107 protein-coding genes, 3 tRNA genes and 1 other RNA gene (2 of these 111 cut by a window edge) are annotated in these 113,609 nt (G+C 59.7%); 62 read left to right on the top strand and 49 right to left on the bottom strand.

Features of this window, described 5'->3' with window-relative positions:
* From osmW to clcB, 3 genes are all read left to right on the top strand, one after another.
* Window positions 1-448 carry the 3' portion of an osmoprotectant ABC transporter permease OsmW gene (osmW, locus tag ACSBQV_RS02915; RefSeq protein WP_015377782.1) on the top strand. 203 nt of this gene lie to the left of the window's left edge, so only the last 448 of its 651 coding nucleotides appear in the window; its start codon lies beyond the left edge, outside the window; the stop codon is at window positions 446-448.
* The gene (osmV, locus tag ACSBQV_RS02910; RefSeq protein ID WP_033642984.1) at window positions 445-1,584 is read left to right on the top strand and encodes an osmoprotectant ABC transporter ATP-binding protein OsmV; all 1,140 of its coding nucleotides are present in this window, start codon (window positions 445-447) and stop codon (window positions 1,582-1,584) included. Before osmW ends, osmV begins: the two co-directional genes overlap by 4 nt.
* Window positions 1,585-1,709: 125 nt before the next feature.
* Window positions 1,710-3,011: a voltage-gated ClC-type chloride channel ClcB gene (gene clcB / locus ACSBQV_RS02905; RefSeq protein WP_089191702.1), complete on the top strand. Its 1,302-nt coding sequence runs from the start codon at window positions 1,710-1,712 to the stop codon at window positions 3,009-3,011.
* On the opposite strand, the gene ACSBQV_RS02900 is transcribed toward clcB, so the two are convergent.
* Window positions 3,008-3,400 (bottom strand): helix-turn-helix domain-containing protein, encoded by a 393-nt coding sequence (locus tag ACSBQV_RS02900; RefSeq protein WP_099782925.1) that lies wholly within the window; start codon window positions 3,398-3,400, stop codon window positions 3,008-3,010. The two genes, clcB and ACSBQV_RS02900, sit on opposite strands and share 4 nt — an antisense overlap.
* Window positions 3,401-3,469: 69 nt before the next feature.
* On the opposite strand from ACSBQV_RS02900, the gene ACSBQV_RS02895 reads away from it, so the two are divergent.
* Window positions 3,470-3,964 (top strand): DUF2938 family protein, encoded by a 495-nt coding sequence (locus ACSBQV_RS02895; RefSeq protein WP_099782923.1) that lies wholly within the window; start codon window positions 3,470-3,472, stop codon window positions 3,962-3,964.
* 5 nt (window positions 3,965-3,969) lie between these two features.
* On the opposite strand, the gene bioD is transcribed toward ACSBQV_RS02895, so the two are convergent.
* The 3 genes from bioD to ACSBQV_RS02880 form a co-directional block, all read right to left on the bottom strand.
* Entirely contained in the window at window positions 3,970-4,635 is a 666-nt protein-coding gene (bioD, locus tag ACSBQV_RS02890) for a dethiobiotin synthase (RefSeq protein WP_033642979.1), read from the bottom strand.
* Between the two features lie 144 nt (window positions 4,636-4,779).
* Window positions 4,780-5,997 (bottom strand): sugar metabolism global transcriptional regulator Mlc, encoded by a 1,218-nt coding sequence (gene mlc, locus ACSBQV_RS02885; protein WP_033642978.1) that lies wholly within the window; start codon window positions 5,995-5,997, stop codon window positions 4,780-4,782.
* A 159-nt stretch (window positions 5,998-6,156) separates the two neighbouring features.
* On the bottom strand, window positions 6,157-7,047 hold the full coding sequence (locus ACSBQV_RS02880) for a LysR substrate-binding domain-containing protein (protein ID WP_099782921.1): 891 nt from the start codon (window positions 7,045-7,047) through the stop codon (window positions 6,157-6,159).
* Between the two features lie 147 nt (window positions 7,048-7,194).
* Between ACSBQV_RS02880 and ACSBQV_RS02875 the strand changes: the two genes are divergently transcribed.
* Window positions 7,195-8,463: an MFS transporter gene (locus ACSBQV_RS02875; RefSeq protein WP_169539675.1), complete on the top strand. Its 1,269-nt coding sequence runs from the start codon at window positions 7,195-7,197 to the stop codon at window positions 8,461-8,463.
* 50 nt (window positions 8,464-8,513) lie between these two features.
* Here ACSBQV_RS02875 and ACSBQV_RS02870 read toward each other — a convergent pair whose 3' ends face one another.
* Both ACSBQV_RS02870 and ACSBQV_RS02865 read right to left on the bottom strand, forming a co-directional pair.
* Entirely contained in the window at window positions 8,514-9,800 is a 1,287-nt protein-coding gene (locus tag ACSBQV_RS02870; protein ID WP_033642975.1) for a glycoside hydrolase family 10 protein, read from the bottom strand.
* A gap of 126 nt (window positions 9,801-9,926) precedes the next feature.
* On the bottom strand, window positions 9,927-11,723 hold the full coding sequence (locus ACSBQV_RS02865) for a glycoside hydrolase family 3 protein (RefSeq protein ID WP_099782919.1): 1,797 nt from the start codon (window positions 11,721-11,723) through the stop codon (window positions 9,927-9,929).
* A 366-nt stretch (window positions 11,724-12,089) separates the two neighbouring features.
* Here ACSBQV_RS02865 and tus point away from each other — a divergent pair, with 366 nt between their 5' ends.
* Window positions 12,090-13,028, top strand: a complete 939-nt coding sequence (gene tus, locus ACSBQV_RS02860; protein WP_099782917.1) for a DNA replication terminus site-binding protein — start codon at window positions 12,090-12,092, stop codon at window positions 13,026-13,028.
* On the opposite strand, the gene ACSBQV_RS02855 is transcribed toward tus, so the two are convergent.
* The 5 genes from ACSBQV_RS02855 to ACSBQV_RS02835 form a co-directional block, all read right to left on the bottom strand.
* The gene (locus tag ACSBQV_RS02855; RefSeq protein WP_028128189.1) at window positions 13,018-13,386 is read right to left on the bottom strand and encodes a VOC family protein; all 369 of its coding nucleotides are present in this window, start codon (window positions 13,384-13,386) and stop codon (window positions 13,018-13,020) included. The two genes, tus and ACSBQV_RS02855, sit on opposite strands and share 11 nt — an antisense overlap.
* A gap of 90 nt (window positions 13,387-13,476) precedes the next feature.
* A complete protein-coding gene (locus ACSBQV_RS02850) occupies window positions 13,477-14,166 on the bottom strand; it encodes a helix-turn-helix transcriptional regulator (RefSeq protein WP_033642971.1) in 690 nt (229 codons plus the stop codon).
* A 61-nt stretch (window positions 14,167-14,227) separates the two neighbouring features.
* The gene (fumC, locus tag ACSBQV_RS02845) at window positions 14,228-15,625 is read right to left on the bottom strand and encodes a class II fumarate hydratase (protein ID WP_089197008.1); all 1,398 of its coding nucleotides are present in this window, start codon (window positions 15,623-15,625) and stop codon (window positions 14,228-14,230) included.
* A gap of 229 nt (window positions 15,626-15,854) precedes the next feature.
* On the bottom strand, window positions 15,855-16,187 hold the full coding sequence (locus tag ACSBQV_RS02840; RefSeq protein WP_099782914.1) for a hypothetical protein: 333 nt from the start codon (window positions 16,185-16,187) through the stop codon (window positions 15,855-15,857).
* A gap of 33 nt (window positions 16,188-16,220) precedes the next feature.
* Window positions 16,221-16,487, bottom strand: a complete 267-nt coding sequence (locus ACSBQV_RS02835; protein WP_143557046.1) for a hypothetical protein — start codon at window positions 16,485-16,487, stop codon at window positions 16,221-16,223.
* Window positions 16,488-16,663: 176 nt separating this feature from the next.
* Between ACSBQV_RS02835 and manA the strand changes: the two genes are divergently transcribed.
* Window positions 16,664-17,842: a mannose-6-phosphate isomerase gene (gene manA, locus ACSBQV_RS02830; RefSeq protein WP_046898452.1), complete on the top strand. Its 1,179-nt coding sequence runs from the start codon at window positions 16,664-16,666 to the stop codon at window positions 17,840-17,842.
* A 140-nt stretch (window positions 17,843-17,982) separates the two neighbouring features.
* Window positions 17,983-19,515 carry a YdgA family protein gene (locus tag ACSBQV_RS02825; RefSeq protein WP_099782912.1) on the top strand — a complete coding sequence of 511 codons (1,533 nt, stop codon included), beginning with the start codon at window positions 17,983-17,985 and terminating at the stop codon, window positions 19,513-19,515.
* Between the two features lie 44 nt (window positions 19,516-19,559).
* On the opposite strand, the gene ACSBQV_RS02820 is transcribed toward ACSBQV_RS02825, so the two are convergent.
* Window positions 19,560-20,714, bottom strand: a complete 1,155-nt coding sequence (locus ACSBQV_RS02820; protein WP_099782910.1) for a serine hydrolase domain-containing protein — start codon at window positions 20,712-20,714, stop codon at window positions 19,560-19,562.
* Between the two features lie 103 nt (window positions 20,715-20,817).
* On the opposite strand from ACSBQV_RS02820, the gene ACSBQV_RS02815 reads away from it, so the two are divergent.
* Window positions 20,818-21,723 (top strand): LysR family transcriptional regulator, encoded by a 906-nt coding sequence (locus ACSBQV_RS02815; RefSeq protein ID WP_099782908.1) that lies wholly within the window; start codon window positions 20,818-20,820, stop codon window positions 21,721-21,723.
* Between the two features lie 29 nt (window positions 21,724-21,752).
* Here the strand turns inward: ACSBQV_RS02815 and blaSRT are convergent, their stop codons facing one another.
* A complete protein-coding gene (gene blaSRT, locus ACSBQV_RS02810; RefSeq protein ID WP_099782956.1) occupies window positions 21,753-22,889 on the bottom strand; it encodes an SRT/SST family class C beta-lactamase in 1,137 nt (378 codons plus the stop codon).
* Between the two features lie 206 nt (window positions 22,890-23,095).
* Between blaSRT and ACSBQV_RS02805 the strand changes: the two genes are divergently transcribed.
* A complete protein-coding gene (locus ACSBQV_RS02805) occupies window positions 23,096-23,977 on the top strand; it encodes a LysR family transcriptional regulator (protein ID WP_033650493.1) in 882 nt (293 codons plus the stop codon).
* Here the strand turns inward: ACSBQV_RS02805 and ACSBQV_RS02800 are convergent.
* A complete protein-coding gene (locus ACSBQV_RS02800; protein ID WP_033650494.1) occupies window positions 23,974-25,005 on the bottom strand; it encodes a Mal regulon transcriptional regulator MalI in 1,032 nt (343 codons plus the stop codon). The genes ACSBQV_RS02805 and ACSBQV_RS02800 overlap by 4 nt on opposite strands.
* Before the next feature lie 223 nt (window positions 25,006-25,228).
* On the opposite strand from ACSBQV_RS02800, the gene malX reads away from it, so the two are divergent.
* Both malX and ACSBQV_RS02790 read left to right on the top strand, forming a co-directional pair.
* Window positions 25,229-26,848, top strand: coding sequence for a maltose/glucose-specific PTS transporter subunit IIBC (gene malX, locus ACSBQV_RS02795; protein ID WP_099782906.1), 1,620 nt, complete (start codon window positions 25,229-25,231; stop codon window positions 26,846-26,848).
* Window positions 26,841-28,022, top strand: a complete 1,182-nt coding sequence (locus tag ACSBQV_RS02790; protein WP_099782904.1) for a MalY/PatB family protein — start codon at window positions 26,841-26,843, stop codon at window positions 28,020-28,022. The genes malX and ACSBQV_RS02790 overlap by 8 nt, the downstream gene beginning before the upstream one ends.
* A gap of 32 nt (window positions 28,023-28,054) precedes the next feature.
* On the opposite strand, the gene ACSBQV_RS02785 is transcribed toward ACSBQV_RS02790, so the two are convergent.
* Window positions 28,055-28,423, bottom strand: coding sequence for a hypothetical protein (locus tag ACSBQV_RS02785; protein WP_033640470.1), 369 nt, complete (start codon window positions 28,421-28,423; stop codon window positions 28,055-28,057).
* Window positions 28,420-29,016, bottom strand: coding sequence for an NUDIX domain-containing protein (locus ACSBQV_RS02780; RefSeq protein WP_033642958.1), 597 nt, complete (start codon window positions 29,014-29,016; stop codon window positions 28,420-28,422). Before ACSBQV_RS02780 ends, ACSBQV_RS02785 begins: the two co-directional genes overlap by 4 nt.
* 96 nt (window positions 29,017-29,112) lie before the next feature.
* On the opposite strand from ACSBQV_RS02780, the gene ACSBQV_RS02775 reads away from it, so the two are divergent.
* The 3 genes from ACSBQV_RS02775 to ACSBQV_RS02765 all read left to right on the top strand — a co-directional run bounded on the left by ACSBQV_RS02775 (window position 29,113) and on the right by ACSBQV_RS02765 (window position 31,666).
* Window positions 29,113-29,868, top strand: coding sequence for a DeoR/GlpR family DNA-binding transcription regulator (locus tag ACSBQV_RS02775; RefSeq protein WP_042784408.1), 756 nt, complete (start codon window positions 29,113-29,115; stop codon window positions 29,866-29,868).
* A 135-nt stretch (window positions 29,869-30,003) separates the two neighbouring features.
* Complete coding sequence (add, locus tag ACSBQV_RS02770; RefSeq protein WP_016927887.1) at window positions 30,004-31,002, top strand: adenosine deaminase; 999 nt, start codon at window positions 30,004-30,006, stop codon at window positions 31,000-31,002.
* Window positions 31,003-31,120: 118 nt separating this feature from the next.
* Complete coding sequence (locus ACSBQV_RS02765) at window positions 31,121-31,666, top strand: AAA family ATPase (RefSeq protein WP_099782902.1); 546 nt, start codon at window positions 31,121-31,123, stop codon at window positions 31,664-31,666.
* A gap of 11 nt (window positions 31,667-31,677) precedes the next feature.
* Here ACSBQV_RS02765 and ACSBQV_RS02760 read toward each other — a convergent pair whose 3' ends face one another.
* Together ACSBQV_RS02760 and ACSBQV_RS02755 are read right to left on the bottom strand one after the other, a co-directional pair.
* Window positions 31,678-32,682 (bottom strand): bile acid:sodium symporter family protein, encoded by a 1,005-nt coding sequence (locus tag ACSBQV_RS02760; RefSeq protein ID WP_033640474.1) that lies wholly within the window; start codon window positions 32,680-32,682, stop codon window positions 31,678-31,680.
* Between the two features lie 73 nt (window positions 32,683-32,755).
* Entirely contained in the window at window positions 32,756-33,796 is a 1,041-nt protein-coding gene (locus ACSBQV_RS02755; protein WP_033650498.1) for an oxidoreductase, read from the bottom strand.
* Between the two features lie 224 nt (window positions 33,797-34,020).
* Here ACSBQV_RS02755 and ACSBQV_RS02750 point away from each other — a divergent pair, with 224 nt between their 5' ends.
* From ACSBQV_RS02750 to rsxC, 4 genes are all read left to right on the top strand, one after another.
* Complete coding sequence (locus ACSBQV_RS02750) at window positions 34,021-34,461, top strand: DUF2569 domain-containing protein (protein WP_004938446.1); 441 nt, start codon at window positions 34,021-34,023, stop codon at window positions 34,459-34,461.
* A gap of 135 nt (window positions 34,462-34,596) precedes the next feature.
* Complete coding sequence (rsxA, locus tag ACSBQV_RS02745) at window positions 34,597-35,178, top strand: electron transport complex subunit RsxA (protein WP_004938443.1); 582 nt, start codon at window positions 34,597-34,599, stop codon at window positions 35,176-35,178.
* Window positions 35,178-35,750: an electron transport complex subunit RsxB gene (rsxB, locus tag ACSBQV_RS02740; protein WP_004938428.1), complete on the top strand. Its 573-nt coding sequence runs from the start codon at window positions 35,178-35,180 to the stop codon at window positions 35,748-35,750. Before rsxA ends, rsxB begins: the two co-directional genes overlap by 1 nt.
* Window positions 35,743-38,055: an electron transport complex subunit RsxC gene (gene rsxC / locus ACSBQV_RS02735; RefSeq protein ID WP_099789549.1), complete on the top strand. Its 2,313-nt coding sequence runs from the start codon at window positions 35,743-35,745 to the stop codon at window positions 38,053-38,055. Before rsxB ends, rsxC begins: the two co-directional genes overlap by 8 nt.
* Window positions 38,056-38,088: 33 nt before the next feature.
* Here the strand turns inward: rsxC and ACSBQV_RS02730 are convergent, their stop codons facing one another.
* Window positions 38,089-38,982, bottom strand: a complete 894-nt coding sequence (locus ACSBQV_RS02730; protein WP_033642950.1) for a helix-turn-helix domain-containing protein — start codon at window positions 38,980-38,982, stop codon at window positions 38,089-38,091.
* A 365-nt stretch (window positions 38,983-39,347) separates the two neighbouring features.
* Here ACSBQV_RS02730 and rsxD point away from each other — a divergent pair, with 365 nt between their 5' ends.
* From rsxD to dtpA, 5 genes are all read left to right on the top strand, one after another.
* Window positions 39,348-40,433 carry an electron transport complex subunit RsxD gene (gene rsxD / locus ACSBQV_RS02725; RefSeq protein ID WP_033652582.1) on the top strand — a complete coding sequence of 362 codons (1,086 nt, stop codon included), beginning with the start codon at window positions 39,348-39,350 and terminating at the stop codon, window positions 40,431-40,433.
* Between the two features lie 9 nt (window positions 40,434-40,442).
* Window positions 40,443-41,072: an electron transport complex subunit RsxG gene (gene rsxG / locus ACSBQV_RS02720; RefSeq protein ID WP_033652583.1), complete on the top strand. Its 630-nt coding sequence runs from the start codon at window positions 40,443-40,445 to the stop codon at window positions 41,070-41,072.
* The gene (locus tag ACSBQV_RS02715; protein WP_033642947.1) at window positions 41,069-41,767 is read left to right on the top strand and encodes an electron transport complex subunit E; all 699 of its coding nucleotides are present in this window, start codon (window positions 41,069-41,071) and stop codon (window positions 41,765-41,767) included. The genes rsxG and ACSBQV_RS02715 overlap by 4 nt, the downstream gene beginning before the upstream one ends.
* Entirely contained in the window at window positions 41,767-42,408 is a 642-nt protein-coding gene (gene nth / locus ACSBQV_RS02710; protein ID WP_019455952.1) for an endonuclease III, read from the top strand. Before ACSBQV_RS02715 ends, nth begins: the two co-directional genes overlap by 1 nt.
* Before the next feature lie 604 nt (window positions 42,409-43,012).
* Window positions 43,013-44,527 carry a dipeptide/tripeptide permease DtpA gene (gene dtpA / locus ACSBQV_RS02705; RefSeq protein ID WP_033642946.1) on the top strand — a complete coding sequence of 505 codons (1,515 nt, stop codon included), beginning with the start codon at window positions 43,013-43,015 and terminating at the stop codon, window positions 44,525-44,527.
* A gap of 75 nt (window positions 44,528-44,602) precedes the next feature.
* Here dtpA and ACSBQV_RS02700 read toward each other — a convergent pair whose 3' ends face one another.
* Window positions 44,603-46,696, bottom strand: a complete 2,094-nt coding sequence (locus ACSBQV_RS02700) for a prolyl oligopeptidase family serine peptidase (protein WP_099782898.1) — start codon at window positions 46,694-46,696, stop codon at window positions 44,603-44,605.
* Window positions 46,697-46,890: 194 nt separating this feature from the next.
* A complete protein-coding gene (locus ACSBQV_RS02695) occupies window positions 46,891-47,454 on the bottom strand; it encodes a helix-turn-helix domain-containing protein (RefSeq protein WP_099782896.1) in 564 nt (187 codons plus the stop codon).
* 115 nt (window positions 47,455-47,569) lie between these two features.
* Between ACSBQV_RS02695 and ACSBQV_RS02690 the strand changes: the two genes are divergently transcribed.
* Both ACSBQV_RS02690 and ACSBQV_RS02685 read left to right on the top strand, forming a co-directional pair.
* Window positions 47,570-48,757, top strand: coding sequence for a benzoate/H(+) symporter BenE family transporter (locus ACSBQV_RS02690; protein ID WP_099782894.1), 1,188 nt, complete (start codon window positions 47,570-47,572; stop codon window positions 48,755-48,757).
* 101 nt (window positions 48,758-48,858) lie between these two features.
* Window positions 48,859-49,362 carry a cupin domain-containing protein gene (locus ACSBQV_RS02685; RefSeq protein ID WP_099782892.1) on the top strand — a complete coding sequence of 168 codons (504 nt, stop codon included), beginning with the start codon at window positions 48,859-48,861 and terminating at the stop codon, window positions 49,360-49,362.
* Here the strand turns inward: ACSBQV_RS02685 and ACSBQV_RS02680 are convergent.
* The gene (locus ACSBQV_RS02680) at window positions 49,327-50,181 is read right to left on the bottom strand and encodes an aminoglycoside phosphotransferase family protein (protein WP_033642940.1); all 855 of its coding nucleotides are present in this window, start codon (window positions 50,179-50,181) and stop codon (window positions 49,327-49,329) included. The genes ACSBQV_RS02685 and ACSBQV_RS02680 overlap by 36 nt on opposite strands.
* A 181-nt stretch (window positions 50,182-50,362) precedes the next feature.
* Between ACSBQV_RS02680 and ACSBQV_RS02675 the strand changes: the two genes are divergently transcribed.
* The gene (locus tag ACSBQV_RS02675) at window positions 50,363-50,743 is read left to right on the top strand and encodes a RidA family protein (protein WP_099782954.1); all 381 of its coding nucleotides are present in this window, start codon (window positions 50,363-50,365) and stop codon (window positions 50,741-50,743) included.
* Window positions 50,744-51,455: 712 nt separating this feature from the next.
* On the opposite strand, the gene ACSBQV_RS02670 is transcribed toward ACSBQV_RS02675, so the two are convergent.
* A complete protein-coding gene (locus ACSBQV_RS02670) occupies window positions 51,456-51,836 on the bottom strand; it encodes a nuclear transport factor 2 family protein (protein WP_099782890.1) in 381 nt (126 codons plus the stop codon).
* 276 nt (window positions 51,837-52,112) lie between these two features.
* Between ACSBQV_RS02670 and ACSBQV_RS02665 the strand changes: the two genes are divergently transcribed.
* Complete coding sequence (locus tag ACSBQV_RS02665; protein ID WP_004938382.1) at window positions 52,113-52,382, top strand: hypothetical protein; 270 nt, start codon at window positions 52,113-52,115, stop codon at window positions 52,380-52,382.
* On the opposite strand, the gene ACSBQV_RS02660 is transcribed toward ACSBQV_RS02665, so the two are convergent.
* Window positions 52,379-52,771 (bottom strand): nuclear transport factor 2 family protein, encoded by a 393-nt coding sequence (locus ACSBQV_RS02660; protein ID WP_033642937.1) that lies wholly within the window; start codon window positions 52,769-52,771, stop codon window positions 52,379-52,381. The two genes, ACSBQV_RS02665 and ACSBQV_RS02660, sit on opposite strands and share 4 nt — an antisense overlap.
* Window positions 52,772-52,971: 200 nt before the next feature.
* On the opposite strand from ACSBQV_RS02660, the gene ACSBQV_RS02655 reads away from it, so the two are divergent.
* The 4 genes from ACSBQV_RS02655 to gstA all read left to right on the top strand — a co-directional run bounded on the left by ACSBQV_RS02655 (window position 52,972) and on the right by gstA (window position 55,969).
* A complete protein-coding gene (locus ACSBQV_RS02655) occupies window positions 52,972-53,667 on the top strand; it encodes an HD domain-containing protein (RefSeq protein ID WP_080301939.1) in 696 nt (231 codons plus the stop codon).
* A gap of 95 nt (window positions 53,668-53,762) precedes the next feature.
* Window positions 53,763-54,026 (top strand): DUF3811 domain-containing protein, encoded by a 264-nt coding sequence (locus ACSBQV_RS02650; RefSeq protein ID WP_033642935.1) that lies wholly within the window; start codon window positions 53,763-53,765, stop codon window positions 54,024-54,026.
* Window positions 54,027-54,386: 360 nt separating this feature from the next.
* Window positions 54,387-55,271 carry a 4-hydroxy-tetrahydrodipicolinate synthase gene (gene dapA / locus ACSBQV_RS02645; protein WP_042784387.1) on the top strand — a complete coding sequence of 295 codons (885 nt, stop codon included), beginning with the start codon at window positions 54,387-54,389 and terminating at the stop codon, window positions 55,269-55,271.
* Window positions 55,272-55,363: 92 nt separating this feature from the next.
* On the top strand, window positions 55,364-55,969 hold the full coding sequence (gene gstA / locus ACSBQV_RS02640) for a glutathione transferase GstA (RefSeq protein ID WP_099782888.1): 606 nt from the start codon (window positions 55,364-55,366) through the stop codon (window positions 55,967-55,969).
* Between the two features lie 39 nt (window positions 55,970-56,008).
* Here the strand turns inward: gstA and pdxY are convergent, their stop codons facing one another.
* The gene (gene pdxY, locus ACSBQV_RS02635) at window positions 56,009-56,869 is read right to left on the bottom strand and encodes a pyridoxal kinase PdxY (RefSeq protein ID WP_099782886.1); all 861 of its coding nucleotides are present in this window, start codon (window positions 56,867-56,869) and stop codon (window positions 56,009-56,011) included.
* Window positions 56,870-57,167: 298 nt separating this feature from the next.
* Here pdxY and ACSBQV_RS02630 point away from each other — a divergent pair, with 298 nt between their 5' ends.
* Window positions 57,168-60,290 (top strand): hypothetical protein, encoded by a 3,123-nt coding sequence (locus ACSBQV_RS02630; RefSeq protein ID WP_099782951.1) that lies wholly within the window; start codon window positions 57,168-57,170, stop codon window positions 60,288-60,290.
* Between the two features lie 148 nt (window positions 60,291-60,438).
* On the top strand, window positions 60,439-63,513 hold the full coding sequence (locus ACSBQV_RS02625; RefSeq protein ID WP_099782884.1) for a DUF4214 domain-containing protein: 3,075 nt from the start codon (window positions 60,439-60,441) through the stop codon (window positions 63,511-63,513).
* Window positions 63,514-63,586: 73 nt separating this feature from the next.
* Here ACSBQV_RS02625 and tyrS read toward each other — a convergent pair whose 3' ends face one another.
* The 4 genes from tyrS to anmK all read right to left on the bottom strand — a co-directional run bounded on the left by tyrS (window position 63,587) and on the right by anmK (window position 67,211).
* Window positions 63,587-64,861 carry a tyrosine--tRNA ligase gene (gene tyrS, locus ACSBQV_RS02620; RefSeq protein WP_099782883.1) on the bottom strand — a complete coding sequence of 425 codons (1,275 nt, stop codon included), beginning with the start codon at window positions 64,859-64,861 and terminating at the stop codon, window positions 63,587-63,589.
* 138 nt (window positions 64,862-64,999) lie between these two features.
* Window positions 65,000-65,653, bottom strand: coding sequence for a pyridoxamine 5'-phosphate oxidase (pdxH, locus tag ACSBQV_RS02615; protein WP_033642930.1), 654 nt, complete (start codon window positions 65,651-65,653; stop codon window positions 65,000-65,002).
* 88 nt (window positions 65,654-65,741) lie between these two features.
* On the bottom strand, window positions 65,742-66,044 hold the full coding sequence (locus tag ACSBQV_RS02610) for an MliC family protein (RefSeq protein ID WP_004931294.1): 303 nt from the start codon (window positions 66,042-66,044) through the stop codon (window positions 65,742-65,744).
* Window positions 66,045-66,089: 45 nt separating this feature from the next.
* Entirely contained in the window at window positions 66,090-67,211 is a 1,122-nt protein-coding gene (anmK, locus tag ACSBQV_RS02605; protein ID WP_033652593.1) for an anhydro-N-acetylmuramic acid kinase, read from the bottom strand.
* Between the two features lie 351 nt (window positions 67,212-67,562).
* Between anmK and ACSBQV_RS02600 the strand changes: the two genes are divergently transcribed.
* A complete protein-coding gene (locus ACSBQV_RS02600) occupies window positions 67,563-68,027 on the top strand; it encodes a glycine zipper 2TM domain-containing protein (RefSeq protein WP_025159710.1) in 465 nt (154 codons plus the stop codon).
* Window positions 68,028-68,120: 93 nt separating this feature from the next.
* Here ACSBQV_RS02600 and slyA read toward each other — a convergent pair whose 3' ends face one another.
* Window positions 68,121-68,552 carry a transcriptional regulator SlyA gene (gene slyA, locus ACSBQV_RS02595; RefSeq protein WP_004931301.1) on the bottom strand — a complete coding sequence of 144 codons (432 nt, stop codon included), beginning with the start codon at window positions 68,550-68,552 and terminating at the stop codon, window positions 68,121-68,123.
* A gap of 180 nt (window positions 68,553-68,732) precedes the next feature.
* Here slyA and ACSBQV_RS02590 point away from each other — a divergent pair, with 180 nt between their 5' ends.
* From ACSBQV_RS02590 to ACSBQV_RS02580, 3 genes are read left to right on the top strand one after another with little or no spacing between them, the layout of a single operon-like run.
* A complete protein-coding gene (locus ACSBQV_RS02590) occupies window positions 68,733-68,969 on the top strand; it encodes a DUF1656 domain-containing protein (protein ID WP_025159708.1) in 237 nt (78 codons plus the stop codon).
* Between the two features lie 3 nt (window positions 68,970-68,972).
* Entirely contained in the window at window positions 68,973-69,836 is an 864-nt protein-coding gene (locus ACSBQV_RS02585) for an efflux RND transporter periplasmic adaptor subunit (protein ID WP_099782881.1), read from the top strand.
* Between the two features lie 3 nt (window positions 69,837-69,839).
* Window positions 69,840-71,870 carry an FUSC family protein gene (locus ACSBQV_RS02580; protein ID WP_033642928.1) on the top strand — a complete coding sequence of 677 codons (2,031 nt, stop codon included), beginning with the start codon at window positions 69,840-69,842 and terminating at the stop codon, window positions 71,868-71,870.
* On the opposite strand, the gene sodC is transcribed toward ACSBQV_RS02580, so the two are convergent.
* Window positions 71,871-72,392 (bottom strand): superoxide dismutase family protein, encoded by a 522-nt coding sequence (gene sodC, locus ACSBQV_RS02575; protein ID WP_033642927.1) that lies wholly within the window; start codon window positions 72,390-72,392, stop codon window positions 71,871-71,873.
* 241 nt (window positions 72,393-72,633) lie between these two features.
* On the opposite strand from sodC, the gene ACSBQV_RS02570 reads away from it, so the two are divergent.
* Window positions 72,634-74,478: a polyurethane esterase gene (locus ACSBQV_RS02570; RefSeq protein ID WP_099782879.1), complete on the top strand. Its 1,845-nt coding sequence runs from the start codon at window positions 72,634-72,636 to the stop codon at window positions 74,476-74,478.
* Window positions 74,479-74,538: 60 nt separating this feature from the next.
* Here the strand turns inward: ACSBQV_RS02570 and ACSBQV_RS02565 are convergent, their stop codons facing one another.
* The 3 genes from ACSBQV_RS02565 to ACSBQV_RS02555 form a co-directional block, all read right to left on the bottom strand.
* Entirely contained in the window at window positions 74,539-75,435 is an 897-nt protein-coding gene (locus ACSBQV_RS02565) for an aldo/keto reductase (RefSeq protein ID WP_047575987.1), read from the bottom strand.
* A 100-nt stretch (window positions 75,436-75,535) separates the two neighbouring features.
* Window positions 75,536-75,775 carry a DUF1289 domain-containing protein gene (locus ACSBQV_RS02560; protein ID WP_019455980.1) on the bottom strand — a complete coding sequence of 80 codons (240 nt, stop codon included), beginning with the start codon at window positions 75,773-75,775 and terminating at the stop codon, window positions 75,536-75,538.
* A gap of 21 nt (window positions 75,776-75,796) precedes the next feature.
* Entirely contained in the window at window positions 75,797-76,726 is a 930-nt protein-coding gene (locus ACSBQV_RS02555; RefSeq protein WP_187174031.1) for a LysR substrate-binding domain-containing protein, read from the bottom strand.
* 138 nt (window positions 76,727-76,864) lie between these two features.
* Between ACSBQV_RS02555 and ACSBQV_RS02550 the strand changes: the two genes are divergently transcribed.
* The 6 genes from ACSBQV_RS02550 (at window position 76,865) to rnt (ending at window position 82,696) form a co-directional block, all read left to right on the top strand.
* The gene (locus ACSBQV_RS02550) at window positions 76,865-77,506 is read left to right on the top strand and encodes an NAD(P)-dependent oxidoreductase (RefSeq protein WP_099782877.1); all 642 of its coding nucleotides are present in this window, start codon (window positions 76,865-76,867) and stop codon (window positions 77,504-77,506) included.
* A 136-nt stretch (window positions 77,507-77,642) separates the two neighbouring features.
* Window positions 77,643-79,280 carry a phosphoethanolamine transferase EptA gene (gene eptA / locus ACSBQV_RS02545; protein WP_099782875.1) on the top strand — a complete coding sequence of 546 codons (1,638 nt, stop codon included), beginning with the start codon at window positions 77,643-77,645 and terminating at the stop codon, window positions 79,278-79,280.
* 102 nt (window positions 79,281-79,382) lie between these two features.
* Window positions 79,383-80,003, top strand: coding sequence for a TetR/AcrR family transcriptional regulator (locus ACSBQV_RS02540; RefSeq protein WP_033642921.1), 621 nt, complete (start codon window positions 79,383-79,385; stop codon window positions 80,001-80,003).
* Between the two features lie 87 nt (window positions 80,004-80,090).
* Window positions 80,091-81,194, top strand: a complete 1,104-nt coding sequence (locus ACSBQV_RS02535; RefSeq protein WP_099782873.1) for an alkene reductase — start codon at window positions 80,091-80,093, stop codon at window positions 81,192-81,194.
* A 333-nt stretch (window positions 81,195-81,527) separates the two neighbouring features.
* Window positions 81,528-81,935 carry a lactoylglutathione lyase gene (gene gloA / locus ACSBQV_RS02530; RefSeq protein WP_072627687.1) on the top strand — a complete coding sequence of 136 codons (408 nt, stop codon included), beginning with the start codon at window positions 81,528-81,530 and terminating at the stop codon, window positions 81,933-81,935.
* Between the two features lie 77 nt (window positions 81,936-82,012).
* Window positions 82,013-82,696, top strand: a complete 684-nt coding sequence (rnt, locus tag ACSBQV_RS02525; RefSeq protein ID WP_099782871.1) for a ribonuclease T — start codon at window positions 82,013-82,015, stop codon at window positions 82,694-82,696.
* Window positions 82,697-82,764: 68 nt separating this feature from the next.
* Here rnt and ACSBQV_RS02520 read toward each other — a convergent pair whose 3' ends face one another.
* On the bottom strand, window positions 82,765-83,112 hold the full coding sequence (locus ACSBQV_RS02520) for a Grx4 family monothiol glutaredoxin (RefSeq protein ID WP_004931329.1): 348 nt from the start codon (window positions 83,110-83,112) through the stop codon (window positions 82,765-82,767).
* A 416-nt stretch (window positions 83,113-83,528) separates the two neighbouring features.
* On the opposite strand from ACSBQV_RS02520, the gene ACSBQV_RS02515 reads away from it, so the two are divergent.
* Together ACSBQV_RS02515 and sodB are read left to right on the top strand one after the other, a co-directional pair.
* Window positions 83,529-84,347, top strand: a complete 819-nt coding sequence (locus ACSBQV_RS02515) for a C40 family peptidase (RefSeq protein WP_042784370.1) — start codon at window positions 83,529-83,531, stop codon at window positions 84,345-84,347.
* Between the two features lie 200 nt (window positions 84,348-84,547).
* On the top strand, window positions 84,548-85,126 hold the full coding sequence (sodB, locus tag ACSBQV_RS02510; RefSeq protein ID WP_004931333.1) for a superoxide dismutase [Fe]: 579 nt from the start codon (window positions 84,548-84,550) through the stop codon (window positions 85,124-85,126).
* A 64-nt stretch (window positions 85,127-85,190) separates the two neighbouring features.
* Here the strand turns inward: sodB and ACSBQV_RS02505 are convergent, their stop codons facing one another.
* Window positions 85,191-85,280, bottom strand: coding sequence for a YnhF family membrane protein (locus ACSBQV_RS02505; RefSeq protein WP_094143265.1), 90 nt, complete (start codon window positions 85,278-85,280; stop codon window positions 85,191-85,193).
* 322 nt (window positions 85,281-85,602) lie between these two features.
* On the opposite strand from ACSBQV_RS02505, the gene purR reads away from it, so the two are divergent.
* Window positions 85,603-86,628 (top strand): HTH-type transcriptional repressor PurR, encoded by a 1,026-nt coding sequence (gene purR, locus ACSBQV_RS02500; protein WP_004931336.1) that lies wholly within the window; start codon window positions 85,603-85,605, stop codon window positions 86,626-86,628.
* On the opposite strand, the gene punR is transcribed toward purR, so the two are convergent.
* Entirely contained in the window at window positions 86,616-87,572 is a 957-nt protein-coding gene (gene punR / locus ACSBQV_RS02495) for a DNA-binding transcriptional activator PunR (RefSeq protein ID WP_099782869.1), read from the bottom strand. The two genes, purR and punR, sit on opposite strands and share 13 nt — an antisense overlap.
* A 123-nt stretch (window positions 87,573-87,695) precedes the next feature.
* On the opposite strand from punR, the gene punC reads away from it, so the two are divergent.
* Entirely contained in the window at window positions 87,696-88,907 is a 1,212-nt protein-coding gene (punC, locus tag ACSBQV_RS02490; protein ID WP_099782867.1) for a purine nucleoside transporter PunC, read from the top strand.
* Between the two features lie 344 nt (window positions 88,908-89,251).
* On the top strand, window positions 89,252-90,403 hold the full coding sequence (cfa, locus tag ACSBQV_RS02485) for a cyclopropane fatty acyl phospholipid synthase (protein ID WP_033642914.1): 1,152 nt from the start codon (window positions 89,252-89,254) through the stop codon (window positions 90,401-90,403).
* A 72-nt stretch (window positions 90,404-90,475) separates the two neighbouring features.
* Here the strand turns inward: cfa and ACSBQV_RS02480 are convergent, their stop codons facing one another.
* Both ACSBQV_RS02480 and ACSBQV_RS02475 read right to left on the bottom strand, forming a co-directional pair.
* Complete coding sequence (locus ACSBQV_RS02480; RefSeq protein ID WP_033642913.1) at window positions 90,476-90,769, bottom strand: I78 family peptidase inhibitor; 294 nt, start codon at window positions 90,767-90,769, stop codon at window positions 90,476-90,478.
* A 54-nt stretch (window positions 90,770-90,823) separates the two neighbouring features.
* Window positions 90,824-91,474 carry a riboflavin synthase gene (locus ACSBQV_RS02475; protein WP_033642912.1) on the bottom strand — a complete coding sequence of 217 codons (651 nt, stop codon included), beginning with the start codon at window positions 91,472-91,474 and terminating at the stop codon, window positions 90,824-90,826.
* Between the two features lie 239 nt (window positions 91,475-91,713).
* Here ACSBQV_RS02475 and ACSBQV_RS02470 point away from each other — a divergent pair, with 239 nt between their 5' ends.
* The 7 genes from ACSBQV_RS02470 to ACSBQV_RS02440 all read left to right on the top strand — a co-directional run bounded on the left by ACSBQV_RS02470 (window position 91,714) and on the right by ACSBQV_RS02440 (window position 96,320).
* Window positions 91,714-93,090 (top strand): MATE family efflux transporter, encoded by a 1,377-nt coding sequence (locus ACSBQV_RS02470; RefSeq protein WP_033652604.1) that lies wholly within the window; start codon window positions 91,714-91,716, stop codon window positions 93,088-93,090.
* Between the two features lie 181 nt (window positions 93,091-93,271).
* A tRNA-Val gene (locus ACSBQV_RS02465) sits at window positions 93,272-93,348 on the top strand.
* 20 nt (window positions 93,349-93,368) lie between these two features.
* A tRNA-Val gene (locus tag ACSBQV_RS02460) sits at window positions 93,369-93,445 on the top strand.
* Between the two features lie 20 nt (window positions 93,446-93,465).
* A tRNA-Val gene (locus ACSBQV_RS02455) sits at window positions 93,466-93,542 on the top strand.
* 121 nt (window positions 93,543-93,663) lie between these two features.
* A complete protein-coding gene (locus tag ACSBQV_RS02450; protein ID WP_099782863.1) occupies window positions 93,664-93,969 on the top strand; it encodes a cupin in 306 nt (101 codons plus the stop codon).
* A 393-nt stretch (window positions 93,970-94,362) separates the two neighbouring features.
* Complete coding sequence (gene pykF, locus ACSBQV_RS02445) at window positions 94,363-95,775, top strand: pyruvate kinase PykF (protein ID WP_033642909.1); 1,413 nt, start codon at window positions 94,363-94,365, stop codon at window positions 95,773-95,775.
* Window positions 95,776-96,083: 308 nt separating this feature from the next.
* A complete protein-coding gene (locus ACSBQV_RS02440; protein WP_004931354.1) occupies window positions 96,084-96,320 on the top strand; it encodes a major outer membrane lipoprotein in 237 nt (78 codons plus the stop codon).
* Between the two features lie 140 nt (window positions 96,321-96,460).
* On the opposite strand, the gene ACSBQV_RS02435 is transcribed toward ACSBQV_RS02440, so the two are convergent.
* The 7 genes from ACSBQV_RS02435 to sufA all read right to left on the bottom strand — a co-directional run bounded on the left by ACSBQV_RS02435 (window position 96,461) and on the right by sufA (window position 103,381).
* Window positions 96,461-97,474 carry a L,D-transpeptidase family protein gene (locus ACSBQV_RS02435; RefSeq protein WP_033652724.1) on the bottom strand — a complete coding sequence of 338 codons (1,014 nt, stop codon included), beginning with the start codon at window positions 97,472-97,474 and terminating at the stop codon, window positions 96,461-96,463.
* 298 nt (window positions 97,475-97,772) lie between these two features.
* The gene (gene sufE, locus ACSBQV_RS02430) at window positions 97,773-98,189 is read right to left on the bottom strand and encodes a cysteine desulfuration protein SufE (protein WP_047026200.1); all 417 of its coding nucleotides are present in this window, start codon (window positions 98,187-98,189) and stop codon (window positions 97,773-97,775) included.
* 35 nt (window positions 98,190-98,224) lie between these two features.
* A complete protein-coding gene (gene sufS / locus ACSBQV_RS02425; protein WP_099782861.1) occupies window positions 98,225-99,451 on the bottom strand; it encodes a cysteine desulfurase SufS in 1,227 nt (408 codons plus the stop codon).
* The gene (sufD, locus tag ACSBQV_RS02420) at window positions 99,448-100,734 is read right to left on the bottom strand and encodes a Fe-S cluster assembly protein SufD (RefSeq protein WP_099782859.1); all 1,287 of its coding nucleotides are present in this window, start codon (window positions 100,732-100,734) and stop codon (window positions 99,448-99,450) included. The genes sufS and sufD overlap by 4 nt, the downstream gene beginning before the upstream one ends.
* A complete protein-coding gene (sufC, locus tag ACSBQV_RS02415; protein ID WP_016927936.1) occupies window positions 100,709-101,455 on the bottom strand; it encodes a Fe-S cluster assembly ATPase SufC in 747 nt (248 codons plus the stop codon). The genes sufD and sufC overlap by 26 nt, the downstream gene beginning before the upstream one ends.
* 43 nt (window positions 101,456-101,498) lie before the next feature.
* Window positions 101,499-102,995, bottom strand: coding sequence for a Fe-S cluster assembly protein SufB (gene sufB, locus ACSBQV_RS02410; RefSeq protein ID WP_004931367.1), 1,497 nt, complete (start codon window positions 102,993-102,995; stop codon window positions 101,499-101,501).
* A 14-nt stretch (window positions 102,996-103,009) separates the two neighbouring features.
* Entirely contained in the window at window positions 103,010-103,381 is a 372-nt protein-coding gene (sufA, locus tag ACSBQV_RS02405) for a Fe-S cluster assembly scaffold SufA (RefSeq protein WP_004931368.1), read from the bottom strand.
* Window positions 103,382-103,906: 525 nt separating this feature from the next.
* Between sufA and ACSBQV_RS02400 the strand changes: the two genes are divergently transcribed.
* Window positions 103,907-104,311 (top strand): hypothetical protein, encoded by a 405-nt coding sequence (locus ACSBQV_RS02400; RefSeq protein ID WP_004931369.1) that lies wholly within the window; start codon window positions 103,907-103,909, stop codon window positions 104,309-104,311.
* 45 nt (window positions 104,312-104,356) lie between these two features.
* Here ACSBQV_RS02400 and menI read toward each other — a convergent pair whose 3' ends face one another.
* A complete protein-coding gene (menI, locus tag ACSBQV_RS02395; RefSeq protein ID WP_016927938.1) occupies window positions 104,357-104,773 on the bottom strand; it encodes a 1,4-dihydroxy-2-naphthoyl-CoA hydrolase in 417 nt (138 codons plus the stop codon).
* Window positions 104,770-107,826: a D-2-hydroxyglutarate dehydrogenase YdiJ gene (gene ydiJ / locus ACSBQV_RS02390; RefSeq protein ID WP_099782857.1), complete on the bottom strand. Its 3,057-nt coding sequence runs from the start codon at window positions 107,824-107,826 to the stop codon at window positions 104,770-104,772. The genes menI and ydiJ overlap by 4 nt, the downstream gene beginning before the upstream one ends.
* Window positions 107,827-108,071: 245 nt before the next feature.
* On the opposite strand from ydiJ, the gene ydiK reads away from it, so the two are divergent.
* The gene (gene ydiK / locus ACSBQV_RS02385; RefSeq protein WP_042784360.1) at window positions 108,072-109,172 is read left to right on the top strand and encodes an AI-2E family transporter YdiK; all 1,101 of its coding nucleotides are present in this window, start codon (window positions 108,072-108,074) and stop codon (window positions 109,170-109,172) included.
* A 260-nt stretch (window positions 109,173-109,432) separates the two neighbouring features.
* An RNA gene (gene rprA / locus ACSBQV_RS02380) (antisense sRNA RprA) lies at window positions 109,433-109,542 on the top strand.
* A gap of 109 nt (window positions 109,543-109,651) precedes the next feature.
* Here rprA and ppsA read toward each other — a convergent pair.
* Entirely contained in the window at window positions 109,652-112,030 is a 2,379-nt protein-coding gene (gene ppsA / locus ACSBQV_RS02375) for a phosphoenolpyruvate synthase (protein WP_033642901.1), read from the bottom strand.
* 458 nt (window positions 112,031-112,488) lie between these two features.
* On the opposite strand from ppsA, the gene ppsR reads away from it, so the two are divergent.
* Together ppsR and ACSBQV_RS02365 are read left to right on the top strand one after the other, a co-directional pair.
* Entirely contained in the window at window positions 112,489-113,349 is an 861-nt protein-coding gene (gene ppsR, locus ACSBQV_RS02370) for a posphoenolpyruvate synthetase regulatory kinase/phosphorylase PpsR (protein WP_160880175.1), read from the top strand.
* Between the two features lie 196 nt (window positions 113,350-113,545).
* Window positions 113,546-113,609: the 5' portion of a 3-deoxy-7-phosphoheptulonate synthase gene (locus ACSBQV_RS02365; protein ID WP_033642899.1), read on the top strand. The gene runs 983 nt beyond the window's last position; 64 of the gene's 1,047 nt are visible here — the first part of the coding sequence; the start codon lies at window positions 113,546-113,548; its stop codon lies off the right edge, out of view.

Below are 113,609 nucleotides of genomic sequence, written 5' to 3'. Positions count from 1 at the left end.
GTTCGGGCTGATGATCCCGCTGTTTTCATTGATTGGCCACGGCATCGGCTACGTGCCGGCGATCACCGCGGTGTTCCTCTACTCTCTGCTGCCGATCGTGCGCAATACCCACACCGCGCTCGACAATCTGCCCGGCGGGCTGCGCGAAGCCGGCCGCGGCATCGGCATGACCTTCTGGCAACGGCTGCGCTGGGTGGAAATCCCGGTGGCGCTGCCGGTCATTTTCGGCGGCATCCGCACCGCCGTGGTGATGAATATCGGCGTGATGGCGATCGCCGCGGTGATCGGCGCCGGCGGCCTCGGCCTGCTGCTGCTCAACGGCATCAGCAGCAGTGACATTCGCCAGTTGATTACCGGCGCCGTGATGATCAGCCTGCTGGCGATCGTCCTCGATTGGTTATTGCACCGCTTGCAAATTGCGCTAACGCCCAAGGGGATCCGCTCATGATTAAATTGGAAAATCTGACCAAACAGTTCATGCAAAAGAACGGCACGCCGTTCAACGCCGTCGACAACATCAATCTGGACGTGCCGGAAGGCGAAATCTGCGTGCTACTCGGCCCTTCCGGCTGCGGCAAAACCACCACGCTGAAGATGATCAACCGCCTGATCGAACCCACCGGCGGCACCATTCTGATCAACGGCGAAGACACCAGCGCGCTGGATACCGTCAGCCTGCGCCGTAAAATCGGCTACGTCATCCAACAGATCGGTCTGTTCCCCAACATGACCATCGAGGAAAACATCACCGTGGTGCCGCGCATGCTGGGCTGGGACAAAAAACGCTGCCACGCCCGCGCCGAAGAGCTGATGAGCATGGTGGCGCTGGATCCCAAGCGCTTTTTGCACCGCTACCCGAAAGAGATGTCGGGCGGGCAGCAACAGCGCATCGGCGTGATCCGCGCGCTGGCGGCCGATCCGCCGGTGCTGCTGATGGATGAACCCTTCGGCGCGGTGGATCCGATCAACCGCGAAACCATCCAGAACGAGTTTCTCGACATGCAGCGCCAGCTGAAAAAGACCGTGATGCTGGTCAGCCACGACATCGACGAAGCGCTGAAGCTCGGCGATCGCATTGCGGTGTTCCGCCAGGGCAAAATCGTGCAGAACGCCAGCGCCGATGAGCTGCTGGCGCGGCCGGCGAACGAGTTCGTCGCCTCCTTTGTCGGCCAGGATCGCACGCTGAAGCGCCTGCTGCTGGTGCAGGCCGGTGACGTGGCAGGCCAACAAGAGACGGTGACGGTGCGCCGGGAAACGCCGCTGGTGGAGGCGTTCGGGCTGATGGACGATATCGACGCCCGTTCGGTTACGGTAGTGGACGCCGACGGCAAGCCGCTGGGCTACGTCAAACGCCGTGAGGCGCGCGGCGCGCCGGGGGTGTGCGCCGACAGCCTGCACCGTTTCCGCGTCACCGCCCGCGCGGAAGAGAACCTGCGCGTGGTGCTGTCGAAGCTGTACGAACACAACACTTCCTGGATGCCGATCGTCGATGAAGACGGACGCTACAGCGGCGAAATCTCGCAGGATTATATCGCCGACTACCTCAGTTCCGGCCGCACGCGCCGGGTGTTGACGCCGCAATAACCCACGCCGGGGCGCTCGCCGCCCCGCCCATGCCGCAGTTTGCTAAAGATTCACTGGTCATCGGCCGGAGCGCCAAGCACAATGCGCTGATGACCCTTTGATTTTTCTCACGACGCCGCCCACGCATGAAAAGATTGGTCCACCTGCACCACTATCGCGCCCTGCTGCGCAGCCTGCTTATCGCCGTGTTTATCGGCGTCGCCGCCGCCCTGGCGGTGTGGCTGTTTCACCGTTCGATGATTGGCCTCGAGTGGCTGCTGCTCGGCAATGCCGACGGCAGCCTGGTGGCCGCCGCCGCCGCGCTGCCCGGCTGGCGACGCGCGCTGACGCCCGCGCTGGGCGGTCTGGCGGCGGGCCTGCTGCTGTACATTCACCAGCGCTACCGCCACCAGCGCCCGGCGGCGCCCACCGACTATATGGAAGCGATTGAGACCGGCAACGGCAAGCTGGATACCGGCGCCAGCCTGGTGAAGTGTCTGGCGTCGCTGCTGGTGGTGTCGAGCGGCAGCGCCATCGGCCGCGAAGGCGCGATGATCCTGCTGGCGGCGCTGGTGGGATCGCTCTTCGCCCAGCGCTTTACGCACGAGAAAGAATGGAAACTGTGGGTGGCCTGCGCCGCCGCCGCCGGGATGGCCAGCGCCTACCATGCGCCGTTGGCGGGCAGCCTGTTTATCGCCGAGATCCTGTTCGGCACCCTGATGCTGGCCTCGCTCGGCCCGGTGGTGATCGCCGCAGTGAGCGCCCTGCTGATGACCAACCTGCTCAACGGCGGCCAGGCGCCGCTCTACCTGGTGACGCCGCTCGCCGCCCCCTTGCCGACGCAATACCTGCTGATGGCGCTGGTCGGTGTGGTGGCCGGCGCCGGCGGGCCGCTGTTTTTGTGGTTGATGACCGCCAGCGGCCGCGCCTTCCGATCGCTGCGCCTGAAGCCGCCGTTGCAGCTGGCGTTGGGCGGCCTGATCGTCGGGCTGCTTTCGCTGCTGTTTCCGCAGGTGTGGGGCAATGGCTACAGCGTGGTGCAGGCGCTGCTGATCGCGCCGCCGGGGGTGTTGCTGCTGGGCGCGATCCTGGTGTGTAAACTGTTGGCGATCCTCGCCAGCAGCGGCTCGGGCGCGCCCGGCGGGGTCTTCACCCCGACGCTGTTCGTCGGCGCCGCGCTCGGATCGATAATCGGTCAGCTGTTCGGCCTGTGGCCGGGCATGGATGCGGCGGTGCCGCTGCTGCTGGCGCTGACCGGCATGGCCACCCTGCTTGCCGCCACCACCCATGCGCCGATCATGGCGGCGCTGATGGTGTTTGAAATGACCGGCGAATACGCGCTGCTGCCCGGCATTCTGCTCGCCTGCGTGATCGCCACCACCGTATCGCGCGGCCTGCGGCCGATCTCGGTGTACCACACGGCGCCGCTGCCCAAACGCGAGGCTTAGAACTCACCCTGCAGCAATATTTTCCTGAACTGCGGGCACTGCAGGTGCTCGGGTTCAGGGCAATCGACCATGTGCCGCAGCCCGTCGCGCACCTGCATCAGGCGCTGGATATGGCGATCCAACTCATCCGCCCGCGCCGCCAGCAACACGCGATCGAGCGCGATTTTGCCCCGTTCGTCAAACAAGGCGCTCATCTCATCCAACGTAAAACCGGCCAGGCGCGCGAGGGCGATCAACCGCAGTTGATCGAGCACCCCGGCGGCGTATTGACGGCGCAAACCGTGGCGGCCTATCGACGCGATCAGCCCCTTTTTCTCGTAATGCCGCAGCGCAGAAGGCGCGACTCCGCTCAGGCGCGCCACCGCGCCGATATCCAGCTCTTTTGCCATTGACTTGAAGCCGACTTTAAGTTGCACACTGTGCGCACCTTATCACGTCACTGAGCCAGGGACACCCCTATGACCCCCGATTTGTTATTGCGCATTCTGTTAACCGGCGCCGGCGCCACCCTCTGCATGGATTTGTGGGCGTTGCTGCTGAAGCGGCGCTTCGGCATCCCTTCCCTCGATTACGCGCTGGTGGGCCGCTGGTTTCTCGGCATGTTCGACGGCCGCTGGTTTCACGCCACCATCGTCACGGCGCCGCCGCGCCAGGGGGAGAGAGCAATCGGTTGGATATTGCATTACGCCATCGGCTTGGCGTTCGCCTTTATCCCGCTCGGTTTGGCGGGCATCGAGTGGTATGCGGCGCCGGAACCGCGCATCGCGCTGTTGAGCGGCTGGCTGAGCCTGGCGGCGCCGTTTCTGGTGATGCAGCCCGCGCTGGGCTTTGGCGTGGCGGCGGCGAAAACCGCCAATCCGCGCAGAGCGCGGCTCCTCTGCCTGCTCACCCACACGGTGTATGGGCTGGGCCTGCTGATCGCCGCCCGGTTGTTGGCGACGTTCTGCGCCTGAATGGGCTACAGCAACGTGGAAATATCGAGGTAATGCGCCAGTTCGCGCTGCTCCGCGCGCGGCAGATACGGAATTTCACCCAGCAGCGGCGCGGAAATGCGCTGCTGCAGCGCCGTGATGGTTTCGGCATAGTGTGCCAACCCCGGATTGATGCGGTTGGCCACCCAGCCCAGCAGCGGCAGGCCGTCGTTGATGATCGACTGCGCGGTCAGCAGCGCGTGGCTGACGCAGCCCAGCTTGATGCCCACCACCAATACCACCGGCAGCTGCTCCTGCACCACCCATTCGGCGTACGGCCGCAGATCGTTCATCAGCACGCGCCAGCCGCCGCTGCCCTCCACCACCACCGTATCGGCTTTGGCGGACAGATCGCGCAGGCCGCTGCTCATCAGGCCGTAGTTGATGTCCTCGGTGGCATGCGCATGAAACACCTCATCCAGACAGGTGATGGGATTGATCTCCTCATAGCACAGCGGCAAGGTGGAAGATGCCTGCAACACCAAAGCGTCTTTATTGCGGATGCCCTCGCTGGTTTCCTGGCAGCGCGCGGCGATCGGCTTGTAGCCCGCGACCGAGCGGCCATCGGCGGCCAGCGCCTGCATCAACCCGCGGGAAACCACGGTTTTACCGACGTCGGTATCCGTGCCTGTCACAAATAAACGCTTCAACATGAATAAAATGCCCCAGAATGCCCCGTTAACAATGTATCGCCGCACCGGCGGCGAAGAAGTCTTGCGGAAAAATTCTAGGGGATGCCGCCACGTAGGGGCTTGAGGTAGCTCAATCTTTTGCAGGATTAATAAGAAGTTCTGATGTTAGCCTTGCAGCAGCTGCACCAGCAATGAACCATTGTACAGCGCCTCTTTCACCAGCGCCGCGCCGGGCATGGTGCCCTGATTGAAGAACTGCGTGGATTCAACCTTGACCTGCTCGCTGTAGGCCGGCAGCGCCTGCTGGCGAATGCAGGAGGCGATGGCCGGGTGCAGGATCTCCGCCGCGCGGTTGAGCGGCGAACCCACCAGGATCTTCTCCGGATTGAACAGGTTGACCATGATAGCCAGAATGCGCCCCACGCTGTGGCCAACGCCGAGGATGATGTCCCGCGCCAGTTGATCGCCCGCCAGCGCGGCGTCGCACAGCGATTCAACGGTCAGCGGCGCGCCGTGCAGGCTGGAACTCATCGAGCCGCTCAGCCGCTGCTGGGCGATCTCCAGCATGTTCTCGATGCTGGCCACGGTCTCGAGGCAGCCGTGGTTGCCGCAGTAGCAGCGTTTGCCGTAAGGATCGACCTGGGTGTGGCCGATCTCCACCACGCTGTGGCTGCCGGCATGCAGCACGTGGCCGCCGGTGATCACGCCGGCGCCGACGTTGTGGTCGATCACCACCTGAATCACGTTCTGGCTGCCGCGCGAAGCGCCGTACAACGCCTCGGCCATGGTCCAGGCGCTGATGTCGTGTTGCAAATAGACGGGCAGACCGGTCCGGGTTTCCAGCGCCGGGCCGAGCGGCATCTCCAGCACGTCGTAAAACGGCATGCGGTGCACCACGCCGGACTGCACGTCGATAATGCCCGGCAGCGTAATGGCGATCGCCGTCAACCGTTCCAGCTTGCTTTGGTGGCGAATAAAAAATTGATCGACTTCGGTCAGGATGCGTTTCAGCAGCGGTTCGGGATCTTCGGCCGCCAGCGGCAGCAGCTCTTCCACCACCAGTTTGCTGCTCAGATCGCGCAGCGCCAGCGTGATGCTGCCACGGCTGATGCGGGCGGACAGGTAGTGCCAGGCCTCGGTGTCCAGCACCAGCCCTACCGCCGGGCGGCCCCGGCTGCCAATTTCCTGGTACTCGGTTTCCTTGACCAGATGGGCTTCCAGCAGTTCGCGCACGATCTTGGTGATGCTGGCGGGCGCCAGCTGTGCGCGTTTTGACAGTTCGATGCGCGAAATCGGGCCCAGTTGATCGATTAGCCGATAAACCGCCCCCGCATTGGTCTGTTTGATTTGATCAATATGCCCAGGCTGCCCAACCGCAATCACAAACCGGCTCCTACTATTTTTCGCGCTTCTAAATAAAGACTAGGGGTTATGGTGGGGCTTTTGTCATACAGCGTCAACTATTTGATTCGTTATGTGATTTGCTGCACAAATTCCTCGCAATTTCAGCGCGAATTGATTTTTATTTGCCCAATCTCAACGTCATTTCAGCATCAACGCCATCAGCGCCTGCGCCGCGGCGGTCAGCGGCCGTCGGCGGTGATGCACCAGCCACACTTCGGTCGTGGCGTCCGGCTCCACCAGCGGCAAATAACGCACGCCGTCCACCCGCACCCGGGCGAAAGACGCCGGCAGAATCGAGACCCCCAATCCGGCAGAGACCAAACCGATGATGGTCATCGCTTCCCCCACTTCCTGAGTGATATACGGGGTAATGCCGGCCTTGCCGAGCAGCAGCAGAATTTCGTCATACAGCGCCGTGCCCACTTCGCGCGAGAAGAACACGAACGGCTCCTGCGCCAGGTGTTGAAAACGCAGCGCGCCGCCGGGCGTTTCCGCCAGCGGATGCCCCTCCGGCACCACCGCCACCAGCGGTTCGCGCAGCAGCAGCTGATAGTGCAGCGCTTCCGGCAGCCGCGTGTTGCGCATCACCCCCAGATCCAGCTCACCGTTCAGCAGCGGTTCGATCTGCTGTTTGGTGTTGATTTCGCGCATCTTGATGTGCACCTGCGGAGAATGCTGACGGAAAGCGCGCAGGCTGCGCGCCACCACGCCGATAAACGGTGCGGAAGAGGTAAAGCCGATGGTCATTTCCCCCAGTTCGCCGCGATCCAGGCGCGCCGCCTTTTCCGCCGCGCGGCCGACCTGATCGAGCACCTGATAGGCTTCTTTGAGGAACATCTCCCCGGCCTGCGTCAAGCTGACGTTGCGGTTGTTGCGCGCCAGCAGCCGCGCGCCAACCATGTCCTCCAGCGCCTGGATTTGCTGGCTGAGCGGCGGCTGGGAGATACGCAGCCGCTCCGCGGCGCGGCCAAAATGCAGCTCTTCCGCCACGGCGATAAAGTAACGCAGGTGTCTCAACTCGATATTCATATTTAAAAAGTCTTAATTGTAATTATTAATATATTAGACAAAAAAATCGCCGCTCCCTATCATTTTGTTATCTGCAAAGTGTCTGTTTATCTCCCCGAAGTTCGGTAAGGAAACGCTGTGACAACCCCTGTGCGTTCTGCGGCCGTGATGCCGTCGACGCTGGCCGCCAACGATGACGCGGCCGCTGCGCCAAAAGTAAAACGCTCCACCCTCAACAACAAACTCCCCTATATCGAACGCGGCACGCCGCAGTTTATGCGCGTAACGCTGGCGCTGTTTTCCGCCGGGCTGGCGACCTTCGCGTTGCTTTACTGCGTGCAGCCGATCCTGCCGGTGCTGTCGCAAGATTTCGGCGTCTCGCCGGCCGAAAGCAGCCTGTCGCTCTCGGTCTCTACCGGCCTGCTGGCGATTGGCCTGATGTTCACCGGGCCGCTGTCCGACGCCATCGGCCGCAAGTCGGTGATGGTGGTGGCGCTGTTGCTGGCGGCAGTCTGCACACTGATTTGCGCCTTTATGACCAGTTGGCACGGCATTTTGCTGATGCGCGCGCTGATTGGCCTGTCGCTGAGTGGCGTGGCGGCGGTCGGCATGACCTATCTCAGCGAAGAGATCCATCCCAGCTTCGTCGCCTTCTCGATGGGGTTGTATATCAGCGGCAATTCGATCGGCGGCATGAGCGGCCGCCTGGTGACCGGGGTGTTGACCGACTTCTTCTCCTGGCGCGTCTCGCTCGGGGTCATCGGTTTGTTCGCCCTCGCCGCCGCCTTCATGTTCTGGCGCATTCTGCCCGCTTCGCGGCATTTTCGCGCCAGCTCGCTGCGCCCCCGCACGCTGCTGATCAACTTCAAACTGCATTGGCACGATAAGGGGCTGCCGCTGCTGTTCGCGGAAGGCTTTCTGCTGATGGGCAGCTTCGTCACCCTGTTCAACTACATCGGTTATCGCCTGCTGGCGGATCCTTATCACCTGAGCCAGGCGATCGTCGGCCTGCTGTCGGTAGTCTACCTCACCGGCTCCTACAGCTCGCCCAAGGCCGGGGCGCTCACCTCGCGCTTCGGGCGCGGCCCGGTGCTGCTGGCGTCGATCGTGATTATGCTGATCGGGATTCTGATTACCGCATTGCCGCAGGTGCCGGCGATCTTTATCGGCATGATGCTGTTCACCGCCGGTTTCTTCGCCGCCCACTCGGTGGCCAGCAGCTGGATCGGCCGCCGTGCGCGCCGCGCCAAAGGCCAGGCGTCGTCGCTGTATCTGTTCTGTTATTACGTCGGCTCGAGCGTGGCCGGGACCCTCGGCGGCGTGTTCTGGCACAGTTTCGGCTGGAATGGCGTGGCGGCGTTCATCAGCCTGATGCTGTTGCTGGCGCTGCTGGTGGTGCATTACCTGAAGCGCCTGCCGGAAGCGGCGCGCCTGTGAATAAAAAAGCCGCGGTGGATTACCGCGGCTCGCTATGCCAATGCCGGTGATTATTGACCGGTTTTCCAGCGGGTGCGCAGGTACTCCACGGCCTTATCCGTTTGCGGCTCGGTCAGATAACGTTGCCGGAACAGGATGGTTCCCCCCATCCCCGGCAAGCTCTCGTTGAGATCCAACTGCCTTTTCAGCTCGGGAACGCCGCCGTCGACGGTCCATGCCGGTTCGCTCGCCGATGGCGTGCCCACTTTATACAACGCCACCCCGGCATAAAGTCGAACCGGCGTGTCTTTCACCACCTCGGCCCACCAGTTGGCCAGCACGTCGTAGCGAACTATTTCACGATCGAAAGGCCAGTACAGCTGCGGTGCGATGTAGTCGAGCAGCCCCAGTTTGACCCACTGGCGCGTATCGGCATAGGCCGCATCGTACGATGGCGCGCCGGCCTGAGTCGCCGAGCCGGCGGGATCGTCCGCTTTGTTTCGCCAGACGCCCGCCGGGCTGACGCCAAACGCGACAGCGGGCTTTAGCGCCCTGACGGTGGCTGAAACCTGTTTTATCAATTGCAGCGTGTTGTCTCTTCGCCAACTGGCCTTGTCTGCAAACCCTTTGCCGTATTCGCGATACGTCTTTTCATCATCCAGCGGCGATTGCGGCGTCTCATAATAGAAATAATCGTCAAATTGAATGCCGTCGACGTCATAGTTTTTGACGACTTCAGCCACCACGCCGGTGATCCAGTTGCGCACATCGGGTAAGCCAGGATCGAGCGCAAAGCGGTCGTTGGCCGTACGTATCCAGTCGGGATGCAGCGCATAGACGCTGGCCGGCGGAGACTGCAGCGTTTGATTAAGGGCATCAATCGTTTGCTGCCGGGTATTCATGGAAACCCGATAAGGATTCAGCCAGGCGTGCACTTTGATGCCGCGCCGGTGCGCCTCTTTCAGCATAAAGGCCAGCGGATCGTAACCCGGATCCTGGCCCACGGTGCCGGTTAATACCTCCGACCAGGGCAAGATGTCAGAACGCCACAGGGCCGTTCCGTCCGGTTTAACCTGAAAATACACCGTGTTAATCCCGGTTTTCACCATGTCGTCCAGTGCGTCCGTCAATGCCTGCTGCTGCAGGCGAATTCGCTCTGGCGCGGTTTCCGCTTTCAGGGAGGCCGCCGGCGGCCAGTCCAGCCCCATGACGGTGGCCAGCCAGATGCCCCGCATCGGTGTGACCGGCGGTGCAGGCTGCGGAGGCTTTTCCGGCTCAGGGGGTTTGGCGCATCCGCTCACGCCCAGCATGGCGGCCATCAATAGCCATCCGCCTAATTTTGTTGCGCCTGTCGGCATAAATGTTCTCCTTCCGTGAGTGACGGTTATCCCATGTCGTATCGTGCAGAGCAAGAAACCGCCCGCTTTATCAACGCTATCCCGCGACCGGCGTCGCCCTTTCTGACGACGCCGGTACTTGTCCCATTACCAGCTCAGCCCCGTCCCGCGAGGGAACGCCACCTTGCCCGTATTGGTTTCCTCATCGTAGTCATGCCAGGTGTTGACCGGCAGTTTTCCGTGCGGTGTGATTTTCCCCGTCAGCACCTGCGCCAAAGAGATCATCGAAGGGCCACGCCATACGCCGCTGTCATACCCGTAGTAAGAATAGGTGGCGACGGCTGCATCCACGTCTGCGGCATAGTTCACGATATCGTAAGGCGCGCGCAATGAGAGGTGAACGCGTTTTTTCCCCTGCTCGGCGGCGTATTTCAACCAGCCCGGATAAGGACTGGTATCATTAGCCGCCCCGGTTGCGGAGGTCACGACCCCATCCTGCTCGGCAGGCGTAAAGCGAGTCGAAAGCGTGCCGAGCAGGAACACGTCGCAATCGGCAATATGCGCCCTGATTTGGGCATCGCTCAGTTCCGTTTCCTTCGCGGCAACGACGTTCTGGTAGCCCTCCTGCGCCATCACGTTAGCGATGCCTTTGGCCTGCTCACCCCACGGGGTCAGGATAAAATAGCGCAGCGCCTTGTCTTTCAACGGCAGCAGGCTGTGGCGGTTAATGACCACGGTAATGGAGCGATCGGCGATGCGTTTTTCCAGCTTATGCGCTGAGGACGAAACGCTGCTGGAACAAGGGGCCTCGCGATGCCCCATCAGGTGATGGCGTAATTTGAGGCGCAAAATGCGCTCGACCGAAGCATCGATATCGGCCTCGCTGAGATGCCCTGTTTTCACCCGGTCCGCAAGGTAACGAATCAGGTCCGGCAGCAGGTTAGCCTGGGCCGGCGAAGCGATGCTGACAGGCATCAGGGCGATATCCACCCCGGCGGCAAAGACGTTTTCAGCCGCCCCTTGCTGGCTGAAATGCTCGGCAATCGCACCCATATCCAGCGCATCTGAAATCGTTACACCGGCATAACCCAGCTCATCGCGCAGGATGCGGGTCTGAATTTCATGCGACATGGTGGCCGGCACCGTGATTTTTTCGCCGCTGCGGGTGTCGATCTGGCGGTTATCCAGCGCGGGGTACTGAATATGCGCGGTCATGACCATGTCCGGCGCCGCACAGCGGTCAATGGCCTGTTTGTAAGGCGCGATATCGATGGCAAACGCCTCTTCCCGCGTACGATCGACGCGCGGCAAACCGGTATGCGAGTCGGTGGAGGTGCTGCCATGGCCAGGGAAGTGTTTGTAAGCGGTGATAAGCCCTTGCTGCTTCATCCCCGCCACCATTTTCTCGGCCAGGCGGGAAACGGTGTTCTTATCATCGCTGAAGGCGCGAACGTTAATCACCGGGTTGAACGGGTTAGTGTTGACGTCCACAACCGGTGCAAAGTTGGTATTGATATGCAACGCGCGCATATCCTGGGCCATCAGTTCGCCCTGTTCAACGGCGAGCTGTTTATCCGCGCCGCCCTCAATCGCCGCGGCGAGCGCCATATTGCCGGGGAATGAGGCATAGTCGCCGCGCGGCAGCCGGAAAACGTTACCGCCCTCGTTATCCGTGCCAATGAACAGGCGGATGCCAGCGTGGGTTTTCATCGCGGCATACCAGGCCGTTAACGTATTGATCTGCTGCTTATCTTTCAGATTATTGGCAAACAGGATCACCCCGCCCACATGGTTATCGGTGATCAACTTGCCAATGGCTTCATCGGGAACGGTCATATCCTGATTGCTGCTACCGTTCCGATCCCAGTAGCGAAAATCCAGCATGATTTTTTGCCCGATCTTCTCTTCCAGCGTCATGTTTTTGACTTTCTGTTTAATATCCACAGTAAACCTCCTGTTAAAGCACCCGTTAATGACAGAAGAAAAGATAACCCCAAGGGCTCATAGCGTCCTGCCATTCTGTTTGTTCCAGCGTTTGGACAACGGCAAACGGGAAATGGATTAAACAGAAGACAAACGAACAGGAAAAAATCCATCAATGAATCAAAACCATAAGAAAACCAGGTTTATTTTCGACAATCATACTTGCCCGCATGCGTAGCAGACGAGCGAGAGAATTCCCCCTGCTGCCCGCCCTATTTCCCCCTGGTAAGCCGGGCGGGCAGTTAAGCCGAGTATTGCCCCATTGCTGATGTTGCCCCCAGTCCGCTACTCTCCTATAGTATGTTGTAACTAAAATAGGGGCATATGATGAGCAGATACGATGTGATTGGCCGGATGAACGCCTGCTTTGCCGAACTGGAGCAAGCCCTCGGCGCATTGCAGCAGCAGATAACCCCGCTGCGGCTGCTGGCGGCGCGGGTGTTCAGCCTGCCGGAGGTAGAAAAAGGTCAGGAACATCAGGCCATTTCGCATATCGCGGTCGAGCAACATGTGGGGCAAGCGGCACGCGATCTGGCGCTGGAACACTATCAGCGGCTCTTCATCCACCATAACCGTGAGAATGTCAGCAGCAAGGCCGCCGTGCGCCTGCCCGGCGTCATCTGTCTGGCGGTGGAGCAACCGGAGTATCAGGCGCTGCAGGCGCAGCTGGCGCTGATCAACCGCCTGAAGGGCGAACTGGAGCAGATTATCACCGTCGATTCCGGCCTGGCGCCGGAGCAGCGTTTTGAATTCGTGCACACCCATCTACACGGGCTGATTACCCTCAGCGCCTACCGCACCCTCACCGCCCTGACCAATCCCGACTCGGTGCGCTTCGGCTGGGCCAACAAGCACATCATCAAAAACGTCAAACGGGACGACATCCTGGCGCAGCTGGAGAAAAGCCTGAAAGCCGGCCGCGCGGTGCCGCCGCACAGCCGTGAACAGTGGGCCGCCCTGGTCAGCCGCGAGATAGACGACGTCAGCCGCCTGCCGCAACATGCGACGTTGAAAATCAAGCGGCCGGTAAAAGTGCAGCCGATCGCCCGCGTGTGGTATCAGCAGCAGCAAAAACAGGTGCAACATCCCTGCCCGCTGCCGCTGATCGCCCTGTGTCAGGTTGAAAGCGGCGCTGCGGTGCCGAAGATCGGCGAACTGCTCAACTACGACGCCGACGCAGTAAAGCATCGCTACAAACCCGACGCCAGGCCGCTGCGGCTGCTGGTGCCGCGTCTGCATCTGTATACCGACGGCACTACTCGCTGAGGGCATATACCCGCAGGCGATGGCCGTCCGGATCCCGCGCCACAAAGGTGTAGCCGAATTCCATTTCGGTTGGCGTTTGCTCGATAGGCAGCCCGAGCTCGCGCCACTGGTTATAGCGCGCCTCCACTTCTTGCGGATCCTGGCATAAAAAGCCCAGTTCACCGCCGCCGCCGGTCAGCGTGGCGGCGGGTTTTACCCCCTGTTTGGCCCACATCCCGAGCTTGAAGCCGTTGTTGAGCACGAACAGGGCAAAGCCGGGAGAAAGCTCTACCGGCGCCTGCCCCAGCAGGCGTTGATAAAAGGCGGCGCTGTTGAGCGGGTTATCGACGTAAAGCAGGGTCATGCTGGGAAGGGTCATCGGTCTGTCCTCTGGGTGATGGGAACCGGTTGGTTCCCGATAGGCACAGACTAAAGGAGGCGACTGACAGTTTATGGCAGCAGCGTGTCGTTATTGTTCCGCAATGCCTTCGCTCAACCGCCACTCTTTCAACAGTCGCCGCCGGCCATGCGGATAACGCTGTTCAAGCGGCGTGGCGGCCTGAATGCGATCGAGGCGAAAATGACGAAAGGCCTGACGCAACTCACACCAGGCAACCAGCATCTGGAACTGGTCGAAAAAGCCCAGCGCAAAGGGCCACAGCAGGCGTTCGCTGCGCTGCCCCGCCAGATCGAGATAGTCGATATGCAGCTTGCGCTCGCGGCGGATGCTGTCACGGATTAACACCCGCATTTCATCCGCCACCGGCGGCGACTGAGCCGGTGCGATAAGCAGCGTGTTGGCCTCCAGCTCCTCCCGCAGCGCCGTCGGCAGCACCGCGGCGATCTTGGCGAGCGCCTGGCCCGCGGCGCTCGCCAACTGGCTGTCGCCGCGGCGGCTGACCCAGCGCATGCCCAGCACCAACGCTTCTATTTCCGCTTGCGAGAACATCAGCGGCGGCAGCATAAAACCGGGGCGCAGCACATAGCCGAGCCCCGCTTCGCCGACGATCTCCGCTCCCTGCTGCTGCAGCGTGGCGATATCGCGGTAAAGCGTGCGCATGCTGATGCCCAGCGTCTGCGCCAACGCATGGCCCGCCACCGGATAGCGGTGGCTGCGCAGCAGCTGCATCAGATCGAGTAAACGTTGTGCGCGCGACATCTTAATTTCTCCATAAAAAAGGGGCTTACCTCAGTAAGCCCCCGGTTGCCTCACAGATCAATTATTTCTGCATGCTGCCGACCATCGCCTCCGGGCGCACCCATTCATCGAACTGCGCTTCGGTCAGATAGCCGAGCTTCAGCGCCGCGGCTTTCAACGTCAGCCCTTCCTTGTGCGCTTTCTTGGCGATTTCCGCCGCTTTGTCATAACCGATATGGGTGTTGAGCGCCGTCACCAGCATCAGCGATTCATTCAGCAACTGGGTAATGCGATCGCGGTTCGGTTCGATGCCCACCGCGCAGTGCTCGTTGAAGCCCTGCATGCCGTCGGCCAGCAGGCGGATCGACTGCAGGTAGTTGTGGATCACCATCGGGCGGAACACATTCAGCTCGAAGTTACCGGAAGCCCCGCCGATGTTCACCGCCACGTCGTTGCCCAGCACCTGCGCGCACAGCATGGTCATTGCTTCGCACTGGGTCGGGTTGACCTTGCCCGGCATGATGGAGCTGCCCGGCTCGTTCTCCGGGATAGAAATCTCGCCGATGCCGCAGCGCGGGCCGGACGCCAGCCAGCGCACGTCGTTGGCGATCTTCATCAGCGAAGCCGCCAGCCCTTTGAGCGCGCCGTGCCCCTGCACCAGCGCATCGCAGGTCGCCAACGCTTCGAACTTGTTCGGCGCGGTGACGAACGGCTGATGGGTCAACTCCGCCAGCGCTTTAGCGACGCGTACGGCGTACTCCGGATGGGTGTTCAGGCCGGTGCCGACCGCCGTGCCACCCAGCGCCAGCTCGGCGATGTGCGGGATGCTGTCTTCGATGTGTTTCAGATTGTGCGCCAGCATCGCCGCCCAGCCGGAGATTTCCTGGCCCAGGGTCAGCGGCGTGGCGTCCTGCAGGTGGGTGCGGCCGATTTTGACGATGTCGCGGTAGGCTTCGGCCTTGTCGCTCAGCGTCTTGTGCAGCACTTTCAGCTCGGGGATCAGGTGCTCGCGCAGCGCAATCACCGCCGCCACGTGCATCGCGGTGGGAAACACGTCGTTGGAGCTCTGACTTTTATTGACGTCGTCGTTCGGATGCACCTTGCGCTCTTCACCGCGCACGCCGCCCAGCAGCTCGCTGGCTCGGTTGGCCAACACTTCGTTCATGTTCATGTTGGTCTGAGTGCCGGAGCCGGTTTGCCAGATGGACAGCGGGAACTGGTCGGCATGGCTGCCCGCCAGCACTTCGTCGGCAGCGTTGATGATGGCGGCGCCCCGCTCGGCCGGCAGCAGCCCCAGGTCCACGTTCACCTGCGCGGCGGCGCGCTTGGTCAACGCCAGCGCATGGATCAGCGCGGTCGGCATCTTTTCGGAGGAAATGCGGAAATGCGCCAATGAGCGCTGGGTCTGTGCGCCCCACAGCTTGTCGGCCGGTACTTCGATGGGGCCCATGGAGTCTTTTTCGATACGAACGCCTGCCATCATTGTCTCCTTAGCATAATTCCTAAAATTGTAGGGTTAGGCCGACGCGCTACCCCCCGTCGGCACGCATTCCCAGTATAGTGACATAATAACTATTCGCATTAAGAGAGTTATCTCACAGCACGATTCATCTCTTTTACCCATTCATGACGCGGTTATTTGCCGTCGGTTAACCCGCGCCGAAATAAAGGCGAAGAAAGAACCGGGATAATAAACGCGGAGATGAAAATTAACGCGCGTGACGCGAATTAAAATTATTGATGCGCTGCGTCTGTAAGTGATTGAGTTCATCGATCCGCTGCTGTTGCAAATGATTGATCTCATCGTAGGCATCCTGCCGTTCATTATGGCGATACGCCCCGGTCGCCACCGCGCCGGCGGTAAGCGCCAGCGGATGCGCCACGGGTGCAGTCACGGCGGGAAGCGCGACCGGTGCGGGCGCAACGACGATCGGCGCCGGCGTTATCACCACGGCGCGCGGGGCCGCGTAGGGATAGGTGACGATCACCGCCCCCTGAGCCGCCCCGGTGCAAAGCCCCAACAACAGCAACCATTTTTTCATGCAACAGACCTCTCATTTCGTTAAATCGACTCGTTAACGGCTACGGTAAAGCGGTCTGTCGTTCAGGTTTAAGCTCGGCGTGTGATCGCCCGACTTGGCGCAAAAATAATAATAAGGGAATGGCTCAGAAGGTAAAAAATAAATTCCGCCGACATACTTTGACATGCCGATAAATAAATAATGACGTAGAAAGCCTGCGCTGTCGGCAATAATTTCTTTCCCTCCCATCAACGATCGATTGACGGATTTGTCGGGCCCTCTTGAGGCCGGTGCGCCATTTGAGACGCCGATCGTTATCACGCTATACTCTGGCCGCGTGGCCGGACGCAACCTTATCCGGCGTTGTTTTGATCGCGCCCATGAGGGTTCCTGCCGACGCGGGCGTATGATGGTTGTCGGCACAGATGAAGCGAATCGTATAAAATCAGTAAGTTATTGCCATTAGTGCGGCAATGACGCAAAGGACGTTTATCGACATGCAAAAAATGACCAACGCGGTACAGAATTACGCCTGGGGCAGCCACGATGCGCTGACCCGTCTTTACGGCATCGCCAACCCGGATAATCAGCCGATGGCCGAACTGTGGATGGGCGCGCATCCCAAGAGCCCTTCCCGCGTGCCCGGCGCCGATGGCGCACTGCGTTCGCTGCGCTTTCTTATCGATGAAGACCAGCCAAAGCAGCTGGGCGCTGACGTCGCCAGCCGCTTTGGCGAGTTGCCGTTCCTGTTTAAAGTGCTCTGCGCCGATCAGCCGCTGTCGATCCAGGTCCACCCGAGCAAAGCGGCGGCCGAGATCGGCTTCGCGAAAGAGAACGCCGCCGGCATCCCGCTGAGCGCCGCCGAACGCAACTATAAAGATCCCAATCACAAGCCCGAGCTGGTCTTCGCCCTGACGCCGTTCCTGGCGATGAACGGCTTTCGCGAACTGGCCGATATCGTCTCCCTGCTGCAACCGATCGCCGGCGCGCACCACGATATCGCCACCTTCCTGCAGCAGCCGGACACCGCCCATCTGTCTACCCTGTTCGCCAGCCTGCTGACGATGAGCGGCGAGCAAAAGTCGCTGGCGCTCGGCGTGCTGAAAGCCGCGCTCAACAACCAGCAGGGTGAACCCTGGGATACCGTGCGCTTCATCGCCGGTTTCTATCCGGACGACAGCGGTCTGTTCTCACCGCTGCTGCTGAACGTGGTGCAGCTCGCGCCGGGCGAGGCGATGTTCCTGTATGCCGAAACGCCGCACGCCTATCTGAAAGGCGTGGCGCTGGAGGTGATGGCCAACTCGGACAACGTGCTGCGCGCCGGCCTGACGCCGAAATTTATCGACGTGCCCGAGCTGCTGGCCAACCTGCAGTTCCGCCCGCAGCCGGCGTCCGGCCTGCTGACCCAACCGGAGCGGCGCGGCAACGAACTGTTCTTCCCGATCCCGGTGGAAGATTTCGCCTTCTCGCTGCACGATTTGACCGCCGCGCCGCAGGCGCTCGCACAACGGAGCGCGGCTATCGTGTTCTGCGTCAGCGGCGAAGCGACGCTGGAAAAATCCGGGCAGCGCCTGACGCTCAAACCGGGTGAATCCTGCTTTATCGGCGCCTTCGAATCGCCGGTCAACGTCAGCGGCAGCGGCCGCATCGCCCGGGTTTATAACCAACTGGCCTAACCGTTGATAAATTTCAGCAAATTGCTTGCTGAAAGCGAGAGCTGCCCCCACAATTAAACGCCTGCGGGCGTTTTTGTCGGCCCACATTTGCCCCCTCCCTCGCAACGGAGGGTTATAAGAAAAAAGGATGAAACAGAGCTATGAAAAAATCGTTAGTCGCTGTCAGCGTCATTGTCGTTCTTGGCGCAGCATGGACCGGGGCATCCTGGTACACCGGGAAACAGATCGAGCAGCACATGGGCGAAGTCGTCGACAACGCCAACGGCCAACTGAAAGCCTACCTGCCGAAAGCCGGCGTCAAGCTGAGCTATGAAAATTACCAGCGCGGCGTGTTCAGCAGTAAAGTGCGTTATGTGCTGCGTTCCGATGGCACGGATACCAGCGAAAACGCGGCGCTGAAAGCCGGTGAAGAAGTGGCGTTCCTGGAAACCATCGATCACGGTCCGTTCCCGTTCGCGCAGCTGAAAAAATTCAACCTGCTGCCGAGCATGGCGTCGGTGCATACCGAGCTGGAAAACACCCCGGCGGTGAAAGGCCTGTTTGAAACCACCAAAGGCAAATCGCTGTTTACCGCCGATTCGCGCATCTCGTACAGCGGCGATACCGCGTCCACCATCGACTTTATCCCACTGGACTACCAGAAGGATAAATCTTCGTTGAAATTCAGCGGCGCCACCATTGACGCCGACGTGTCCCGCGATCTGAAAAAAATCGCGCTGGACGCCAATAGCGACACTATCGTGTTCGCCAGCCCGAACGAATTCGGCCAAAACGAGCAGATCACCTTCCAGGGCTTCAACCTGAAAGGCAACAGCAACGAAAGCAAGTTCGGCGTGAAGCTCGGCGATCAAACGATGACCCTGAAGCAGTTCAAACTGACGATCGACGGTAAAGACACCGTGGCGTTGGACGGTTTCAATCTGGTGAGCAAGTTCGGCGAGCAAGGCAGCAGCAATATCGGCGGCCAGATCGATTACACCATGGACGCGCTCAAGGTGCAGGGCAACGACTTCGGCGCCGGTAAACTGACGCTGAAAATCGACAACGTCGACGGCAAGGCGCTGAAAGACTTCTCCGACAGCTACAACCGCCAAACCATGGCGCTGCTGCAGCAGGGCGAGAACCTGGATCCGGACGTCTACGAACAGCAGACCTCCGAGATGCTGCAAAAGAACCTGCCGCTGCTGCTGAAAGGCAACCCAAGCCTCAGCATCGCCCCGCTGAGCTGGAAAAACAGCAAGGGTGAGAGCATCTTCACGCTGGATCTGGCGATGACCGATCCGAGCAAGGCCGCCTCCCCGGCACAGTCGCCGGATCAAGTGATCGCTCAGGCGGTTAAAAAGCTGGATCTCAGCCTGACCATTCCGGAAGCGATGGCCACCGAAGTGACCGCGAAGACCGCCCTGTTGCAGGGTTACAATGAGGAAGACGCGCAGAAACTGGCGCAGCAGCAAGTGCAGGGCCTGGCGGCCATGGGTCAGATGTTCAAGCTGACCACCCAGAAAGACGGCGTGATCGCGAGCAAGTTCCACTACGCTGACAATCAGGTTGACCTGAACGGCAACAAAATGTCGCTGCAGGAGTTCATCGGCCAGTTCGCCATGCTGGGCGCCCCGGCGGAAGACGCTGAACCGGCGCAGGAAGCGGAACCCGCTCCGGCACCGGCGCAGTAATCGCCTGAAAACCTAACAAGGGCCCCCTGCGGGGCCCTTTTTATTTACGCCGCATAAACCGCATCGCGGATCTGCTGCGGGTAGCGGCCACACATGCCCTCAAATGCGGTATTGGTCAAGACAACCACGCTCAGCTGCGCCTCTGGATCAAAGAACCAGCTGTGGCCGTAAACGCCGCCCCAGGTCAGGGTACCGGCATGCTGCGGCGTCTGCGCAGCGTCTGGATCCACCAGCAGCGCGCCGCCAAAGCCGAAGCCCCAGCCCGGCCCTTGCGTTTGCGCCTCGGCGCCGACGTGCGGGTGACGCAGCAACGCCACCGTATCCGGTTGCAAAATGCCCTGCCCGCCGCTGCGCAGCGCCTCCACCAGCCGCAGCACGTCGTCGGCATCACCGACCATGCCCGCGCCGCCGGAGGGATAGGCTCCGACGTTAAGCGCGCGCGCCGGCGAGAACGTCACTTCTCCCCCCGCCATACCTTCCGGCAAGGCGATCCGCACGCCTTCCGGCATGCGCCGCGGCCCCTGCGGCGTATTGTAATAAGGCGTCGCCAGGTTAGCGGCATGGGTCGCATGGAACGCGGTATTGCCGAGCCCCAGCGGCCGCGCCACCCATTCGACAAACAGCTGCGGCAGCGACATTCCCGTCACTCGCTCCAGCACCGCGCCGAGCACGTCGATCGCCAGCGAATAGTTGAAGCGCGCGCCCGGTTCCGATAGCAACGGCGCCTGCGCCAACAGCCGCAGGTTTTGCTCCAGCGTCAGCGTCGACAGCTCCACGCCGTCCTGGATCCCCAACTGATGGTAAACGCCTGCTGGCGGTTGGTTCAGCCGATAGTCGAGCCCGGCGGTATGACTCAGCAAATGACGAATCTTGATCGTCGGGCGGCGGCCGTCGGCCAGCGCCGGGGTAAACCACGGCAGCCAATCGCTGACCGCATCGTCGAGGCTCAGCTTGCCTCGTTCAATCAGGCGCAGCGCCGCCAGCGTGGTATAGGGTTTGGAAACCGACGACAGCCGAAACTGCGTTTCTCGCCGCATCGGTTGCCGCGCTTCGCGATCGGCATAACCGGCCGCACTGGCGTAGCAAATTTCACCCCGCCGCGCCACCAGCACCACGCTGCCCACGATGCGCCCTTCGGCCATCGCCTGTTGATCGATCGCCGCGATCCGTTCTGTTAACGCCCGTTGTTCTACCGACATGATTTTTATCTCGCTGAGGGAAAGTAAAAATCAGTCTAAAACGTTCGTCATAAATTAAAATAAGGCATAATTTAATGAATCATTAAGCACAGGTTATTGATAGATGAGTTCACTCCTGCAGCTGCTGCCCTATTTCGAAGCCGTCGCGCGGCTGGGCAACTTCACCCGCGCGGCCAACCAACTGGGCGTCACGCCGCCGGCGGTGTCGCAAAACATTCAGGCGCTGGAGAATCAGCTGGGGATGCGCTTATTCCACCGCACCAGCCGCTCGGTGCGCCTCAGCGACGAGGGCCGACTGTTTTACCAGAAGGTCTCGCCGGCGATGAACCAGATCGACGTGGCGGCGGACGACGTGCGCGCCCTGGGCGCGCAGCCGGCGGGCCTGCTGCGCATCACGTTGCCGCAGTTGGCCGCTTCGCTGCTGGTGATGCCGCACCTGGCGGAGTTTCAGCGGCGCTATCCCGAAGTGCAGCTGGAGCTGTTTACCGAAGACCGCTTTTCCGATCTGGTGCTGGGCAGTTTCGATGCCGGCATTCGCATGCACGCCATGCTGCAAAAGGACATGATCGCCGTGCCGATCGACAACGGCCAGCGCCGGGTGCTGGTCGCCTCACCCGATTATCTGACGCGTTGCGGCGCGCCGGCCACGCCGGACGATCTGCTCGCGCACCATTGCCTGCGCTACCGTTTTCCCGGCAGCGGCAAATTGGAGCCCTGGTATTTCAGTCGGCACGGCGATGAGCGGGCGCTGGACGTCAGCGGCAGTTTGATCTTTAACGAAGATCGGCTGATCAAGGATGCGGCGTTGGCGGGCCTGGGGATCGCGCAACGTTTTCAGGGCACGGTGGTGCAGGAACTGGCGCAGGGCGATCTGGTGGAAGTGCTGCCGGAGTATGCCAGCGAGGCATCGGGATTTTTCATCTACTTTCCCGCCGGCAGGCATCTGCCGCTCAAGCTGCGCGCCTTTATCGATTTCATGCGCGAGCGGCGAGAGCGACAGCACCGGTAACAGGGGCGCCCCGACGGCGCCCCCCACGATCAGCGCTTATCCAGCGCTTGCACGATGCGGTAAGCCGCCTCGACCCGATCGTCGTTCGGGAACCATTTGTTGGCCAGCATCACCACGGCGATATTTTTCGCCGGGATAAACACCGCGTAGGTGGAGAAACCGCCGGTCGAACCGGTTTTATTATACCAACCGGCGCGCAGCTCCGGCTGCGGCGGCGTGATGGCGGTGGCCGGCGTGCCGTTCATTATCATCCCGGCGTTGTTGCCCTCGATCAGCCGCGACAGTTTTACCGGGTACGGGTAGTTCTCCCACATCAGATCCTGCGTGAACACGCCCGCTTTGTAATAGCCGACGTGCGTGGCGGCCAGCGCCTCGCGCCACGGCTGCGCGACCTTCGCCTGCTGCAGGTTGGCGTCCAGGTAACGAATCAGATCGCGGGCGTTGGATTTGATGCCGTAAGATTCGGCGTCCAGCGGGCCGGGATTGACGCGCACCGGCTTATCGTCCTTGTTATAACCCTGGGCATAGTTGGCCATCTGCGCCGCCGGCACCTGAATGTAGGTGTGGCTCATGCCCAGCGCCGGCAGCATGCCCTGCTCCATGGCCTGGATAAACGGCCGATCGAGGCTCTTGGCGGCGATCATGCCCAGCATGCCGATGCCGAGGTTGGAATAGACGCGGTAGCTGCCCGCCGGGTGCTTCGGCTGCCAGGCCCGGTAGTAAGCCATCAGTTGGGCGTTGTCGGTCACGTCGTCCGGCACGAACAGCGGCAGGCCGGATGTGTGGGTCGCCAGATTCAGCAGGCTGACGCCGTCGAAGGCGCTGCCGCGCAGCTCAGGCAGATAATGGCTGGCCGGATCGCTGAACGACAGCTTGCCCTGCTGCTGCGCATAGACCGCCAGCGTCGCGGTGAAGGTTTTGCTCAGCGACCCCACTTCGAACAGCGTCTGCTCGGTGATCGGTTTGCCGGTCTGTTTCGAGGCGACGCCATACGGGTAAATCTGCTGTTTGCCATCGACCGATACGGCGATCGCCATGCCCGGCACGCCGTATTTTTTCATCAGCGGCTGAATAACGGCGTTGATATCCTGCTGCTGCGCGGCGTGCGCGGTCGGCAAGATCAGTGCGGCGATCATCGCGGCCGCCAGGCGGTTCATTTTCGTCATGATAGAGGCTCTTCGGTTGCAGGGCATCGGCCGCGGCCAAAAGTTTTTATTGGCGTTGCGCACGGCGCACTCCCTGATGGATGATGTCATTCCTTTACGGGCTCCGCCAATCTTGCGGCAGCCGCGCCAAATATCGGTTTTTGCCGCCGGGTTGACAAGCGATAATAATTTCAGCCAGCATAAAGAAAAACTTATGGCTATCAACAATGCGCAACCGACTTCCCCTCAACGCTCTGCGGGCGTTCGAATCCTCCGCCCGCCACCTGAACTTCACCCGCGCCGGTCTGGAGCTGCGCGTCACTCAGGCCGCCGTCAGCCAGCAGGTGCGCATGCTGGAAGAACAGCTGGGCATTCAGCTGTTCCGCCGCCTGCCGCGCGGGTTGGATCTGACCGAAGAGGGCCAGGCGCTGCTGCCGGTGTTGAGTGACGCTTTCGATCGCATCGAGGCGGTGTTGCAGCAGTTCGAAGGCGGGCATTTCCACGAAGTGCTGACGGTGGCGGTGGTCGGCACCTTCGCGGTCGGCTGGCTGATGCCGCGGCTGGCGGCGTTCCGCGCGGCGCATCCGTTCATCGATCTGCGGGTGCTGACCCACAACAACCTGGTCAATCTGTCGGCCGACGGCATGGATTTCGCCATCCGTTTCGGCGAAGGTTTATGGCCCGCCACCCGCAATATCAAGCTGTTCGACGCGCCGCTGACGGTGCTCTGCTCGCCGGCGGTCGCCGCGCGGCTGCATACGCCGCAGGATCTGCAGCACGAACTGCTGATGCGCACTTACCGCCAGGATGAATGGGAACGCTGGTTCACGGCTGCGCAGGTGACGCCGTGGCGAATCAACGGCCCGGTGTTCGACTCATCGAGGCTGATGGTGGAAGGCGCGCTCCAGTGCGACGGCGTGGCGCTGGCGCCGGTCAGCATGTTCCGCCGCGAACTGGCCGCCGGCGCGCTGCAGCGGCCGTTCGCCGCCGAGGCCGCGCTCGGCGCCTACTGGCTGACCCATTTGAAATCGCGGGATCTGACGCCGGCGATGAAGGCTTTTATCGGCTGGATTTGCCGCGAAGCGGAAGAGGAACAGCGGCGGGACTAAGCGGAGCCGCGCCGGATCAGCGTCGGCGGCAAAATGACGTTCTGCGCCGGCAGATCGGCGTCATTGATGCGCTGCAGCAGGCGCGCGGCGGCGCTGCGCCCCACTTCCCGCGCCGAGCTGGAGACAAAGGTCAGCGGCGGTTCGGTCAGCTCGGCCTCCGGCACGTCGCCGAAACCGATCAGCGCCACCTGCCGGCCGTAGTAGGCGTCGACCCCGTCCGAACCGATGCTGCGGCCGCTGCGCGTCAGGCCAAAATAGGCGCCAAGCGCCACCGAAGCCTTGTGGCAAACGACAGCGGTGATATTCGGATAGTGGCGCAGCAGCTGTTCCGCCGCTTCCGCCGCCTCACGCTGCCGGCAATCGCACTCGACGATCCATTCGCTGCGAAACGGCAGGCCGTACTGCAACAGCGTGGCGCAAAATCCGCCCAACCTTTCGGCGCGCGTCAACGAGTCGCTCTGGCCGCCGAGATAAGCAATCTGGCTGTGGCCGCGTTTGATCAAAAATTCGGTGGCCAGCTTGGCGGCCTGCATATTGTCCGGCCGCACCACGTCCACGCCCTCGAGACCGCTGGAGCGCGCCACGCACACCAGCGGCACGCCCTGCTCGGCCGCCTTTTCCTTCAGCCCGGCCGCCGCGCGGATGCCGCCCGCCAGCACGATGCCGTCGACGCCCTGCGCCAGCAGCGCGTCAAACGCCCGCTGCAGCCCCTGACCATCGCGCCCGCTCTGGGTTAAAAACAGCAGTTTGTCGTGCGCCTCCAGCGCTTCGCTCAGCCCGGCGGTCATTTCGGCATAGAAAGGTTCGCAAATGTCGCGCAGGATCAAGCCGATTACCCCGGATTCGCCGCCGCGCAGCGTCGCCGCCTGGCGATTGCGCACGTAGCCCAGCTGCTCTATCGCCTGATTGACCTTCTCGACGGTGGTCGGCGAAATCCGCCCCTTGCCGCTCAATACCAGAGAAACCGTGGTGACCGAAACGCCCGCCTGTTGCGCCACATCGGTAATGGTGATCTTTTTGATGCTCATAGTCTCTGCGAACCCGTTCCTGGGCAACCCGCGCCGTAGTGATCAAGGGTATACCGAATCCGTCAACGCAGTAAAACGTTTTACTGCCCGCCGCATTGTCGCCAAAAACCGCGCGACAGATTTGTGATTGGCGGCGCATTTTTGCTAGGTAAAACGTTTTATCTTCTTTTTACCTAATCAGAGGCCCCCTTTTTGCTCGTCTTTTCGCCAGGAGAAGTCGGTTATGTCAGCAGCCAACAAACCCAAAATCACCCTCTGGGAGTTCTTCCAGAGCCTGGGCAAAACCTTCATGTTGCCCGTCGCCTTGCTCTCTTTCTGCGGCATCATGCTGGGGATCGGCAGCTCGCTGAGCAGCCGCGATGTGATCACCCTGATGCCGTTTATCGGCCATCCGATCTTCCAGCTGATCTTCACCTGGATGAGCAAGATAGGCTCCTTCGCCTTCAGCTTCCTGCCGGTGATGTTCGCCATCGCCATTCCGCTGGGCATGGCGCGCGACAACAAGGGCGTCGCCGCCTTCTCCGGCTTCGTCGGCTTCGCCGTGCTGAATCTGGCCACCAACTTCTACCTGACCGCCGCCGGCGTGCTGCCCACCAGCGATCCGTTAGTGCTGAAGGCCAACAACATCCAAAACATTCTCGGCATTCAGTCGATCGACACCGGCATCCTCGGCGCAGTGATCGTCGGCATCATCGTGTATCTGCTGCATGAACGTTTCCATACCATCCGGCTGCCGGATGCGCTGGCCTTCTTCGGCGGCACCCGTTTCGTGCCGATAGTCACCACCGTGACGCTGGGCCTGTGCGGCCTGCTCATCCCCGTGATCTGGCCATGGTTCGCCGCCGGCATCAACGGCCTGGGGCGCATGATCAATGGCGCCGGCATTTTCGGGCCGATGATTTTCGGCACCGGCGAACGCCTGCTGTTGCCGTTCGGTCTGCATCACATACTGGTGGCGCTGATCCGCTTTACCGAGGCGGGCGGCACGATGGAGGTGTGCGGCCACAGCGTCAGCGGCGCCCTGACCATCTTCCAGGCGCAGCTCTCCTGCCCGACCACCACCGGTTTCGCCGAAAGCGCCACCCGCTTCCTGTCGCAGGGTAAAATGCCGGCGTTCCTCGGTGGCCTGCCGGGCGCGGCGCTGGCGATGTACCACTGCGCCAAACCGGAGAACCGCCATAAAATCAAGGGGCTGTTGATTTCCGGCGTGGTGGCCTGCGTCGTCGGCGGCACCACCGAGCCGATCGAGTTTCTGTTTCTGTTCGTCGCGCCGTTCCTTTATCTGATCCATGCGCTGCTCACCGGGTTGGGCTTTACCGTCATGGCGCTGCTGGGCGTGACCATCGGCAACACCGACGGCAATATTATCGACTTCGTGGTGTTCGGCATTCTGCACGGCACCGCCACCAAGTGGTATCTGGTGCCGGTGGTGGCCGCCGTCTGGTTCGTCGGCTATTACGCCATTTTCCGCTTCGCCATCCGGCGCTTTAACATCAAAACGCCGGGCCGTGAGAGCGACGGTGCGGTCACCCCAAACGCGCCGAGCGGCGCGGCGGGCAAATCCGGCTACAATGTGCCGGCGATTTTGGCGGCGCTCGGCGGCCCGGACAACATCATTACGCTGGACAACTGCATCACCCGCCTGCGCCTGTCGGTCAACGACATGAGCCAGGTGGACGACGCGGCGCTGAAGGCCAACCGCGCCATCGGCGTGGTGCATCTCAACGATCATAATCTGCAGGTAGTGATCGGCCCGCAGGTGCAATCGGTGAAGGATGAATTAGACTCACTGATAGCCACGGCGCGCCCTGCCGCGGCGCTGCAGGGAGCCACCCATGTTTGATTTCTCTACCCCGATCGACCGCCACGGCACCTGGTGCACCCAGTGGGATTACATCGCCGATCGCTTCGGCAGCGCCGACCTGCTGCCGTTCACCATCTCCGATATGGATTTCGCCACCGCGCCGTGCATTCTCGAGGCGCTGCAACAGCGCCTGCAGCACGGCGTGCTGGGCTACAGCCGTTGGCAGCATGAGGATTTTCTCGGCGCGCTGCGCCACTGGTATCAGCAACGTTTCAACACCGCTATCGACACAGCAACGGCGGTGTACGGCCCTTCCGTTATCTACATGGCGGCGCAGCTGATCCGCCAATGGTCCGTGCCGGGCGACTACGTGGTGACCCATACCCCGGCCTACGACGCCTTCTATAAGGTGATCCTCGCCAACCAGCGCCAGCTGCTGGCCTGCCCGCTGCACAAGGCCGCAGATGACTGGCGCTGCGACATGGCGCACCTCGAAGCGCTGCTGGCGCGGCCGCAGACCAAGATCCTGCTGCTGTGCAGCCCGCATAATCCCACCGGCAAAGTGTGGCGCCGCGAAGAGCTGCAGCAGATGGCCGAACTGTGCGAACGCCACGACGTGAGGGTGATCAGCGATGAAATCCACATGGACATGGTATGGGGCGAACACCGCCATACGCCCTGGAGCCAGGTGGCGACCGGCCCCTGGGCCTTACTGACCTCCGGCTCCAAGAGTTTTAACATTCCGGCGTTAACCGGCGCCTACGGCTTTATCAGCGACGACGCCAGCCGCGAAGCCTATTTCCAGCAGCTCAAAGCCCGCGATGGCCTCTCCTCGCCGGCGGTGCTGGCGGTGGCGGCGCACGTAGCCGCCTATCGGCGCGGTGAACCCTGGCTGGACGCCCTGCGCGACTATCTGCAGGATAACCTGACCTACGTCGCCGAACGGCTGGCGGAGGCGTTTCCCGCGCTGGGCTGGCGCCCGCCGCAAGCCACCTATCTGGCCTGGATCGATCTGCGGCCGCTGGCCGTGGACGATCGGGCGCTGCAGCAGGTGCTTATCGAGCGTGAAAAGGTGGCGATCATGCCGGGCTTTACCTACGGCGAAGAAGGCCGCGGGTTCCTGCGCCTCAACGTCGGCTGCCCGCGCAGCAAGCTGGAAGCCGGCATGGACAAGCTGATCGCCGGGTTGAAGTTTGTGCTGGACGAGAAATAACGCGAGGGGGCGAGCCTCTGCCCGCCCCTCGGTTACGCCTGAACAGACGGAATTTCCTCCAGATGACGATAGACCGTCAATCCCCATTCGTTAGCCAACCGCACGTCGTTATCGGCCCCCGCAGACGCCCCTTCGATGCGATACACCGCCTGACACTGCGCAATCAATCGGTGAGCCACCGGGTAAAGAAACGCCTCGCTGACCGCATCGCCAACCTGAGTGGAACCGGCCGCGGCCGCCAAAGGCAGCGCCAGCCATTCGCCGATCACCGGCACGTGCCCCCGCTGGTAAACCGCCAGCGCCGCCTGTTCGAGGCGCGCCAGATTGGCGGCGATACGCTGCGGATCGCCATCGGTGCCGCTGCGATAAGGGCCGGCGATCAAGATTTGTTGGGCTTTCATCGTTGTTCCTCCAACGTCCGATTTAATGCGACAAACTGCAGCAGCATGATGGTTTTGGCGTCAACGATCGTACCCTGACGAACCGCCTGCAGGGCCTGCGCCAGCGGCAGCTCGATCACCTCCAAATCTTCCCCCTCCGCCGCCAGCCCGCCGCCCTCGTTGAGGCGGTCGCCCGCCTGATATTCGCCGACGAAAAAGTGCAGCTTTTCGGTGACCGAGCCAGGGCTCATGTACGCCTCAAACACTTTCTCCACGTTCTGCACGAAATAGCCGGTTTCCTCTTCAACTTCGGCGCGGATGCGCGCCTCCGGCGACGCGTCGTCCAACAGCCCGGCGGCGGCCTCAATCAGCATGCCGTCATGACCGTTGACGAACACCGGAAAGCGGAACTGGCGCGTCAGGATCACCGTTTGCGCCTGCCGGTTGAACAGTAAAATGGTGGCGCCGTCGCCGCGATCGTAAGTCTCACGGCTCTGCCTTTGCCAGACGCCGTCGCGCCGCAGAAAATCAAAGGTGGTTTTTTTCAGCAGGTACCAGTCATCGGACAACACCCGGGTTTCGACAATACGAACCCTGTCTTTGGTGGCTATCATCGGTTTACTCCGCCAGAGGAAGGAAATTGATACTATCGTGCAATTTCGTGTATGATCAAGATATTTCGTGCATAGGAAATTTGAGAGGAAATGGCCATGTTGACCAGCCAACGCAAGAAGATCATTTTGGAAAAACTGGCCCAGGAGGGTCAGGTCTTGGCCAAACAGCTCAGCGAGATGTTCGGGCTGTCGGAAGATACGGTCCGGCGCGATCTGCGTGAACTGGACGCCGAGGGGTTGCTGCAACGGGTGCATGGCGGCGCCCTGCCGGTTTCTTCCGCCATCGCCAGCTTCGCCGAACGCAATCAGTTGGAATCCGGCGCCAAACGCGCGATCGCCAAAGCGGCGGCGGCGCTGATCGCCCCCGGCCAGGTGGTGATCATCGACGGCGGCACCACCTCCGCAGAGCTGGTCAGGCAACTGCCGGCCAACCTCAACGCCACCATCGTCACCCACAGCCCCAGCGTCGCCGTGGGCTTGGTCGATCACCCCACCGTCGAGGTGATCCTGATCGGCGGCCGACTGTATAAGCATTCGATCGTCAGCGTCGGTGCCGCCGCCGTAGAAGCGATGTCGCATATCCGCGCCGATATTTATTTCATGGGCGTGACCGGCGTGCACCCCACCGCAGGGCTGAGCACCGGCGATCTGGAAGAAGCCTACATCAAGCGCGCGCTGGCGGCCCGTGCGGCGGAAACCGTGGTGCTGGCTTCCGCCGCCAAGCTTAATGCCGCCTCGCAGTATGCGATCGGCGATATTACGCTGGCGCACACCATCATCGTTGAGCGGGCTACCGATGACGCGCTGATCGCGCCGTTGCAGCAGGCGGGGGTCAGCGTGTTGAAAGCCTGATTCACGACGATAATGCGATATATCGCGCATTATTTGTGACTCACATCACTTTTTTATGCAACGCAATGGCAAGTTTCATCCATTTGTTTTTATACTGTTCTGCACTTTACCTACGATAATTAGCGAGTGCCCAGCATGATCGATCCCCGCCTACCGCTTACCGACATTCACCGCCATCTCGACGGCAACATCCGCGCGCAGACCATTCTCGACCTCGGCCGCCAGTTCAATCTCGCCCTGCCGGCCAACGATTTGGAGAGCCTGCGCCCGCACGTGCAGATCACCCATGCCGAACCGGATCTGGTCAGCTTCCTGCAGAAACTGGACTGGGGCGTGGCGGTGCTGGGCGATCTGGACGCCTGCCGCCGGGTGGCATACGAAAACGTCGAGGACGCCGCCAACGCCGGCCTGCATTATGCCGAACTGCGTTTCTCCCCTTACTACATGGCGATGAAGCATCAACTGCCGGTCGCCGGCGTGGTGGAAGCGGTGATCGACGGGATCCGTTCGGGCTGCCGCGATCGTGACATCGACATTCGCCTGATCGGCATCATGAGCCGCACCTTCGGCGAGGCCGCCTGTCTGCAGGAACTGGAAGGATTGCTGGCGCACCGCGACGGCATTACCGCGCTGGATTTGGCGGGCGATGAGCTGGGCTTCCCCGGCAGCCTGTTCCTCAGCCACTTCAACCGCGCCCGCGACGCCGGCCTACGCATCACCGTGCACGCGGGCGAAGCCGCCGGCCCGGAAAGCATCTGGCAGGCGATCCGCGAGCTGGGCGCCGAACGTATCGGCCACGGGGTGAAAGCGGTCGAAGATCCGGCGCTGATGGACTTCCTGGCGGAACACGGCATCGGCATCGAATCCTGCCTGACCTCCAACATCCAGACCAGCACCGTGCCGTCTCTGGCGCAGCATCCGCTGGCCACCTTCCTGCGCCACGGCGTGCTGGCGTCGATCAACACCGACGATCCGGCGGTTCAGGGCATCGAGATCGAGCATGAATACCGCGTCGCCGCGCCGCAGGCCGGGCTGACGCCGGAAGAAATCCGCACCGCGCAGGAAAACGGCCTGAAGCTGGCTTTCCTCAGCGAGCAGGAAAAACAGGCGCTGCGCGCCAAAGTTCAGGGCTAAATCCCCCCCAGGCGCCAAACGGCGCCTTCTTCTCATCCCTCTCCCCGCCGTCTTCTTCCGACTGCTCGTCTTTATCGCTTTGTTACCCCATGACCCTGCTGCAAGAGAGGAATTTCGCATGTCTGACAAAACACGCCGCATCGTGCTGAGCGGCGGCCCCGGCTCGGGCAAAAGCACGCTCATCGACGTTCTTCATCGCCGCGGCTTTCCACACTCGCAGGAGGCCGGCCGGGCGATTATTCAGGATCAGGTGAGTATCGGCGGCCATGCGCTGCCGTGGGGCGATCGCCAGGCCTTCGCCGAGCGGATGCTCGATTGGGAACTGCGCTCATGGCGCGAAGCGACGGGCGCAACATGCTGGTTCTTCGATCGCGGGCTGCCGGATATCGCCGGGTATCTCACGCTGTGCGGACTGCCGATCCCCGCGCATTTGACGGCGGCGATCGGCGTCTTTCGCTATGCCGAAAGGGTGTTCATCGCCCCGCCGTGGCAAGCGATCTACGCGCAGGACAGCGAAAGAAAACAATCTTTCGCCGAAGCCGAGCTGACCTATCGGGCGATGGTGGCCGTCTATCGCCGCTATGGCTATCAGCTGCAAGAACTGCCGCGCGCCTCACCGGACGAGCGCGCCGACTTTCTGCTCGACGCGCTGGGCCGCCGTTAGCGGCCTGCGGCCTATTTGGCCGCCAGCGCCTCCGCCTCGGCCCGCTGTTTAGCGGTTTTACGCGCATAGCGCTGCGCCAGCACCGCGCACACCATCAGCTGAACCTGGTGGAAAATCATCAGCGGCAGCACCATGGCGCCCACCGCCGCGGCCGGGAACAGCACGTTGGCCATCGGGATGCCGTTCGCCAGGCTCTTTTTCGAACCGCAGAAGACGATGGTAATTTCATCGGCGGTGTTAAAGCCTAGCCAGCGCGCCGCGTAGGTGTTGATCACCAGCACCACCGTCAGCAGCACCAGCGACATCACCAGGATGGTCAGCAGCGACCAGCCGTCGATGCGATGCCAAATCCCTTCCACCACCGCCGCGCTGAACGCGGTATACACCACCAGCAGGATCGACGAACGGTCGGTCAGATTGATCAATTTGCGATGGCGATCGATCCACTTGCCGATCAATGGCCGCGCCAGGTGACCGATCACGAACGGCACCATCAATTGCAAAATGATTGAACCGATGGCGTGCAGCACGTCGGTATTACCGCCCTGAGTATGCATCAACGCCCCCACCAGCAGCGGCGACAGGAACACGCCGAGAATGCTCGACGCCGAGGCGCTGCAGATCGCCGCCGCCACGTTACCGCCCGCCGCCGACGTAAAGGCGATGGCCGACTGCACCGTGGCCGGTAGCGCGCACAGATAGAGGAAGCCGAGATAGACCGTCGGCGTCATGATGCCCGGCACCAACAGGTTCATCGCCAGCCCGAGCAGCGGGAACAGCGCAAAGGTGCTGAGGAACACCAGCAGATGCAGCTTCCAGTGACTCATGCCGGCGATGATCGCCTCGCGCGACAGCTTGGCGCCGTGCATAAAGAACAGCAGCGCGATGGCGGCGGTGGTCAGGTGTTCAAAGAAGGTTTTCCAGATGCCTTCGCAGGGGAACAGCGAGGCGACGATCACCACCAAAATCAGAACCAGCAAAAATTTATCAATGCGCAAACGCTGCAACCAGGACATGAAACGGATTTCCTTGCACGTAGAGTCGTAAAAAGGCCCGACGTTGCGCCGGGCCACAGAAAAGTGGGCGGGATCAGACCACCGGCAGCGCCTGCTGCAGCCGGGCCGATTCCAGCCCCAGTTCGATCAATGCCATCACCGCGATGGCGTCGGCGGCCGGCACCGGATTTTCGCCTATGCCGGCAATCGCGTCGCGCACCGCCGCGTAATAAGCCGGGTAGTTGCCGGGAATATTGAGCAGCGGCTGTTCCGCCAGCAGGTCGCCGCGTGACAGCGTCACCACACCCTCGCGCATGTCATAGCCCCAGTCGGCCTGCGGCAAGCGTTCGCCGGCCTTCAGCCGGTCTTCTTGCGGATCCAGGCCGTATTTGACATAGCTGCCGCGAGTGCCGTGCACCACATAGCGCGGGCTCTCCGCCGCCGCCAGCATGCTGGCGTGCAGCACCACACGGCGATCGCCATAGCTCAGCAGCGCGTGGAAATAGTCCACCGCCTGCGCCCCCGGCCGCAGCTCACCCAAATCGACAAACAGCCGCTCGGGTTTGCCGAAGAGTTGCAGCGCCTGATCGAGCAGATGCGGCCCCAAGTCGAACCAGATGCCGCTGCCGACGCCGCCCTGTTCGCGCCAGCGCTGACGCACCTGTGGCCGGTAACGATCAAAGTGCGACTCGAAGTACACCACCTCGCCCAGCGAACCGTCGTTCAGCAGCGCTTTGAGGGTCAGGAAATCGCTGTCCCAGCGACGGTTGTGGAACACCGACAACAGCAAACCGCTCTGCTGCGCCTGTTGCTGCAGCGCTTGAGCTTGTGACAATGTCACGGTAAACGGTTTGTCCACGACCACGTGCTTGCCGGCGGCCAGCGCCTGTTGCGCCAGCGGGAAATGGGTATCGTTGGGGGTAGGAATCACGATCAGATCGAGGGCCGGATCGGCGAACAGCGCCTGCGCATCGCCCACCACCGTCATCGACGGCCAGTCCGCGCGCACTTTGCCGGCATCGCTGCTGGAAACGGCGGCCAGCTCCAGCCCGGGCGTACCGGCGATCAGCGGCGCATGAAAGGTTTTGCCGGCGTAGCCGTAACCGACCAGCCCGACACGAATTTTCTCAGCCATGGGATTTCCTCTTGCAGGCTCACGACAGACCCTTTCGATTTGACACCATGCGGACGGCTGGAACAAGAAGTAAATGAGATGTTAATTCGAAGCGGGGTCGGAGTAGCCAAACGTGCGGCCCGGCCCCGCGACGCCGAGCTATCCGGTTGATAGGGATGACGAAGCCGGTATTACCCGCTAAGCTATGCCGCCTGTGATCCCCGATTCAATCAGGAAGCCGTTTTATGTCTCAAGCTGAATACTCTCGTATCGGCGGTTGGTTGCTGGCCCCGTTGGCCTATCTGATCGTCACCCTGCTCAGCGCCAGCCTGATGCTGCTCCTGTACGCCATGGCGATCTTCATGCCCGAGTCGCGCGACTATCTGTTGACCAACGCCCAGGCATTTACCCTGCAGTGGTACTTTTCGGTGCTGACCACGCTCTTGATGTGGGGCTTCACCCTGTGGCTGGTGTTTTTGTTTTGCCAGCGGTCGCAGCGCTTCCCCAAGCTGTTCTTGTTATGGCTGCTGATCACGGTGATCCTGGCGGTGAAAGCCTTCGCCTTCGCGCCGGTGCCGGATGAAGTGGCGGTGCGCAGCCTCGGCTGGCCGCTGCTGATGGCGGCGCTGCTGGTGCCTTACATCAAGCGTTCGCAGCGGGTCAAAGGGACCTTTACCGAACGTTAAAGGCGATTGCAGCACGTTTTATTGGGTGATTTGTGTAAATTTTCACCAAAAAAGGCAATACCCCTGCGATTCATATGTTGTCGTCCGGCCGCCGATTCCCGATAATAGGCGGCTTTTATTTTTTTAGGCATCGCAATGACCGAATACCTGCTCCTGTTTGTCGGCACCGTACTGGTGAACAACTTCGTTCTGGTGAAGTTTCTTGGCCTGTGCCCGTTCCTCGGCGTTTCCAAGAAGCTGGAAAGCGCCATCGGCATGGGAATGGCCACCACCTTCGTCATGACGCTGGCCTCCGTCAGCGCCTGGGTGATCAACACCTTTATTCTGGTTCCGCTGGACCTGGTGTACCTGCGCACGCTCTCCTTCATTTTGGTGATCGCCGTGGTGGTCCAGTTCACCGAGATGGTGGTGCGCAAGACCAGCCCGGCGCTCTACCGCCTGCTGGGCATCTTCCTGCCGCTGATCACCACCAACTGCGCGGTGCTGGGCGTGGCGTTGCTTAACGTCAACCTCGGCTATAACTTCCTGCAGTCCGCCGTTTACGGTTTCAGCGCCGCCGCCGGTTTCTCGCTGGTGATGGTGCTGTTCGCCGCCATTCGCGAACGTCTGGCGGTGGCCGACGTGCCGGCGCCGTTCCGCGGCTCCTCGATCGCACTGATCACCGCCGGGCTGATGTCGCTGGCCTTTATGGGCTTTACCGGGCTGGTGAAATTCTAATGACTGCGTTGTGGATAGCTATCGCGGCTTTGAGCGCGCTCGGGCTGCTGTTCGGACTGGTGCTGGGCTACGCCGCGCGCCGTTTTGAGGTGGAAGAGGATCCGGTCGCCGAGCAGGTCGACGCGATCTTGCCACAGAGCCAGTGCGGCCAGTGCGGCTACCCCGGCTGTCGCCCCTATGCCGAGGCGGTGGCCAACGGCGAGATGATCAATAAATGCGCGCCGGGCGGCGAACAGGTGATGCTGAAACTGGCGGAGCTGCTCAACGTGGAGCCGCAGCCGCTGGGCAGCGAAGCCGCCGCCGAGCCGGAGCGTAAAGTGGCCTATATCGACGAGGCCAACTGCATCGGCTGCACCAAGTGCATTCAGGCTTGCCCGGTTGACGCCATCGTCGGCGCCACCCGCGCGATGCATACCGTCATTACCGACCTCTGTACCGGCTGCGATCTGTGCGTCGCCCCTTGCCCTACCGACTGTATTGAAATGAGACCGGTCGCCACCACCACCGCCAACTGGAAGTGGGACATGAAGACGATCCCGGTGCAAGTGATCCACGTGGAGCAACATGCTTAATCTGTTCGCCGCCTTTAAAAAAGACCGGATCTGGGATTTCGACGGCGGGATCCATCCACCGGAAATGAAGACTCAGTCGAGCGGCGCGCCGCTGCGTGTCGCCCCTCTGCCCAAGACCTTTATCATTCCGCTGCAGCAGCATCTGGGGCCGGAAGGCGAACTGTGCATCAACGCCGGCGATCGGGTGTTGAAAGGCCAGCCGCTGACCGTCGGCCGCGGGCGCACCGTGCCGGTGCACGCCCCGACCTCGGGTACCGTTAGCGCCATCGCACCGCACATCACCGCTCACCCTTCCGGGCTGTCGGAGCTGTGCGTGATTATCGAGGCAGACGGCGAAGACCGCTGGTGCGAGCGCGAGCCGGTGGCGGATTACCGCCAATCGCCCGCCGCGGAGCTGATTCAACGTATTCATCAGGCCGGCATCGCCGGTCTGGGCGGCGCCGGTTTCCCGACCGCCAGTAAACTGCAAGGCGGCATGAGCGGCGTGGAAACGCTGATCCTAAACGCCGCCGAATGCGAGCCTTACATCACCGCCGACGATCGCCTGATGCAGGAACATGCCGATCAGATCGTTGAAGGCACGCAGATCCTGCAACACATTCTGCAGCCCAAGGTCACGCTGATCGGCATTGAAGACAACAAGCCGGAGGCGATCGCGGCGCTGAAACAGGCGTTGCGCCGCCAGTCCGGCATTGCCCTGCGCGTCGTCCCCACCAAATACCCGTCCGGCGGCGCCAAGCAGCTGACCAAGATTTTGACCGGCAAGGAAGTGCCGCACGGCAAGCACTCCTCCGCTATCGGCGTGCTGATGCAAAACGTCGGCACCGCCTTCGCCATCAAGCGGGCGATCGTCGACGGCGAACCGTTGATTGAGCGCGTGGTGACCCTGACCGGCGAGGCGGTCGAGCGCCCTGGCAACCTGTGGGCACGCATCGGCACGCCGGTGCAGCACCTGCTTGATTTCGTCGGTTTCCGTCCGCAGGCGCAGCAGATGGTGGTGATGGGCGGCCCGCTGATGGGCTTTACCCTGCCCGCGCTGAACGTGCCGATCGTCAAGATCAGCAACTGCATTCTGGCGCCGACGGTGGATGAAATGACGCCGCAGGAACCCGAGCAATCCTGCATCCGCTGCGGCCTGTGCGTGGACGCTTGCCCTGCCGGGCTGTTGCCGCAACAGCTGTACTGGTTCAGCCGCGGGCAGGAGCACGACAAGGCGCGCAACCACAACCTGTTCGATTGCATCGAATGCGGCGCCTGCGCGTTCGTCTGCCCCAGCAACATTCCGCTGGTGCAGTACTACCGGCAGGAAAAGGCCGAAATCAAGGCTATCGATTTGGAAGCGGCGCGCACCGCCGAGGCCAAGGCGCGTTACGAGGCCAAGCTGGCGCGTCTGGAGCGCGAGAAACTGGCGCGCGAAGAGCGGCACAAAAAGGCCGCCGTCAAACTGACCGACGACGATCAGGGGGCGGTACAGGCCGCACTGGCGCGCGTACGCAGCAAGAATGCCGAAGCGGCGGTTACGCCGGTCGACGGCCAGCAGCCGGACAACAGCGAGATGATCGCCGCCCGCGAAGCGCGTAAAGCGCAGGCGCGTGAACGGCGCGCCCAGTTGGCGGCCGAAGCGGAACAAGCCTCGCCGGCAACCTCAGGCGACGACGCGCGTAAGGCCGCCGTGGCCGCGGCGCTGGCCCGCGTGAAGGCGCGCAAAGAGGCACCGGCCGCAGACATCACCGCCCATGCCGCGACAGAGGACGATCCGCGTAAAGCGGCAGTCGCCGCCGCCCTGGCTCGCGTGAAGGCCAAGAAAACGGCGCAGCAGGCGGACGCTCCTGCCGAGACAGAACCGGCTCCGGCTGCCGCCGAAGAAGATCCGCGTAAAGCGGCAGTCGCCGCCGCCCTGGCTCGCGTGAAGGCCAAGAAAGCGGCGCAGCAGGCGGACGCTCCGGCCGAGACAGAACCGGCTCCGGCTACCGCCGAAGAAGATCCGCGTAAAGCGGCGGTCGCGGCGGCTATCGCCCGCGCCAAAGCCAAAAAAGCGGCGCAGCAGGCGGGCGCACCTGCCGAGACAGAACCGGCTCCAGCTTCCGCCGAAGAAGATCCGCGCAAGGCGGCGGTCGCGGCGGCTATCGCCCGCGCCAAAGCCAAGAAAGCGGCGCAGCAGGCGGACGCTCCTGCTGAGACAGCACCGGCTCCGGCTGCCGCCGAAGAAGATCCGCGCAAGGCGGCGGTCGCGGCGGCTATCGCCCGCGCCAAAGCCAAAAAAGCCGCCAGAGAATCGCTGGCGGCGGAAACGGAAGACAAATGATGACGGCGGCGCCTGGCCTACGCCGGGCGCCGTTTAATCGATAGAGATCAGATAGGTGTAGTCCACTTCAATCTGACGCAGTTTGGACTCCGGGTTCCACTCTTTGGTTTGAATGATCTCCATTTCCATACTGCCGCGCACCTTATCCTTCAGCCCCGGCATCACATGCGACACCAGATAACCGAAAAACTGCAGACACTCCTTCGCCGTGCCCTTATGGTTGATGGAGATAAACTCGCGGCTCGGCAGATGGATGGTGTCTATCTGATGATTGGAAAGAATGTCCTTTTTATGTTCAGGATCGACCGCCATCACCAGCGTGGACGACAGCTCGTCGCCTTCCCCGGCCTGCGGGCAATAAATGCTGTAAATTCGCCGGCAGTCGACGTGCAACCCCTTGAAGAAGTCATTGAAAATCTCGTCCTTCATCGCCATGCAGGACGCGTACTCCAGCTCTTGTTCGGAGGCGAAATCCAGCCGGCGCGAGAAGCCGACCAGCTGCATCTCGGGCAGCGTCAGCCGCTTCACTTCCGGATAATATCCCGCGCCGTAGCTGGCTTCGAAGTTAAAGCGCGGCATCAGGTTTTTCACGTCCCAGTGCTCCATTGAGCGGTAACGATTGGGCGTGGTGCCGAAGCGCTGCTTGAACATGCGAGTAAAGGTCTGCTGCGAGTCGAAGCCCAGCTCATCGGAGATGTCGATGATGGAGCGACGGGTGATGCGCAGCGCCACCGCGGCGCGCGTCAGGATGCGCGAACGGATATAGGTGGCGAGTTGAATGCCGGTAATACGCTTGAATTTACGCTGCAGATGCCACTTGGAATAGCCCGAAATACGCGCAACTTCATCCAGGTTTGGCCGTTTCTCCAGATGTATCTCCACCCACTCAATTAGCTCTTCAATAAAAAAAATGTCTTCATTTGTCATTATTATGGATTCACTGACTCAATAATGTTCGCGATAGTAACCTACACGTATTATGTGAAAGTTGTTATTTTGTGCGGAAATCTGGACAAAAATGATATTTCATTCATACGGTTACCCCATTTCTCAGGGGCGATGGCGGCACAAGTTCCACAGACAATTCCTCACGTTAGCCCATTTCCCGGCCAAAAAAAAATCAAATCGCGCCACGCCGATCTCAACGGGTGCGAAAAGCCGAATACCCCTATCATTAAGGCGTATTACCCTCGCATCGAATCAGGTAGAATGCTCGGCTATTATTTTTGCCGCGCCCGCAATTCGGCGCATCGAAACTGCCGCAGGCGCGGCGCAGAAGGTATCGTTACTCTATGAAGTTCAGGCCGGTATCACCCACAGCCGCCAAAGGCTTACACATCGCCAGCTCGCCGTTCACCCACAACCAGCAAAGCACCAGCCGCATTATGCTGTGGGTGATGTTGGCCTGCATTCCCGGCATCGCAGCACAGATTTGGTTCTTCGGTTATGGCGTGCTGATTCAGGTGGCGCTGGCGGCGATCGTCGCGCTGGCCGCAGAAGGCGCGATCCTCAGGCTGCGCAAGCTGCCGGTGCGCAGCCGGCTGGCGGACAACTCCGCCCTGCTGACCGCGCTGCTGCTCGGCATCAGCCTGCCGCCGCTGGCCCCGTGGTGGATGATCGTCATCGGCACCTTCTTCGCCATCGTCATCGCCAAACAGCTGTACGGCGGCCTTGGGCAGAACCCGTTCAATCCGGCGATGGTCGGTTACGTGGTGCTGCTGATCTCCTTCCCGGTGCAGATGACCAGCTGGTTGCCGCCGGATGAGCTGCGCGCCACCGCGCTGTCGTTCCACGACACGCTGCTGGCCATTTTCAGCGGCCATACCGCTCAGGGCGCGACGCTGCACGAATTGCAGATGGGCGTTGACGGCATCAGCCAGGCTACACCGCTCGACGGCTTCAAAACCGGTTTGCGCAGCGGCCACAGCGTTGAACAAGTGTTGCAGCAGCCGCTGTTCGGCGGCGCGCTGGCGGGCATCGGCTGGCAGTGGGTCAACCTCGGCTTTCTGGCCGGCGGCCTGTTTATGCTGGCGCGCCGCCTGATCCACTGGCAGATCCCCTTCAGCATGTTGGCCGCTATCGCCTTCTGCTCCGGTCTGGCCTGGTGGCTCGATCCGGCGCATCAGGCTTCGCCGCTGATCCACCTGTTCTCCGGCGCCAGCATGCTGGGCGCGTTCTTTATCGCCACCGACCCGGTCAGCGCCTCCACCACGCCGAAGGGCCGTTTAATCTACGGCGCGCTGATCGGCGTGCTGGTCTGGCTGATCCGCGTTTATGGCGGCTACCCTGACGGCGTGGCCTTTGCTGTGCTGCTCGCCAACATCACCGTCCCGTTAATCGACCACTACACGCAGCCGCGCGTGTACGGCCATCGCTAAGGAGCCGCCATGCTGAATTCCATGAGAAAGCACGGCACCACGCTGGCGGTGTTTGCGGCGGTCACCACCGGCCTCACCGCCGTGGTCTACGCCCTGACGAAAACCACCATCGCGCATCAGGCGGCGCTGCAGCAAAAAGCCCTGCTCGATCAGGTGGTGCCGCCGGAAAATTACGACAACGTCATGCAGAACGAATGCTTCCTGGTCAGCGATCCGGCGCTGGGCGACGGCGCGCCACACCGTTTATACCTGGCGCGCAAAAACGGGCAACCGACCGCCGCGGCGCTGGAAACCACCGCGCCGGACGGCTACTCCGGTGCCATCAAGCTGCTGGTCGGCGCCGATTTCAACGGCACGGTACTCGGCACCCGGGTGATTGAACACCATGAAACCCCGGGGCTGGGCGACAAGATCGAACTGCGCATTTCCGACTGGATTTCCTTCTTCAGCGGCAAGAAAATCGAAGGCCCGGACGACAAACGCTGGGCGGTGAAGAAAGATGGCGGCATGTTCGACCAATTCACCGGCGCCACCATCACCCCGCGTGCGGTGGTCAATGCGGTGCGCCGCACAGCGTTGTATATGGAAACGCTGCCGCCTAAACTTGAAAGCTTACCTGCGTGTGGAGCCAGCGAATGAGTGAAGCCAAAGAATTGATCGTCCAGGGGTTGTGGAAGAACAACTCCGCCCTGGTGCAGCTGCTGGGCATGTGCCCGCTGCTGGCGGTGACCTCCACCGTCACCAACGCGCTGGGCCTGGGGCTGGCCACCACGCTGGTGCTGACGCTCACCAACGCCTCCATCTCCGCGGTGCGCCGCTGGGTGCCAAGCGAAGTGCGTATTCCGATCTACGTCATGATCATCGCCGCGGTGGTGAGCATCGTGCAGATGCTGATCAACGCCTATGCCTTCGGTCTGTATCAGTCGCTCGGCATTTTTATTCCGTTGATCGTGACCAACTGCATCGTCGTGGGCCGCGCCGAAGCGGTGGCCGCCAAGAAACCGGTCGGCCTCTCGGCGCTGGACGGCATGGCCATCGGCCTCGGCGCCACTGGCGTCATGGTGACGCTGGGTTCAATGCGCGAGCTGCTGGGCAACGGCACGCTGTTCGACGGCGCCGATCAACTGCTGGGCGGCTGGGCCAAATCGCTGCGCATCGAAGTGGTGCACTTCGACAGCCCGTTCCTGCTGGCCATGCTGCCGCCAGGCGCCTTTATCGGCCTGGGCCTGCTGTTGGCGGTCAAGTATCTGATCGACGAAAGAATGAAGGCGCGCAAAGCCCGCGCCGTGGCGGCGGAACCGCTGCTGGAACAAGGACGTGCTGAGAAAGCCTGATGAACAAGCAGAAGCGACTGGAAATTCTGACCCGGCTGCGCGACAACAATCCGCATCCGACCACCGAGCTGGTGTACACCACGCCGTTTGAGCTGCTGATCGCGGTATTGCTGTCTGCGCAGGCCACCGACGTGAGCGTCAACAAGGCGACCGCCAAACTCTATCCGGTCGCCAACACCCCCGCCGCCATGCTGGCGCTGGGGGTTGATGGCGTCAAGGAGTACATCAAGACCATCGGTCTGTTCAACAGCAAGGCCGAAAACGTGATCAAGACCTGCCGCATGCTGCTGGAGCTGCACGGCGGCGAAGTGCCGGAAGATCGCGCCGCGCTGGAGGCGCTGCCGGGCGTTGGCCGCAAAACCGCCAACGTGGTGCTCAACACCGCCTTCGGCTGGGCGACCATCGCCGTGGACACCCATATCTTCCGGGTGTGCAACCGCACCCACTTTGCGCCGGGCAAGAACGTCGATCAGGTGGAGGAGAAACTGTTGAAGGTGGTGCCCGCCGAATTCAAGGTCGATTGCCACCACTGGCTGATCCTGCACGGACGCTACACCTGCATCGCGCGCAAACCGCGCTGCGGCTCCTGCATCATCGAAGACCTGTGCGAATATAAAGAAAAGGTTTATCCGGAATCCTGAGTCCGTTGGGTGCGGCAAACCGCACCCGCCGCGTCCTCTTCCCTCGCCAACGCCGCTTTTTTATCAAAAATGTGATATCGCGCAGCAGTAACCCCGGCGTTATCGCGGTTTTCAGTAAGAAACCCATCGCTGCGTTATTTTCAAGCAAAAAATTAGTCGAAAATTGCGGTGAACGTCACGCTTTCGGGATCACAAGGCGTTCACAAATGCCAGCCCCGTTTTCCTAAATTTCTATAATTTTACAAATCGCGCCATATACACAACATTCCAACGGATTAATAACCTCACGTACACTGATGCGCTAAAAAATAGCAATTCAGCAGAATATATCCCTGTTTAAAATTCGTATAGCTTTTAGTCAAAACAAAAAATCGATAAACCACCAAAAGCCGAAAGTTAATACTGCATAACATTTGCAACATCGCGGCATAATCCTGCCGGCGTTAAATGTAACCGAATATGACAAACTGCTTGCCACGTTGACAAAGATAGTGAACATTAACCGCCGTCCCCATCCTATAACAACGCAAAAGGATGCCGTTCCGCATCAACTTTTGTACTTTCCCGTCCCCTAAAGACGGGCTGCGAAAAAACAGAGGTACCAGTGTCAACAGCAAACAACCAACACCAGGAGAGCGTGAGCCTTAACGCGTTCAAACAACCGAAAGCATTCTATCTGATCTTCTCGATCGAACTGTGGGAGCGCTTCGGCTATTACGGCCTGCAAGGCATCATGGCGGTTTATCTGGTCAAGATGCTCGGTCTGAGCGAAGCCGACTCCATCACCCTGTTCTCTTCTTTCAGCGCCCTGGTATACGGCTTCGTCGCCATTGGCGGCTGGCTGGGCGACAAGGTGCTGGGCGCCAAACGCGTGATCGTGCTCGGCGCGCTGGTGCTGGCCGCCGGTTACGCCATGGTGGCCTACTCCGGCCACGACATCTTCTGGGTCTACCTGGGCATGGCGACCATCGCCGTGGGCAGTGGCCTGTTCAAGGCTAACCCGTCCTCCCTGCTCTCCACCTGCTATGAGAAAGACGACCCGCGTATCGACGGCGCCTTCACCATGTACTACATGTCGGTGAACATCGGTTCCTTCTTCTCCATGCTGGCTACCCCGTGGCTGGCGGCGAAGTACGGCTGGAGCGTGGCGTTCTCCCTGAGCGTGGTCGGCATGCTGATCACCCTGGTCAACTTTATGATGTGCCACAAGTGGGTGAAGAAAAACGGCTCCAGGCCTGACTTCAAGCCGCTGCATCTGCCGAAACTGCTGATGGTGCTGGTCGGCATCGTGGCGCTGGTCGCCGTGTCCAGCTGGCTGCTGCACAACCAGGTGATCGCGCGCTGGGCGCTGGCCTTCATCTCCGCCGGGATCGTGATCGTGTTCGCCAAGGAAGCCTTCGCCCTGCATGGCGCCGCACGCCGTAAAATGATCGTCGCCTTCCTGCTGATGCTGGAAGCGGTGGTGTTCTTCGTGCTGTACAGCCAGATGCCGACGTCGCTGAACTTCTTCGCCATCCACAACGTGGAGCACAGCATCTTCGGCGTCGCCTTCGAGCCGGAGCAGTACCAGGCGCTGAACCCGTTCTGGATCATGCTCGCCAGCCCGATTCTGGCCGCGTTGTATAACAAGATGGGCGATCGCCTGCCGATGCCGCACAAGTTCGCTTTCGGCATGATCCTGTGTTCCTGCGCCTTCCTGGTGCTGCCATGGGGCGCCAGCTTCGCCAACGAACAGGGCATCGTGTCGGTCAACTGGCTGATCCTGAGCTACGCGCTGCAGAGCATCGGCGAGCTGATGATTTCCGGTCTGGGTCTGGCGATGGTGGCGCAGCTGGTGCCGCAGCGTCTGATGGGCTTCATCATGGGTTCCTGGTTCCTGACCACCGCCGCCGCGGCGCTGATCGCCGGTAAAGTCGCCGGTCTGACCGCCGTCCCTAGCGACATCAACGACGCGCACGCTTCACTGGCCATCTACAGCCATGTGTTTATGCAAATCGGCATCGCCACCGCCGTCATCGCCATCCTGATGATGCTGACCGCGCCGAAACTGTACCGCATGACGCTGGACACCAGCGAAGACCTGAATCAGAAAGCGCAGGAAGCCACGGCGGCTCACTGATCGCCTGTGGATTGAGCGTAAATAGAAACGCCGGGGTTAACCCCCGGCGTTTTTTTATGCCCGTAAGAAACGTGTTTACGCTGGCTTGCGCTTGCCGCTCAGGTTGGCCCACATGAATTCGCTCACCAGCGCGCTGTGGAACGCCGCCTGTTGCTTGTCGGCGGCGGCGCTGTGCCCACCCTCGGTATTTTCGTAGAAGTAAGCCTGCTGATACCCCATCGCCTGCATGCGCGCCGCCATTTTGCGCGCGTGGGCCGGGTTGACACGATCGTCGCTGGTGGCGGTATAGAACAGCACCGGCGGATAGGCCGTTTTCGCCTGAATATTGTGGTACGGCGAGAAGGTTTTGATATAGGCCCACTGCTCCGGCTTGCTCGGATCGCCGTATTCCGCGATCCACGACGCGCCGGCGGAGAGTTGGGTATAGCGCTGCATGTCCAACAGCGGCACTTCGCAGACGATGCAGCCGAACAGCTGCGGATACAGCGTCAGCATATTGCCTACCAGCAGGCCGCCATTGCTGCCGCCGCGCGCGCCGAGATGCGGTGCGGAAGTCACCTTGCGCGCGAACAGGTCTTCGGCCACGGCGGCGAAATCCTCATAGGCGCGATGACGATTCTGCTTGAGCGCCGCCTGATGCCAGGCCGGACCATATTCACCGCCGCCCCGAATGTTGGCCACCACGTATACCCCGCCGCGCTCCAGCCAGGCCGGCGCCTTGCCACCCAGATAGCCCGGCAGCAGCGGCACTTCAAACCCGCCGTAGCCGTACAGCAGCGTCGGCGTGCTGCCGTCCAGCTTGAGATCTTTGGCGGCGATCTGGAAATACGGCACGCGGGTGCCGTCCTTGGAGCGCGCGAAATGCTGGCTGACCTGATAGCCGGCGGCGTCAAAGTCCTGCGGCGCCTGTTTCAGCAGCGTCGCTTCCCCGCCGTCGAGGTTGCCCATATACAGCGAGGTCGGCTGCAGGAACCCGCTGACCGTCAGGAAATAGGCGTTGCTCTCGTCGTCGATACCGCCGGCGGAAAGGGTGCTGATGGCGCCGGGGTTGCCCAGCGGGCGACGTTGCCAGCTGCCGCCCTGCGGCGTCAGCACTTCCAGTCGGTTGACCACGTTATCCATGATGCTGAGGATCAGGTGGTCGCGAGTGCCGCTGTAGCCGCTCAGCGCCTGCTCCGCCGTCGGGGTAAACAGCGGCTGCAGCTCGCGCTTGCCCGCCAGAAAGTCGTCGAAATTGGCCGCCAACAGCGAGCCGGACGGATAGCGCTTGCCGCCCACGTCCCAATCGCTGCTCGGCTTGATCAGCAGCCATTCCCGATGCGTATCCAGCTCGGCGTCGGCGGGAATGTCGATTTTTTTCTGCCGGCCGTCCTGCGTCAGCAAGAAATAGTCGCGGCGGTAGAAGTCCAGGCTGCGGCCGACGAAATCGCGCTCAAAGCCCGGCGTGCGGTCGTGATAGGCGAAGACCGCCATGTCCTCTGGCTGCGCTTCATACAGCGTTTCGGCGGCGCTCAGCGGCGTGCCGCGCCGCCAGCGTTTGGCGATGCGCGCGTAGCCGGACTGGGTCATCGAGCCGGGGCCGAAATCGGTGGCGATGAACAGCGTGTCCCGATCGACCCAGGAAACCCGGCTTTTCGCCACCGGCACGTTGAAACCGTCTTTGACGAAGCGTTTGGCAACCAAATCGAATTCGCGGATTTCGGTGGCGTCACCGCCGTCCGGCGACAGCTGCATCAGGCAATAACGGTATTCCGGCGCCAGCGGCTGCGAGCCCTGATAGACCCAATCCTTGCCCTCCGCTTTGCCCAAGGCATCGATATCCAGCACCGTCTCCCAGGCCGGTTTGGCCTTGCGGTACTCGTCCAGCGTGGTGCGCCGCAGCAGGCCACGCGGGTTGGCCTGATCCTGCCAGAAGTTGTAATAGTACTCGCCGCGTTTGCTCACCCAAGGGATTTGGGTGTCTTTATTGAGGATATCCAGGACTTCGCGCTCAATGCGCTGAAAGTCTTCGCCCTGGCCGAAACGCGCCAAGGTACGCTGATTTTCCTGCTGCACCCATTGCAGCGCTTTTTTACCCTGCAGCTCTTCCAGCCACAGGAATTCATCGCCGGCGGCCGCGCCGCCCTCCGCCGCCATCGCCAGGCGGATACTGTTGGGTAATGAAGTCATCGCGAATACGGCTCCTGCGGTTTGTGCACTGAGTTTAATAAACTGACGTCGATTGGTGACCGGCAAAATCAAGCTCCTTTTGAGTCGGCTGCAACGCCGCCCCGTCATGGGCGGCAGCCTGTGAAATAAGAGTCATTTTCAACAAGGTAGGCGTTTGGCGGCGCGGAGTCAAAGCCCGCGGCCGCCGCGTTGAGTCAGGATTGAGGATAGTGGATCAGATCGTGGATGCGCACCGTGTGTGAACCGGCGTTGCGGTAGGCGTGCGGCCGATCGGCCTGAAAGCGCATCGCCTCGCCGGCCGCCAGGGTGTGCCACTCGCCGTCTATCGCCAATTCCAACCGGCCGCTGATCACGATCACATGCTCGATCACGCCCGGCTCATGCGGCGACGATTCGCTGAGCGCGCCCGGCGCGAGATCGATGACGAACATGTCGAAACCCAGCTGGCGATCGTAGGGAAACAGCGGCACCACGCGCATATCGGCGTTGTCCTGATCGTACACCGGTAGCTCGCCGTAGCGGTGCAGCGTCGCCTGCTGCTGCGCGGGCGACGCCTCAATAAAGGCGGAGAACGCCACGTTGAAACCGGTGGCAATCTTCCACAGCGTCGCCACCGTCGGGCTGGATTCGCCGCGCTCGATCTGCCCTAGCATCGCTTTGCTGACGCCGGTGCATTCTGCCGCCTGCGTCAGGCTCCAGCCGCGCTGCGCGCGCAACGTGCGAAGGGTATGCGCCAAATGGCCGGCAAGTTCCTGCATCCTGTTCTCCTCTGCGTATCGCGCTCGATTATACCCGCTTGTACGCTATAACGCACGGTGCTATGCTGATTTCTTGCCGTGCGTTATAACGTACAACTATCGATTGGAGCTGCCCATGCGCCCTGCCGTCACCCTGCGTCACCTGACTCTGCCTGCCGTCATGGCAGGCTTTGTCGCCGTTCTGGTCGGTTACACCAGCTCTGCCGCCATCATTTTCCAGGCCGCCGCCGCCGCAGGCGCCACGCCGGCGCAAATCGGCGGCTGGCTGAGCACGCTTGGGATCGCGATGGGCATCACCTCGCTGGGGCTTTCGCTGTACTATCGCACCCCGATCCTCACCGCGTGGTCAACGCCAGGCGCGGCGCTGTTGGTCACCAGCCTGCCCGGCACGCCGATCAACGAGGCGATCGGGGTGTTCATCTTCGCATCGGGCCTGATCCTGCTCTGCGGCGTCACCGGGCTGTTCGCCCGCCTGATGGATTATATTCCGCAGGCGATTTCTGCCGCGATGTTGGCGGGGATCCTGCTGCGTTTCGGGCTGGACGCCTTCGCTTCGCTGCAGCTTAATTTCCTCCTCAGCGCCGGTATGGGGCTGGCCTATCTGCTCAGCCGCCGTTACCTGCCGCGCTACGCCATCGTACTGACGCTGGCGATTGGGCTGGCGATCGCCGCGCTACAGGGCGATATCCATCTGGCGCAACAGGCGCCGGCGGTCGCCGTGCCGGAATTTATCGCGCCACATTTCAGCTGGCCGACGCTGCTCGGCATCGGCGTGCCCTTCTTCGTGGTCACCATGGCTTCACAGAACGCCCCCGGGATCGCTACGCTGCAGGCGGCGGGCTACCGTGTCCCCACCTCACCGCTGATCGCCTGGACGGCGCTGACCGCGCTGCTGCTGGCGCCATTCGGCGGTTTCTCGGTGTGCATCGCCGCCATTACCGCCGCCATTTGCATGGGGCCGGACGTGCATCCCGATCCACAGCGGCGCTATATGGGCGCGGTGGCCGCCGGCGGCTTCTATTTACTGGCCGGGCTGTTCGGCGGCGCCATCGGCCTGCTGTTCAGCGCGTTGCCGGTCGCCTTGATCCACACCATCGCCGGGCTGGCGCTGCTCGGCACCATCGGCGGTAGCCTGCAACGCGCGCTGCATGATGAAAAACAGCGCGACGCGGCGCTGATCGCCTTCCTCATCACCGCCTCCGGCGTCACGTTGCTCGGCATCGGTTCGGCATTCTGGGGCATTGTCGGCGGCGCCATCGCGCATCTGCTGCTGTCGCTGCCGCGGCGAACCACCGTGGCATAACTGGGCGGTCTACATTGACAAGCGGTGCCGTGGCGCCTTCACTTTCTCTGTCGTCTGAATGTCAATTCACATAATAAGTGACGCCGTCACCAAGGAAGCTTATGACCGAGAAAGCCGCGCTGTTGGCTCAGCGCTTGATACGCAATGTCGAACAGGTAGAGATGAAACATGACCGACGCCCGCCGCTGTATGACAGCGTCGGCGCTCGTCTCGGCACCGGCACCGCCGCCGACAAGCTGGGCGCCTCCTTCGATTGTGTGGCGCCGGGCATGCGTTCTTGCCCCTACCATTTTCACTACGCTCAGGAGGAAATGTTCATCATTCTGGAAGGCAGCGGAACGCTGCGGGTAGCCGGAGAAATGCTGGCGATCGTCAGCGGAGATGTCATTTTCATTCCGCCTGGCCCGGAATACCCGCACCAGATCATCAACACCTCCGACGCGCCGCTGAAGTATCTGTCCGTCAGCACGCGCGAACAGCCGGAAGTGGTGATGTACCCGGACTCAGGCAAATACCAGGCGATGGCGCGCGGCAATGACGGCGAGCAGGTGCGTTATCTGCAGCGCCCTTCAGCCTCGCTCGATTACTGGCAGGATGAACCCTGAATCGCCGTCCGGCAACGTGAGATCTAGCGCGCGCGCCGCCAGTTCCGCGACGCGAAAATCGATGTCCGCCGCCTGCCCGTCTTCCATGAACCAGGCGGCGGAAAGCCCTGACCAGGCCAGGATCCATTGCAGCAGACGCCGGCGATCCAGCCCGGCCAACCGGCACACCTGTTCCACGCGGCGATGGAAAATGGCCGGATCGGTGGCGACGCCGTAGTTGGGATTGCAGAAGATGTTGGCGTAATCGAAGCCTCGTTCACCGTACAAACGTTTGGGATCGATCGCCAGCCAGCCGCGTGCGCCGAAGTCCAGCACATTGTCATGGTGGATATCCCCGTGCAACACACTTTCTTCTCGCGGGCTGCTCAGCAGCTCCGCCGCCGCCGTGGCGCTGAGACGCAGCATGCCGCCGTGCGCCTGAGCCGCCGGCCACAGCGAGCTGAACCACTCCTGCAGCGGGATAAGCTCAGGCAACGGTGCCGCCCGCGGCGCATGCAAGGCGGCGATCGCCCGGCACAGGATCTGCGTGGCTTGTTCATCGTCGCCGTCACGCACCAACTGCGCCAACGACCCTTCTCCCTGCGCGCGCTCCAGCAGAATGCCGTCGTCGTGCCACGCCAGCACCTGCGCGGCGCCCTCTCCACGCCACCAGCACATCAGCTGACCGCCGAAGCGCTCCTCCTGCTCGCGGGCGATCTTCAGCATGGCCGCCGCGCCCCGGTAACGCACCGGCATCAACAGACTGCTGTGGGTTTCGAAGGCTTTGCCGTCCTGCTCCAGCCGCCAGCGCTGCAGGTAAGGCGTAAAAAGCGGGTTCATCGTCTCTGCGTCCTTGTTGCCGATCTGTGCCGCACTGTCACACTCGCGTGAGAGACGGCGTATAACATAAAGGGGGATGATTCTCTCAGATATCATCGGCGTGCGGCGCTTTGCCGCGTTTTCTCCAGTATCCTAACCAAGTTTGTCGATTTTATTAACCGGTCTTGCGCGGGGTTTGACCATGACATCATTAAAACGCATTAATTATCCGCAATTGCCTACACCGGGTGGCCCTTATGTGCACGCCGTGCGCGACGGCGATCGCCTGTACGTATCGGGCTTGACGGCCTTCGCCACCGACGCTCAGGGCTTGAGCGCGCCGGAGCAAACGCAGGAGATCCTCGAGCAATTGGCGACCATCGCCGCCAGCGAAGGCGTTAATCTCAAAGCATTGATTAAAATCAGCGTGTTCCTGACCGACATCGCCGATCTGGCGAGCGTGCGCCCGGTGCTGTTTGACTATTTCGATGGCGCGCTGCCGGCCTGTTCATTGATGGCGGTCAGCGCGTTGTTCTCTCCCGCGGTGTGCGTGGAAATTGAGGCGGTGATGGCGTTGCAATAAGGCGCGGCTAGAGCACAATGCTGATTCAGTTAAGCGTTTTTCTGCAGGCGTTCGTGACATTTTCGGTCGATAAAAGTGAGATGCCTCATGTGGCTCACGCACCTCGACCGAGCCAGGGGCCGAAGGCGCGGCCCCTGGCAACCCGCGCCTTTGCCCTATCAGACGGTTGGCTTTGCCAACTGCCCTCTCTCCGCCATAGCACATTGAGGCCGGTTGCAACAGGCGTCCCTGCCTGTCTCACCTGAAACCGCCGTCCATGGCGGTTTCTCCTAATGCGCTATGCCTGCGTTCGGCGTCTTCAAGGGCGCCCAACACCGCGCTCATCTCCAACTTCTCTGCCATAACCTCATCAGCGGCAGATTTCCCGGTAGCTGCCAGCTCGGGTGTTGACCTTTAGCGCGCATCACCGGCTGCCGAGCAAGGCGGCGTTGTCAGGGGCAACCGGCCAGGGAAGGCCGGTTGAGGCGAGACTAACAGGGACGTTTGTCGCAGCCGACCCGCCCGACAATGCAGACACGGCGAGTGTATCCGCGCAGCGGACAGGCGGTGTTAAGCAAAGGCGCGGGTGTAGGGGCCGCGCCATCGGCCCCTACAATTGCCGTTCATGTTGGCCACAAAGAAATACGGAACATTGACGGCAATTCCCCTGCGCAGAACGCCCAGAGGCTGGATAAGAAAAATGCCACTCAGGCTTAAGTGAGCGGCATTGCGGCTAGAGCGCACCTTCGTCCGGCACACAGGGGCCGATCTTGAACCAGGCTTTGGCGATCCGCCCCTGTTCCACTTCGTAAATGGCGATGACATCCATTTTGCCGCGCCCCTGCGGGAAGTTACGCGTCACCACCTCCTGATCGACCACCATATTCCCCACCGCCATGCGTTTTATTCGTTCGCCGTACAGGCTCGGCTCGCGAAAGCGCGCCAGATGCCGTTCGCGGATCGCCGCCTTGCCGCTGGCCAGCAGCGTGTTGGGGTGTTCGTAATACTGCGCGTCATCCGCCCAGCAGGCCATAAAGGCCTCAATATCGCGGGCGTTATAGGCGTCAAGCTGTTGTTGAACCACATCCTGCGGGCGTGCCGTCTTATCGTTCATCACATTCTCCTGCCCAAGTTAACCGCCGCATGCGTCGAACCCATCACGTTAACCACCCAGTGCTACGGCTTGATGACACAGCGCTGATTGAATAAAAACACGAAAATAGCGAATAAATAACCTATCACACCCGATAAACAATACCAGCGTCCGCGCATAAATTTTCAGCGTATCCCCAGGAACGCTGAAAACCGCCTGACGGCGTGCGTTAATCTTTGCGGCAGTTGGCAGGATTCTGCTAATTTAGCGTGAACAGCCTGATGATAACGAAACGCTATGCAGCAAAAACCGGTGTTGGACGAAGCCAGACAGTTAAAACGACTCAACGCCGCCACGCGGCGCCAATCCCATATGTACAAATGGATCGCGCTGATTGCTGCGCTGGATGCGCTGTTGGTGTTTTGGTATGACCGGGATATGCGCAACGTCACCTTCTCGGGAGCGGTTGCGCTGGTGTGCGGCTATTTGTGGATCCGCGATCGCAACAAGGCGCGGGGTTACCGGCGCGAGTTTGACCGCAAATTCGGCAAGCGCAGCGGCGATTAAGGCTGCATCGCTTCCAGCACTTTAGCGCTGTCGACGATCTGCACGAACTTCACGATTTTGCCGGCGCGCACCGTATAAATATGCGCAAAAGAGGCGCTGAAGGCTTTGCCGGTGGCCCGATAAGTGCCGTGATAAAAACCCTGAGCAATCACGTTGTCGCCGGCGTCGTAAAAGTGATCGACATCGGCGCGGTAACCTTGCCATTCGCTGCCCAAACGCTGATGCACGTTCTTGATGATGTTCTCCGGGCCGATATAGGTACCGGCGTAAGGGAAACCGGCGGCTTCGGTCCACTCGGCATCGGGGGCCAGCGCCGCCAGCAGATTACGGCCGTTTTCTTCGGAACTGCCTTCGTAAGTCGCGCGCACTATCTCAAGAGGGGTTGGCATGTCTCTTCTCCCATGGCTGATAAGGATATTCCGACCATCTCCGCGGACACAGGCTCTCACCAGGCGGAGACGGCGGAATGCGGCTATTCTAGGTTGCTTGTTTCGCTGCAAAAACCGCAGTTATGACAATAGTAGGTTGCACTTTAGTAAACAATAGTCGTCTTCTGTCATTCTCTCGACCTCCGACGCGGCTATGCTGATTGCCCGATTTCCCCCAACAGGAGCTGAACGTGTCTTTACCCTCGCTGACGCAAGAGCTGTTACAGCCGTTTTCCCCCTACCAGACGCTGGCGCAAACGCTGCTGCCGCTCACCCTCGAATCGGACGATGGCTCGCACGATGTGGCGCACCTGCACCGAGTCTGGAAGAACTGCCGCCGCATCAGCAAGCTGGAAGGCGGCGACCGGCGCATTCTCTGCGCGGCGGTGCTGCTGCATGACGCCGTGGCGGTGGAAAAGAATTCGCCGCAGCGTCACCTGGCTTCGCGCATGGCGGCGCAGCAAGCCACGCTGACGCTGACCCGGCTCGAATGGGCGCCGGCGGACATCGCGGCGGTGGCCCACGCTATCGAAGCGCACAGTTTTTCCGCCGGCATCCCTCCGCAAACGCTGGAAGCGAAGATCCTGCAGGACGCCGATCGTCTCGACGCCATTGGCCTGATTGGCGTAGCCCGCTGCTTCTATATCGGCGGCCGCATGCGCAGCGCGCTGTATGACGCTGCGGACCCGCGGGCCGAACATCGTCAATACGATGACAAGCGTTTCAGCCTGGATCACTTCGAAACCAAGCTCTTCAAGTTGCAAGACGGCTTCCAGACCGCCGCCGGGCGACAGATGGCCGAGCAGCGCACCGAACGCATGCGGCGCTTTGTCGACGATCTGCTGGAAGAGGTGTAACCTGGGCTTACGGGGCATTTTCGTTATGCCCATAACATTTTCGGTCACATAACGCCGTTAAACTGAAAGCCAACTTCACCGAACGGGCGGCAAAGATGAAAAAGTTGACGTTGAAAGAGATGACGGAAAGCGAGCAACGGGAAGTCAAAACCGAGCTGGACAAAGCGCGTAAAAGCCACGGCCGGCCGCTGACCAACGCCGAACAGCACAAGGTCAAAGATGAAGTGGTGGCGCGTATCATGGCCGCCAGAGCGAAGCTCGCCAAGGCAGAGCGCGCGGAACGCAAGGCCAACCGCTACCGGCCAAGCGGCGACACCTTCAGCTGGTCCGCCACCATCGGTACCCGCCCGCCGCGCTGAATCAGCCAAACAATCCCCGCTGCCGCGGGGATTGTCGTTTATTAGCCAAACTCATCTGCCCTCACCCATCATGAATAACAATGTTATCAATCTGTTGTAAATTGACAGCCTGATGAAGAATATTCATTATCACCCACATCCTCTTTTCACGAGACTGCCATGGCCTATCCGCGCAACGTTAATACACCGATTCTCCCGGCGTTGCCCGTTGGCGGTTTGGCGGCGGTTACATCGAAGAAACAGACGCTCATTTGACCGGGGCGAGCTGTCCCGTCAGATGAGCTGACTGGATGGCCTGCAACGCCCCGCCTTCAATTTTCTCATCTGGCTTCTCTGTCGGTCACACAGAAGGAATATTTTATGGCCTCATTTTCGGGTATTTGGGTGGCGATGGTTACCCCTTTCAATCAAGATGCCGTCGATCTGCCGGCGGTTAAACGCCTGGCGCGGCACCTGCTCGACGCCGGCATCGACGGCCTGGTGGTCTGCGGCTCTACCGGTGAAGCCGCCGCGCTAAGCAAGGAAGAACAGCTGGCGGTGCTCGACGCCGTGCTGGAGGTGGCGCCCGCCCATCAGGTGGTGATGGGCCTTTCCGGCAATAACATGGCCGCCACGTTGCAGATGCAGCAGGCCATTCAGCTGCGCGACATCGCCGGCGTGCTGATCCCGGCGCCTTACTACATCCGCCCTTCGCAATGCGGCCTGATAGACTATTTCACCCAGTTGGCCGACGCCTCCACCGTGCCGGTGATCCTGTACAACATTCCGCAGCGCACCGGCATCGCCATGGAGCTGGCCACGCTGCGTCGGCTCGCACGTCACCCGCGCATCACCGCCATCAAGGATTGCGGCGGCAACCCTGACGCCACCATGGCGCTGATCGCCGACGGCGAAATCGATGTGATGACCGGGGAAGACAATCTGATCCTCACCACGCTGTGCCTCGGCGGCACCGGCGCCATCTCCGCCGCCGCGCATGTTCACCCGGAACGTTTCGTCCAGCTGGTGCAGCAAGTCGCCGCCGGTGATCTGGCCGCGGCGCGCAGCAACTTCTATGAGCTGTTGCCGATGATCCACCAGATGTTCAGCTTCCCGAATCCGGCGCCGGTCAAGACCGTGCTGGCCCAACAGGGGCTGATCGCCAACGAACTGCGCTCGCCGATGCAGGTGGCGCCGCAGGCGCTGCAGCAGCAGATCGCCGCGACGCTGGCGCAGCTGCAGCCCGCTGAGGCGATCGTCGGTTAAATTTGTTAGCTAAGCCGCTGTAATTTTGGCGCTGTGGGACTACGATGAGAGGTTAAGCATGCCCGTCATTCGTCATCAACAAGGAGCTTCCGATGAAACTGTTCTATAAAGCCGGCGCCTGTTCGCTGTCCCCGCATATCGTGCTGCGTGAGGCAGGGCTGGATTTTACGGCGGAGAAGGTCGATCTGGCGCAGAAGAAAACCGAGAGCGGCGCCGATTACCTCGCCATCAACCCCAAGGGACAGGTACCGGCGCTGCTGCTGGATGACGGCAGCCTGCTGACCGAAGGCGTGGCGATCGTGCAATACCTGGCGGACCGCGTGCCGGACCGTAACCTGATCCCGGCGGCGGGCACCCTGTCGCGCTACCACGCGATCGAATGGCTGAACTACATCGCCACCGAGCTGCACAAAGGGTTCAGCCCGCTGTTCAACCCGAAGACGCCCGAGGAATATAAAGCCATCGCGCGCGCCAGGCTGGAACAGCAGTTCAGCTATCTGGATTCGGTGCTGGCGAAGCAGCACTTCCTGTTGGGAAGCCGTTTCAGCGTGGCCGACGCCTACCTGTTCACCGTGCTGCGCTGGGCATTCGCCCTGCGGTTCGATGTGCGCAAGCACGCCCATCTGGCGGCCTGGTTCGATCGCGTTGCGGCGCGCCCGGCGGTAGATGCGGCGCTGAACGCCGAAGGATTGAAGTAAGGTTCAGCCCCGGCGGCTCTCGCCGGGGCCCGATGCCGCTTACAGTTTTACCGCTCTGAACTCGCTGCGCGGCTGCACGATCCGATCCTGCGCCGCCACCACCTGCAATTCATACTCGCCCATCGCCTGCGTGGTCAGCATCACCTCATACACGGCGGCGGTCACGTGCTCCAGCGCTTTATCCAGCGCCTCGCCCTTCAGCAGATCCACCAGCAGCAGACCACTGGTCAAATCGCCGACGCCGACCGGCTGACGCGCCCCGAAGTCCACCAGCGGCCGGCTGATGTGCCAGGCTTCGTCCGCCGTCACCAGCAGCATTTCGAAACAGTCGGTGTGATAGCCGGCACGGGCCAGGTGCTTGACCAGCACCAGTCGCGGCCCCTTGGCGATCAGCGATCGAGCGGCCTGCACCGCGTCGCCCACGTTGGCGACGGCCATCTGGCTCAGCATTTCCAGCTCCAGCAGGTTCGGCGCCACCATGTCGCTGCACGGCAACGCCTGACGGCAGTGAAACTCGGCCACCCCCGGCGCCACGATGCAGCCCTTTTCCGGATGTCCCATCACCGGATCGCAGAAATACCAGGCATTCGGGTTCGCCTGCTTAACCTGACGCACGATCGCCAGAATATGGTCGCCCTGCTCCGGCGAACCGATATAACCGCTCAGCACCGCATCACAGCGTTTCAGCTGATCGATATTGGCGATGCCCTGCGCGATATCGCTCAGGTGGCTGGCCGGCATGACGCAGCCGGTCCACTGACCGTATTGCGTATGGTTGGAGAACTGCACCGTGTTCAGCGGCCAGACGTTGACGCCCATGCGGCGCATCGGAAACTCCGCCGCACTGTTACCGGCGTGACCAAACACCACGTGCGACTGGATAGAAAGAATGTTTTTCATCGGAACAACTGACCTCGCCATGCCGTGTGCATCAGCCCGCGGCGAAATGAAAATGGGTGCATAACGCGAAAACGTCATGCCGGCGCTGTTAAAAACAAGAAATGAGAGGAATTTTTATGCTTTCGACGGCGGCGTATTGTAGCGAAAAGTCCGATTCAAAAAAAGCCGAGAACCGCCATGCAAGGCCTCTGCGACCTGAAAATCCGGGATCTTCCCACGGCCGCTGAATTGCATTTCGACGACGATAGACTTTACTTACTTGCCAATGTTGTTTTTTCACGACGCCATGGAGAATGCCATGAGTTTATTAAAACTACAGCAAGACGTTGCCATTCTATTCTACGCCACGCTGGGCAAAAAAGCCGACGATAACGCCCTGATCTATTTCGCTAAACAACTTGAAAAAGGGACTTATAATCAAAGCGAACTGGCGGATCTCTTCATTCGTTCTGCGGATGGCCGACATCGCTATGATAACCTGAACACCGCCGACAAGGTGAAGTCTCTCTATCACAACGCCAGCGGCATTTCTCCCGGCCCAGACACTGTGGCGCAGTGGGTAAAACAGGTCGATGACGGCAAATCGCTCGGCCAGTTGACGCAAGAACTCATCACCCAGCTCAGCGGTTATTCCGGGCCGGATAAAACAACCCTGGCACAACAGCAACACATTGAGAACACCATAGCGACCACTCTCTATCCCGCCTTTGTGCTGGCAGCAGAACATGCCCCGGCGGCGGCGGACATTCAGGGCATCTATTATGTACTCGGCAGCATGATTGATGCCACAGCGGTAAATTACTGGGGCAGCGTCCTCGCCGGCGGCCACCAAACCGCCGCACAGATAGCGACCTATTTCACCACCGTCAAACCCTATATCACGTCGCTTAGCCATGAAGACTTCGTGAAGAGAATATTTTTTAAAGCGTTCGGCGACCAGGCCAGCGCCGACGAGGTGCAAAAATATGTCGCGGGCTTGAACGTCGGCAGCGAAACCCGTGGCGAAGTCATCATGCGTGTGATAACGGATATTCGAGCAGACACTCAGCATGAAACGGCCAAAAGTCATTTTCTGGCTGCCACCCATGTCTATGCACCTGGCGAGCGCCCCGATTTGCTCTATGGCGAAACCGTGATGTCCTTTTACCTGACGGTGGCCGGCGTTTCCGCCGACGCGACCGCACTTGACACCTTTAGCCGTTTGCTCGCCAGCGGGACGTCTTCCGTCGAGCTGTTGAAAATGCTGGCCAACGCCCGCCAATTCCAGGAAGCGGAAAGCTACGAGAAAATCTACGCTTCGCTGTATCACGAAAATTTGAGCCCGGCGCTCTCACAGGCCTTGTTGCTGAAGGCCGGCAATGATAAATATCAAGCCAGCGTGTTGGTCATCGAGTCATTCCGCCAGGGGATTTCCCCACTCGACGGCGCGCGTGAACCTCATCCGGCAGATGTCGCCGCCTATCAATTTAGCATCGCCAACTCGCTGAATTACAAACCCTTCGCCGAATTATCGCTCTCCACCGACGGCGTATTGAGCGGTTCGGTGAACACCGGCAGTCAACATCCGTTAAGCCCGGCGGAGTTGGCCGTTCTGACGCACGTCTTTCTGAATGTGAATGCCTCGGTTGACGTTGATTTCAGCCATTCAATCAAATTGCAGGAAGTGACCTTGCAGGGGAATATGCCCACTGACGCCATTGCACTCAACTCATTAAAAAATAAGGGATTCTCTTTGCGGCTCAATCTGGACGAGAACCCTTACTTCAAGATGACAGAAAAGATTGCATTTGGTACCGAACGTGATGCGGTAATGATTTCCGATAAATTCGATCTCGCCAATGCCAAAATGGATCTTCTTTTTGGCGCAGGGGGCGCCAGCCTGCTCTGGAATGGCAATGGCGTTAACCACGGTGCCAACAGGGTCAGCACGACGTTCACCGCACAGAACGCTTTTGATGCGGATGGCGTCATTTCCGCCAACCTGATCTTGAAGGATATTTATCTGACCTCGACGGCAAGTGGCGACACCGAAGGCGTAATCAAAACGAACATTAACCAGTTTCAATTCTTTCCTCAGATCGATCTTGCGGGTTATCGCGGCACAGGAAATATTTATCTTGATGGGAAATGGATCGCGACAGAAGGCGCAAACATTTTCGATTATGGCGTAATCAATCAAACAGCCAGTATTTATAACGACAGCATCCCAACTGTAGCCCATTTACAACAGGCTCCCCATGCCCAGAAAAGCGGTGACGGGTATTACTGGACGGGCAACCAGGGATTAACACTTTCAGGTTTCGCCGATAATGTGCATGTTATCAACCTGCCGGTCTTCAACACGCTGCCCTTTCTCGCCATAAACGGCAACGCCGGAGCGCAAAGCAAACTTCATCTGGAGTTGGCGCCGGTCGCCGCACCAACAGAAGACCCCTTCGGGCCCTGGGGCGTCAGTATCGGCAACCGTGCCATCGAGCACCTGGAAGCCGGAACATTGAGCTTCACCAGCCATTTCATCGGGCAACAACTGCCGGAAGAACTTCGCTTATATGCCAACGGTTCAAAATTCGCCTCAGTCACTCTGGCAGGCGCAAACGCGATTGAAACAATACGCATAGGCGGTATAAGCAAATTGCAGGTGACGGTAAAAGCAGACTTTGGCAGTAGCCTCAAAAGTATTGTTATTGAACCGACATTCAATCCCGGCCATGAAATCATCCCACGTGTCGAAGCGGACCTGAGGATGGAAAAAGGCGGTAGTGGCGGCGGTGAGTTCTATAAGCTACTCACCTCGTTGACGCATCACAGCGCCTTCGACAGCGTCATTGAGGCATTAGCCGGTGAACAACTCACTATCGACTATACCAACAGCCAGACATTAACGCTAAAAGGCAACACCACGTTGAACCCATTGACCATGGCCAATGAGTATGCACACGACAGCAAAATCAACTTTGAGCACAGCACAATCGATGACATGGTCACCATCAATACCCTCACCCCTACGGATACCCTCACCGTCGGCGACCCGCATCGTTCTTGGGTCTTCAACGCCAAGTCATCAGGCGAGATCGTCATTTACGGTGAACTGAGCCAAACGGAACAGGTCAACGCGTTGTTTGACTCACTGGCTGTCAGCCCCAGCGATTCCGCGCAGGACATATTTAACCAGGCCCTGACGAAAATAACGCATGGCAACGGTGAAGCCCTATTGCAAAGCGTCGGTGTGGTTAAGCTAGGTAATAATGCTTATATTATTATTGACAATAATAACAACCAAAAACTTGATTCTCAGGATATTATTTTCTCGCTAGGCAATAAAGACATCCACGATATCACGACCCATCTTCATTATCAGGCGCCAGTCATCACGCTTGCCGGCAACACCGCCGCACCCGCAACGGAATTAGCCATGGCCTGATGGTCATTAGCGGCCGCCTCGCGTCGTGGGTGGCCGCACTTTCAACAAATACAGAATTTCCTTAGGTTCACTCGCATTGCAATCAGGCTGTTTTGGGCTGTACTTGTCGATGCCTCGCACTTATTTTAACAACACACAGGGAAATATCATGAGCCTACTGACCTTGCAACAAGGTGTAGCCAAGCTGTTCTATGCCATATTGGGCAAAAAAGCCGATGATGACGCGTTGAATTATTTCGCCAAAAAACTGGAGAAAGGCGATTACACGCAAAGTGAATTAGCCAATATGTTTATTCGTTCGCAAGACGGGCAACATCGCTACGATGGCCTGACCACCAGCCAAAAAATACAATACATCTATCAGAATACCACCGGCGCACAGCCGGATGCCTTGACGCTGAACGCGCTCACCACGCAGGTCAACGCAGGAAAATCTCTCGGCAACCTGACGACTGGCTTGATCGCCAACGTCATAAACTACACGGGCAACGATGCCGGACTGCAAGCTCAACAACAGCATTTGCAGACGATCGTCAACACCACGCTGTATCCTTCAGAGCTGGTGCAACCGTCACAGCTCTCTGCAGCAGCAGATGTACAAGGTCTCTATTATCTGCTCGGTAGCATGACCCATTCCGCCGCCGTCCAATACTGGAGCGACCTGCTGGTTAGCGGCAAGAAAAACACCGTCGACATCGCCAATGCATTCATCGCCACGAAAAGCTATATCCATTCACTCAGCAACGACGATTTTGTCAGGAAAATATTTTCGACGGGGTTTGGTAAAAGCGCCAGTGAGAGTGACCTGCAAAAATACGTGACGAGATTGAACGATCACAGTGAAACACGCGGTGATGTCATAGTGCGCATGATGGATGACATCAGAAATGACGCCGCCGCCACCACCGCCAAGCAAAACTTCACGGCGGCAACTCATGTCTATGGACCAGGTGAATTACCGCCGCCCGTTTATACCGAAGCGGTGATGGCGCTGTACCTGACGGTTGCCGGAACCGCCGCTGACGCCACTGCGCTCGATACCTTTAGCCGTTTGTTGGCCAGCGGCACCTCTCACAGCGATCTGCTTAAAATGTTGTCAAGCGCCTACCAATTCCGCAACGCCGGAGATTATCAAAAGATTTACCTCAAACTCTATGGCCAGCCACTCGACAGCGCTTCAGCGCAGGCTATCCTGCTGAAGGCCGGCAACGACAATATCAAGGCTTCCTCGCTGATTATCGATGCCTTCCGCGAAGGCAAATTCCCACTGGATAATCACCCCTACCCGCCCCAGGCCAGTCTGCTGAAAAACTTCGATATAAAATTGGGCGATGCATTGGGCTATCAACGGGACTTCAACGGAACGTTCAGCCTGTCAGATAGCGGTAAACTGGTGGCCAGCATTAATGGCAGAGGGGATCATGAGGTCACCAATGCCGAGATAGTCACGTTGAGTCAGATCAACCTCAACGTCAATACGCCCACGAACCTTGATGTGACAGCCTTGAAGAATGTTAATTCCATCGTGCTGTCCGGTCTCTATGCTACGAACACCATGGTGCTCTCTTCGCTGGGCAATAAATTCGTTTCTCTGCGCCTCAACGATGCCAATATCGCCAATGCGGATGCCGCTTTACCCATCAGCTTTTTAAACGTCGTGGTTGAAGGAAGCAGCAGCCTGAACAATGCCCATACCAGCCTGATGGCGAAAAACTTGCTCTGGGCCGGCAATGGCGTCAACGGCGGCGCCAACCATATCGGCAGCCATTTTTTGGCAGAGGCTAAATCCGCGAGTTCGTCCACTATCACAATGCTGTCAGCTAACTTCATTACCAAATCAGTTTATCTGACCACAAATCAGCTCGGTAATCTCGACGGCAGTATCGTCAGCAACGTCAACCAATTCAGATATTTTGACTATATCGATCTGACTCACTACAAAGGAACCGGCGACATTTATCTCGACGGAAAATGGGTTGCCAGCGAAGGCAGCAAGGTCTTCGACTTTGGTATTTTCAGCCAAAATGCCGGCATCCACAACGCGGCTTACGCCAACGTATCCTCCCTCACCCAAGCCGAGTTGCCCCTGAGCAACGGCAACGGTTATACCGGCCACGCCGGTGGGATTATTTCGGCTTATTCCGGCGACCTGACACTGCTTAACGTCAGCAATGACTCGTTCAAACTGGCCGGCGGTCTGACAAGCAACAGCCATATTCATATTCATGATACCCGGCAAAGCGATACCCGCTTTACGTTGGAATTCACCAAAGACAGCGGCAAGTTCTTCGATTTGGATATGGGCACGTTCAGCTTTACCTCTGACCATAAACAAACGCTGGAAGTCTATATGGGCAGCAACGCAGAAATGGTGCAAAACCGCACCATGACGCTCAGCGGCGGGGATAACTCAATTTCCGACCTGCTACTGACCGGTGCGATGTATGCCGGCGATCAAGCACTGGTGCTCAACCTCACCGTCGCGGCGGATTTCAGCGATAATCTGCAAACCATTCGCGGAAACGACTACATCGATCGCCGCTTTTATTCGGATATGAAGCTGCAGTTAGTGGCGGAGAAAGGCGGCACCGGTGGCGGCAGCTTCTACAACACATTGAACTCCTTGGCCAACAAAGACGATTTCAGCACTGTCATCAACGAATTGAACGGGCATCAACTGACCATTGACGATACCGGCCTGACGGTGTTGAAAGCACAGGTAAAAGGCAATACCACGGTGGACTCGGCACGGACACTCTCCTTCAACGACAGTAAAATAGATGACATGGTCACCCTGAACGTCGGCTATCAGAATAGCGTGATCAATGTCGGTGACGCCGCCAGCCAATGGGTCTTCTCCAAGGCCGGCGATAAAACCGCCACGCTGTATGGCAGCGCGACCAGCGCCACCGAACTGCAGGCGGCGTTTAGCGGTCTGACGGGCGCCAACAACGCCCAGGCGCTGTTCTCACAGGTTCTGGCGAAAATGACCAACGGCGCCAGCACCCACCAGTTGGCGGAAGTCGGTTTGCTGAAACTGGATAAATCGGTCTATGTCATCGTGGATAAAAATCATAACCAGACGTTTGACGCCGATGATGTGGTGTTCTCGATCGGCAATCAGGATCCCTATCTGGCCGCCGTTTCTCTGCACTACCATGCGCCGGCCGTCACCGTGAACGGTCTTGCAGCCGAAAATTCGCTGTCGGAGGCGTTTGCCTAATCGTCATCCGCGCCATGCGAAAAAAAAAAGCCCGGGGAGACCCCCGGGCTTTTCATGTCATGTAGCCTGACGCTTACTGCCAATCCACCAGGCAGTAGTGTTTCTTGCCGCGGCGCAGCAGCGTGTAACGGTCAAACAGACGGTCCGCGTCGCTGAAGCGGTATTCGGCATCCGACTGTTTCTCGCCGTTGATGGTCACCGCGTTGGAACCGATCATGGTGCGCGCCTGGCCGCGTGACGGCACCAGTTCGGCATTCACCAGCGCCTGCTGCAGATCGGCGTCGCGCTCAAGTTTGATGGTCGGCATGCCGTCCTGCGCCAGCTGGGCGAAGTCCGCTTCGGTCATGTCATGCAGCGCGCCGGAGAACAGGCTCTGAGTGATGCGCTTGGCGGCCGCCAGGCCTTCCGCACCGTGCACCATGCCGGTCACTTCTTCCGCCAGCACGTACTGGGCGCGCGGCGCCTTGCCGCTGTTCTTGTCTTCTTCTTCCAGCGCGTTGATCTCTTCCAGGCTCATGAAGGTGAAGAATTTCAGGAAACGGTAAACGTCGGCGTCGGCGGTGTTGATCCAGAACTGGTAGAACTTGTACGGGCTGGTTTTTTCCGGCGCCAGCCAGACCGCGCCGCCTTCGGTTTTACCGAACTTGGTGCCGTCCGCCTTGGTGATCAACGGCACGGTCAGGCCGAACACCTGCTTCTGATGCTGACGACGCGTCAGATCGATACCCGAGGTGATATTGCCCCACTGATCGGAACCGCCGATCTGCAGCTCCACCTGGTGGCGGTTGTACAGCTCGGAGAAATCGAAGCCCTGCAGCAGGTTGTAGGAGAACTCGGTGAAGGAGATGCCGGAGTCGTCGCGATTCAGGCGCTGCTTGACCGCTTCCTTGTTGATCATCTGGTTGACGGAGAAGTGCTTGCCGATGTCACGCAGGAAGGTCAGCACGTTCATGCCGCCGAACCAATCGTAGTTGTTGGCCGCGATAGCGCTGTTGCTGCCGCAGTCGAAATCGAGGAACGGGGAAACCTGTTTGCGGATCTTCTCCACCCACTCGTTCACCGTATCGGTGGTGTTCAGCTTGCGCTCCGCCGCTTTGAAGCTCGGATCGCCGATCAGGCCGGTGGCGCCGCCCACCAGCGCTACCGGTTTGTGGCCGGCCAGCTGGAAGCGCTTCAGGCACAACAGAGGAACCAGATGGCCCAAATGCAAGCTGTCAGCGGTCGGATCGAAACCGCAATACAGTGCAATTGGCCCTTGCGCCAGTCGCTCCGCTAACGCTTCCTCATCCGTAACCTGGGCAACGAGGCCCCGCTCTTGCAGTTGTTTAATCAAGTTGCTGCTTGCCATCAATGACTCCATGTATAAACGAATGCACCTTTGCCGGTACACGGCCTTTCGCCCAGTGGCGAAATAAAAATTCAGGGTAGCGCATAGAATAAAGCGCCGGCGGCGTCAGCACCAGCGCTTAGAGGGGATTTTCCGCCTTCAGGGCGCCAGTCGGTCAATTTTCCAGTCATTCCCGTCCCGCTGATACAGGAAACGGTCATGCAGGCGGTGAGCGCCCCCCTGCCAGAACTCGACGGAGTCGAATTTCACGCGGAATCCGCCCCAGAAACTCGGCAACGGCACCTCGCCCTGCTGGAACTTTTGCTTCAACTCGAGGAATTTGCTTTCCAGCACGCCGCGCGCGGAAATGCGTGACGACTGCTGCGACACCCAGGCGCCAATTTGGCTGTCCTTCGGCCGGCTATGGAAATACTTCAGCACTTCGAGGGTCGACAGGCGCTCCGCCTGACCGAGGAAAATCACCTGACGATCGAGCATGTGCCAGGGGAACAGCAGGCTGATATGCGGGTTTTGCGCCAACTGCTGCGCCTTGCGGCTGCCGAGGTTGGTGTAAAACACCAACCCCTGCTCATCGAAATGCTTGAGCAGCACGATGCGCTGATACGGCTGGCCGCGTTCGTCGACGGTGGCGACGCACATGGCGGTCGGATCGGCCAGGCGCGCGTCGCAGGCCTGTTTCAGCCAACGCTCGAACAGCTCGAGCGGATTGGCAGTCAGATCGTTGCGGCGCAGGCCGCCTCGGGTATATTCACGGCGCAGGTCCGCAACATCAAACTCATTCTTTTCAATCATCTGGGTTATCGACCAACTGAAAAATCCGTCGTTACATTCTGCGCCTGCGGCGCCAGGAACTCAATCGCTCCGACGCCGCCGCTGACCGTCACTCCGTCAACACGCAGTCGCTCATGACTACCTTGCCGTTGCGCTCAAGATAGGCATTGCGGTCTTTCGACCAAAAAGTGTATTTGCCGTCACTGTATTTGGCGCCGGTCAACGCCAGCACCTGCTTGAGATGCAGCTGTTCGCCATCCATCAGCAGGCTGACTTCGCTCGCCTTGCCGTCGAGCGCCACCGTCAACGGCGTGGTGCCGCACTGGTAGTGCATCGTCTGGCTGCTCTGCGGCAGGATGTAGCTGCAGCCGGACAGCGCCAGCGCGCCGGCGACGAAAATGACTTTTTTCATACTGTTGCTCCTTAGAAAAATCCTTCACAGGCTATCCTAACAGAGCTAGCGCCCCCCGAATGGCAAAACCGGATAAATCCCACCCAGCACCGTTTCACGGCTGGCGCCGGTCACCGAAGGCAGGTTGCCGGCCTGGCCGGACAGCGTGCGAAACGCCAGCCAGGCGAAGGCCAGCGCCTCCATGTCGTCACCGCTGACGCCGCAATCGTCGGTCAGGCCGACCTCGGTGCCCGGCAGCAGCGCCGACAGGCGCGCCATCAGCAGCGTGTTGCGCGCCCCGCCGCCGCAGACCAGCAGGCGCTCACACCCGCCGGCCAGCTGCACCTGTTCGCTGATGCTGACGGCGGTCAGCTCCGTCAGCGTGGCCTGCACGTCGACTGGCGCAATCGCCGGTAATCCGGCCAGCTGACGCTCCAGCCAGGCGATGTTGAAATACTCGCGGCCGGTGCTTTTCGGCGCAGGCAGCGCGAAGTAAGGGTCCGCCAGCATCTGCTGCAACAGCGGCAAACAGACGCGCCCCTGCATGGCCCAGCCGCCGTCCTGATCGTAAGGTTGCGCGCGGTGGCGCCAGATCCAGGCGTCCATCAGCATGTTGCCCGGCCCGGTGTCGAAACCGCGCACCGGCGCACCGGGCAACAGCAGAGAGAGGTTGGCGATGCCGCCGATGTTCAGCACCATACGCCGCTCGACGGGATGCCCCAGCAGCGCCTGATGAAACGCCGGCACCAGCGGCGCGCCCTGCCCGCCGTAAGCCATGTCGCGCCGGCGGAAATCGCCGACGGTGGTGATATTGGTCAGTGCGGCGATGCGGTTGTTGTCGCCGAGCTGCATGGAGAAACGCGCATCGCCTTCCGGTTCGTGCCATACCGTCTGGCCGTGGCAACCGATGGCGGTGATATGATCCGCGTCGATGCCGGTTTGCTTCAGCAGGCCGAGCACCGCCTCGCCAAACAGCGTGCCCAGCTGTGCGTCCAACCGGCCGACCGCGGCCAGCGTGGTTTGCTGCCCCTGGCACATCCCCAGGATCTCTTTTTTCAGCGCGATCGGCATCGGATGGCTATAGCTTGCCTGCTGCGCCACCATGCGATCGTCAATCGCGGCCAATACCACATCGATTCCGTCCAGACTGGTGCCGGACATGACGCCTATATAGCGGCCTGACTTCATAGCAACATCCTCTAACCCGCACGGTAAGCAAATTTTATCCTGACAAATAAACCAGAATTGACGAATTAACGCCATGAATTATGATGCTTTTTTTACGCACCGTGAGCCAGGTGCGCCGCTGTGGCACATTTTATGTGTTAAACCGTGCGTTAACCGGCAACGGAATGTCGGTGAGGCTGTCATAAAGGTAAACCGCGGTTTATTATTGGTTGAACAGAGAAAAGTTAAGCTGCGTGCAGCGATGAGGCATGGCGCTGTATCAACTTTCAGCCATACTTTGTCTATCATTTTCACTGAATCTTGCCTGGTGAGCATTGCCAGGTTATGGACTACTACCATCAGGAGTTTTATATGATCAAGCGTCTTCTCGTCGTTGCCGTCGCCGCCGTTACGTTGGCTGGGTGTGCCAATGAATCCATGTCCGGCGATGTCTACTCGTCCTCGCAGGCCAAGCAGGTGCAGAACGTCACTTACGGGACGCTGGTTTCCGTGCGTCCGGTTAAAATTCAGGGCGGCGAAGGCTCCAACGCCTTGGGGATGATCGGCGGCGCGGTAATTGGTGGGCTGTTGGGTAACACCGTTGGCGGCGGCACCGGCCGTACGCTGGCTACCGCGGCGGGCGCTATCGCCGGCGGCGCGGCGGGCAACAGCATCGGTGAAGTGGCCGGTCGTACCTCAGGCTACGAGCTGGAAATCAAAACCGACCAGAAAGAGAACATCGTCGTGGTGCAGAAAGCAGGCGACACCAAGTTCAGCCCGGGTCAGCGCGTGCGCATGGCGCGCATGGGCGACACCATCACCGTCTCTCCGCTGTAAGTCAGCAGGCGGCACACGGCAAACCGGAGGCAATCGCCTCCGGTTTTATTTCTGATGCTGTGAAACTGTAATCGTAGAAAAATAAGAATATTATTATTTGTTCTGCAGTTCGGTGATATTTTGTTCTAACTTGCCAATCAGCCCTACCAACAGATGCACTTCGTCGGCGGTAATGCCGCTTAAAATCTCACTGCGCGTAGACGTGATCACACTGTCGACTTCCCTGATGATCGGATCGGCCGCTTCGGTCAGCTTGATGCGCTTCGCGCGGCGATCGTTGGCACAGGTGTGACGCGTGATAAGCCCCTTCTCCTCCAGTTGGTCCAGCGTGCGAACCAGTGACGGTTGCTCGATACCGATCGCCTTGGCCAGCTGGATTTGCGACTGCTCCGGCGGCAAGCGATTGATATTGTGCAACGTAACCCAATGCGTTTGGGTCAGCTCCAACGGCTTGAGCCGATGATCGATGAGCGCTCGCCAAACACGAACCAATCGTGCTAAATCTGAACCTAATGTTGACTCCACTTACCCCTCCTTATAATTAGCATGCTAACATTACCTCCCAGAGCTTAGACTATTTTGGGTAACTCACATTAAAAACACAAATGTATATAATGTATATTGTGGAAATAACCACTATTTTTAGCCGCTATTGTTTAATCGTTATGCAAATATTCAACATATTCACCCGTAGGGATTGTTAATGTGAATACATCATGGTTACACGCCTCATCGCCCTTACCCGATTTGGTCCTGGGGGCATCGCTTTATTTTCCACCCATATTTAAAGCTTTTTTGCTAGGACTGGTCTTATGGTTGCTGATTCATCAGCTGCTCAGGGACTGGATGTATTCCGGTGAAATCTGGCACCCCATGTTGATGGACCTGTCCATTTTCGTCCTGACCGTCAGCGGTTCCTTATGGATTTTAGCGAGTTGGTAACCCATGCAGCGTAAAACATTAAAATACTTTTCTACGGTGATCGTCTGCGCCATTGCCGTCTGCGCCGGTTGGTGGCTCTGGAATTATTATATGCAATCCCCATGGACCCGTGACGGAAAAGTGCGCGCAGAACTCGTCAATATCACCCCTGAGGTTTCTGGAAGATTAGAGAAAATAAGTGCGAATGACAATCAATTCGTACCTGCGGGAAGTCTGATTTTTACCCTCGACCCGGTGCCTTATCAGATCGCGCTGGACAATGCCGAGGCCGCGGTGGCAAAAGCGCAATCGGATCTGGCCAAGGCGGACCACGAAGCCGCCCGACGCCGCGGGTTGCCGCGCAACGTTATTTCCGCTGAAGATTTGGATGAGTCCAATTTAGCCGCTCAGGCAATGAAGGCCGCCTATAAAGCCGCCCTGGCCAACCTGGAACAGGCCAAATGGAATTTGAGCAAAACTAAAATTTACGCGCCGACCGACGGTTATATCACCAATCTGCAGGCGCGGGTCGGGAACTACGCCAACGCCGGCACGCCTTTAGTCGCACTGGTGGATGTCCATTCGTTTTATGTACTCGGTTATTTCGAAGAAACCAAGCTGAAACATATAAAAGAAGGCAATAAAGCCGATATTGTCTTATATAACGGCAACACCCCGTTGCAGGGGGAAGTAGAGAGTATCGGCCGCGCCATTTACGATCAAAGCGTTGACAGCAACAACGATCTATTAATGGATGTTAAGCCCAATGTTCCCTGGGTGCGTTTGGCTCAGCGCGTGCCGGTGCGGATAAAATTGCTCAACGTGCCCGCCGATTTGACGCTGGTTGCCGGCACCACCTGCACCATTTCGATTCATCAGCGGAACTAAAGTGTGAACTTGCCCTTTCTGGAGTGGAGCCGTACCCCCTGGGGTAAGGCGACCGGCGGCCAATGGCGCTATGCGCTGCGTAACTCGCTGGCGATGTGTCTGGCGCTGTGGGTGGCGTTCGTGCTCGAGCTCGACGAACCCTATTGGGCGCTCACCTCCGCCGCGGTGGTCAGCTTCCCCACCATCGGCGGCGTGATCAGCAAAAGCATCGGCCGCATCTTCGGCAGCCTGGTGGGCGCCGCCGCGTCGGTGGCGATCGCCGGCCACTGCCTGAACGATCCCTGGCTGTTCACGCTGTTCATCGCCGCCTGGATCGGGCTATGCACCTATATCTCCAACCATTATCAAAACAACGTTTCCTACGCGTTCGCGCTGGCGGGCTATACCGCCGCCATCATCGCCTTCGGTACGGTCAACGTCACCGATACCCAGCAGATCTTCGATATCGCCCAGGCGCGGGTTTGCGAAGTGATCACCGGCATTCTGTGCGGCGGGCTGATGATGATGATCCTGCCCAGCACCTCCGACGGCGAAGCCTTGCTGACTTCGCTGCGGCGCATGCAGCAGCGGCTGCTGGAGCACGCCGCCATGCTGTGGCAGCCGGAGGTCACCGCACAGATGCGCACCTCGCACGAAGGGGTTATCGGCCAGATCCTGACCATGAACCTGCTGCGCATTCAGGCGTTTTGGAGCCACTACCGCCTGCGGCGGCAAAATAACCTGCTCAACTATCTGCTGCACCAGCAGCTGCGCATTACCAGCGTCATCTCCAGCCTGCGCCGCATGCTGCTGAACTGGCCGGATCGTCCCGCCAATCTGATGCCGGTGCTGACGCAACTGCTGGATGAATTGCGCGATCCCGCCACCGATAAATATCGCTTGGCGCGCCTGCTCCAGCAGATCGCCCCGCAAGATGCAGCGGACTACCGCCATCGCGCCTTCTGGCTGCGTTTGCGTGATTTCTGCTGGCTTTATCTGCGCTGCAACCGCTGGCTGCAGCGATTGGAAAGCGCCACGGCGGTCAGCGATCTCCAGCCGCCGCGCGTCACCTCGCTGGCGCGCCATACCGACAGCTACGAAGCCGCCTATAACGGCCTGCGCACCTTTTTATGCATCGTGATCGGCTGCGCCTACTGGATCAACACGCAGTGGGACGCCGGCAGCGCGGCGCTGACGCTCACCGCCATCAGCTGCGTGCTCTACTCCTCCACGCCTTCGCCGATCAACAGCGTCAGCACCTTGCTCAAGGCGGTGCTGCTGCTCTCGGTCGCCTGCTTCGTGGTGAAATTCGGTTTGATGATCCAGATTGACGATTTCTGGGTGTTCTGCGCCTTCCTGTTCCCGATCCTGGTGACCATGCAGATGCTCAAGCTGCAGAATCCGCCTTATGCCGCGCTTTGGGGGCAGTTGATCGTCTTTATGGGCTCATTTCTGACCGTCAGCAATCCGCCGAGCTATGACTACCAGTCCTTTATCAATGACAACATCGGTAAAATTGTCGGTGTGCTGCTGGCCGGGCTGGCGTTTCAGATCCTGCGCCCCAGCTCGGACAAGCGAAAGAGCCGCCGTATTATCCGCGCGCTGCGCCGCGACTTTATCGATCAGTTGAGCAAAAAGCCGCAGCAGAGCGAAAGCCAGTTTGAATCGCTGATCTACCATCGCATCAGCCAGCTCAATCAAAGTCAGGATCAGGAGGCGCGCACCTGGTTGCTGCGCTGGGGCGTGGTGCTGCTCAACTGCAGCCATATCGTCTGGCAGCTGCGCGACTGGCAAACCCGCTCAGATCCGCTGTCGGCGGTGCGCAACGTTTGTATCCACTGCCTGCGCGGCATCATGACGGAGAAAGGCGTGCAGCACAGTTCGCTGGACGCCACGCTGCAAGAACTGCTGCGCATGAGCAACGCCCTGGCGCACCACCCGGAACAGGCGGCGCGCGATCTGGCCGGCCTGATTTGGCGGCTCTACTGCTCGCTGCAACAATTGCAACAGGCCATTGGCCAGCCCGCCGCCACTGCGGCCGTCAGCGGCGGATGATCACTTGATCACGCCGCAGGCGAAGCGCTCACCGCCGCCGCCGAGCGGCAGCGGATGATCCGAGTGATTATCGCCGCCGGCGTGCACCATCAGCGCCTTGCCCTCAATTTCACTGATTTTTTTCAGCCGCGGCGCCAACACCGGGTCGTTCGCCATGCCGTCGGCGGTCACATAGATGGCCGGCAAATCGCCCAGATGCCCGTCGGCATACGGCCCGAGGTGTTTCCCGGTTTTTTGCGGATCAAAATGCCCGCCGGCCGCCAGCGCCGCCACCGCCTTACCGTCCTTCATGCCCGGCTCGCAGCTGCCTTTCTCATGCACATGGAAACCGTGCACCCCGGCCGGCAAGGCTTTCAGGCTCGGCGTGAACAGTAAGCCGTAAGGCGTTTCGCTGATGGCCACTTTGCCGATATCCTGACCGATGCCCTGCCCGGTCACCAAGTTCATCTCGACGTCGACCGTCGCCGCCTGAGCGGCCCCGCAGGCCATCAGGCCAAGCGCCGCATACCAATAACGTTTCATCAATCAGTCTCCTTAATGACTCTATCGAGTTATCAGTATAGGAGAGCCAGCGCCAGCACTGTTAACCAACGCACAATCTCGCCAATTTGATTCGCGGGCCTAATATTTAGCACCAATAATAATTCTACCGATGTTGGTCCTCTGACCAGCTGTCGTTCGGCTAACGTTGTTTCCCTGTTTCCACCGCCGACGCGCGAGAGTTCACTTCCCGGCCAGGCGGCATACTTCATAAGGAACTGATATGGGCATCTTTAGCTATAAGGATCTGGACGAAAACGCGTCAAAGGCGCTGTTTTCCGACGCCTTGGCCATCTCTACCTACGCTTACCACAATATCGATAACGGCTTCGATGAAGGCTATCACCAGACCGGTTTCGGCCTCGGTCTGCCGCTGACGCTGATCACGGCGCTCATCGGCAGCACCCAGTCGCAGGGCGGCCTGCCCGGTCTTCCCTGGAACCCCGACTCCGAACAGGCCGCGCAGGACGCGGTGAACAATGCCGGCTGGTCAGTGATCGACGCCGCGCAGTTGGGTTACGCCGGCAAAACCGATGCGCGCGGCACCTACTACGGCGAAACCGCCGGTTACACCACCGCTCAGGCCGAGGTGCTGGGCAAATATGACAGCGAAGGCAATCTCACCGCCATTGGCATCTCATTTCGCGGTACCAGCGGCCCGCGCGAGTCGCTGATCGGCGATACCATCGGCGATGTGATTAACGATCTGTTGGCCGGGTTCGGGCCGAAAGGCTATGCCGACGGCTATACGCTGAAGGCCTTCGGCAATTTGCTGGGGGACGTGGCGAAATTCGCGCAGGCCCACGGGCTGAGCGGCGAAGACGTGGTGATCAGCGGCCACAGCCTCGGCGGGCTGGCGGTCAACAGCATGGCGGCGCAGAGCGACGCCAACTGGGGCGGCTTCTACGCGCAATCCAACTATGTCGCCTTCGCCTCGCCGACCCAGTACGAAGCCGGCGGCAAGGTGATCAACATCGGCTATGAGAACGATCCGGTGTTTCGCGCGCTCGACGGCACCTCGCTGACCCTGCCGTCATTGGGCGTTCACGATGCGCCGCATACCTCCGCCACCAACAATATCGTCAACTTCAACGACCACTATGCGTCGGACGCCTGGAATCTGTTGCCGTTCTCCATTCTCAACATTCCGACCTGGCTATCCCACCTGCCGTTCTTCTATCAGGATGGTCTAATGCGGGTGCTGAACTCCGAGTTTTATTCGCTGACCGACAAAGACTCGACCATCATCGTCTCCAACCTGTCGAACGTCACGCGCGGCAGTACCTGGGTGGAAGATCTGAACCGCAACGCGGAAACGCACAGCGGGCCGACGTTTATCATCGGCAGCGACGGCAATGATTTGATCAAGGGCGGCAAAGGCAACGACTATCTCGAGGGCCGCGACGGTGACGATATCTTCCGCGACGCCGGCGGCTATAACCTGATCGCCGGCGGCAAAGGCCACAATATCTTCGATACCCAGCAGGCGTTGAAAAACACCGAGGTCGCCTACGACGGCAATACGCTTTACCTGCGCGACGCCAAGGGCGGCATTACGCTGGCGGACGACATCGGCACCCTGCGCAGCAAAGAAACCTCCTGGCTGATTTTCAGCAAAGAGGTGGATCATCAGGTGACCGCCGCCGGATTGAAATCGGATTCGGACCTCAAAGCCTATGCAGCCGCCACCACCGGCGGCGACGGCGATGACGTCCTGCAGGCTCGCAGCCACGACGCCTGGCTGTTCGGCAATGCCGGCAACGATACGCTGATCGGCCATGCCGGCGGCAACCTGACCTTCGTCGGCGGCAGCGGCGATGACATCCTGAAGGGGGTCGGCAACGGCAATACCTTCCTGTTCAGCGGCGATTTCGGCCGCGACCAGCTGTATGGCTTCAATGCCACCGACAAACTGGTATTTATCGGCACCGAGGGTGCCAGCGGGAATATCCGCGACTATGCCACGCAGCAAAACGACGATCTGGTGCTGGCCTTCGGCCACAGCCAGGTCACGCTGATCGGCGTCTCGCTCGATCATTTCAACCCCGATCAGGTGGTGTTGGCCTAAAGAGCGACGTAAAAAAAGCCGGGCGCTTTCGCCGCCCGGCTTTCCTCTTTCTACCCCGTCTCAGGGCACGTCATACCCCAACGCCGCCTTGCGAATGCGGAACCACTGCTGGCGGTTCAGCGCCAGTTTCTGCGCCTTCAATGCCGAACGCACCCGCTCGATCTTGCCGGAGCCGATAATCGGCAGCGGCGAAGACGGCAGGCGCATCACCCAGGCATAAACCACCTGTTCAATGGTCTCGGCGCCGATCTCTTGCGCCACCCGCAGCAGCTCGTCGCGCAGCGGCTGGAACTCGGCGTCGTTGAACAAGCGGCCGCCGCCCAGGCAGGACCAGGCCATCGGTTTGATGCGCAGCTGCTGGCACTGGTCGAGCGTGCCGTCCAGGATCGCCGGTTGGTGAATCGGCGAAATTTCCACCTGATTGGTGACCAGAGAGAACGGCAGACGCGACTGCAGCAGTTGGAACTGCGCGGGCGTAAAGTTAGAGACGCCGAAATGGCGCACCTTGCCGCTTTTGTGCAGCGCGACAAAGGCTTCGGCCACGTCGTCAGCGTCCATCAACGGATCCGGGCGGTGGATCAGCAACAGATCGAGGTAGTCGGTATGCAGATGGCGCAGCGAGTGTTCCGCGCTCTGTACGATATGATCGCGATCGGTGATGTAGTGGCCGATCGGGTTGCCGGGCTTGGCGGTGGTGGCGATGCCGCACTTGCTCACCAGCTCCAGCGACTGCCGCAACGCGGGCTTCAGGCGCAGCGCGTCGCCGAATGCCTGCTCGCAGGCATAACCACCGTAGATATCTGCGTGATCGACGGTGGTGACGCCCAGTTCGACATGCTGTTCGATAAACGTCAGCAGCTGCTGCGGCGACATGCCCCACTCCATCAACCGCCAGTAACCGCAAATCATGCGGGAAAATTCAGGCCCCTGCGGCGCGAGACGAATGCGTTCTACCATTGCGAAAACCTCATGACATTAGTTGTCAGCCAGCATACACAAGCCGGTGAGGCGCAGGGAAGCGCAAAGGCGCATGAACGTGCGGCAGATCAGGAAAGGGTCAAAACAGCGAAGGCTGTTCCGGCAGCGGCTCGTCGGGGGCTTTGTTGGCGCGCTGCAGGCGCAGGAAACGTTGGCGACACAGACGCAGCACTTCGCGCTTTTGCGCGTCGCTCATGCTCATCCAGCCGAACCGCTCCTCGCGGCTGCGCAGGCAGCCACGGCAGAAACCGCGATCGTCGGCCTGGCAAATGCCGCGACACGGGCTGGGGATGTCGAAAAATTCAAGCTGCTGTGCCACGGGCCCTCCTGCATTCTCCTGCTAATTGAAGACGTCATCGCCGCCGCTGGCAAGTCCCTTTTCGCCATTGCGGCGAAAATAGTCGCGCAAATAGCGCAGCGCCTGGCGGCTTTTCTCCGGCATAGTGCGTTCCAGCGTCAGCGCGTGCAGCCGGAGCGGCGCCGGCCGCCACTCCGGCAACAGCAGCAACAGCTCGCCGCGCTGCAGCTCGTCGCCAATTTCATACAGCGGCTGAACGGAAATGCCCAGACCGGCGCGGGTAAAGGCGCGCATCACGTTCATGCTCTCGCTGACGATCTGCCCCTCCGCCAGCCGCAGCTTGACCTGCTGGCCGGATTGATGCAGCAAATCCAGATGGGCCCCGCTGTAGCCGCTGGAGATCCAACGGTGCTGCACCAAATCCTGCGGCTTTTCCGGCACCCCATGCTGGCTGAGGTAACGCGGCGCCGCGCACAGCACCATCGGCCACGCCGTCAGCGGGTGAGCGATCATATTGGCGTCCGCCAGTTGACGATTGGCGCGCAGCGCAATGTCGACCCGCTGTTCTATCATGTCGACGATGCGATCGTCCGCCAGCACCCGCAGCGTCAGCTTGGGATGCGCCTGCAACAGCGGCGCCAGCGCCTCCGCCAACGAGCGGCCGCCGATGCCGACCGGAGTGGCGATGCGCAGCTCGCCCACCAGCGTGTCCCGCAGTTCCGCCAGCCGCTGCTCCGCCTGCTGCGCCTGTTGCAACATCGCCTCGCAGCCGGGATAAAACGCCGCCCCCGCCTCGGTCAACGCCAGACGGCGGGTGGAGCGGTGCAACAGCGGCACCCCGAGCGCCTTCTCCAGCGAGCGCATATGCTGACTGACCGCCGACGGCGTCATGCCCAACCGCCGCGCCGCACCGGCCAACGATCCCTCCGCCACCACGGTGGCGAACACCGCCATTCGATTGAGTTTATCCACGATTATGAAGTTTTACTTAATCAAGAAAGCATGAATATGGCACTAATCACGGCTATTGTTAAGGACTAGAGTAGATCCCACGCAGCAGGCACATCGGCCTGCCTTACGATACTGACCCATCCCTGAAGGAGCATACAGATGAAAGTAGCCATTATTGGAGCAACCGGTTTTGTTGGCCGCCGTGTGGTGGATGAAGCGCTGGCTCGCGGCATTCAGGTAACGGCGATCGCCCGTCAGAAAAAAGATTTGCCGGACCACGCCAATCTGACCGTCGCGCTGGGCGACGTCGCCGATACCGCCTGGCTGGCGGGGCAATTGCACGGTCAGGATGCGGTGATCAGCGCCTACAATCCCGGCTGGGGCGAAGACAACCTGTATGAGAAGACTACGCGCGGCGCCCAGCAGATCCTTACCGCGGTCGAGCAGTCAGGCGTCAAGCGCCTGTTGGTGGTGGGCGGCGCAGGCAGCCTGGAAGTGGCGCCGGGCGTTGAACTGGTGGATACGCCGCAATTCCCGGAAAATATCCGCCCCGGCGCGCAGGCGGTGCGCGATCTGCGCAATAAACTGCGCAACGAATCAGCGCTCGACTGGACCTATCTCTCTCCGGCCGCCCTGCTGGAACCGGGCAAACGCACCGGCCAGTTCCGCCTCGGCACCACGCATCTGCTGATGAACGGCGACGCGCCGGCCAGCATTTCGGTGGAAGATCTGGCGGTGGCTATCGTCGATGAGATTGAAAAACCTCAGTTTATTCGCGCCCAATTCACCGCCGCCTACTAATTCCCCTCACCGCCAGGCCACCGGCCTGGCGTTTTCCCGCGTTCGCCGCCGCCAGTATTCTGAATTTCTAAGGTTTTCTTAAGTTTCATCCGGTAGATTTCAAGGCATTATCTACTCTCAGGATCCAGATTTGGCAATGTGGTTACGTCAACGCTTACAGTGCAACAGCCTCGGTTTTATCCTCGCCACCGCCCTGTTCTTCACTCTGTTCCAAAACGCGTTATTCCTGCATCGCGCCTGGTCGTATATCACCTTCGATAGCGTCCACAGCGCGATATTCGCCGCCAGCATGCCGGTGGTGATCTTCTGTGCGCTGAATATTATCTTCAGCGTGTTGACCGTGCCCTACCTGCGCAAACCGCTGATCGTCTTTTTCTTGCTCGGCAGCGCCGCAGCCAACTATTTCATGTACAGCTATGGCGTGGTGATCGACGGCAACATGATGCAAAACGCCTTTGAAACCAACACCCACGAAGCGACGGCGTTGCTGACGCCGCGCATGGGGCTGTGGCTGGCGCTGCTAGGCGTCCTGCCGGCGGCGGCGGTTTGCTTCACCCATATTCGCCAGACCCGCCCCTGGTGGTACATGGTTGGGTTGCGCGCCGCCAACGTCATGCTGTCATTGGTGGTGATCCTGATCATCGCCGCGCTGTTCTACAAAGACTACGCTTCGCTGATCCGCAACAATAAAAGCGTGGTGAAGATGTTGACGCCTTCCAACTTCGTCGCCGGCACCATCAAGTTTACCGAGCAGCGCTACTTCACGCGCAATCTGCCGCTGGTGAAAATCGGTGAAGACGCGCGTAAAGGACCGCTGATCGCCGGTCAGGCCAAGAAAACGCTGGTGATCCTGGTGGTAGGCGAAACCGCCCGCGCCGAAAACTTCTCTCTCGGGGGCTATGATCGCGAGACCAACCCGCGCCTCAAGCAGGACAACGTGGTCTATTTCAAGAACGCCAGCTCTTGCGGCACCGAAACGGCGATCTCCGTCCCCTGCATGTTCTCCAACATGCCGCGCAAAGCGTACGACGCAACTCAGGCGACGCACCAGGAAGGCATGCTCGACGTGCTGGCGCATGCCGGCGTCAACGTGCTGTGGCGCGATAATGACGGCGGCTGCAAAGGCGCCTGCGATCGGGTGCCGCACATCGACATGACCAAACTGAAACTGCCGCAGGACTGTGACGGCGAAGTTTGCATGGACAATGTGCTGTTGTACAAACTGAACGACTATATCAATAGCCTGAAAGACGACGGCGTGATCGTGTTGCACCAGATGGGCAGCCACGGCCCGGCTTATTACCGCCGCAGCACGCCGCAGTTCCAGACGTTTTCGCCGACCTGCAACAGCAATCAGATCCAGGATTGCAGCCATGAACAGCTGGTGAACACCTACGACAACTCGATCCTGTATACCGACGCGATGCTAGATGCCACCATCAAGCTGCTGCAGCAGTATGACGACCGGTTCAATACCGCGCTGGTCTACCTGTCCGATCACGGCGAATCGCTGGGAGAAAACGGCATGTATCTGCACGGCACGCCTTATGTCTTCGCGCCGAGCCAGCAAACTCACGTGCCATTCCTGATGTGGATGTCGGCCGACTATCAGCGCAATTTCGGCATCGATCGCCAGTGCCTGAGCGCGCTGGCGGAAAAGGACGACGTGTCGCAGGACAATCTGTTCCACACCCTGCTGGGCATGCTGAATGTGCAGACGCGTGAATATCAATCCCAGTTGGATATTCTGCAACGCTGCCGCAACGCGGCGTAAGCGCTTAACTTCCGCGTGCCGCTGAGGCACAATGCTTGAGACCAACCGGCGTTTTGTGCGCCGGTTTTTTTATTCCCATTGACCTAGACCAATCGGTCTATTATGCTCGGCGCCATGATGACCAAATCAACGCATTGCAACGTGGATACACGTGAACATCTGCTCGCCACCGGCGAAACCCTCAGCCTGCGCCTGGGCTTTACCGGCATGGGGCTGAGCGAACTGCTGGCCACGGCGGGCGTGCCGAAAGGGTCGTTCTACCACTATTTCCGCTCGAAGGAAGCCTTCGGCGAAGCGATGCTGCAACGCTATTTCGCGCACTATGATGCGCAAATGCAAAAGCTGTTTGCCGACGAGCACACCGATGCCCGCCACCAGCTCTTGGGGTATTACGCCCAGGCCATCAGTTACCACTGCCGCAGCGAATGTCACAACGCCTGTCTGGCGGTGAAACTCTCCGCCGAGGTGAGCGACCTGTCGGAGCCGATGCGCCATGCGCTGGAAACCGGGACCGCCCGGGTGATCGGCCACCTGCAGGCGGCCATTGAGCGCGGCATCGCCGAGGGATCGCTGTCGGTAGCCATGAGCCCGGCGGCAACCGCAGAGACGCTGTATGCCCTGTGGCTCGGCGCCTCGCTGCGCGCCAAGATCCGGCGATCGTTGGCCCCGTTGACCAGCGCGCTGGAAAGCATCGAGTTGCTGCTGCGCCCGCCGCAGCCGTAACACCACCGTCTTTTTTCGTGAAAATGCAGTTCGTGTTTTTTTATCGCCCATAACTAGACGACCGGTCTATTAAATACAGGATGCACTATGAAGACTGAAAAATTGCTCTCTCCGCTGAAAGTTGGCGCAGTCACCCTGCCCAACCGCGTGTTTATGGCTCCGCTGACGCGTCTGCGCAGCATCGAACCGGGCGACATTCCCACGCCGCTGATGGCGGAGTATTATGCGCAGCGCGCCGGCGCCGGTCTGATCGTGACCGAAGCGACGCAGATATCCTTCCAGGCGAAAGGCTACGCCGGTGCGCCGGGCCTGCATACCCCGGAACAGATCGCCGCGTGGAAACACATCACGCAGGCGGTACACGACAAAAACGGCCACATCGCCGTACAGCTGTGGCACGTAGGCCGCATCTCCCACAGCAGCCTCCAGCCGGGCGGACAAGCGCCGGTCGCCCCTTCGGCGATCAACGCGGACACCCGCACCACCGTGCGTGACGAAACCGGCGCCTGGGTGCGCGTACCGACCTCTACGCCGCGCGCGCTGGAAACCAGCGAGATCCCGGGCATCGTCAACGATTTCCGCCAGGCGACCGCCAACGCGCGTGAAGCCGGCTTCGACTTTATCGAGCTGCATGCGGCTCACGGCTATCTGCTGCACCAGTTCATGTCTCCGGCGTCTAACCAGCGTACCGATCAATACGGCGGCAGCATCGAGAATCGCACCCGCCTGACGCTGGAAGTGGTCGACGCCGCCATCGCAGAATGGGGCTCCGAGCACATCGGCATCCGCATCTCGCCGCTGGGGCCGTTCAACGGCCTGGACAACGGTGAAGATCAGGAAGAAGCGGCGCTGTACCTGGTGGAAGAGCTGAACAAACGCAACATCGCCTATCTGCACATCTCCGAACCGGACTGGGCCGGCGGCAAACCGTATTCCGACGCCTTCCGTGACTCGGTGCGCGCCCACTTTAAAGGGGTGATCGTCGGCGCCGGCGCCTACACCGCTGAAAAAGCCGAAGCGTTGATCGAAAAAGGCTTCATCGACGCGGTGGCCTTTGGCCGTAGCTACATCGCCAATCCGGATTTGGTCGAGCGTTTCCGTCAACACGCCCCGCTCAACGAACCTAAGCCGGAAACCTTCTACGGCGGTGGCGCCGAAGGTTATACCGACTATCCGTTTCTGACGAAGTAACCCGTCCTGACCCTAAACGGCCACGCAACCGCCTGGCCGTTTTTTTATGCACGCAAAAAGGCCCGCACAAGGCGGGCCGACGTTCCCTGGTGTTGTTATCTGCTACAGGTCAATTTCTACACGGTTACGCGCGGAATTGATAATTGATTGTGCAGATCAATTACTTCGTATCGATCGGTACACTCGATCAATATTTAAACACCCATGGCGAGGGGGCGAAAAGTGACATCGTCACCAACTCGTCACGTTGAATTCCCTTGCGGGACAAGGCTATACTCGCTTGTGCTTCAATCCACCCGCCGTCTGCCACGGCACAGTCAATTCAGAGGAATTATGCGCTTACTCCATACCATGATCCGCGTCGGTGATCTGCAACGCTCCATCGACTTCTATACCAAGGTATTAGGCATGCGCCTGCTGCGCACCAGCGAAAACCCGGAGTACAAATACTCGCTGGCTTTTGTCGGCTATACGGAAGAAAGCGAAGGCGCGGTTATCGAACTGACCTATAACTGGGGCACCGACAGCTACGACATGGGCACCGCCTTCGGCCACCTGGCGCTGGGCGTGGACGACGTCGCCGCCACCTGCAACAACATCCGTCGCGCCGGCGGCAACGTCACCCGTGAGGCCGGCCCGGTGAAAGGCGGCACCACGGTGATCGCGTTCGTCGAAGATCCGGACGGTTATAAAATCGAGCTGATCGAAAACAAACACGCCGGCCAAGGCCTCGGCCACTAAGCCTTTCTCGGGGCGCGCCTGCGCCCCGCTGATTCTCCGCGCGATAGCGCCTGCAACCGGGCGCAAAATTTGCCATAATGCGCGCTGCATTCGATGAAGATAAGAAACTGATGGCCGAAAAAAGTGATCTTAACGCCCTGAGTGGTCGTTTTCGTGGGTTTTATCCCGTAGTAATAGATGTTGAAACCGCCGGTTTCAACGCCAATACCGATGCGCTGCTGGAAATCGCCGCCGTGACGCTGAAAATGGATGAAGACGGCTGGCTGCAGCGCGACGAAACCCTGCACTTCCACGTGGAGCCTTTCGAGGGCGCCAACCTGCAACCGGAAGCGCTGGCGTTTAACGGCATCGATCCGCACAACCCGCTGCGCGGTGCGGTCAGCGAATACGACGCGCTGCACGCCATTTTCAAAACGGTGCGCAAAGGGCTCAAGGATCGCGGTTGCAACCGGGCCATTATCGTCGCGCACAACGCCAACTTCGATCACAGCTTCCTGATGGCCGCGGCCGAACGCGCCGGTTTGAAGCGTAATCCGTTCCATCCGTTCGCCACCTTCGACACCGCTGCGCTGAGCGGCCTGGTGCTGGGGCAAACGGTGCTGGCCAAAGCCTGCATCGCCGCCGGCATGCCGTTCGACAGCAGCCAGGCGCACTCCGCGCTGTACGACACCGAACAAACCGCCCTGCTGTTTTGTGAGTTGGTTAACCGCTGGAAGCGTCTCGGCGGCTGGCCGCTGCCCGCCGGCGATCTCGCCGAATAGGCCCAATAAAAAAGGCGGCCCAGTTTGCACTGGCGCCGCCCGTTACGCGATAACCGCAAGTCTGTCGATTAAGACTGCTGGTCTTCCTGCGCTTTATACTTTTCTGCCGTTTCTTTGATCAGCTGCTGCAATTCGCCGCGCTGATACATTTCGATGATGATATCGCAACCGCCGACCAGCTCACCGTCTACCCACAGCTGCGGGAAAGTCGGCCAGTTGGCGTATTTTGGCAACTCGGCGCGGATGTCCGGGTTTTGCAGAATATCCACATAGGCGAAACGCTCGCCGCAGGCGGACAGCGCTTGCACAGCCTGCGCAGAGAAGCCGCAGCTCGGCAGCTTTGGCGAACCCTTCATGTACAGCAGAATCGGGTTTTCAGCGATCTGGTGCTGAATTTTTTCAAGTGTCGTCGTCATTTATTGCTTCCTCAAGCCACATTTCATGGCTACAACATGCATCACGCGGGCTATTGTAGCGGCTGGAACAGTCGCAAGAAAACGCCATCTTTTGCAAGGATATTCGCCCGCCGCCGATCGCGTTTCACCGGCCACGTCATTCCGGTCAAAACATACGTTGAGAATAACATTTTTAATCCGACCATTTCACTAATATATTGCGCCGCGATGACGGCGCGGCTTAATTATATCCGCCACAGCCGCCTGGCGCTTTTTTATACACCAACGGGCTGATTTTAAACCAAAAAAAATGTCATTAACGTTTTCTCACAATATGGATTATTATTTATGAGTTCTTCGCTGTTTTATATGGCGAAATTCGGGAATACTGTAACTCTTTCGATATCCGTTTCGGGGCCAAGGTTGGTGACGTCGACATGCGTTTAATTCTTACGCTCTTTGCGCTGCTGTTTACGCAGCTCTTCTTCAATTTGGCGCACGCTGCGCCACAGGCGCGTGTTGCCGCCGAGCAGCGTAAAAGCCATGCCAATGAAGCGCGGCCCGATGACCGCAGAAAAAAGAAAGCGGATAAAGCCGCCAAAAAAGCCAAAGTGACGGCCCCCGAGAAAAAAACCAAGACCGCCAAGGTCAAAAGCGAAAAAAGCGCGAAAAAGATCGTCAGCGCCAAACCCAAGGCCAAAGCGCAGAAAACCGCCAAAATTAAAGTCACCCCGCCGAAAAAGGGCTACAAAAAAGGCTATGGCCGCCACCGCGAAGCCGGTATGGCCACCGCCAAGCTGGCGCGTGATGAAAAACCGTTGAAACTCAGCCCGGCGCACAAAAAGCGTTACCAGCACGCCAAGCAGACCGCGATGGCCAAGCTGATGGATCAGATGGGCAAGCCTTACCGCTGGGGCGGCAGCTCGCCGCGCACCGGCTTCGACTGCAGCGGCCTCATCTATTACGCCTATAAAGACGTGGTGAAAATCAAGATGCCGCGCACCGCCAACGAAATGTATCACCTGCGCGACGCGGCGCCGATCAAGAAAAGCGAACTGGAAAGCGGCGATCTGGTGTTCTTCCGCATTAACAACCGCGGCGTGGCGGATCATGTCGGCGTCTACCTCGGCAACGGCAAATTCATCCAGTCGCCGCGCACCGGCGAAGAGATCCGCATCAGCCAGCTCGACAACGACTATTGGCAGAACCACTATATCGGTGCTCGCCGCGTAGTGACGCCGAAAACCATCCGTTAATTCCCTGCTCTTCGCGGTTGCGGCCTCGGCCGCAACCGCCTGCTCAAGCTATCGCCCATCGCACTCCCCCACGCGCATTTCTCGCTTTTCCTCCTGTTTTTTATGATGAAAATTGTTAAGATTGAATGACCACAATAAAAAACGGCCCATCCGGCGTTCGCCCCGGCGAGAAGCTGAATGGCGCTGTAAAGGAGGAAGCAATGTCGTTTGAATTACCTGCATTACCGTATGAGAAAAACGCGCTCGAGCCGCACATCTCCGCCGAGACCCTGGAATACCACTACGGCAAACACCACAACACCTACGTGGTGAACCTGAACAACCTGGTGAAAGGCAGCGAGTTCGAAGGCAAATCGCTCGAAGAGATCATCAAGACCTCTAACGGCGGCGTGTTCAACAACGCCGCGCAGGTGTGGAACCACACCTTCTACTGGCACTGCCTGTCGCCACAGGGCGGCGGTGAACCGCAGGGCGAACTGGCGGCGGCGATCGTCAAATCCTTCGGCTCTTTCGCTGCGTTCAAAGAGCAGTTCACCGATGCGGCCGTGAAAAACTTCGGTGCCGGCTGGACCTGGCTGGTGAAAAAACCGGACGGCGCGCTGGCGATCGTCAACACTTCCAACGCGGCAACCCCGCTGACCGGCGAAGACAAACCGCTGCTGACCGTTGACGTGTGGGAACACGCGTATTACATCGATTACCGCAATGCGCGTCCAAAATACCTGGAAAACTTCTGGGCGTTGGTCAACTGGACTTTCGCGGCGGAAAACCTGGCGTAAGCGCAGGCCTTGCCTAAGTGATGAGGCGCAGCTTGGCTGCGCCTTTTTTAAAACTGGCGGGAAATCAGTTCAACGCGGCGACAAAGCTGAAAGCGATGATCATCGCCAATGCGCAAACGGTGGTGAACAGCGACATCTTCAGATCGGTATCCATGACAACTCCTTTAAAATGGGCTTTCCTAAGGATAAAAGGCGCACAATTAGTACGTCAAATCATTTTCCCACAGTTCGCCGATAAAATCTTGTTATCATTTCCCGGTTTATAATCTCGATTACCTCTTCCACTTTTGTTCAATATGCGACAAAATTCGCAGTTCACAACTGCGTACCGGCATTCATGCCCCTCCTGATTAAGCGCTGACGACTTCAACACTAAAAACTCAGTTTTCGCTTCTCTGGAGAAGGATCTACGTAGGCAAACGATTAACATCACACTTACATGCTGTAAACATGTGAGTTCAGGAGTCATTCCTTACATGGCAACGATTAAAGATGTGGCCAAACGCGCGGGCGTTTCCACCACCACCGTTTCGCACGTCATCAATAAGACTCGTTTCGTCGCCGAAGAGACCAAAGCGGCCGTGTGGGCCGCCATCAAAGAGCTGCACTACTCGCCGAGCGCCGTGGCGCGCAGCCTGAAAGTCAATCACACCAAGTCTATCGGTCTGCTGGCCACCTCGAGCGAAGCGCCCTACTTTGCCGAAGTGATCGAGGCGGTGGAAAACAGCTGCTACAGCAAAGGCTATACCCTGATCCTGTGCAACTCGCACAATAATCTGGACAAACAGCGCGCCTACCTGGCGATGCTGGCGCAAAAGCGCGTCGACGGCCTGCTGGTCATGTGTTCCGAATACCCGGATCAGCTGCTGGGCATGCTGGAAGACTACCGCAACATCCCGATGGTGGTAATGGACTGGGGCGCCGCGCGCGGCGACTTCACCGACACCATCATCGATAACGCGTTCGAGGGCGGCTATCTGGCCGGGCGTTATCTGATCGAACGCGGCCACCGCGATATCGGCGCTATCCCGGGCCAGCTGTCGCGCAACACCGGCGGCGGTCGGCATCAGGGGTTCATGAAGGCGCTGCAGGAAGCGCATATCGATATTCGCGAAGAGTGGATAGTCCAGGGTGACTTCGAGCCGGAGTCCGGTTACAAGGCGATGCATCAAATTCTGTCGCAGAAACAGCGACCGACCGCGGTATTCTGCGGCGGCGACATCATGGCGATGGGCGCCATCTGCGCCGCCGACGAACTGGGGCTGCGGGTGCCGCAGGATATTTCCGTGATCGGCTACGACAACGTGCGCAACGCCCGCTACTTCACCCCGGCGCTGACCACCATTCATCAGCCGAAAGAACGTCTGGGCGAAATGGCCTTCACCATGCTGCTGGATCGCATCATCAGCAAGCGCGAAGAATCGCAGGTGATCGAAGTGCATCCGAAGCTGGTCGAACGCCGTTCGGTCGCCGACGGTCCGTTCATCGACTACCGCCGCTGATCCTCCTCCCTACCGGAAGCCGGCACGGCTTCCGGTGCCGCCTCACTCAGCCACTCCTGATTCAGCGTCTCGCCATCGCCCAAATACGCCAGCAGCCAGCTCATCGCCGGTGACGGTTTATCCTGTTGCCAGGTCAGGCAGCAGGGGCTGGCGGGAAACGGCTGCTGCAACTGCAACGCCTTCAGCTCACCGCGCTGCACCCGCGGCAGCGCCAGATGCGCCGGCATCATGCCGACGCACAATCCGGCGCACAAACAGTCGAGCGCCGAAGTCCAGTCCGGCACCACCAGCCGCCGCTGGTTATCCAGCGTCCAGGTGACGCGCTTGGGCAGATTGCGCGAGGTGTCTTCCAGACAAAGCGCAGGGTACGGCCTCAACCGATCGTCATTCAACGGCCCTGCCAGCTGCGCCAGCGGATGCTGTGGGCTGACTACGCACAGCCAGTTCATATCCCCCATGTCGCGGAAAGCGAAGCCGCCGCCGACCGGCACCGCGCGGGTGGCGCCGATCGCCATGTCCACCCTGCCGTCCACCAACGCATCCCACACGCCGTTAAACACCTCGGGTTGCAGCATCAACTCGACGTCGGGGAAATGACGGTAGAAATCCAGCACCAGCTGGCGGCTGCGCTGCGGTTTGACGATGATGTCCACCGCGATATTCAGCTGACCGCGCCAACCGTTGGCCACCTGTTGACAGTGGCGGCGGGTGTCTAGCATTTTTTTGATAACAGCTCGCGCATCCTTGATAAACAGCGCGCCGGCCGGCGTCAGTTCCACATCTCGGTGACGCCGCTCAAACAGCGACACCGCCAGCCATTGCTCCAGCTGCCGCACGGTATAACTTACCGCCGACGGCACCCGGTGCAGCTCCTGCGCCGCCGCACTGAAACTGCCGGTGCGCGCCACCGCATCAACGACCTCGAGAGAATATTCAGACCACATCGCTTTGCCTTCAATTTTTTTAACAGCACTTTGCAAATATTACCGTTTCACAAGCAGAGATCCAGCCGGATACACTGGCCGGCGCTAAAAACCTGCGACACTAAAATATTAACGAGAAATACCATGCGAAATTCCTTTGGTTTTATGTTCTACCTCGCCGGCCTGAGCATGCTGGGTTATCTGGCGACCGATATGTACCTGCCCGCCTTCGGCGCCATGCGGGAGGAACTGCAAATTTCCGCCGGCGCGGTCAGCGCCAGCCTGAGCATCTTTTTGGCCGGCTTCGCCTTCGCGCAGCTGCTGTGGGGGCCGCTCTCCGACCGTCTGGGGCGCAAACCGGTATTGTTGATTGGCCTGACGCTGTTCGCGCTCGGCTGCCTGGGCATGCTGTGGGTGGAAAATGCCGCGCAGCTCTGGATACTGCGCTTTATTCAGGCCGTAGGCGTCTGTTCCGCCGCCGCCATCTGGCAAGCGCTGGTGGTCGACCGCTATCGTGAAGGCCAGGCCAACCGCGTATTCGCCACCATCATGCCGCTGGTGGCGCTATCGCCGGCGCTGGCACCGCTGCTGGGCGCCTGGCTGCTGAACCACGCCAGCTGGCGCGCGATCTTCGCCGTGCTGCTGGCCATCACCGCCTTGTTGCTGTTGCCGACGCTGCTGCTCAAAGAGAACGCCAGGCCAAAACCCGCCGTCGACGCGCCAAAAAGCAGCGTCAGTTTTTGGCAATTATTGAAATCCCCGGTATTCAGCGGCAATGTCGCCATGTACGCCGCCTGTTCGGCCGGTTTCTTCGCCTGGCTGACCGGCTCGCCGTTTATCCTCGGTGATATGGGCTACGGCCCGAGCGACATCGGCCTGAGCTATGTGCCGCAGACGCTGGCCTTCCTGCTGGGCGGTTACGGGTGCCGCGCCGCGCTCAAGCGCATCAATGGCAAAACCCTGCTGCCGTGGCTGCTGGTAGCTTATGCTGTCAGCATGGTGGCCCTGTATCTGGTGGCGACCCTGACCAATCCGACGCTCACCACGCTCCTGATCCCGTTCTGCGTGATGGCGCTGGTCAACGGCGCCGGCTATCCGATCATGGTGGCCAACGCGCTGATGCCGTTCCCGGACAGCAGCGGCAAAGCCGCCGCGCTGCAAAATACGCTGCAGCTGGGGCTGTGTTTCGTGGCGAGCATGCTGGTATCGACGTTTATTGAGCAGCCGCTGTTGGCGACGGTGACGGTGATGGTGTCCACGGTGATACTGGCCGCGCTGGGGTATTTCCTGCAGCGAGGAAAAGCGGCCAAGGCGCCGCAAGAAACGGCGCGCGAACATGCTAACTCAGCGTCATAATTGCCAAGCTAAATAATCACTTAAAGAATATGCGTGCCGAGTGCGATTTACAGTTGAGTCAATGCCTCGGCGCGCCTATACTCAAAAACAACCTTGTAAAGTAACACCTTATAATCTCTATATCTCAATTAGCTGTTGTGTACGCGTCTTGCGTCACACTCTTTTTTTGAAGACGCGTTTATCCTGCGCCGTTTGCGTCGGGTCGCTTCTTTAAATTTCCTCTGTTCATAGTCGGATATCAGACGCCGCGGGCTTATTTCCCGTCGGTATACGTATGCACCCGCAGAAATTGTCTAAGCTGTTTCCTAACGGGTCATCAGTCAGAAGAAGGTGATGGAGAAGCTATGAGTTCATCGTGTATAGAAGATCTGAGCATCCAGGATAACCAGTGGTACCGTATCGCGCACGAAATGCTCGGTCTGGCCGGTATCGAAATTAACGGATCGCGCCCTTTCGATATTCAGGTTAAAAACCCCGAATTCTTTAAACGCGTTTTGCAGCAAGGCTCCCTGGGTCTCGGCGAGAGCTATATGGATGGTTGGTGGGAATGCGAGCGGCTGGATATATTCTTCCAACGCGTGGTCAGCGCCGGGCTGGAGAAGAAGCTCCCCCACCACCTGAAAGATACCCTGCGTATCGCCGCGGCGCGCCTGACCAATCTGCAATCGAAAAAGCGCGCCTGGATCGTCGGCAAAGAGCATTACGATCTTGGCAACGATCTGTTTACGCTGATGCTCGATCCTTACATGCAGTACTCCTGCGGCTACTGGAAAGACGCCGCCACGCTGGAGGAAGCGCAAGAAGCGAAACTGCGGATGATCTGCGAAAAACTGCAGCTGCAGCCGGGCATGCGCTTGCTGGACATCGGCTGCGGCTGGGGCGGCCTCTCTGCCTACGCGGCGAAAAATTACGGCGTGTCGGTGGTCGGCGTGACCATTTCCGCCGAGCAGCAGAAGCTGGCTCAGGCACGCTGCGCCGGGCTGGACGTGCAGATCCTGCTGCAGGACTATCGCGATCTGCATCAGCAGTTCGATCGCATCGTCTCGGTCGGCATGTTCGAGCACGTCGGGCCAAAAAACTATCGCACCTATTTCAACGTGGTAGAGCGCAATCTGGCGCCGCACGGCCTGTTCCTGCTGCACACCATCGGTTCCAACAAGACCGACATGAACGTCGATCCGTGGATCAACAAATATATCTTCCCGAACGGCTGCCTGCCCTCGGTGAGGCATATCGCCGAGGCCAGCGAAGGCCATTTCGTGATGGAAGACTGGCACAACATCGGCGCCGACTACGATCGCACGCTGATGGCCTGGTTCGAGCGCTTCAAACAGGCGTGGCCGCAGCTTGCTCCACGTTATTCCGAGCGCTTCGAGCGGATGTTCAGCTATTACCTGAACGCCTGCGCCGGCGCGTTTCGGGCGCGCGACCTGCAGCTGTGGCAGGTGGTGTTCAGCCCGAAAGGCGTTGAAGGCGGCATCCGCGTCGCACGCTGAACGCTCCCCTAATAAAAAAAGCCCCGGCAACCTCATCGCCGGGGCTTTTTTTGCTCTTTCGAACCAGGCGGCTTAGCCGCAGTAAACGCGGATGATTTTATCGTTGCTATCGCCGAGGAAGTTCAGACGGCGCAGGTTGAAATCCATGGTGACGGCAGAGTTGTACGGAATGGCGCGCACCTTGGATTCGATCCGCACGCCTTCCAGCGACGTCATCGGCTTGCCGACGTAGTTTTGATACTGCGAAGCGCCGCAGGTATCGTCCGCATCGGCCACTTGCGCGCCGCCGCCCTGCTCAGGTGAACTGCTGCAGGCGCTCAGCGCCAGCAACGCGGTTAACAACAACGTTTTCCCATAAAACTTCACGCGTTTCTCCTCTCTGCTTATGATTCGACTCCGGCGGCAACGCCCGAATCGCTGTCAGTCTTTGTGCGCCGGCGCCACCGCCGCCGCCAGCGTCGCTTCCCGATTGGCCAGCACGCGTTCGACGGTGTCCACTACCGCCTGCGTCTGCGGATCGATCTCGATGTTCACCTTATCGCCCAGGCGTTTTTTACCCAGCGTAGTGCGCTCCAGGGTTTCCGGGATCAGATGCACGCAGAAACGGTTATTCACCACTTCGCCGATGGTCAGGCTAATGCCGTCGATGCCGATGAAACCTTTGTGCAGCACATATTTCATCAATTCCGCATTCGGCATGCGCAGCCATACCTGACGGTTATTTTCCGAGGTATAAATTTTGGCCACTTCCGCCGTGCAGATAATATGGCCGGACATCAAATGACCGCCAATTTCATCATTGAATTTCGCCGCGCGCTCGATATTGACGATGTCGCCCAACGCCAGATCGCCGAGGTTGGTCAGGCGCAACGTTTCCTTGATCAAATCGAAGCTGACGCGGTTGCCTTCCACCGCGGTGACGGTCAGGCAGCAGCCGTTATGGGCCACCGACGCGCCCAGCTCCAGCCCCGGCAGCAGTTCTGCAGGCATCTCGATCACATGGGTGCGGAAATTGGGTTTCTCATCAATGGCGACCAGCGGCGCGGTGCCTTGTACGATACCGGTGAACATATGTGCCTCTTCTTACTCAATAGATTAAAACGCTTCCGGCAGTTTGCCCCAGTTGGCGCTGAAAACCAAATCCGCGACGGCAAAAAACGCGTCCCTGCGCATTTAATAACTATTTATCTGCGGCGTTTGCTTAACGACGCCGAGCAGGTACAATATTTTTGTACAAAATTCCGCTATTTTAATTGTTGTCCTCTCGCGGCAGCCCTCCCTCCCACATATATAAATAGAAAGGTGTATGCGTGCAGAAGTACTTAATTGAAGCGCGTAGTTTATTGGCTCTCGCTATCCCGGTGATCATCGCGCAAATCTCGCAAACCGCCATGGGCGTGGTGGATACCATCATGGCCGGCGCTTACAGCGCCACCGATATGGCGGCGGTTGCGGTCGGCACCTCTATCTGGCTGCCGGCCATCCTGTTCGGCCACGGCCTGCTGCTGGCGCTGACCCCGGTGATCGCCCAGTTAAACGGCGCCGGCCGTCGCGATCGCATCGCCCATCAGGTGCGTCAGGGCTTCTGGCTGGCCTCCGGCGTTTCCGTACTGTTGATCGTCGTGCTGTATAACTGCAAATTCGTCATCGACATGATGCACAACATCGATCCGCAGCTGGCGGATAAAGCCGTCGGTTATCTGCACGCCATCATGTGGGGCGCGCCGGGCTATCTGTTCTTCCAGGTGATGCGCAACCAGTGCGAAGGACTGTCCAAAACCAAGCCCGGCATGGTGATCGGCTTCCTCGGCCTGCTGGTGAATATCCCGATCAACTACATCTTCATCTACGGCAAGTTCGGCATGCCGGAGCTGGGCGGCGTGGGCTGCGGCGTCGCGACCGGCAGCGTCTACTGGATCATGTTCCTGATGATGCGCTGGTACGTGAAGCGCGCGCCGTCGCAGCGCGACATCAAGCGCCAGGCAGGCGATCTCGGCGGCCCGGACTGGGCGGCGCTGAAGCGCCTGATCGGCATCGGCATGCCGGTGGCGCTGGCGCTGTTCTTCGAAGTCACCCTGTTCGCCGTGGTGGCACTGCTGGTGTCGCCGCTCGGGATCGTCGCGGTCGCCGGCCACCAGATCGCGCTTAACTTCAGCGCACTGATGTTCGTGTTGCCGCTGTCGCTGGGCGTCGGCGCCACCATTCGCGTCGGTTATCGTCTGGGAGAAGGGTCGGTAGAAGGCGCGCGCGTCGCCGCATACTCCGCCATCGGCGTGGGCATCACCATGGCCGTCTGCACTGCGCTGTTTACCGCCACCTTCCGCGAACCGATCGCCCTGCTGTACAACGACAGCCCGGCGGTGGTGGCGATGGCCTCGCAGCTGATGCTGCTGGCGGCGCTGTATCAAATCTCGGATTCAATCCAGGTGATCGGCAGCGGCGTGCTGCGCGGTTATAAAGATACTCGCGCGATCTTCTTCATTACCTTCATCGCTTACTGGGTGTTGGGCCTGCCGAGCGGCTATCTGCTGGCGCTGACCGATGCGGTGGTGCCGGCGATGGGGCCGAGCGGTTTCTGGATCGGCTTTATCATCGGCCTGACCTTCGCCGCCATCATGATGGCGCTGCGCATGCGCTGGCTGCAGAAACAGCCGACCACCGTCATCCTGCAGCGTTCTACCCGCTGAGTCCGTTCCCGGCCGGTTTTCTCCCCGGCCGGGCAGCGGGTTGCGGAAAAAAACGCCTGTCTGCGCACAACCTCAGCAATCGCGTGAAATACCGAATAAAATTGCGTTTTTCCCCTTGCCAGCACGCGGGTAGCTCGTTAATATTCGTCCCCGCTGTCAGCCATGACAGACAGGAAAAGATGCGTCCGTAGCTCAGTTGGTTAGAGCACCACCTTGACATGGTGGGGGTCGGTGGTTCGAGTCCACTCGGACGCACCATATTCCAGAAGCAGTACAGTGCGTCCGTAGCTCAGTTGGTTAGAGCACCACCTTGACATGGTGGGGGTCGGTGGTTCGAGTCCACTCGGACGCACCAAATTTCAGAAGCAGTGCAGTGCGTCCGTAGCTCAGTTGGTTAGAGCACCACCTTGACATGGTGGGGGTCGGTGGTTCGAGTCCACTCGGACGCACCATATTGCTGATTCACCTCTCCCCCTATCGCGTTATAATTCTCGCTGTTTCGTCTCTGCCCGACCGCTCGATTTTTCATGTCGATTGCGCCGAACTACCGCCATCAGCCATCAGGAACGCCACATGACCACCTTCACCGCCAACACCCCCTTTTTACCGCTCGACAATGGCCTTGCCCGTCGTGAAGGCGTGATGAGCGACGGTTCGCCGGCAGCGGAAGTGCGTTTCGAGACCGGGGCCTTCGGCCAGCTGCAAAAGCCCGCGCACGCGCTGCAAACCCGGGTGATATCGGGTGAATTCGAGTTCACCCTCGGCGGCGACACGCGGATAGTGCGGGCCGGCGAGAGCCTGACCCTGCCGGCCAACGTCGCCAGCGGCTGCTTCTGCCTGAGCGCCGGTGTGCTGCTGGAAATCCCGCAAACGCGCTAAGCCGCATTTACAGCAAGGTTATTTGCGCAACAAGCCGTACGCAACGCGTTGCATTTGCGCCACATTTGCCCCCGTTTTGACATATCCGCCGCACCGCCGCGGTTTTTTATTTTGTTTCCCGCCGCTTAGCCTTTATAATGCGCAACGTCTATCAGTTGAATGGTTTCAGCCCTTGATCTGCGAAAACGCAATAACAACACGATTTAATCTCACCCCGTTGCGCAGCATCCCCGCGCCCCCGCGCGGGCTGAATTTTTCCGCCCCACATCAACTGTCGTCACCTATCCTTAACTATGTTTTTCACCACCAGGCACGGCTCAAATTCCCTATCGGCGTAAACAACGCCGGTCAAATTCGTTTTTTTATCCATCACAACTTGTAGAAAACTCCGCCATGAAAAAGACCAAAATTGTTTGTACCATCGGTCCAAAAACCGAATCGGAAGAAATGCTGACCAACCTGCTCAATGCGGGCATGAACGTGATGCGTCTCAACTTCTCTCACGGCGACTATGAAGAGCACGGCAACCGCATCAAAAACATGCGCGCCGTGATGGCGAAAACCGGTATCAACGCCGGCATCCTGCTGGATACCAAAGGCCCGGAAATTCGCACCATGAAACTGGAAGGCGGCAAAGACGCCTCTCTGGTCGCCGGCCAAACCTTCACCTTCACCACCGACCAGAGCGTGATCGGCAACAGCGAACGCGTGGCGGTGACCTACGCCGGCTTCGCCGCCGACCTGAAGATCGGCAACACCGTGCTGGTTGACGACGGCCTGATCGGCATGGAAGTCACCAACGTGACCGAGAACGAAGTCGTTTGCAAGGTGCTGAACAACGGCGACCTGGGCGAGAACAAAGGCGTCAACCTGCCGGGCGTGTCCATCCAGCTGCCTGCGCTGGCCGAGAAAGACAAACGCGACCTGATCTTCGGCTGCGAGCAAGGCGTCGACTTCGTGGCGGCGTCCTTCATCCGTAAACGCTCCGACGTGCTGGAAATCCGCGAGCACCTGAAAGCGCACGGCGGCGAGCAGATCCAGATCATCTCCAAGATCGAGAACCAGGAAGGCCTGAACAACTTCGACGAAATTCTCGAAGCGTCCGACGGCATCATGGTTGCCCGCGGCGATCTGGGCGTTGAAATCCCGGTAGAAGAAGTGATCTTCGCCCAGAAGATGATGATCGAAAAATGCAACCGTGCGCGTAAAGTGGTGATCACCGCCACCCAGATGCTCGATTCCATGATCAAGAACCCGCGCCCTACCCGTGCGGAAGCCGGTGACGTCGCCAACGCCATTCTGGACGGCACCGACGCCGTCATGCTGTCCGGCGAAAGCGCCAAGGGCAAATACCCGCTGGAAGCGGTCAACATCATGGCGACCATCTGCGAACGCACCGATCGCGTGATGCCAAGCCGCATCGATACCCTGAACGATCGCCGCAAGCTGCGCATCACCGAAGCGGTATGCCGCGGCGCGGTTGAAACCGCCGAAAAACTGGACGCGCCGCTGATCGTCGTCGCCACCAGCGGCGGCAAGTCAGCGAAATCCGTGCGTAAATACTTCCCGAACGCCGTGATCCTGGCGCTGACCACCAACCAGACCACCGCGCATCAGCTGGTGCTGAGCAAGGGCGTTATCCCGCAGATGGTCAAAGAAATCGCCTCCACCGATGACTTCTACCGCATTGGTAAAGAAGCCGCGCTGGCCAGCGGCCTGGCGCAAAAAGGCGACGTCGTGGTGATGGTTTCCGGCGCGCTGGTGCCGAGCGGCACCACCAACACCGCCTCGGTACACGTGCTGTAATATAAAACGTGACATAATTATCTTGATCAAAACGCCGCTTTGCGGCGTTTTTTTTATCGGCAGTAAACTATTTTTCTCAAAACGCAACCGCGATCTGCTCATTATTTAGCTAATAACAAATCGGAGTAGTCCCATGGAAGCCGGCTGTTTTCCCTCGTTTTTTTAACTAATTTGTAAAACCAGATGCAAGTTTGAGCGAACGATCAAAATAAAGCACCTCAACACTAAAAAATTATTCTCTTTCGAAAAAAGTTTGTGTAATACTTGTAACGCTACATGGAGATTAACTCAATCTAGAGGGTGTTATAATGAATCGTACTAAACTGGTACTGGGCGCGGTAATCCTGGGTTCCACTCTGCTGGCTGGCTGCTCTAGCAACGCTAAAATCGATCAACTGTCTTCTGACGTTCAGACTCTGAACGCTAAAGTTGATCAGCTGAGCAACGACGTGAACGCAATGCGTTCTGACGTTCAAGCGGCTAAAGACGACGCAGCACGCGCTAACCAGCGTCTGGACAACCAAGCTCACGCTTACAAAAAGTAAGATAGCTTTGGTTATTGAAAACGGCGCACATTGTGCGCCGTTTTTTTTGTCTGTTTGTCGGCCTGGGCTTTCCAGCGCGACAGGCAAAAAAAAGAGGTTCAGCACGCTGAACCCCTCTTCGACCGCTCAATCCGGCAAACTTAGTTCACCGAGCTGATTGGCGCTGCCTTGAATGGGCTCTTATTCGCCGCAGGAGCCGCTGCAGGCGTTAAACTCACCTCAGACGGGCTCTCCCCTACGTTGACCAGCACCGGCATGCCAGAGCGGCGGACAACCGCGCTATCGAACACGGCGCGATCGGTTTGCCCATCGGCAGCAAAGGCTTTCTCCGCTTTAGACAACGCGATCGGCATGGTCTGCGGATCGTCGCTTTCCACCCGCGACAGCGGCTGGTGCACTTCCACATAGCGTTTGCCGTCCGGCTCGACCGAAATCTTCACCGGATCATTGATCACCTGCACCCGCGTACCGCGCGGCACCATGTTGAACAGCGCCTCGATATCCGTCGGACGCAGGCGAATACAGCCGGAGCTGACGCGCATGCCGATACCGAAGTTGGCGTTGGTACCGTGGATCAGGTATTCACCGCGCCCCATCGCCAGACGCAGGGCGAACAGCCCCATCGGGTTCTCAGGGCCGGCCGGCACCACCGCAGGCAGCGTCACGCCCTGGGATTGATAGCGCTTGCGGATGTTAGCTGTGGGCGTCCAGGTCGGGTTAGGGATCTTTTGGCTGATGGAAGTCACCTCCAGCGGCGTGTGCATCCCGGTCTGGCCGATACCGATCGGATAGACGATCACTTTATTCTCGCCTTTCGGATAGTAGTAAAGGCGCAGCTCGGCCAGGTTGACGATGATCCCTTCACGCTTGGTGTCAGGCAGCAGCATTTGGGTCGGAATGGTCAGCACCGTACCCGGCTTAGGCAGGAACGGATCGGTGCCGGGGTTGGCTTCCAGCATGCCCAGCAGGCCAATCTTGTAGTCGGCGGCGATCGCCTCCAGCGGACGGCCGTCGTTTGGCACGGTATAAGTGGTGTTTTCGCCGATCAGACGGCTGTCCGGCGGCGGCAGCGGGTATTCGGTCGCACTGGCGGCCTGCGTGCCGGCCAGTACGGTGGCGAAGACCATGCCCATTAAACTCAACGCACGTTTCATTATCATCCCTATATTTTTTATGACGGTTCGCCCCCAAGGCTAACGAGCGCCTGGCGGTGGGTAAATCAGACAATACCTGATTAATACTAGCAACGCTGGCATCAAAGGCAATAAGTTCTCTAAAAATCAACACGTTATAACGTAATCGTCGTCGCTGATTGTCAACGAAACGTCAATGGGTAAGCTGCTGAAATATCACTGAATTGGGGGATGAACCCTGGGGAAAACGGCGGATTGTAAAGACTCATTGACAAAGCGAATATATCAATGAGCCTTTAAAGAGCAGTGGCGTTAAGGATCAGGCCAACTGAGCGGCTTTACTGCGAATGGCGCGGATCATCGCCTCCAGCCCCTGTGAGCGCGAAGGCGTCAGATGTTGGCTGAGCGCCAGCTCGGTGAAAAACGGCCGCACGTCGAGCTCGACGATTTGCTGTGGCGTTAATTGACGATAAAGAATAAACACCACCGCCAGCAGCCCTTTGACGATCGCCGCGTCGCTATCGCCATGGAATTCGACCTGCCCTTGCTCATCGCGGCGCATCACGATCCACACCTGGCTCTGGCAGCCGGAAATCAGGTTCTCGGCCTGCCGCTCGGCCTCGTCCAGCGGCGGCAATTTGGCGCCGAGTTCAATCACGTACAGGTATTTCTCCTCCCAGTTCAAACAGCGGGAGAAATTACGCACCAATTTGTCTTTGTCCGGCAAATTCGCCATGGGGATCCTTTTGTACCGCCGAGGGCGCGCCCCGGCTAGCCTAACAGCTGATGAATGCGTTGCAGCCCGGCCACCAGCCGGTCCACCTCTTCGCGGGTATTATATAACGCCAGCGACGCGCGGCACATGCTCGGCACCTGATAAAACGCCATCAGCGGCATGGCGCAATGGTGGCCGGTGCGAATGGCGATGCCGTATTGATCGAGGAAGCTGCCGACGTCATAGGCATGGTGTTCCCCCAAATTGAAGGCGATCACCCCGGCCCGATGCGCCGGACCATAGATTTTCAGCGTCGGCACCTGCTTGAGCGCCTCAAGCGCGTAATGCATCAGCGACTGTTCATAATCGCGGATCGCATTCAGCCCCAGGGCTTCGACGTAATCGAACGCCGCGCCCAGCCCCATGATGCCGGCGGTATTCGGCGAACCGGCCTCGAAGCGCCAGGGCGGATCGGCGAAGGTGGTGCCCGCCGTCAGGCTGACCTGACGGATCATCGAACCGCCCCCTTCCCACGGCGGCATCTGCTGCAGGAGCGCCTGGCGCCCATACAGCATGCCGATGCCGGAAGGGCCATACAGCTTATGGCCGGAAAACACGTAAAAATCGCAGTCCAGCGCCTGAACATCGACTCGCTGGTGCATCACCGCCTGCGCGCCGTCCACCAGCACCGTCAGATCCGGCGCCAGGGCTCTGGCGCGGGCGATGATGTCGCGCACCGGGTTGACGGTGCCCAGCACGTTGGAGACCTCGGTCAGCGCCAGCAGTTTACAGGACGCGTCGATCAGTTCCGGCAACCGCGCCAGATCCAGCGTGCCGTCGGGCTGCAGCGGCCAAACCCGCAGCTGCAGACCGCGCTCCTGCGCCAGCATCTGCCAGGGCACGATGTTGGCGTGGTGCTCCATCTCGGTGATGAGAATCGCGTCGCCCGGCTGCAGCCGGTGGCGACCAAAACTGTTGGCCACCAGGTTGATGCCTTCGGTGGTGCCCTTGACGAACACCATCTCTTCCGCCGAGGCGGCGTTGATAAAGCGCGCCGCCTGTTCCCGCACCGCTTCCATCTGCTGAGTCGCCTCGGCGCTCAGGGTGTGGATGCCGCGATGCACCGCGGCATAGCCGTGGCGATAGAAATCCAGTTCGCGGTCGATCACCGTCTGCGGTTTCTGCGCGCTGGCGGCGCTGTCGAGGTAGGCCAGCGGTTGGCCGTTCACCTCGCGCGCCAGCAGCGGGAAGTCGCCGCGCACGCGTTCAATCGGATAACTCATGCAGCCTCCCCCGGCAGGCGCTGGGCGATGCGCGCCAGCACCCGTTCCCGGATGGTGTCGTTGGCGATGCCTTCGGTCAGCTCGGCGGCGAAGGCGAAGATAATCATCTGCTGCGCCGCGCGTTTGTCGATGCCGCGCGACTGCAGATAAAACAGCTGTTCTTCATCGATACGCCCCACGGTGGCGCCGTGGCTGCACTTGACGTCGTCAGCGTAGATCTCCAGCTGCGGCTTGGTATCCACTTCCGCCACTTTCCCCAACAACAGATTGTGGTTGGTCATCTGCCCGTCGGTTTTGATGGCGTGTTTGGCCACTTTGATCATGCCGTTGAACACCGCTTTGCCGCGATCGCTGACCACGGTTTTATGCAGCTGGCGGCTTTCGCAGTAGCCCTTATTGTGTTCCAGATAGGTGCGGGTATCGCAGATCTCCTTGCCCACCGGCAGCACCAGGCTGTTGATCACCAGGTTGGCGCCTTCGCCGTTCAGCTGCGCGCTGGTGTTGTGGCGCGTCAGGCCGGCGCCCAGCAGGAAGCTGTCGCTTTTCACCCGCGCGTCGCGGCCGATGACCAGATCGTTATGGGCAAAGTGGTAGCTCGGCCGGCTTTCAAACGCCAGCTTGCAGTGCAACAGCCCGGCGTTGTCCGCCACGTTGGCGGTCAGGCGCGCGCCGGTAAAGTGCGCGGCCTCGCCCAGGCTGACATAGTGTTCAATCACTTCCGCCTCGGCCCCGCGCCCAATCTCCAGATGATGACGATGATGCACGGTATTCACTTCCCCCGTCACGCCGCGGCCGCTGCTGATATGCAGCAGGTACAGCGGCCGTGTGGGGGCTTTGCCGGCCGGCAGACGGATCAGGCTGGTTTCCTGCGCCAGGCTTTCGGTCAGATGCAGGAAGACTTCGGGCTGAATGGGCTCCGGCAGCGCCTGCGGCGTGCCGTAGGCGGTCAGCTCGAACTGGTAGTCGCCCAGATCGCCATCGCTGAGCGCGGCACTGTAGCGGCCGTCGATAAACACCAGCCGGCAGGCGTCGATACCGAGCGCCAGCGCCTCAAGCTGCGCGGCGTTCACGGATGCGGGCTGCGGCTCAAGGAATTGCTGCTCCAGCAGCCCCTCGAGCGGCGTGTATTTCCAGTTCTCATGTTTGCGTGTCGGCCAGCCGAGGCGCAGCGCCTGCTGCCAATGCGCCAGCGCATGGGGCGAACGCTCGCCGCCGCGGCCTTCGAACAGACGATACAGCTGCTGCAACGCGTTGGCGTTACTGTTGGTCGGTAAGCCAGCCATAGCCTTGCTCCTCCAACTGTTTCACCAGCGAGAAATCGCCGGATTTGACGATGCGCCCCTGGGACAGCACGTGTACGTAATCCGGCTGGATGTAGTCCAAAATGCGCTGGTAGTGCGTGACGATGATAAAGGCGCGCTTGCCGTCCCGCAGCGAGTTGACACCGTTGGCGACGATTTTCAGCGCATCGATATCCAGACCGGAGTCGGTTTCATCGAGAATGCACAGATCCGGCTCCAGCGCCGCCATCTGCAGAATGTCGTTGCGCTTTTTCTCGCCGCCGGAGAAACCGACGTTGACCGAACGGGTCAGCAGATCGGCCGGCATATCCAGCAGTGCGATCTTCTCTTCGATGAAATCGGCGAAGTCAAAGCGATCCAGCGGCTCCTGTTCGCGGTATTTGCGCACCGCGTTGACCGACGTCTGCAGGAAGAAGTGGTTGCTGACGCCGGGGATCTCCACCGGGTACTGGAACGCCAGGAACACACCTTCGCCCGCGCGATCTTCCGGATCCAACTCCAGCAGATCTTTGCCCTTGAAGGTGACTTCCCCTTCGGTCACTTCGTATTCTTCACGCCCGGCCAGCGTGGCGGACAGCGTGCTCTTGCCCGAACCGTTCGGCCCCATGATGGCGTGCACTTCGCCCGGTTTGATCTCCAGATCCAATCCCTTGAGGATCTCGTTGCCTTCCACGCTGACTTTCAAATTCTTGATGCTTAACATGCTGTGTCCTCAGATAGCGCCGACGGCGCTAAAAATGCGGCGATTAGCCCACGCTGTGTTCCAGGCTGATGGCCAAAAGTTTCTGCGCCTCGACGGCGAACTCCAACGGCAGCTCGGAGAAAACGTCCTTGCAGAAACCGTTGACGATCATCGAAATGGCGTCATCCTCGCTGATGCCCCGCTGCAGGCAGTAGAACAGCTGGTCGTCGCCAATCTTCGAGGTGGTGGCTTCGTGCTCCAGCTGCGCGCTGTTGTTGCGCGCTTCAACGTAAGGGAACGTGTGGGCGCCGCTGTCCGGCCCGATCAGCATCGAGTCGCACTGGGTAAAGTTACGGGCGTTTTCCGCCCCCGGCAGGATTTTCACCAGGCCGCGATAGGTGTTCTCGCTGTGGCCGGCGGAAATGCCTTTGGCGATGATGGTCGACCTGGTGTTTTTGCCTATGTGAATCATCTTGGTGCCGGTGTCCGCCTGCTGATGGCCGCTGGTCAGCGCCACCGAGAAGAATTCGCCGATCGAATTGTCGCCCTGCAGGATCACGCTCGGGTATTTCCAGGTGATGGCCGAGCCGGTTTCCGACTGGGTCCAGGACATTTTCGACCCGGCGCCTTCGCACAGCGCGCGCTTGGTGACGAAGTTGAGGATGCCGCCCTTGCTCTCACCGCCGGAGAACCAGTTCTGCACCGTCGAGTATTTCACTTCGGCGTCTTTATGCAGGATCACTTCCACCACCGCCGCATGCAGCTGATAGCTGTCGCGCACCGGGGCGGAACAGCCCTCGATGTAGCTGACATAGCTGCCTTCGTCGGCGATCAGGATGGTGCGCTCGAACTGGCCGGTTTTGGCGGCGTTGATACGGAAATAGGTCGACAGCTCCATCGGACAGCGCACGCCCTTCGGCACGTAGACGAAGGTGCCGTCGGAGGCCACAGCGGCGTTCAGCGCGGCGAAGAAGTTATCGTTGGACGGCACCACGCGCCCCAGATACTGGCGCACCAGATCCGGGTATTCCTGGATCGCTTCGCCGAACGAGCAGAAGATCACCCCGCTCTCCGCCAGTTTTTCACGGTAAGTGGTGGCGACCGAAACCGAGTCGAAGATAGCGTCCACCGCCACCTCGCTGCCCTCGCGCACCGGCACGCCGAGCTGGTTAAACGCCAGCTCCACTTCGCTGGTCAGGTAATCTTTTTCCGTCGCCGCGCCCGGTTGCTGCTCGGCGCCGGGCTGCGAACCGCAGGCGTCGTCGCAGCTGCCGCAGGACGGCGCCGAATAGTAACTGTAGTCCTGGTAGTTAAGGCGTTCGTAATTGGCCTTCAGCCAGTGGGGCTCTTCCATCTGCAGCCAGGCGCGGTAGGCCTCGAGGCGGAATTCCAGCATCCACTCGGGTTCGTTGCGCTTGGCCGAGATGGCGCGCACCACCTCTTCGTTGATGCCCTTGGCCAACTCATCGGTTGCCAGCTGGGTGAAGAAACCTTCTTTGTAGCGACCTTCGCTGACCCAAGCCTGCACTTCATTAGGCATTTCTACATTGCTTCGTGTCATGTTGATTGCATCGCTCAAACGCCAAAACTCTCGCCGCACCCGCAGGCATGCTGAGCTTTAGGGTTATTGAATTTGAATATCTGATTCAGCCCTTCGCGGACATAATCTACCGTGGTGCCGTCAATAAACGGCATCGCCTTCAGCGGCACATAGAGTTTGGCGCCGTCGCGCTCAAACAGCAGATCGTCATCGGCGGGTTCGCGGGTCAGATCCAGCACATAGGCAAAGCCGGCGCAGCCGGATTGTTTTACCCCTAGCTGCAGCCCTTTCACCTGCGGATCCTGCTGCATCAGTTTCGTTATTTGTCGTACGGCGCTGTCGCTGAGCGAAATGCCTTGCCAGACATTCTCGTCCAAAGAAAAAGTGCCGACATTTTCCGTTTGCATAGGGTCTACCTCACACTCGTGTTTGGCCACAGCCAATCTGGGTTACTTATATGTTAGTGATAACGATTATCACTTCAACCGTTTGTTTTGCGGGGGTATCCGCCGCGAGCGCGGTTTTTCGCTGCGGCGTGCGGCAAGCCAGCGGGACATCCGTGGCGGCTTGCGGCGTGTGGCGGCAAGGCGTGCATGCTATCCCTATGAATTTGTTCTTTATCCTGCATCACCGTACCGCACTCCCCGGTGGCCCGTCAGCGTTACAGCGCCGCGGTGCGTTGCCGATCTAAACATTCATAGAAAATACCTATTTCTGCATTCTGTCTGTCGTAAATGTGCGTTTATCGGCATTTTGCGCCGCGGCGCAAGGCGCGGCCTTTAAGTTAAAGTTTAGTCGCTCTGGGTTAAGTTGGGCCGTCGATGGCCTTTTACCCCCATGGAATGAAAAAACGCCGCCACGGGGATTGATCGGCAACGCGGCAGTTTATATGATAATGATTATCATTCAATTTGAATTTGAGCGCGAAGCCAATGACTCTTTCGATCAACGCATGGTTGCTGGGCAAGATTGATGACTACAAATTCAGCGTGCGCGACGCCACGGTGGACTTTTATATGGCCGAAGCGGCGCTGCGCCGCCCGGAATGCAATATTGATCATCTGAAGCGGTACAACAGCGTCAGCCTCACCATGGCCAATCTGTGCCTGGAGAACGGCGATGATGACAGCTATCTGCACGCGCTCAGCAAGCTGCACAACCGGCTGATCGTCGAGATCAACAATCCGCAGCGCTGCCAGCTGTTTCGGGTGCAAAGCTACCACTTCGCCCGCCACACGCTGACGCTGATCTGCCAAAAATATGCGATGGAAGGCACCTGGGAGAAGGCGAACGCGTTTCAGAAGGACTTCGTCAAACGCGTGCCGTTTCAGCTGTAAAACGAAGCGCTCCGCAGGCCGATCGCCTGCGGAAACCGGCGGGGATCAGTCGATGACCGCCGTAGTCAGACGCGAGGTGCAGCACAGCCGATCGCGCGCGTCGAAGATCTCTATCTGCCACACCTGATGACGGCGGCCAACGTGCAGTGCGCGGCACACCCCGCGCACCTGGCCATCGAACACCGCCCGCAGGTGGTTGGCGTTGATCTCCAGCCCCACCACCTTCTGTTCGCCTTCGCTGCACAGGTAGCCGGCCATCGATCCCATCGATTCCGCCAGCACCACCGACGCCCCGCCGTGCAACAGCCCGAACGGCTGCCGGGTGCGGCCGTCCACCGGCATGGTGGCCTCCAGGAAATCCTCGCCCAGCTGAGTAAACTCGATGCCCACATGGCTGACCATGCAGCCGTCGCCGGCGCGGTTCAGCTGCTCCAGCGATGTTTCACGTTTCCACAATTTCACTCAATCATCTCCAGAAGTGCCTGTAATGGGTGGCGCACGCCATTGCCCTCAATGCGTTTCACCTGGCTGCGGCAGGAATAACCGGTCGCCAGGCAGCGCTGACGCGGCAAACGCTGCAGCGTCGGATGCCATGATAGCTCATAAATGCCGAGCGAGTTTTGCAGGTTCTTGGCTTCATGGCCGTAAGTGCCGGCCATGCCGCAGCAGCCGACGCTGACGTTCTCCAGTTTGGCGCCGAAGCGGGCGAAGATCGCCGCCCACTGTTGGCCGCTGGCCGGCAGTGCAGTGGTTTCAGTGCAGTGACCGAACAGATACCAGGGTTCGCCGGTCGCCGGCTGTTCGGCGCGATCCGCGATCCGCTGTTGCAACCATTCATGCACCAGCTGCACCTGGAAATCGCCGCGCTCGGCGCCGAGGATCTCGCGGTATTCGTCGCGATAGCACAGCACCAGCGCCGGATCGACGCCCACCAGCGGCATGCCGAGTTGCGCCACGCGGTTGAGGAAATCGGCGGTTTTGCGCGCGGTGCGGGCGAACCGCGTCAGGAAGCCCTTCACATGCTGCGCCTTGCCGTTCGGCGAGAACGGCAGCAGCACCGGTTTATAGCCGAGCTTTTCCACCAGCCGAACGAAATCCGCCACCACTTTGGCGTCGTAATAGCTGGTGAACGGATCCTGAACAATCAGCACGTGTTCTTCGCGTTGCTCGGCGCTCAGCCCTTCCAGCTGCTCCAGCGTCAGCGTGGTCGCCCGGTGGCCGGACAGCTGCTGACGCAGCGTCGGGCTGGACAGCAGCGGCAGATCGACCATGCCGATGGCGTTGCGGCTCATCTCCCGCAGCCACGGCTGGCGGAAGAAGAAGTTGAACACCTTCGGCGCGCGGGCCATCAACGGGGTATAGCTCTCTACGCCGGCGACCATGTAGTCGCTCACCGGGCGCAGGTAGCGAGTATGGTAAAGCTGCAGGAAGCGCGAACGGAACCCCGGCACGTCAATTTTGATCGGGCACTGGGTGGAACAGGCCTTGCAGGCCAGACAGCCGGACATCGCCTCTTTCACTTCGTGCGAAAAGTCGTACTCGCCCTTGCCGGCATGCCAGCTGTTGCGGGTTTTCTCGATTAGACCGCGCAAGCTGAGGCGCTGCTGCGGCAGCTGTTTCTCCAGCGCCAACGGATCGACGCCCTGCTCGGCCAACAGACGCAGCCACTCGCGCACCAGCGTCGCCCGCCCTTTCGGCGAATGAATGCGGTTGCCGCTGATCTTCATCGACGGGCACATCGGGCTGCGCACGTCGAAGTTGAAGCACAGGCCGTTGCCGTTACACTCCAGCGCGCCGCGGAACGAGGTGCGCACCTCGACCGGGATCTGGCGATCGAAGGTGCCGCGTTTGACCGCATCCACCTGCATCATCGGCGCATCCACCGCCAGCGGCGCACAGATCTTGCCCGGGTTAAGACGGTTATCCGGATCGAACGCCGTCTTGATGCGGCGCAGCTCCTCGTACAGCGTTTCCCCGAAGAATTCAGGGCTGTACTCGGCGCGGAATCCCTTGCCATGCTCGCCCCACAGCAGGCCGCCGTATTTGGCGGTGAGCGCCACCACCCGATCGGAGATCTGCTTCATCAGCACTTCCTGCTGGGGGTCGCACATGTCGAGCGCCGGACGCACGTGCAGCACCCCGGCATCGACGTGGCCGAACATGCCATAGCTCAGCTTGTGGTCGTCGAGCAGTTGGCGGAACTCGACGATATAGTCCGCCAGGTGCTGCGGCGGCACGCAAGTATCCTCGGCGAACGGGATCGGCTTGGCGCGCCCTTTGGCGTTGCCCAGCAGCCCGACCGCCTTCTTGCGCATGTTGTAAATGCGCTCGATGCCCGCCAGGTCGCCGCAGATTTGGTACCCGATCACGCCGGCCTGCCGCTGGGCGATCAGTTCATCCAGCCGTTGGCACAGGGTCTCCATCTGGCCGTCGATCAGCGCGCGGTCGTCGCCGGCGAATTCGACGATGTTCAGCCCAAGCATCTCTTTATCCGGCACGTCGGCGATCAGTTCGCTTACCGAATGCCAAACGATATCTTCACGCGCCAGATTCAGCACCTTGGAGTCGATGGTTTCCACCGACAGCGCCTTGGCCTCGACCATAAAGGGCGCATTGCGCAGCGCCGAGTCGAAGGAGTCGTATTTCACGTTAACCAGACGACGCACCTTCGGCAGCGGCGTGATGTCCAGCCGCGCTTCGGTGATAAAGGCCAGCGTGCCTTCCGCACCGGTGAGGATGCGCGTCAGATCGAAGGTTTGCAGATCGTCGCTCAGCACGTGGCGCAGATCGTAACCGGTGAGGAAGCGGTTGAGTTTGGGGAATTTTCCCAGGATCAGCGCGCGCTGCTCGCGGCAGCGATTCAGCACCGTGCGGTAGATGCGCCCTTCGGAGGTCTCTTCCAGGGCAATCGTTTCCGCCAGCGCCGTCGGCATGGCGCGAGTGTCGATCATCTCGCCGCCCAGCAGCACCGCCCGCAGGCCCAACACGTGATCGGAGGTTTTGCCGTATACCAGCGAGCCCTGGCCGGAGGCGTCGGTATTGATCATGCCGCCCAAGGTGGCGCGGTTGCTGGTGGACAGTTCCGGCGAGAAGAAGTAGCCGAACGGCCGCAAATATTGATTCAGTTGATCCTTGATGACCCCGGCTTCGACTTTCACCCAGCCCTGTTCGACGTTGATCTCCAGAATGCGGTTCATATGACGCGACATATCGACCACGATGCCGGTATTTAGCGACTGACCGTTGGTGCCGGTGCCGCCGCCGCGCGGGCTGAAGGTCAGCGTATTGAAACGCTCTTCCCCCGCCAGGCGGGCGATCAGCGCCACGTCGGCGGTGGAACGGGGAAACACCACCGCATCGGGCAACAGCTGGTAAATGCTGTTGTCGGTGGCCATCGTCAGCCGGTCTGCATAGCTGGTGGCGGTATCGCCGTTGAATCCGTTTTGCTTCAGTGCTTCCAAAAAGTCGAGCACCCGTTGAACGAGGCCGGGCGCCTGAGAAATCTGTGGGATCATTCGCTTTTTTGACCCTGTCCGTCTATTTTTTATGCGCTGATGTACGCTGAATCGGGCCTTTAATTCAGACCCACCCTATTTTTTAGTGACACTAAAAACTAACATACTCGTTTAGTGAAGGCATTCACATTATTACCGCCCTGCGAGCGCCGCCACAGGCGGCCGCCCGGCGGTGATAAACCGACCGACAGGCACCCCGATTCGCCGGTGCCAGGGATTTAATTGACCAGGATGAGAACCCACTGATGCCACTCCCACAATCGCGTTACGACTTACCGCGAATTATTTTCGGCGTGCTGTTTATCGCCATCATGATCGTCGCCTGTTTCTGGGTGATCCAACCGTTTATTCTCGGCTTCGCCTGGGCGGGCATGGTGGTCATCGCCACCTGGCCGCTGCTGCTCAAACTGCAAAAGCTGCTGTGGGGCCGCCGCTCGCTGGCGGTGCTGGTCATGACCCTGCTGTTGATCCTGCTGTTCATTCTGCCCATCTCCCTGCTGATCAGCAGCGTGGTGGATAACAGCGCGCCGTTGATCGCCTGGGCCAGCTCGCCAGGCAAGCTGCATATTCCCGACCTCGCCTGGCTGCAATCCGTCCCGATGATCGGCGACAAGCTCTATACAAGCTACCATACGCTGGTTAACGCCGGCGGCGCCGCGCTGCTGGCGAAGGTACAGCCATACTTCGGCCAGACCGCCACCTGGTTCGTGGCGCAGGCGGCGCATATCGGCCGCCTGCTGCTGCACTGCGCGCTGATGCTGCTGTTCAGCGCCTTGTTGTACGCGCGCGGCGAACAGGTCGCGCTGGGTATCCGTCACTTTGCGGTGCGCCTCGGTTCCGCGCGCGGCGATGCGGCGGTGCTGCTGGGCGGCCAGGCGATCCGCGCGGTCGCGCTGGGCGTGGTAGTGACGGCGCTGGTGCAGTCGGTGCTGGGCGGCATCGGTCTGGCGGTAAGCGGCATTCCGGCCGCCACCCTGTTGACGATGCTGATCTTCATCTGCTGTGTGGCGCAATTGGGGCCGCTGTTGGTGCTGGTGCCGGCCATCATTTGGCTGTACTGGCACGGCGACACCACCTGGGGCACCGTGCTGCTGGTCTGGAGCTGCGTGGTGGCCACGCTGGATAACGTGCTGCGCCCGGTGCTGATCCGCATGGGCGCCGATCTGCCGCTGCTGCTGATCCTGTCCGGCGTTATCGGCGGTTTGCTGGCTTTCGGCATGATCGGCCTGTTCATCGGCCCGGTAGTGTTGGCGGTGTCTTATCGCCTGCTGACCGCCTGGATGGATGAAGCGCCGGAGCCGACCACCGCGCCGGAGCAAGTGATCGAAGAACTGGAAAAACGCTAATCGCCCTCCCTTCCGCCCGCATCGCCGGGCGGAAGAGTTTCCCCTCTCATTACGCCTACCTCATTCGGGTAATATCTTCGCCAAATATAATGCCGTTGTTTATTGATTAAGGCGCGGCAAATGGAAAGGTGCAATGTAAATCCGTGTTTGCTGCAAAATGCAAAAAGAGATAACGCCCGCAAATAAATGGTGACACCGCTATCGATTAGGATGATTCTTAATGACTAGTCGCGTTCAAATATCTAGTATTATGGCCATCTATTGCTTCAAATCACTGATTTTAAAGCAACCTTTCTGAACAATGTAATGCCATACATGTGAATTGCTGTGTGTAGTCTTTGCCCATCTCCTACGATGGGCTTTTTTTTATTCTTTTTTCGCCAAATTGATTATTTAACGCGCCGTTATTTACATTCAGAAATAAAAAGGCCGCAGCGTAAACTGCGGCCGGGTATTAATGCCTTAGCAGCGCCGATGCATTATTTCTTTTTCGACAAGTTGATCCAGGTCTGCACTACGGTATCCGGATTGAGCGACAGACTATCGATGCCTTGCTCCATCAACCACTCGGCGAAGTCTTCATGGTCGGACGGCCCCTGGCCGCAGATACCGACGTATTTGCCGTGGCGTTTGGCCGCCTGGATCGCCATCGACAGCAGCGCTTTCACCGCGTCGTTGCGTTCGTCGAACAGTTCTGACACCACGCCGGAGTCGCGATCCAACCCCAGCGCCAGCTGGGTCATGTCGTTGGAGCCGATGGAGAAGCCGTCGAAGTGCTCAAGGAACTGATCCGCGAGCAGCGCATTGGACGGGATCTCGCACATCATGATCACTTTCAGCCCGTTTTCGCCACGCTTCAGCCCCTGACGCGCCAGCTCGGCCACCACCGCTTCCGCCTGCGCCACGGTGCGCACGAACGGCACCATGATTTCGACGTTGGTCAGCCCCATTTCGTTACGCACGCGTTTCACCGCTTCGCACTCCAGCGCGAAGCAATCGCGGAAGCTGTCGGCCACGTAGCGGCCGGCCCCGCGGAAGCCCAGCATCGGGTTCTCTTCATGCGGTTCATACTTGTCGCCGCCCACCAGGTTGGCGTACTCGTTGGATTTGAAGTCGGACAGACGCACGATCACGCGCTTCGGCCAGAAGGCGGCGCCCAGCGTCGCGATCCCTTCGGTCAAACGACCGACGTAGAACTCGACCGGGTGGTCATAGCCCTGCATCAACGCGCGAATTTCATTTTGCAACGCCGGCGTTTGCTGATCGAACTCCAGCAACGCGCGCGGGTGCACGCCAATCATGCGGTTGATGATGAATTCCAGCCGCGCCAGGCCCACGCCTTCGTTCGGCAAACGCGCGAAGTCGAAAGCGCGATCCGGGTTGCCGACGTTCATCATGATCTTCAGCGGCAGATCCGGCAGTTCGGTCACTTCAGAGCTCTGCACGCTGAAGTCCAGCATGTCGCTGTAAACGAAGCCTGTGTCGCCTTCCGCACAGGATACGGTGACTTTCTGACCGTCTTTCAGCACGTCGGTAGCGTGGCCACAGCCCACTACCGCCGGAATGCCCAGCTCACGGGCGATGATCGCCGCGTGGCAGGTGCGCCCGCCGCGGTTGGTGACGATCGCAGCGGCCTTCTTCATGATCGGCTCCCAGTCCGGGTCGGTCATGTCGGTCACCAGCACGTCGCCCGGCTGGATGCGATCCATTTCGCTGATATCGTGAATCACTTTCACCGGACCGGCGCCGATGCGATGACCGATGGCGCGGCCTTCCACCAGCACCGGGCTGGAGCCGTTCAGCTGATAGCGTTCCATGGTCTGTTCGTTGGAGCGAACGGTCTCCGGGCGCGCCTGCACGATCAGCAGTTTGCCGGTATGGCCGTCTTTCGCCCACTCGATATCCATCGGGCGGCCATAATGTTTTTCGATCAGGATCGCTTGATGCGCCAGCGCCTGCACTTCGTCATCGGTCAGCGAGAACCGGCTGCGCTGCGCTTCCGGCACGTCTTCGATGCGCACCTGCTTGCCGTGATCCTGCGACGGCGCGTACACCATGCGGATTTTTTTCGAGCCCAGGTTGCGGCGCACGATCGCCGGCTTGCCTTTTTGCAGCGTCGGCTTGTGCACATAGAACTCATCCGGGTTCACCGCGCCCTGCACCACCATCTCACCCAGACCGAAGGCGGAGGTGATGAACACCACCTGATCAAAGCCGGACTCGGTGTCGATGGTGAACATCACGCCCGAGGAGGCCAGATCGGAGCGCACCATGCGCTGTACGCCCGCCGACAGCGCGACGCCGCGGTGGTCGTAGCCCTGGTGCACGCGATAAGAGATGGCGCGGTCATTGAACAGCGACGCGAACACGTGCTTGATCGCCACCATCACGGCGTCGATGCCCTGCACGTTGAGGAAGGTTTCCTGCTGGCCGGCAAAGGAAGCGTCCGGCATGTCTTCCGCCGTGGCGGAGGAGCGCACCGCAAAGGAGGCTTCCGGTTCGCCGTCGGCGAGCTGTTGGTAAGCCTGATGAATTTCACGCTCGAACTCGGCGTGGAACGGCGTGTCGATCACCCATTGGCGGATCTGGGCACCGGCCTTGGCCAGTTGTGCAACGTCGTCAACGTCAGTCTGATCCAGTAACTGATAGATGCGCTGGTTAACACCGCTTTGTTCGAGGAAATCGTTAAACGCCTGCGCGGTGGTGGCAAAACCGTTCGGCACGGCCACGCCCAAATCGGAAAGATTGGTGATCATTTCACCGAGGGAAGCGTTTTTGCCGCCGACACGGTCAACGTCGTGCATGCCAAGCTGGTTGTACCAAAGCACATTACGCAAGTCTGGGCCATTGTTGGACATCGAGACAATCCTTATTGCTATCAGTAGGGTAAAGACGGATTTAATTCGCTTGCTTTACGGCGCCGCTAAACGCGGAGCCGAATCAGACTAGCACACTGATCCGGGGAAAATGGAAAGGTGAATCGATCAACCCACTGAAGAAAGTGGTTTTTAAGAGAATGTCCTAACCGGCTGATTTGCCTGGGAACCGTTCCCAAACGCACGAAAAGCTTAGTTCTCAACAAATTACGTTCTTTTTAAACTTCTGTTTTAATAACCGCGCAAACGCTACCGTTTTTGGTGAAAATAACGGCAAACTCGCGCTTCAGGTGGAAAAGCGCCGCTGGGCCGCACTTTTTATGGCCGCTAATCGCGCTTTCCGCCTGCGCCGCCGCATGGCGGTTTATCGCCCCGCCGTCACAATTTTTTCTCTCGCCCCTTTACCGACGGATCGTCTGCGGCCCATGATATTGACAGTGATGACAGCAGGAACACCGTTTTCAGGTAAGGAGCCTCGGGTGGAAAGAAGCGTTTTTTATATTTCGGATGGTACGGCGATCACCGCCGAAGTGCTGGGACACGCGGTGCTGTCGCAGTTCCCGGTCACGGCGACCACCTATACCCTGCCGTTTGTCGAAACCGAGGCCCGCGCGCGCGCAGTTCGCCAGCAAATCGATGATATTTACCATGAAACCGGCGTGCGCCCGTTGGTGTTTTACTCCATCATCTCGCCGGAAGTGCGCGATGTGATCGTCCAGAGCCAGGGCTTCTGCCAGGATATCGTGCAGGCGCTGGTCGGCCCGCTGCAGGGCGAACTGGACGTGGAACCGACGCCGGTGCCGAACCGCACCCACGGCCTGACCGCCAGCAACCTCGGTAAGTACGACGCCCGCATCGCCGCCATCGACTATACCCTGGCGCACGATGACGGCATTTCGCTGCGCAACCTCGATCAGGCGCAGGTGATCCTGCTCGGCGTCTCGCGCTGCGGCAAAACCCCCACCAGCCTCTATCTGGCGATGCAGTTCGGCATCCGCGCCGCCAACTACCCGTTTATCGCCGACGATATGGACAATTTGCATCTGCCGGCCTCGCTGAAACCGTTTCAGCATAAATTATTCGGCCTGACCATCGATCCGGAGCGCCTGGCGGCGATCCGTGAAGAGCGGCGCGAAAACAGCCGTTACGCCTCCTTGCGCCAGTGCCGCATGGAAATCGCCGAGGTCGAGGCGCTGTTCCGCAAAAACCAGATCCGCTACCTCAACACCACCAACTATTCGGTCGAAGAGATCTCCACCAAAATCCTCGATATCCTCGGCATGAGCCGCCGCATGTTCTGATCTTTCCCCGCGGGGCCATCGCGCCCCGCCGCCTGCCGTTTATTTCAGCAGCAGCTGATTTTTTTGTGCTTTTTTTCGCGGCTTTGATCAACAGAACGCAATCTCTACGGTTGAATTCAGCGCTTTTTGCGTTATTGTGATCGCCATCACTTCCCGGCGCTTCTGCCGCAGAGAAGAACAGTTTCCAGGGAACAACATGCACAAAACAGATGAACTGCGGACCGCGCGCATCGACAGCCTCGTCACGCCGCAAGCGTTGG

This window comes from Serratia sp. B501, assembly GCF_051172315.1.
Classification (GTDB): Bacteria; Pseudomonadota; Gammaproteobacteria; order Enterobacterales; family Enterobacteriaceae; genus Serratia; species Serratia ureilytica.
Note: the sequence above shows the minus strand (reverse complement) of the source record. Positions and strands in the feature narration are given on the sequence as shown.

Bases quoted from the DNA above. Each gene is read 5' to 3' on its own strand.
- malX (WP_099782906.1), top strand. From the start codon at position 25,229: ATGTCAGCAGCCAACAAACCCAAAATCACCCTCTGGGAGTTCTTCCAG.
- ACSBQV_RS02855 (WP_028128189.1), bottom strand. From the start codon at position 13,386: ATGACCCTTCCCAGCATGACCCTGCTTTACGTCGATAACCCGCTCAAC.
- dapA (WP_042784387.1), top strand. From the start codon at position 54,387: ATGGCCTCATTTTCGGGTATTTGGGTGGCGATGGTTACCCCTTTCAAT.
- sufC (WP_016927936.1), bottom strand. From the start codon at position 101,455: ATGTTAAGCATCAAGAATTTGAAAGTCAGCGTGGAAGGCAACGAGATC.
- ACSBQV_RS02685 (WP_099782892.1), top strand. From the start codon at position 48,859: ATGACCGAGAAAGCCGCGCTGTTGGCTCAGCGCTTGATACGCAATGTC.
- ACSBQV_RS02625 (WP_099782884.1), top strand. From the start codon at position 60,439: ATGAGCCTACTGACCTTGCAACAAGGTGTAGCCAAGCTGTTCTATGCC.
- ACSBQV_RS02535 (WP_099782873.1), top strand. From the start codon at position 80,091: ATGAAGACTGAAAAATTGCTCTCTCCGCTGAAAGTTGGCGCAGTCACC.
- ACSBQV_RS02515 (WP_042784370.1), top strand. From the start codon at position 83,529: ATGCGTTTAATTCTTACGCTCTTTGCGCTGCTGTTTACGCAGCTCTTC.
- ACSBQV_RS02765 (WP_099782902.1), top strand. From the start codon at position 31,121: ATGTCTGACAAAACACGCCGCATCGTGCTGAGCGGCGGCCCCGGCTCG.
- rsxG (WP_033652583.1), top strand. From the start codon at position 40,443: ATGCTGAATTCCATGAGAAAGCACGGCACCACGCTGGCGGTGTTTGCG.
- tyrS (WP_099782883.1), bottom strand. From the start codon at position 64,861: ATGGCAAGCAGCAACTTGATTAAACAACTGCAAGAGCGGGGCCTCGTT.
- ACSBQV_RS02520 (WP_004931329.1), bottom strand. From the start codon at position 83,112: ATGACGACGACACTTGAAAAAATTCAGCACCAGATCGCTGAAAACCCG.
- rsxA (WP_004938443.1), top strand. From the start codon at position 34,597: ATGACCGAATACCTGCTCCTGTTTGTCGGCACCGTACTGGTGAACAAC.
- ACSBQV_RS02790 (WP_099782904.1), top strand. From the start codon at position 26,841: ATGTTTGATTTCTCTACCCCGATCGACCGCCACGGCACCTGGTGCACC.
- ACSBQV_RS02785 (WP_033640470.1), bottom strand. From the start codon at position 28,423: ATGAAAGCCCAACAAATCTTGATCGCCGGCCCTTATCGCAGCGGCACC.
- ACSBQV_RS02875 (WP_169539675.1), top strand. From the start codon at position 7,195: ATGCCGTCGACGCTGGCCGCCAACGATGACGCGGCCGCTGCGCCAAAA.
- ydiJ (WP_099782857.1), bottom strand. From the start codon at position 107,826: ATGATCCCACAGATTTCTCAGGCGCCCGGCCTCGTTCAACGGGTGCTC.
- ACSBQV_RS02700 (WP_099782898.1), bottom strand. From the start codon at position 46,696: ATGACTTCATTACCCAACAGTATCCGCCTGGCGATGGCGGCGGAGGGC.
- ACSBQV_RS02540 (WP_033642921.1), top strand. From the start codon at position 79,383: ATGCTCGGCGCCATGATGACCAAATCAACGCATTGCAACGTGGATACA.
- ACSBQV_RS02820 (WP_099782910.1), bottom strand. From the start codon at position 20,714: ATGTCGGTAGAACAACGGGCGTTAACAGAACGGATCGCGGCGATCGAT.
- ACSBQV_RS02585 (WP_099782881.1), top strand. From the start codon at position 68,973: ATGCAGCGTAAAACATTAAAATACTTTTCTACGGTGATCGTCTGCGCC.
- pdxY (WP_099782886.1), bottom strand. From the start codon at position 56,869: ATGAAAAACATTCTTTCTATCCAGTCGCACGTGGTGTTTGGTCACGCC.
- ydiK (WP_042784360.1), top strand. From the start codon at position 108,072: ATGCCACTCCCACAATCGCGTTACGACTTACCGCGAATTATTTTCGGC.
- osmV (WP_033642984.1), top strand. From the start codon at position 445: ATGATTAAATTGGAAAATCTGACCAAACAGTTCATGCAAAAGAACGGC.
- sufA (WP_004931368.1), bottom strand. From the start codon at position 103,381: ATGCAAACGGAAAATGTCGGCACTTTTTCTTTGGACGAGAATGTCTGG.
- ACSBQV_RS02670 (WP_099782890.1), bottom strand. From the start codon at position 51,836: ATGAACGATAAGACGGCACGCCCGCAGGATGTGGTTCAACAACAGCTT.
- clcB (WP_089191702.1), top strand. From the start codon at position 1,710: ATGAAAAGATTGGTCCACCTGCACCACTATCGCGCCCTGCTGCGCAGC.
- ACSBQV_RS02475 (WP_033642912.1), bottom strand. From the start codon at position 91,474: ATGTTCACCGGTATCGTACAAGGCACCGCGCCGCTGGTCGCCATTGAT.
- ACSBQV_RS02600 (WP_025159710.1), top strand. From the start codon at position 67,563: ATGATCAAGCGTCTTCTCGTCGTTGCCGTCGCCGCCGTTACGTTGGCT.
- gloA (WP_072627687.1), top strand. From the start codon at position 81,528: ATGCGCTTACTCCATACCATGATCCGCGTCGGTGATCTGCAACGCTCC.
- ACSBQV_RS02900 (WP_099782925.1), bottom strand. From the start codon at position 3,400: ATGGCAAAAGAGCTGGATATCGGCGCGGTGGCGCGCCTGAGCGGAGTC.
- rsxC (WP_099789549.1), top strand. From the start codon at position 35,743: ATGCTTAATCTGTTCGCCGCCTTTAAAAAAGACCGGATCTGGGATTTC.
- eptA (WP_099782875.1), top strand. From the start codon at position 77,643: ATGTGGTTACGTCAACGCTTACAGTGCAACAGCCTCGGTTTTATCCTC.
- fumC (WP_089197008.1), bottom strand. From the start codon at position 15,625: ATGGCAGGCGTTCGTATCGAAAAAGACTCCATGGGCCCCATCGAAGTA.
- ACSBQV_RS02440 (WP_004931354.1), top strand. From the start codon at position 96,084: ATGAATCGTACTAAACTGGTACTGGGCGCGGTAATCCTGGGTTCCACT.
- sufS (WP_099782861.1), bottom strand. From the start codon at position 99,451: ATGAGTTATCCGATTGAACGCGTGCGCGGCGACTTCCCGCTGCTGGCG.
- sufD (WP_099782859.1), bottom strand. From the start codon at position 100,734: ATGGCTGGCTTACCGACCAACAGTAACGCCAACGCGTTGCAGCAGCTG.
- ACSBQV_RS02505 (WP_094143265.1), bottom strand. From the start codon at position 85,280: ATGGATACCGATCTGAAGATGTCGCTGTTCACCACCGTTTGCGCATTG.
- gstA (WP_099782888.1), top strand. From the start codon at position 55,364: ATGAAACTGTTCTATAAAGCCGGCGCCTGTTCGCTGTCCCCGCATATC.
- blaSRT (WP_099782956.1), bottom strand. From the start codon at position 22,889: ATGACGAAAATGAACCGCCTGGCGGCCGCGATGATCGCCGCACTGATC.
- ACSBQV_RS02715 (WP_033642947.1), top strand. From the start codon at position 41,069: ATGAGTGAAGCCAAAGAATTGATCGTCCAGGGGTTGTGGAAGAACAAC.
- ACSBQV_RS02880 (WP_099782921.1), bottom strand. From the start codon at position 7,047: ATGAATATCGAGTTGAGACACCTGCGTTACTTTATCGCCGTGGCGGAA.
- sodB (WP_004931333.1), top strand. From the start codon at position 84,548: ATGTCGTTTGAATTACCTGCATTACCGTATGAGAAAAACGCGCTCGAG.
- rsxB (WP_004938428.1), top strand. From the start codon at position 35,178: ATGACTGCGTTGTGGATAGCTATCGCGGCTTTGAGCGCGCTCGGGCTG.
- nth (WP_019455952.1), top strand. From the start codon at position 41,767: ATGAACAAGCAGAAGCGACTGGAAATTCTGACCCGGCTGCGCGACAAC.
- cfa (WP_033642914.1), top strand. From the start codon at position 89,252: ATGAGTTCATCGTGTATAGAAGATCTGAGCATCCAGGATAACCAGTGG.
- pdxH (WP_033642930.1), bottom strand. From the start codon at position 65,653: ATGATTGAAAAGAATGAGTTTGATGTTGCGGACCTGCGCCGTGAATAT.
- anmK (WP_033652593.1), bottom strand. From the start codon at position 67,211: ATGAAGTCAGGCCGCTATATAGGCGTCATGTCCGGCACCAGTCTGGAC.
- ACSBQV_RS02750 (WP_004938446.1), top strand. From the start codon at position 34,021: ATGTCTCAAGCTGAATACTCTCGTATCGGCGGTTGGTTGCTGGCCCCG.
- add (WP_016927887.1), top strand. From the start codon at position 30,004: ATGATCGATCCCCGCCTACCGCTTACCGACATTCACCGCCATCTCGAC.
- ACSBQV_RS02435 (WP_033652724.1), bottom strand. From the start codon at position 97,474: ATGAAACGTGCGTTGAGTTTAATGGGCATGGTCTTCGCCACCGTACTG.
- ACSBQV_RS02840 (WP_099782914.1), bottom strand. From the start codon at position 16,187: ATGAAAAAATGGTTGCTGTTGTTGGGGCTTTGCACCGGGGCGGCTCAG.
- ACSBQV_RS02780 (WP_033642958.1), bottom strand. From the start codon at position 29,016: ATGATAGCCACCAAAGACAGGGTTCGTATTGTCGAAACCCGGGTGTTG.
- ACSBQV_RS02730 (WP_033642950.1), bottom strand. From the start codon at position 38,982: ATGACAAATGAAGACATTTTTTTTATTGAAGAGCTAATTGAGTGGGTG.
- ACSBQV_RS02675 (WP_099782954.1), top strand. From the start codon at position 50,363: ATGACATCATTAAAACGCATTAATTATCCGCAATTGCCTACACCGGGT.
- ACSBQV_RS02690 (WP_099782894.1), top strand. From the start codon at position 47,570: ATGCGCCCTGCCGTCACCCTGCGTCACCTGACTCTGCCTGCCGTCATG.
- ACSBQV_RS02755 (WP_033650498.1), bottom strand. From the start codon at position 33,796: ATGGCTGAGAAAATTCGTGTCGGGCTGGTCGGTTACGGCTACGCCGGC.
- ACSBQV_RS02610 (WP_004931294.1), bottom strand. From the start codon at position 66,044: ATGAAAAAAGTCATTTTCGTCGCCGGCGCGCTGGCGCTGTCCGGCTGC.
- manA (WP_046898452.1), top strand. From the start codon at position 16,664: ATGCAAAAAATGACCAACGCGGTACAGAATTACGCCTGGGGCAGCCAC.
- ACSBQV_RS02450 (WP_099782863.1), top strand. From the start codon at position 93,664: ATGACCACCTTCACCGCCAACACCCCCTTTTTACCGCTCGACAATGGC.
- ACSBQV_RS02660 (WP_033642937.1), bottom strand. From the start codon at position 52,771: ATGCCAACCCCTCTTGAGATAGTGCGCGCGACTTACGAAGGCAGTTCC.
- sufE (WP_047026200.1), bottom strand. From the start codon at position 98,189: ATGGCGAATTTGCCGGACAAAGACAAATTGGTGCGTAATTTCTCCCGC.
- ACSBQV_RS02695 (WP_099782896.1), bottom strand. From the start codon at position 47,454: ATGCAGGAACTTGCCGGCCATTTGGCGCATACCCTTCGCACGTTGCGC.
- sodC (WP_033642927.1), bottom strand. From the start codon at position 72,392: ATGAAACGTTATTGGTATGCGGCGCTTGGCCTGATGGCCTGCGGGGCC.
- ACSBQV_RS02570 (WP_099782879.1), top strand. From the start codon at position 72,634: ATGGGCATCTTTAGCTATAAGGATCTGGACGAAAACGCGTCAAAGGCG.
- ACSBQV_RS02825 (WP_099782912.1), top strand. From the start codon at position 17,983: ATGAAAAAATCGTTAGTCGCTGTCAGCGTCATTGTCGTTCTTGGCGCA.
- ACSBQV_RS02760 (WP_033640474.1), bottom strand. From the start codon at position 32,682: ATGTCCTGGTTGCAGCGTTTGCGCATTGATAAATTTTTGCTGGTTCTG.
- punC (WP_099782867.1), top strand. From the start codon at position 87,696: ATGCGAAATTCCTTTGGTTTTATGTTCTACCTCGCCGGCCTGAGCATG.
- ACSBQV_RS02400 (WP_004931369.1), top strand. From the start codon at position 103,907: ATGACTCTTTCGATCAACGCATGGTTGCTGGGCAAGATTGATGACTAC.
- ACSBQV_RS02870 (WP_033642975.1), bottom strand. From the start codon at position 9,800: ATGCCGACAGGCGCAACAAAATTAGGCGGATGGCTATTGATGGCCGCC.
- pykF (WP_033642909.1), top strand. From the start codon at position 94,363: ATGAAAAAGACCAAAATTGTTTGTACCATCGGTCCAAAAACCGAATCG.
- ACSBQV_RS02650 (WP_033642935.1), top strand. From the start codon at position 53,763: ATGAAAAAGTTGACGTTGAAAGAGATGACGGAAAGCGAGCAACGGGAA.
- rnt (WP_099782871.1), top strand. From the start codon at position 82,013: ATGCGCGCTGCATTCGATGAAGATAAGAAACTGATGGCCGAAAAAAGT.
- ACSBQV_RS02680 (WP_033642940.1), bottom strand. From the start codon at position 50,181: ATGAACCCGCTTTTTACGCCTTACCTGCAGCGCTGGCGGCTGGAGCAG.
- sufB (WP_004931367.1), bottom strand. From the start codon at position 102,995: ATGACACGAAGCAATGTAGAAATGCCTAATGAAGTGCAGGCTTGGGTC.
- ACSBQV_RS02805 (WP_033650493.1), top strand. From the start codon at position 23,096: ATGCGCAACCGACTTCCCCTCAACGCTCTGCGGGCGTTCGAATCCTCC.
- purR (WP_004931336.1), top strand. From the start codon at position 85,603: ATGGCAACGATTAAAGATGTGGCCAAACGCGCGGGCGTTTCCACCACC.
- ACSBQV_RS02665 (WP_004938382.1), top strand. From the start codon at position 52,113: ATGCAGCAAAAACCGGTGTTGGACGAAGCCAGACAGTTAAAACGACTC.
- ppsA (WP_033642901.1), bottom strand. From the start codon at position 112,030: ATGTCCAACAATGGCCCAGACTTGCGTAATGTGCTTTGGTACAACCAG.
- punR (WP_099782869.1), bottom strand. From the start codon at position 87,572: ATGTGGTCTGAATATTCTCTCGAGGTCGTTGATGCGGTGGCGCGCACC.
- tus (WP_099782917.1), top strand. From the start codon at position 12,090: ATGAGCAGATACGATGTGATTGGCCGGATGAACGCCTGCTTTGCCGAA.
- ACSBQV_RS02630 (WP_099782951.1), top strand. From the start codon at position 57,168: ATGAGTTTATTAAAACTACAGCAAGACGTTGCCATTCTATTCTACGCC.
- ACSBQV_RS02800 (WP_033650494.1), bottom strand. From the start codon at position 25,005: ATGAGCATCAAAAAGATCACCATTACCGATGTGGCGCAACAGGCGGGC.
- bioD (WP_033642979.1), bottom strand. From the start codon at position 4,635: ATGTTGAAGCGTTTATTTGTGACAGGCACGGATACCGACGTCGGTAAA.
- ACSBQV_RS02565 (WP_047575987.1), bottom strand. From the start codon at position 75,435: ATGGTAGAACGCATTCGTCTCGCGCCGCAGGGGCCTGAATTTTCCCGC.
- ACSBQV_RS02850 (WP_033642971.1), bottom strand. From the start codon at position 14,166: ATGTCGCGCGCACAACGTTTACTCGATCTGATGCAGCTGCTGCGCAGC.
- ACSBQV_RS02775 (WP_042784408.1), top strand. From the start codon at position 29,113: ATGTTGACCAGCCAACGCAAGAAGATCATTTTGGAAAAACTGGCCCAG.
- ACSBQV_RS02815 (WP_099782908.1), top strand. From the start codon at position 20,818: ATGAGTTCACTCCTGCAGCTGCTGCCCTATTTCGAAGCCGTCGCGCGG.
- rsxD (WP_033652582.1), top strand. From the start codon at position 39,348: ATGAAGTTCAGGCCGGTATCACCCACAGCCGCCAAAGGCTTACACATC.
- ppsR (WP_160880175.1), top strand. From the start codon at position 112,489: ATGACAGCAGGAACACCGTTTTCAGGTAAGGAGCCTCGGGTGGAAAGA.
- ACSBQV_RS02895 (WP_099782923.1), top strand. From the start codon at position 3,470: ATGACCCCCGATTTGTTATTGCGCATTCTGTTAACCGGCGCCGGCGCC.
- ACSBQV_RS02550 (WP_099782877.1), top strand. From the start codon at position 76,865: ATGAAAGTAGCCATTATTGGAGCAACCGGTTTTGTTGGCCGCCGTGTG.